Annotated in this window: 90 protein-coding genes, 13 tRNA genes, 1 rRNA gene, 1 pseudogene and 3 riboswitches (2 of these 108 running past the window's edge); of the genes and pseudogenes, 22 read left to right on the top strand and 83 right to left on the bottom strand. The window is 53.1% G+C overall.

The genetic code is table 11. The features are described from left to right. A protein-coding gene (locus tag ACTID9_RS03615; protein WP_441069867.1) for an AAA domain-containing protein crosses the window boundary here: on the top strand, positions 1–2,573 show its 3' portion. 580 nt of this gene lie to the left of the window's left edge; 2,573 of the gene's 3,153 nt are visible here — the last part of the coding sequence; its start codon lies off the left edge, out of view; the stop codon is at positions 2,571–2,573. 340 nt (positions 2,574–2,913) lie between these two features. On the opposite strand, the pseudogene ACTID9_RS03610 reads toward ACTID9_RS03615, so the two are convergent. The 4 genes and pseudogenes from ACTID9_RS03610 to ACTID9_RS03595 form a co-directional block, all read right to left on the bottom strand. Next, positions 2,914–3,648 (bottom strand): annotated as a pseudogene (locus ACTID9_RS03610) (IS30 family transposase); the annotation flags it as partial. A gap of 231 nt (positions 3,649–3,879) precedes the next feature. Continuing rightward, complete coding sequence (locus ACTID9_RS03605) at positions 3,880–4,587, bottom strand: DNA alkylation repair protein (RefSeq protein ID WP_441069866.1); 708 nt, start codon at positions 4,585–4,587, stop codon at positions 3,880–3,882. Positions 4,588–5,095: 508 nt separating this feature from the next. Further along, a complete protein-coding gene (locus tag ACTID9_RS03600; protein WP_441069865.1) occupies positions 5,096–5,458 on the bottom strand; it encodes an HIT family protein in 363 nt (120 codons plus the stop codon). 4 nt (positions 5,459–5,462) lie between these two features. Beyond that, positions 5,463–5,783, bottom strand: a complete 321-nt coding sequence (locus ACTID9_RS03595) for a phosphoribosyl-ATP pyrophosphohydrolase (protein ID WP_441069864.1) — start codon at positions 5,781–5,783, stop codon at positions 5,463–5,465. Between the two features lie 88 nt (positions 5,784–5,871). Between ACTID9_RS03595 and ACTID9_RS03590 the strand changes: the two genes are divergently transcribed. Next, positions 5,872–6,894, top strand: coding sequence for an HNH endonuclease (locus ACTID9_RS03590; protein ID WP_441069863.1), 1,023 nt, complete (start codon positions 5,872–5,874; stop codon positions 6,892–6,894). Positions 6,895–7,092: 198 nt separating this feature from the next. On the opposite strand, the gene rlmD (ACTID9_RS03585) is transcribed toward ACTID9_RS03590, so the two are convergent. Next, positions 7,093–8,505, bottom strand: a complete 1,413-nt coding sequence (gene rlmD, locus ACTID9_RS03585; protein WP_441069862.1) for a 23S rRNA (uracil(1939)-C(5))-methyltransferase RlmD — start codon at positions 8,503–8,505, stop codon at positions 7,093–7,095. Between the two features lie 850 nt (positions 8,506–9,355). On the opposite strand from rlmD (ACTID9_RS03585), the gene ACTID9_RS03580 reads away from it, so the two are divergent. Together ACTID9_RS03580 and ACTID9_RS03575 are read left to right on the top strand one after the other, a co-directional pair. Beyond that, positions 9,356–9,622 (top strand): reverse transcriptase domain-containing protein, encoded by a 267-nt coding sequence (locus tag ACTID9_RS03580; protein WP_441069861.1) that lies wholly within the window; start codon positions 9,356–9,358, stop codon positions 9,620–9,622. Between the two features lie 312 nt (positions 9,623–9,934). Further along, entirely contained in the window at positions 9,935–10,330 is a 396-nt protein-coding gene (locus ACTID9_RS03575; RefSeq protein WP_441069860.1) for a VOC family protein, read from the top strand. Positions 10,331–10,501: 171 nt separating this feature from the next. On the opposite strand, the gene ACTID9_RS03570 is transcribed toward ACTID9_RS03575, so the two are convergent. The 4 genes from ACTID9_RS03570 to ACTID9_RS03555 all read right to left on the bottom strand — a co-directional run bounded on the left by ACTID9_RS03570 (position 10,502) and on the right by ACTID9_RS03555 (position 15,804). After that, positions 10,502–12,457 carry a GTP-binding protein gene (locus ACTID9_RS03570; protein ID WP_441069859.1) on the bottom strand — a complete coding sequence of 652 codons (1,956 nt, stop codon included), beginning with the start codon at positions 12,455–12,457 and terminating at the stop codon, positions 10,502–10,504. 222 nt (positions 12,458–12,679) lie between these two features. Next, a complete protein-coding gene (locus tag ACTID9_RS03565; protein WP_441069858.1) occupies positions 12,680–13,222 on the bottom strand; it encodes a DUF1003 domain-containing protein in 543 nt (180 codons plus the stop codon). Between the two features lie 127 nt (positions 13,223–13,349). Further along, a complete protein-coding gene (gene rlmD / locus ACTID9_RS03560) occupies positions 13,350–14,786 on the bottom strand; it encodes a 23S rRNA (uracil(1939)-C(5))-methyltransferase RlmD (protein ID WP_441072390.1) in 1,437 nt (478 codons plus the stop codon). 127 nt (positions 14,787–14,913) lie between these two features. Continuing rightward, the gene (locus ACTID9_RS03555) at positions 14,914–15,804 is read right to left on the bottom strand and encodes a diacylglycerol kinase (protein WP_441069856.1); all 891 of its coding nucleotides are present in this window, start codon (positions 15,802–15,804) and stop codon (positions 14,914–14,916) included. 324 nt (positions 15,805–16,128) lie between these two features. On the opposite strand from ACTID9_RS03555, the gene ACTID9_RS03550 reads away from it, so the two are divergent. Then, entirely contained in the window at positions 16,129–17,109 is a 981-nt protein-coding gene (locus ACTID9_RS03550) for an ROK family glucokinase (RefSeq protein WP_441069855.1), read from the top strand. Between the two features lie 95 nt (positions 17,110–17,204). Here the strand turns inward: ACTID9_RS03550 and ACTID9_RS03545 are convergent, their stop codons facing one another. The 16 genes from ACTID9_RS03545 to ACTID9_RS03470 all read right to left on the bottom strand — a co-directional run bounded on the left by ACTID9_RS03545 (position 17,205) and on the right by ACTID9_RS03470 (position 37,222). After that, entirely contained in the window at positions 17,205–18,389 is a 1,185-nt protein-coding gene (locus ACTID9_RS03545; protein WP_441069854.1) for an ABC transporter permease, read from the bottom strand. Beyond that, the gene (locus ACTID9_RS03540) at positions 18,382–19,116 is read right to left on the bottom strand and encodes an ABC transporter ATP-binding protein (protein ID WP_441069853.1); all 735 of its coding nucleotides are present in this window, start codon (positions 19,114–19,116) and stop codon (positions 18,382–18,384) included. The genes ACTID9_RS03545 and ACTID9_RS03540 overlap by 8 nt, the downstream gene beginning before the upstream one ends. A 188-nt stretch (positions 19,117–19,304) precedes the next feature. After that, positions 19,305–20,087, bottom strand: coding sequence for a sirohydrochlorin chelatase (locus tag ACTID9_RS03535; RefSeq protein WP_441069852.1), 783 nt, complete (start codon positions 20,085–20,087; stop codon positions 19,305–19,307). Positions 20,088–20,837: 750 nt separating this feature from the next. Further along, positions 20,838–21,185 carry a hypothetical protein gene (locus tag ACTID9_RS03530; RefSeq protein WP_441069851.1) on the bottom strand — a complete coding sequence of 116 codons (348 nt, stop codon included), beginning with the start codon at positions 21,183–21,185 and terminating at the stop codon, positions 20,838–20,840. Between the two features lie 24 nt (positions 21,186–21,209). Next, on the bottom strand, positions 21,210–22,646 hold the full coding sequence (gene gatB, locus ACTID9_RS03525; protein ID WP_441069850.1) for an Asp-tRNA(Asn)/Glu-tRNA(Gln) amidotransferase subunit GatB: 1,437 nt from the start codon (positions 22,644–22,646) through the stop codon (positions 21,210–21,212). A gap of 5 nt (positions 22,647–22,651) precedes the next feature. Continuing rightward, positions 22,652–24,124 carry an Asp-tRNA(Asn)/Glu-tRNA(Gln) amidotransferase subunit GatA gene (gatA, locus tag ACTID9_RS03520; protein WP_441069849.1) on the bottom strand — a complete coding sequence of 491 codons (1,473 nt, stop codon included), beginning with the start codon at positions 24,122–24,124 and terminating at the stop codon, positions 22,652–22,654. A gap of 17 nt (positions 24,125–24,141) precedes the next feature. Beyond that, positions 24,142–24,432 (bottom strand): Asp-tRNA(Asn)/Glu-tRNA(Gln) amidotransferase subunit GatC, encoded by a 291-nt coding sequence (gene gatC / locus ACTID9_RS03515; RefSeq protein ID WP_122921052.1) that lies wholly within the window; start codon positions 24,430–24,432, stop codon positions 24,142–24,144. Positions 24,433–24,486: 54 nt separating this feature from the next. Continuing rightward, a complete protein-coding gene (gene asd / locus ACTID9_RS03510; protein ID WP_441069848.1) occupies positions 24,487–25,329 on the bottom strand; it encodes an archaetidylserine decarboxylase in 843 nt (280 codons plus the stop codon). A 120-nt stretch (positions 25,330–25,449) separates the two neighbouring features. Next, a complete protein-coding gene (locus ACTID9_RS03505) occupies positions 25,450–26,325 on the bottom strand; it encodes an MraY family glycosyltransferase (protein WP_441069847.1) in 876 nt (291 codons plus the stop codon). A gap of 200 nt (positions 26,326–26,525) precedes the next feature. Beyond that, entirely contained in the window at positions 26,526–28,073 is a 1,548-nt protein-coding gene (gene pruA / locus ACTID9_RS03500; protein ID WP_441069846.1) for an L-glutamate gamma-semialdehyde dehydrogenase, read from the bottom strand. Positions 28,074–28,267: 194 nt separating this feature from the next. Further along, entirely contained in the window at positions 28,268–29,341 is a 1,074-nt protein-coding gene (locus ACTID9_RS03495) for a CamS family sex pheromone protein (protein WP_441069845.1), read from the bottom strand. 57 nt (positions 29,342–29,398) lie between these two features. Next, entirely contained in the window at positions 29,399–30,949 is a 1,551-nt protein-coding gene (locus ACTID9_RS03490; RefSeq protein ID WP_441069844.1) for a Ppx/GppA phosphatase family protein, read from the bottom strand. After that, positions 30,940–31,842, bottom strand: a complete 903-nt coding sequence (locus ACTID9_RS03485; RefSeq protein ID WP_441069843.1) for a WD40/YVTN/BNR-like repeat-containing protein — start codon at positions 31,840–31,842, stop codon at positions 30,940–30,942. The genes ACTID9_RS03490 and ACTID9_RS03485 overlap by 10 nt, the downstream gene beginning before the upstream one ends. 34 nt (positions 31,843–31,876) lie before the next feature. Then, the gene (gene ligA, locus ACTID9_RS03480; RefSeq protein ID WP_441069842.1) at positions 31,877–33,901 is read right to left on the bottom strand and encodes an NAD-dependent DNA ligase LigA; all 2,025 of its coding nucleotides are present in this window, start codon (positions 33,899–33,901) and stop codon (positions 31,877–31,879) included. Positions 33,902–33,928: 27 nt separating this feature from the next. Then, the gene (gene pcrA, locus ACTID9_RS03475; protein WP_441072389.1) at positions 33,929–36,232 is read right to left on the bottom strand and encodes a DNA helicase PcrA; all 2,304 of its coding nucleotides are present in this window, start codon (positions 36,230–36,232) and stop codon (positions 33,929–33,931) included. A 69-nt stretch (positions 36,233–36,301) separates the two neighbouring features. Then, the gene (locus tag ACTID9_RS03470) at positions 36,302–37,222 is read right to left on the bottom strand and encodes a LysR family transcriptional regulator (protein WP_441069841.1); all 921 of its coding nucleotides are present in this window, start codon (positions 37,220–37,222) and stop codon (positions 36,302–36,304) included. 121 nt (positions 37,223–37,343) lie between these two features. Here ACTID9_RS03470 and ACTID9_RS03465 point away from each other — a divergent pair, with 121 nt between their 5' ends. Continuing rightward, complete coding sequence (locus tag ACTID9_RS03465) at positions 37,344–38,243, top strand: PhzF family phenazine biosynthesis protein (RefSeq protein ID WP_441069840.1); 900 nt, start codon at positions 37,344–37,346, stop codon at positions 38,241–38,243. A gap of 82 nt (positions 38,244–38,325) precedes the next feature. Here ACTID9_RS03465 and ACTID9_RS03460 read toward each other — a convergent pair whose 3' ends face one another. The 4 genes from ACTID9_RS03460 to ACTID9_RS03445 form a co-directional block, all read right to left on the bottom strand. Continuing rightward, a complete protein-coding gene (locus tag ACTID9_RS03460; protein ID WP_441069839.1) occupies positions 38,326–39,024 on the bottom strand; it encodes a heptaprenylglyceryl phosphate synthase in 699 nt (232 codons plus the stop codon). A gap of 15 nt (positions 39,025–39,039) precedes the next feature. Continuing rightward, positions 39,040–39,330 (bottom strand): YerC/YecD family TrpR-related protein, encoded by a 291-nt coding sequence (locus ACTID9_RS03455; protein WP_122921042.1) that lies wholly within the window; start codon positions 39,328–39,330, stop codon positions 39,040–39,042. Positions 39,331–39,589: 259 nt separating this feature from the next. Continuing rightward, positions 39,590–40,654: a DUF3048 domain-containing protein gene (locus tag ACTID9_RS03450; RefSeq protein WP_441069838.1), complete on the bottom strand. Its 1,065-nt coding sequence runs from the start codon at positions 40,652–40,654 to the stop codon at positions 39,590–39,592. 176 nt (positions 40,655–40,830) lie between these two features. Further along, the gene (locus ACTID9_RS03445) at positions 40,831–42,543 is read right to left on the bottom strand and encodes a methyl-accepting chemotaxis protein (protein ID WP_441069837.1); all 1,713 of its coding nucleotides are present in this window, start codon (positions 42,541–42,543) and stop codon (positions 40,831–40,833) included. A 185-nt stretch (positions 42,544–42,728) separates the two neighbouring features. Between ACTID9_RS03445 and ACTID9_RS03440 the strand changes: the two genes are divergently transcribed. The 3 genes from ACTID9_RS03440 (at position 42,729) to ACTID9_RS03430 (ending at position 47,032) form a co-directional block, all read left to right on the top strand. Next, complete coding sequence (locus ACTID9_RS03440; RefSeq protein WP_441069836.1) at positions 42,729–43,433, top strand: response regulator transcription factor; 705 nt, start codon at positions 42,729–42,731, stop codon at positions 43,431–43,433. Continuing rightward, positions 43,430–44,839 (top strand): sensor histidine kinase, encoded by a 1,410-nt coding sequence (locus tag ACTID9_RS03435; RefSeq protein ID WP_441069835.1) that lies wholly within the window; start codon positions 43,430–43,432, stop codon positions 44,837–44,839. Before ACTID9_RS03440 ends, ACTID9_RS03435 begins: the two co-directional genes overlap by 4 nt. Before the next feature lie 468 nt (positions 44,840–45,307). After that, positions 45,308–47,032: an IS1182 family transposase gene (locus tag ACTID9_RS03430; RefSeq protein ID WP_441069834.1), complete on the top strand. Its 1,725-nt coding sequence runs from the start codon at positions 45,308–45,310 to the stop codon at positions 47,030–47,032. Here ACTID9_RS03430 and ACTID9_RS03425 read toward each other — a convergent pair. From ACTID9_RS03425 to ACTID9_RS03410, 4 genes are all read right to left on the bottom strand, one after another. Further along, positions 47,006–47,563, bottom strand: a complete 558-nt coding sequence (locus tag ACTID9_RS03425) for a DUF3156 family protein (RefSeq protein ID WP_441069833.1) — start codon at positions 47,561–47,563, stop codon at positions 47,006–47,008. The two genes, ACTID9_RS03430 and ACTID9_RS03425, sit on opposite strands and share 27 nt — an antisense overlap. Before the next feature lie 11 nt (positions 47,564–47,574). Continuing rightward, positions 47,575–48,966 (bottom strand): APC family permease, encoded by a 1,392-nt coding sequence (locus ACTID9_RS03420; RefSeq protein ID WP_441069832.1) that lies wholly within the window; start codon positions 48,964–48,966, stop codon positions 47,575–47,577. Positions 48,967–48,990: 24 nt separating this feature from the next. Beyond that, positions 48,991–50,145, bottom strand: a complete 1,155-nt coding sequence (locus ACTID9_RS03415) for an iron-containing alcohol dehydrogenase (protein ID WP_441069831.1) — start codon at positions 50,143–50,145, stop codon at positions 48,991–48,993. An 80-nt stretch (positions 50,146–50,225) separates the two neighbouring features. Next, positions 50,226–51,005 carry a carbon-nitrogen hydrolase family protein gene (locus tag ACTID9_RS03410; RefSeq protein WP_441069830.1) on the bottom strand — a complete coding sequence of 260 codons (780 nt, stop codon included), beginning with the start codon at positions 51,003–51,005 and terminating at the stop codon, positions 50,226–50,228. A gap of 256 nt (positions 51,006–51,261) precedes the next feature. Here ACTID9_RS03410 and ACTID9_RS03405 point away from each other — a divergent pair, with 256 nt between their 5' ends. Both ACTID9_RS03405 and ACTID9_RS03400 read left to right on the top strand, forming a co-directional pair. After that, positions 51,262–52,560 carry a sigma-54 interaction domain-containing protein gene (locus ACTID9_RS03405; protein ID WP_441069829.1) on the top strand — a complete coding sequence of 433 codons (1,299 nt, stop codon included), beginning with the start codon at positions 51,262–51,264 and terminating at the stop codon, positions 52,558–52,560. 3 nt (positions 52,561–52,563) lie between these two features. Then, positions 52,564–53,346: a carbon-nitrogen hydrolase family protein gene (locus ACTID9_RS03400; protein WP_441069828.1), complete on the top strand. Its 783-nt coding sequence runs from the start codon at positions 52,564–52,566 to the stop codon at positions 53,344–53,346. 25 nt (positions 53,347–53,371) lie between these two features. Here ACTID9_RS03400 and ACTID9_RS03395 read toward each other — a convergent pair whose 3' ends face one another. From ACTID9_RS03395 to ACTID9_RS03350, 10 genes are all read right to left on the bottom strand, one after another. Continuing rightward, positions 53,372–53,689 (bottom strand): AzlD domain-containing protein, encoded by a 318-nt coding sequence (locus ACTID9_RS03395; protein WP_441069827.1) that lies wholly within the window; start codon positions 53,687–53,689, stop codon positions 53,372–53,374. Continuing rightward, positions 53,679–54,425, bottom strand: coding sequence for an AzlC family ABC transporter permease (locus ACTID9_RS03390; RefSeq protein ID WP_441069826.1), 747 nt, complete (start codon positions 54,423–54,425; stop codon positions 53,679–53,681). The genes ACTID9_RS03395 and ACTID9_RS03390 overlap by 11 nt, the downstream gene beginning before the upstream one ends. Beyond that, complete coding sequence (gene pdxR, locus ACTID9_RS03385) at positions 54,400–55,815, bottom strand: MocR-like pyridoxine biosynthesis transcription factor PdxR (protein ID WP_441069825.1); 1,416 nt, start codon at positions 55,813–55,815, stop codon at positions 54,400–54,402. Before pdxR ends, ACTID9_RS03390 begins: the two co-directional genes overlap by 26 nt. Before the next feature lie 162 nt (positions 55,816–55,977). Then, positions 55,978–56,430, bottom strand: coding sequence for a GNAT family N-acetyltransferase (locus ACTID9_RS03380; protein WP_441069824.1), 453 nt, complete (start codon positions 56,428–56,430; stop codon positions 55,978–55,980). Between the two features lie 75 nt (positions 56,431–56,505). Beyond that, complete coding sequence (locus ACTID9_RS03375) at positions 56,506–57,213, bottom strand: ABC transporter ATP-binding protein (protein WP_441069823.1); 708 nt, start codon at positions 57,211–57,213, stop codon at positions 56,506–56,508. 17 nt (positions 57,214–57,230) lie between these two features. Next, positions 57,231–58,007, bottom strand: a complete 777-nt coding sequence (locus ACTID9_RS03370; RefSeq protein WP_441069822.1) for an ABC transporter ATP-binding protein — start codon at positions 58,005–58,007, stop codon at positions 57,231–57,233. 26 nt (positions 58,008–58,033) lie between these two features. After that, positions 58,034–59,302 carry a branched-chain amino acid ABC transporter permease gene (locus ACTID9_RS03365; protein WP_441069821.1) on the bottom strand — a complete coding sequence of 423 codons (1,269 nt, stop codon included), beginning with the start codon at positions 59,300–59,302 and terminating at the stop codon, positions 58,034–58,036. Positions 59,303–59,312: 10 nt separating this feature from the next. After that, complete coding sequence (locus tag ACTID9_RS03360; protein WP_441069820.1) at positions 59,313–60,260, bottom strand: branched-chain amino acid ABC transporter permease; 948 nt, start codon at positions 60,258–60,260, stop codon at positions 59,313–59,315. Positions 60,261–60,400: 140 nt separating this feature from the next. Further along, the gene (locus ACTID9_RS03355) at positions 60,401–61,639 is read right to left on the bottom strand and encodes a branched-chain amino acid ABC transporter substrate-binding protein (RefSeq protein ID WP_441069819.1); all 1,239 of its coding nucleotides are present in this window, start codon (positions 61,637–61,639) and stop codon (positions 60,401–60,403) included. Between the two features lie 366 nt (positions 61,640–62,005). Beyond that, entirely contained in the window at positions 62,006–63,781 is a 1,776-nt protein-coding gene (locus ACTID9_RS03350; RefSeq protein WP_441069818.1) for an adenine deaminase C-terminal domain-containing protein, read from the bottom strand. A 149-nt stretch (positions 63,782–63,930) separates the two neighbouring features. Here ACTID9_RS03350 and ACTID9_RS03345 point away from each other — a divergent pair, with 149 nt between their 5' ends. Together ACTID9_RS03345 and ACTID9_RS03340 are read left to right on the top strand one after the other, a co-directional pair. Next, positions 63,931–64,404: a YgaP family membrane protein gene (locus ACTID9_RS03345; protein WP_441069817.1), complete on the top strand. Its 474-nt coding sequence runs from the start codon at positions 63,931–63,933 to the stop codon at positions 64,402–64,404. Then, positions 64,401–64,547, top strand: coding sequence for an EYxxD motif small membrane protein (locus tag ACTID9_RS03340; protein WP_441069816.1), 147 nt, complete (start codon positions 64,401–64,403; stop codon positions 64,545–64,547). Before ACTID9_RS03345 ends, ACTID9_RS03340 begins: the two co-directional genes overlap by 4 nt. A gap of 63 nt (positions 64,548–64,610) precedes the next feature. Here the strand turns inward: ACTID9_RS03340 and purD are convergent, their stop codons facing one another. The 5 genes from purD to thiC all read right to left on the bottom strand — a co-directional run bounded on the left by purD (position 64,611) and on the right by thiC (position 71,813). Further along, positions 64,611–65,882, bottom strand: a complete 1,272-nt coding sequence (gene purD / locus ACTID9_RS03335; RefSeq protein WP_441069815.1) for a phosphoribosylamine--glycine ligase — start codon at positions 65,880–65,882, stop codon at positions 64,611–64,613. A gap of 18 nt (positions 65,883–65,900) precedes the next feature. After that, complete coding sequence (gene purH, locus ACTID9_RS03330) at positions 65,901–67,445, bottom strand: bifunctional phosphoribosylaminoimidazolecarboxamide formyltransferase/IMP cyclohydrolase (protein WP_441069814.1); 1,545 nt, start codon at positions 67,443–67,445, stop codon at positions 65,901–65,903. 175 nt (positions 67,446–67,620) lie between these two features. Next, on the bottom strand, positions 67,621–69,402 hold the full coding sequence (locus tag ACTID9_RS03325; protein ID WP_441069813.1) for an amidohydrolase: 1,782 nt from the start codon (positions 69,400–69,402) through the stop codon (positions 67,621–67,623). Between the two features lie 292 nt (positions 69,403–69,694). Further along, positions 69,695–70,021 carry a hypothetical protein gene (locus ACTID9_RS03320; protein ID WP_441069812.1) on the bottom strand — a complete coding sequence of 109 codons (327 nt, stop codon included), beginning with the start codon at positions 70,019–70,021 and terminating at the stop codon, positions 69,695–69,697. A gap of 88 nt (positions 70,022–70,109) precedes the next feature. Next, a complete protein-coding gene (gene thiC / locus ACTID9_RS03315; RefSeq protein WP_441069811.1) occupies positions 70,110–71,813 on the bottom strand; it encodes a phosphomethylpyrimidine synthase ThiC in 1,704 nt (567 codons plus the stop codon). Positions 71,814–72,170: 357 nt separating this feature from the next. Continuing rightward, positions 72,171–72,278, top strand: a riboswitch (TPP riboswitch). A 104-nt stretch (positions 72,279–72,382) separates the two neighbouring features. On the opposite strand from thiC, the gene thiD reads away from it, so the two are divergent. The 4 genes from thiD (at position 72,383) to thiW (ending at position 75,211) form a co-directional block, all read left to right on the top strand. Then, positions 72,383–73,189 (top strand): bifunctional hydroxymethylpyrimidine kinase/phosphomethylpyrimidine kinase, encoded by an 807-nt coding sequence (gene thiD / locus ACTID9_RS03310; protein ID WP_441069810.1) that lies wholly within the window; start codon positions 72,383–72,385, stop codon positions 73,187–73,189. Further along, positions 73,183–74,010 carry a hydroxyethylthiazole kinase gene (thiM, locus tag ACTID9_RS03305; protein WP_441069809.1) on the top strand — a complete coding sequence of 276 codons (828 nt, stop codon included), beginning with the start codon at positions 73,183–73,185 and terminating at the stop codon, positions 74,008–74,010. The genes thiD and thiM overlap by 7 nt, the downstream gene beginning before the upstream one ends. Positions 74,011–74,126: 116 nt before the next feature. Then, the gene (gene thiE / locus ACTID9_RS03300) at positions 74,127–74,732 is read left to right on the top strand and encodes a thiamine phosphate synthase (protein ID WP_441072387.1); all 606 of its coding nucleotides are present in this window, start codon (positions 74,127–74,129) and stop codon (positions 74,730–74,732) included. After that, positions 74,729–75,211, top strand: coding sequence for an energy coupling factor transporter S component ThiW (gene thiW, locus ACTID9_RS03295; RefSeq protein WP_441069808.1), 483 nt, complete (start codon positions 74,729–74,731; stop codon positions 75,209–75,211). Before thiE ends, thiW begins: the two co-directional genes overlap by 4 nt. 254 nt (positions 75,212–75,465) lie before the next feature. On the opposite strand, the gene ACTID9_RS03290 is transcribed toward thiW, so the two are convergent. From ACTID9_RS03290 to purC, 10 genes are all read right to left on the bottom strand, one after another. Next, positions 75,466–82,506, bottom strand: coding sequence for an S-layer homology domain-containing protein (locus ACTID9_RS03290; protein ID WP_441069807.1), 7,041 nt, complete (start codon positions 82,504–82,506; stop codon positions 75,466–75,468). Positions 82,507–82,704: 198 nt separating this feature from the next. Next, positions 82,705–82,899 carry a hypothetical protein gene (locus tag ACTID9_RS03285; RefSeq protein ID WP_441069806.1) on the bottom strand — a complete coding sequence of 65 codons (195 nt, stop codon included), beginning with the start codon at positions 82,897–82,899 and terminating at the stop codon, positions 82,705–82,707. Between the two features lie 113 nt (positions 82,900–83,012). Further along, the gene (locus tag ACTID9_RS03280) at positions 83,013–83,258 is read right to left on the bottom strand and encodes a hypothetical protein (protein WP_441069805.1); all 246 of its coding nucleotides are present in this window, start codon (positions 83,256–83,258) and stop codon (positions 83,013–83,015) included. Between the two features lie 314 nt (positions 83,259–83,572). Then, positions 83,573–84,181, bottom strand: coding sequence for a phosphoribosylglycinamide formyltransferase (gene purN / locus ACTID9_RS03275; RefSeq protein WP_441072385.1), 609 nt, complete (start codon positions 84,179–84,181; stop codon positions 83,573–83,575). Then, positions 84,178–85,218 (bottom strand): phosphoribosylformylglycinamidine cyclo-ligase, encoded by a 1,041-nt coding sequence (purM, locus tag ACTID9_RS03270; protein ID WP_441069804.1) that lies wholly within the window; start codon positions 85,216–85,218, stop codon positions 84,178–84,180. The genes purN and purM overlap by 4 nt, the downstream gene beginning before the upstream one ends. 18 nt (positions 85,219–85,236) lie before the next feature. Next, on the bottom strand, positions 85,237–86,655 hold the full coding sequence (gene purF / locus ACTID9_RS03265; RefSeq protein WP_441069803.1) for an amidophosphoribosyltransferase: 1,419 nt from the start codon (positions 86,653–86,655) through the stop codon (positions 85,237–85,239). Beyond that, positions 86,640–88,874: a phosphoribosylformylglycinamidine synthase subunit PurL gene (gene purL / locus ACTID9_RS03260; RefSeq protein WP_441069802.1), complete on the bottom strand. Its 2,235-nt coding sequence runs from the start codon at positions 88,872–88,874 to the stop codon at positions 86,640–86,642. The genes purF and purL overlap by 16 nt, the downstream gene beginning before the upstream one ends. Continuing rightward, the gene (gene purQ, locus ACTID9_RS03255) at positions 88,861–89,547 is read right to left on the bottom strand and encodes a phosphoribosylformylglycinamidine synthase subunit PurQ (protein ID WP_441069801.1); all 687 of its coding nucleotides are present in this window, start codon (positions 89,545–89,547) and stop codon (positions 88,861–88,863) included. The genes purL and purQ overlap by 14 nt, the downstream gene beginning before the upstream one ends. 2 nt (positions 89,548–89,549) lie before the next feature. Then, entirely contained in the window at positions 89,550–89,798 is a 249-nt protein-coding gene (purS, locus tag ACTID9_RS03250) for a phosphoribosylformylglycinamidine synthase subunit PurS (RefSeq protein WP_441069800.1), read from the bottom strand. Continuing rightward, on the bottom strand, positions 89,791–90,510 hold the full coding sequence (purC, locus tag ACTID9_RS03245) for a phosphoribosylaminoimidazolesuccinocarboxamide synthase (RefSeq protein WP_441069799.1): 720 nt from the start codon (positions 90,508–90,510) through the stop codon (positions 89,791–89,793). Before purC ends, purS begins: the two co-directional genes overlap by 8 nt. A gap of 219 nt (positions 90,511–90,729) precedes the next feature. On the opposite strand from purC, the gene ACTID9_RS03240 reads away from it, so the two are divergent. Beyond that, entirely contained in the window at positions 90,730–91,929 is a 1,200-nt protein-coding gene (locus ACTID9_RS03240) for an iron-containing alcohol dehydrogenase (protein ID WP_441069798.1), read from the top strand. A 59-nt stretch (positions 91,930–91,988) separates the two neighbouring features. Then, on the top strand, positions 91,989–93,101 hold the full coding sequence (locus tag ACTID9_RS03235) for an aminopeptidase (RefSeq protein WP_441069797.1): 1,113 nt from the start codon (positions 91,989–91,991) through the stop codon (positions 93,099–93,101). A 58-nt stretch (positions 93,102–93,159) separates the two neighbouring features. Here ACTID9_RS03235 and ACTID9_RS03230 read toward each other — a convergent pair whose 3' ends face one another. After that, complete coding sequence (locus tag ACTID9_RS03230; RefSeq protein ID WP_441069796.1) at positions 93,160–95,004, bottom strand: DUF342 domain-containing protein; 1,845 nt, start codon at positions 95,002–95,004, stop codon at positions 93,160–93,162. 197 nt (positions 95,005–95,201) lie between these two features. Here ACTID9_RS03230 and ACTID9_RS03225 point away from each other — a divergent pair, with 197 nt between their 5' ends. Together ACTID9_RS03225 and ACTID9_RS03220 are read left to right on the top strand one after the other, a co-directional pair. Then, positions 95,202–95,888, top strand: a complete 687-nt coding sequence (locus tag ACTID9_RS03225) for a sensor domain-containing protein (RefSeq protein ID WP_441069795.1) — start codon at positions 95,202–95,204, stop codon at positions 95,886–95,888. A 53-nt stretch (positions 95,889–95,941) separates the two neighbouring features. Further along, positions 95,942–97,177, top strand: coding sequence for an MFS transporter (locus tag ACTID9_RS03220; protein ID WP_441069794.1), 1,236 nt, complete (start codon positions 95,942–95,944; stop codon positions 97,175–97,177). Between the two features lie 80 nt (positions 97,178–97,257). Here the strand turns inward: ACTID9_RS03220 and purB are convergent, their stop codons facing one another. The 9 genes from purB to ACTID9_RS03175 form a co-directional block, all read right to left on the bottom strand. Continuing rightward, positions 97,258–98,553: an adenylosuccinate lyase gene (gene purB, locus ACTID9_RS03215; RefSeq protein ID WP_441069793.1), complete on the bottom strand. Its 1,296-nt coding sequence runs from the start codon at positions 98,551–98,553 to the stop codon at positions 97,258–97,260. 4 nt (positions 98,554–98,557) lie between these two features. Then, entirely contained in the window at positions 98,558–99,727 is a 1,170-nt protein-coding gene (purK, locus tag ACTID9_RS03210) for a 5-(carboxyamino)imidazole ribonucleotide synthase (RefSeq protein WP_441069792.1), read from the bottom strand. Beyond that, complete coding sequence (gene purE / locus ACTID9_RS03205) at positions 99,724–100,215, bottom strand: 5-(carboxyamino)imidazole ribonucleotide mutase (RefSeq protein ID WP_425456365.1); 492 nt, start codon at positions 100,213–100,215, stop codon at positions 99,724–99,726. Before purE ends, purK begins: the two co-directional genes overlap by 4 nt. 126 nt (positions 100,216–100,341) lie before the next feature. Further along, positions 100,342–101,901: a M1 family metallopeptidase gene (locus tag ACTID9_RS03200; RefSeq protein WP_441069791.1), complete on the bottom strand. Its 1,560-nt coding sequence runs from the start codon at positions 101,899–101,901 to the stop codon at positions 100,342–100,344. A gap of 175 nt (positions 101,902–102,076) precedes the next feature. Beyond that, complete coding sequence (locus ACTID9_RS03195) at positions 102,077–103,447, bottom strand: NCS2 family permease (protein ID WP_441069790.1); 1,371 nt, start codon at positions 103,445–103,447, stop codon at positions 102,077–102,079. Between the two features lie 165 nt (positions 103,448–103,612). Next, a riboswitch (purine riboswitch) is annotated at positions 103,613–103,714 on the bottom strand. An 86-nt stretch (positions 103,715–103,800) separates the two neighbouring features. After that, entirely contained in the window at positions 103,801–105,354 is a 1,554-nt protein-coding gene (gene guaA / locus ACTID9_RS03190) for a glutamine-hydrolyzing GMP synthase (protein ID WP_441072383.1), read from the bottom strand. 229 nt (positions 105,355–105,583) lie between these two features. Further along, positions 105,584–105,685: riboswitch (purine riboswitch) on the bottom strand. A gap of 25 nt (positions 105,686–105,710) precedes the next feature. Further along, entirely contained in the window at positions 105,711–107,954 is a 2,244-nt protein-coding gene (locus ACTID9_RS03185; RefSeq protein WP_441069789.1) for a transglutaminase TgpA family protein, read from the bottom strand. A gap of 1 nt (position 107,955) precedes the next feature. Beyond that, positions 107,956–109,164 (bottom strand): DUF58 domain-containing protein, encoded by a 1,209-nt coding sequence (locus ACTID9_RS03180; RefSeq protein WP_441069788.1) that lies wholly within the window; start codon positions 109,162–109,164, stop codon positions 107,956–107,958. A gap of 20 nt (positions 109,165–109,184) precedes the next feature. Beyond that, positions 109,185–110,138 (bottom strand): AAA family ATPase, encoded by a 954-nt coding sequence (locus tag ACTID9_RS03175; RefSeq protein ID WP_441069787.1) that lies wholly within the window; start codon positions 110,136–110,138, stop codon positions 109,185–109,187. Between the two features lie 445 nt (positions 110,139–110,583). Here ACTID9_RS03175 and ACTID9_RS03170 point away from each other — a divergent pair, with 445 nt between their 5' ends. Beyond that, positions 110,584–111,243 (top strand): hypothetical protein, encoded by a 660-nt coding sequence (locus tag ACTID9_RS03170; protein ID WP_441069786.1) that lies wholly within the window; start codon positions 110,584–110,586, stop codon positions 111,241–111,243. A gap of 177 nt (positions 111,244–111,420) precedes the next feature. Here ACTID9_RS03170 and ACTID9_RS03165 read toward each other — a convergent pair whose 3' ends face one another. The 15 genes from ACTID9_RS03165 to ACTID9_RS03095 all read right to left on the bottom strand — a co-directional run. Then, positions 111,421–111,900 carry a hypothetical protein gene (locus ACTID9_RS03165; RefSeq protein WP_441069785.1) on the bottom strand — a complete coding sequence of 160 codons (480 nt, stop codon included), beginning with the start codon at positions 111,898–111,900 and terminating at the stop codon, positions 111,421–111,423. A gap of 1,131 nt (positions 111,901–113,031) precedes the next feature. Continuing rightward, positions 113,032–113,113: transfer RNA gene (locus ACTID9_RS03160), tRNA-Leu, on the bottom strand. 18 nt (positions 113,114–113,131) lie between these two features. After that, positions 113,132–113,207, bottom strand: a tRNA-Lys gene (locus ACTID9_RS03155). A 4-nt stretch (positions 113,208–113,211) separates the two neighbouring features. Beyond that, positions 113,212–113,286, bottom strand: a tRNA-Gln gene (locus ACTID9_RS03150). Positions 113,287–113,291: 5 nt separating this feature from the next. Continuing rightward, positions 113,292–113,367 (bottom strand) — tRNA-Thr (locus ACTID9_RS03145). A 12-nt stretch (positions 113,368–113,379) separates the two neighbouring features. Then, positions 113,380–113,455 (bottom strand) — tRNA-Phe (locus ACTID9_RS03140). A 21-nt stretch (positions 113,456–113,476) separates the two neighbouring features. Beyond that, positions 113,477–113,553 (bottom strand) — tRNA-Asp (locus ACTID9_RS03135). Positions 113,554–113,630: 77 nt separating this feature from the next. Next, positions 113,631–113,707, bottom strand: a tRNA-Met gene (locus ACTID9_RS03130). An 18-nt stretch (positions 113,708–113,725) separates the two neighbouring features. After that, positions 113,726–113,801, bottom strand: a tRNA-Val gene (locus ACTID9_RS03125). Positions 113,802–113,809: 8 nt separating this feature from the next. Further along, positions 113,810–113,886 (bottom strand) — tRNA-Glu (locus ACTID9_RS03120). Positions 113,887–113,901: 15 nt separating this feature from the next. Beyond that, positions 113,902–113,986: transfer RNA gene (locus ACTID9_RS03115), tRNA-Leu, on the bottom strand. Positions 113,987–114,008: 22 nt separating this feature from the next. Further along, a tRNA-Met gene (locus ACTID9_RS03110) sits at positions 114,009–114,085 on the bottom strand. Positions 114,086–114,099: 14 nt separating this feature from the next. After that, a tRNA-Ser gene (locus ACTID9_RS03105) sits at positions 114,100–114,190 on the bottom strand. Between the two features lie 5 nt (positions 114,191–114,195). Next, positions 114,196–114,270, bottom strand: a tRNA-Asn gene (locus ACTID9_RS03100). Positions 114,271–114,331: 61 nt separating this feature from the next. Next, a 23S ribosomal RNA gene (locus tag ACTID9_RS03095) occupies positions 114,332–115,343 on the bottom strand; it runs 1,917 nt beyond the window's last position.

The raw sequence follows: 115,343 nt of genomic DNA, 5'->3' as shown, positions 1-115,343 counted from the left end.
GGATCTACAGCAATAAAAAAATGAAGCGGAAACAAGAGGATGAAGCAACTGAAGAAGATAATGAGCAAGAGCCAGGCAAAGTCGATATCCTGAACAGCTTCTTTTTGCGAGAGCTGGAGATCGTCCGTCAAGAGGTCGCACAAGGGTCTGAGGGTCGAGGTCTGCACCATTATCTTAATGGAGAAGATTTGTTTGAACCAGAATCGAGAATTGATTTGGAACGCCAGCCGGAGCACTTGTCGGCTGTTGCCGCGCCGGGCCGGGTGCCGCTCGGCAAATGGCCGAGCAGGTATCATTTGAATTTGATGCAACAAGCGGCAGTTAACCAAATTATGAGCCGTTTGGGACAGGAGTCGGGCATTTTTTCAGTGAACGGCCCTCCAGGTACAGGGAAAACAACGCTCCTTCGAGACGTTATTTCTGCTATTATTGTAGAACGTGCGTGCAACATGGTATGTTTTGATAACCCGGCAGATGCATTCGTCAAAATAAAAAGCATTGGTCAATCGGTGATCAATCGTCTTGCCGATTCCCTAACCGGATATGGCGTCATTATTGCCTCTTCTAACAATGGCGCAGTCGAAAATATTTCTCTTGAGCTCCCGGATGAAAAAACGATTCCTGAGTCTTTTCGCTCGCATCCCGGAGCGCAGTATTTGCAGCGTGTAGCGAAAACCGTGTACGGTGAGCGTTCCTGGGGGATGATCTCAGCTAGATTGGGCAACAGCAATAATCGTTTTAAGTTCAACCGGAATTTTTGGTATAAAAAAGCAGATGAAGGCTATTCATTCAGACGATGGCTGATGGAAGCAAAGCAAGCTCGCGCAACTAGCGAAGACAGATTCAAATTGTGGAACGAGGCAAGAGAAGCTTTTCGCCAAGCTTTGCAAACTGTGCAACAACATCAAGCGAAGGCAGTCCGAGTATTTGACGCGCTAAGGGAACATTCATTACAGGTAGAAGCATTACATAAAAAGCGGATCGAACACAACGAGCTGGCAAGGCAACGGCAGCAAGCGTTGGAAGAATATCAGCACCAAGAACGCTTGCTATCCCGTTGTCAGGAAAGTGTGGCGGAGTGGAAAGAAATCGCCGCAACGCTCGACAAGGTGAAGTATGGATTTTGGGAGAAGTTACTGAAATACAAAGAGTATAAAGCTCACCGTGCGCGGCATCGGGAAGCGCATCTCATATTGTCGGAGCAACTGCAAGAGCAAACGAAAGCCAATCGCCGGTTAGAAGAATTACACCAAAGCATCAGGCGGTTGGACTCTCGGCTTCAAGACTTCACTGTGAAAATGAATACACTGCAAGCCCGCATTGATGAACTTCGGCAGTTGATTGAGCAAGATAAAGAGAATACTGGAAGAGTTGTCATGGATGAAGCGTTCTGGGAGTTATCTCATGATGAGAAACAGAAGAGTACACCGTGGATGACTAAGGAATGGGCGGTCGCCCGAGAACTGCTATTTTTGGAGGCGTTGCGACTTCACGAGCAGTTTTTATTTGTTGCTCAGCCTCAAATCATTGGGAGCTTCTATGAGTTTATGAACCTTAGAACCTTGGTCAAAACGGAGGAACCTGAAGTCATTCGCGCGATCTGGGACATTTTCACCCTTGCCGTTCCTGTCGTCTCCACCGCGTTTGCATCTGTCCACTCTATGTTCCGGGGACTTGGTAAAGAATCTTTCGGGTGGCTATTCATTGACGAGGCAGGACAGGCAGTGCCGCAAGCAGCAGTTGGCGCCATATGGCGCGCTCAAAAAACGGTTGTTGTCGGCGACCCGAAACAAATCGAACCTGTCGTAACTCTACCTGAATCGATTTTCTCCGATCTGCAACAGCATTATAACGTAAGTACTGCATACGTATCTTCCAAAGCCTCCGTTCAAACGCTCGCGGATACGGCGAATTCGCAAGGAACATGGCTAAAAGATAGTTGGCTTGGCAGTCCGTTATGGGTTCATCGCAGGTGCGATAATCCGATGTTCGACATTAGCAATGAGATTGCTTATGATAATCGGATGGTGCTCGATAAACAGCCGCCATCGTCGGATGTGTCGAGTACATTCGACGATTTGGGTGCAAGCCGATGGATAGATGTATGTGGAGAAGCAATCTCAAAACAGTATGTTCCACAGCAGGGAACGGAAATCGTCCGTTTTGTCAGCAAAGCATTTTCCATTATGGCGGTGCAGAATGCGGAGACTATGCTTCCTGACTTATTTGTCATCACGCCATTTACGGTCGTCAAACGAAATTTGATTGAATTGTTGAAGCAACATTACCCGCATATTACGAAAGGTAACGTATCGAAAAGTGCGTATGTCAGATGGCTTTACCGCTCCGTCGGAACCGTACATACATTCCAAGGAAAAGAGGCGAATGTGGTTGTGCTTTGTCTAGGAGCTGACACTACGCAGAAACCTGCGATTCAATGGGCGACGATTGAACCAAATTTGTTAAATGTAGCCGTTTCTCGCGCCAAACATCGGCTTTTCGTTGTGGGCGATAAGCGGCTTTGGATGCAGTATCCAAACGCAAAAGCGTTGGTAGACAGATTGGGACTGTGATAAAACGAAGACGATATCTTTCCCCCCGGAGCCTATCCTGAAATCTCACCATCTTCTATCAATGCATATTGGGGAAAGTTGCCGTTTTGGCGAGGCCACAATTCAAAAACAGATCCCGGAGAATATTTGAAATATAAACAAAAAATATGAAGAGGCGCTGTCAAAAAGCTCATGAAGGGGGCGTATGATGTCCCTTTGTTCTTCAGTTCATTTTGAATTAAAAGCGGACGGCCGCGTTTAAAGCCAATAAGTTCTTCTGGGTATGGCGCGGTATCCAAGTGACATAAATCAGAGATAAGATAACCGTCCTACTTGTCCGTTAGGGCGGTTATCTACGATTGTAAATGTCTATGCCATGCGTAGATTCCAAGCGCTCATAACAAGCAAATTCTTTTCCTCTATCAACGGTGGCGGTTTGAAACATGCCCTTGGGAAATGAGTCAGCAATAATCCCAAATGCTTTCTCTAACGAATTTGAGGTTCAATCAGGCATCTTGATAGCAAGATAGAGACGTGTCTTTCGCTCGGCAAACGTAGCTACGCATGCTTTACTTTTTCCTCTACTAGAAACAACAGTATCCAGCTCCCAGTGACCAAAACTTTCACGTTTCCTCACTTCTTTGGGTCGCTGCTGGATGGACTTGCCTACGTTAAATCGACCGCGCGTTTCACGAGGGCCTCTACGTTTTCCCTTTTGACGCAAGACGAAGCACTAAAACGCCTTGATAGAGCCAGCGATAGATCGTTTTGAACGACACTTTTGGTTCTGGACATTCCTGACACATACGTCCAGCAATTTGCTCGGATGACCAGGTTTGCGCCAGTTTCTCAGCAATATAGGAGCCACGTTCGGGTGTCCATTTGCCACGGGAAACAGATCGTTCTCGGCGCTGCTCGTACGCATGATGAGTAGCCTCAGCTTGATATTCGCCTGCCTTCGTTCCTCGCGCTAACTCACGGGCAATCGTAGAATGATGTCGTTTGAGCTCTCGGCAATGGACCGAGTAGACCAACCCAGACGATGGAGTAAAGCTAGCTGACTACGCACTGTTATGCTAAGATGGGTATAACCCATGATTGATTCTCCTGTGTAAATGGTGTTGTGGTGACTTCATTTTACACGAATCAATCATGGGCCATTTTTTTGCCTTTAATTAGGTGTCGCACTTCATATTACAATCCGTCCTCCATTCCTAAGCTTACACTTGCCCATTCTTGGACTGTTTCTTCGCTGTAAAAAATATAACCCTTCCATTCATTTTGGAAGGGTCTTTACACCGGTGCATCTTACTTTAAAACCAACAGTTTAACACCTTACATGTTTTCGTTTGAATCCAAGCTGGTTTTTATCTACTGCCTTTTGAATATTTTCGGAAGCAGTCAAGAACCTGCTTTTTCCCTTGTTTTGTTTCACTTCTACTGGCCCTACTGCTTTTGCGGTCTCAACAGCCTTATCATGGAGCGGCAAATAGGATACCCCCACGGTGTAAATAAAATGATTCATCGCGAATTTCGCGCGTTGTGGAGATTCGTGAATCGTATTTTTTACCATTTCAAGCATATTGGCAATTTTACTCTCTGAAAATTCACGATCTAGGCGATTGCCCAAAAGCCAGCAGTAACAACTCCAGCCCGCCGACATTCTCAACTCGTCGCCGCTTGCGATCCATTTATCGGCAACCTCTTGGGCAATATCTGTTTCTGCCAAGGTTACGGCAACCACATAATCGGATAGCATATAAAAATAAGCTGCATTCATCCAACGCTCAAAATCCGCCTCAGTCATTGCTTTTGGGTCTGCAATGATGCCGGCAAAATACATGGCGTCATAGTTTCCGGTGGCGTAAAGCTGCTCAGCCAAAGATTGATTGATTTTGATCTTCTTGGCAAGAGGCTTCATAGCGCCTGTCGCCACGCCAAAAAGCGGTTCGTGCGCACCATTGGATACGTATATTTTCTTTGTTCGTTCCTTGCCCAGAGCTTCAAGCTCCTGCATAACCGTTTCTACATTCACTGTTTCATACTCCCTTCTTTTTAGGGGATCTTACCTTAAGATGAGAGCTATTCAATCGTAGCGGGAATACGTGGGGGTGATTTTTTACAGCTATAGGGACATTATTGCGTATCGTATCATAGCTGGAGGAGTTCACAAAGCGAAAGAGCAGCCCATACTGCACGGCTGCTCTGAATGTGTTATTTTGCTAGTAATGCCACTGATTCCACATGACTCGTTTGGGGATGACAATAAACCTGTGGTGCTTCTAAATAGAGCGCTATCTTCCTCTCCATCTATCTGCCTCATTTACTCTCATACGCCTTTAGCAGTAAGGACTTTGTCTTGTTACACAGACTCATCCAGCGTATGCTAGCCTCCTATAAGGTTCGTGTTCCTCAGACCGGAGATTTGCCGCCGACTTCCTACAGCTTCCACCTCGCAATGGAGTAGCAGCTTTTTCTGTATATGAAGTTAACGCCGAAAAGGATTAACTCTGGGTTTGAATGGAGCTATCCATATTTATTAATCAATATAATCTTTTTGCCGGGATTACACCTCTGACTCCACCTCTAGGATTATCGATATCACCCTTATATCTTGGAATTAAATGTACATGACAATGGAATACAGTTTGTCCAGCAAATTCCCCGCAATTCATTCCAATATTAAATCCATCTGGTTGATGATCGTCTTCCAGTATAACTTTTGCTTCAAATAGCAGCTTATCAATTGCTAATCGTTCGTCTAGGGTCAGTGAAAAATAATCGGCTGTATGCCGCTTGGGTAGAATTAATATGTGGCCTTTGTTGACTGGATACTTATCGTAAATTGCAAAAGCCAAGTCATTTTCGAGAATAATATCTTTTACTGAACAGAATATACAATCCATTATCTCAATCCTTTACATTTACAAGAAACAATTTTTCCTCAAATCCGCCGCTTTTTTCTTGTTTGTCGAGTCTAACTTTCTCAAATTCATCAATTGATACACCTTTATGCATGAGATAGGCATAAATAACTTCAACCATATCAGCGAGCTCTTCAATTTCTTCCTGAGGTGTTGCCTGATTAAATTCTTGTAGTTCTTCACTCAGTTTATTCTTTAATTCCTTCTCGAATTCTTCGTTAGTTAATGTATGTATGGTAAACTCTTTGCCTTTAGTCTCCATGATTTGAGGTATTTTATCCCTGATGAGTTTATTATATATGATCATTTTTTATCACCCTTCAAAGAAATTATTTGAATATTATTCGCAGATAGTAAATAATTTCTAGTATAACTCAAGTAATTAGGAGGCTTAAATGGGAATCTTTGAAGAAGAGTATCCCTCGTTAGATTCATATTTTCGATCCGTAATTCTCTTTGGAAAAAATAGCGCCTCGTATAAATTTGCTCTGGCAAAGTCGTTGCTTAGCCTTACAACTAGGGAAAATACGTTTATTAGTCTTGAAGAACTATCTGTGCCTTTCTCTACTCATATAAGTGAGCATCTGAAAATAAACGATAAGCAAACAACTTCTAAATCAAGTACTTTTTTAAATACATGCAGAGAATTTAATAAAGGCAGCGTTACTCAAGCTCAATTAATCCAGGCCACCGAAAAGTATGGTTTTGTTAATGTTCTCGATGCTTTCCATAACGTTAATAATGTGCCATTGCCCATTAAGTTTTTTGATGTCGTTCATGAAGGAAGGAAGAAGGGCATTGTTTTAACAGACAGTATCTATAAGTTAAATGAGTCGGGTCAATTTAACAACTTGGCTTTTGAAATTGAAGGAAGATGGCGATTAGTTGAAACAGCCTGGTCATTAGATCTTGCGCCAAATTTATTAATGGTTGATTATGATAACGAAAATAACGCGTTATTTATAAACTCTGAAATACGAAGAATTGATATTACTTCTTCAAGAGAGGCGCTTAACGGTTACCAAAAAGGGAAGTGCTTTTACTGCTTTGATAATATAACAATTGATCCATTTTCAGATGATTTAGCCGATGTTGATCACTTCTTCCCACACACATTGCAAAGCTTGACACGAACTAATCTTAATGGTGTCTGGAATCTTGTTCTAGCATGCCAGTCATGTAATCGAGGCATTGGTGGTAAATTTGCTCAGATACCAAGGGCTAGATTCCTCGATAGGCTGCATAAAAGGAATAACTTTTTTATCGATAGTCATCATCCTCTAAGAGAAACTCTAATAAATCAAACTGGAAAAACAGAGAATCAACGGGCGAGTTTCCTAAGAGAGATGGATAAATTTGCAATTAACCAGCTAATTGTTCGCTGGGAACCGATTTATGAACATGAACCTGTTTTTTAGTCTAATGTGGTCAATGATGCATGAAAAATTAAATTTAAACAAAAACCCTTGGTAGTTAAGGGGTTTCATTATTGCATAAAGAAAACCACCAGTTCTACGATTTATCCAAAATATTATTCATAGAAACCAACAAAAAAGCTCAAGTAACTGTGTTAAGCTACTTGAGCATTAAGTTTTAGTACTCCATAGGTAAATGAGCTACTTTTTAATAAGCGACACACAGCACTCTATATGCCCCGTATGCGGGAACATATCCACCGGCTGCACCCCCCGAATCGCATATCCACCCTCCAGCAGCGTCTTGCAATCCTTGGCCAGTGTAGATGGATTACAAGAAACATAGACGAACCGCTTCGGCTTAACCCGCAGCACAGCATCCAAAAACGACCGCTCCAGCCCAGTCCGCGGCGGATCGGCGACGATGACATCCGGCCGCATGCCGCCTTTTGCCCAGCGCGGCAGCAGCTCCTCCGCCTTCCCCGTGTAAAATTGAACGTTCGCAAAGCCATTGCGTTCCGCATTGCGCTTCGCGTCCTCCACCGCTTCAGGAATGACCTCGATACCCCGAACCTCCTTGACGAACGGGGCCAGCCACAAGCCAATCGTCCCTGTACCACAGTAAGCGTCCACAACCGTTTCGCTTCCGGTCAGCGCTGCTGCGGCGCGAACGGAGTTGTACAGCTTCACCGTTTGCTCCGGATTGAGCTGGAAAAACGCCCGCGGCGACAGTTCAAAAGCTAAACTGTCGAGCGACTCCTTCATCGTTTCCTGCCCCCATAGGGTTACAGTCCGCTCGCCAAATACCAGCGATGTCTTCTTTGGATTCACGTTCAGCGCAATGCCGACAACCTCGGGCAGCGCCTCCCGTATTTTCTGAACCAGCTTATCCATTCGCGGCACCCGTTCACCTTCAGCTACCAAGGTCACTTGCAGCTCGCCCGATTGGAATCCATAGCGAACGACCAAAGTCCGTATGCCATCCTTGGCGCCATTTTCCCGATACAACGGGATGTGCAGCTCGCGGATGATTCGTCTGATGGTATCGACCGCTTCATTAACCTTTGGATGCTGGATCGGACAGCCGCTGATATCGACCAAATCGTGGCTGTTGGCCTCATACAAGCCCGCCGCAATCTCTCCGTCCTTACGCCGCAGCTGGAGCTGGGCTTTGTTACGATAACCCCAAGGGTAATCCATGCCCAGGATCGGTTTGACGGGGACATCTTCTTGCCCCGCATAGCGCCGAAAAGCCTCCTTCACAAGCTCAACCTTGGCCTGAAGCTGCGCTTCATACGATAAATGCTGAAGCTGGCAGCCCCCGCACCGGTCAAACACCGGACAAACAGGCTGCTTGCGCTCCGGTGACTTTTTCTCGATCTCTGTCAGCTTCGCTTTGATATAATTCGGCTCGACCTGCATTACTTCCGCTTTCACGACTTCACCGGCCAACGTGCCCTCGACAAAAACCGTCTTGCGGCGATAGTACCCTACCCCTTCGCCGTTGATACCAATGCGTTTGATTGTGACAACGATCTTGTCGCTTGGGCGCAGATCCTCGGCTCCCCCGCTGTTTGGTGAATGGAAGTTCTTTTTCTGAGAGTGAGTTCCCACTAAACCTTTCGCTGCTTTATGTGATTTCGCTTCCGAGCGGAAACGAGATTGTTCCTTGTTCCTTCATTTTACGATCTCTCCGGTTTCAAGATAATTGATAGACACCTAGTCTAGCTGGGTGTTAGCAATAGAAGTGGGATTCCGGCTTCCCGCAGGTATACCCGCTTCTCCGTCATTTTATAGTAGCATCACTGTAAAAAGGGTGCAATGAAGCGCGGGGGGCGAGAGCGATCTGATATTTTCAATCATAAAATGGATTGCTGCACAAACAAAGAAAGAAACCAATTCATACGATAGTAACGTTCTTATCGTTTTATTGAACACTAAGGAGAAGGCGTAAGATGGAGAGAACTAGACGCTTTCACATACCAAAAAGAGTATTCTGGGAGGCATTCAAACAATCAGAAAAACCAAAGTAGTCGGCGTAGATGGTCAGACAATCCAGCACTATAAGCGAAATCGAATAAAACTGTTACATGAACAGTGGGATCAGCTGACCTCCGGCAATTATATGCCTTTTCCTGTTTGCCGGGCCTTTATCCCCAAGAAAAAGGGGGGACGGAGACCGATAGGCATTCCAACTGTAAAAGATTTTATTGTACAAACTGTATGAAAGAACAATCTGTCTCCCAAATTAGAGGTTCTCTTTCATCCAAACTCTTTTGGATATAAGCAAAATTCGCGGGCACGGGAAGACGCTATACGATTGGCCGGAAAGCGATGTTTGCGATATGATCGGGCGCTTGTGCTGGATATTAAACAATTTGGGGATAACGTTGACCATCGGTTGCTTATGAATATGTTAAAGAAACACATATAGAATAAATGGGTATTGCTATACACACACCGAATGATGAAAGCACCTGTCCAAACGCGAACCGGGACTTTCATCAAAACCGAGAAAGGGCTCGCACAAGGCAGCAAACTAAACTTTTTACTCGGCAACTTTTATTTGCACCATATCTTTGAAGTGTGGATGCAAAAGAATCATCTCGAAATCCCATTCGAACGTTACACGGATGATATAATTTGTCATTGTACAAGTGAATCCGCCGCGAAAAGGGAACTATGCAAATGTGTCTTTCGATTTTTTAGGGGCTACTTTTTGTTCACGTAAAATGAAAACGAAATCCGGATACGCGATTGCTCGTTTTATGCCTGAGATACGGGTTTGAGTTGGGAATGCCGATTAAGAGAGCTTCACCTATTGGAGGAACGATTCGCTTTCCTTTTGTCACTTTTTCAGAGGATCTGACGATGGTAGCTATCAATCATTTATAACTCGCTCTCTTGCTACCCATTCTTCTATTTCGAACACAACATAAAGTTTATCGGTTGTAGCATAAGGAAAATTGACATAAAGGAGTATCAAAACTATAAGCAGAATACACAATAACAAATTAAGGAATTAAAAAATCAGGAGGGTATCATGGGAAGATTGGTTCATTTCGAAATTCATGTAGATGACATGGCGCGTGCTAAGAAGTTTTATGGAGAAGTATTTGGGTGGGCATTTGAAGATTGGAGCGAATATGCTGGAATGCCTTATTTTGGTGCTGTGACTGGCGATGCGAACGAGCCTGGAATTAACGGAGCATTGATGCAACGTCAAGGCGCTTCCCCAGAACCTGGCCAGGCTTTGAATGGTTATGCCTGTACGATGGGAGTGGAAGATTACGATTCCACTGAAGCAAAAATTCTAACAAATGGAGGCAAGGTCGCACTTCCAAAGTATGCTCTGCCTGGAATGGCGTGGCAAGGATATTATATTGATACCGAGGGCAATATTTTTGGTATTCATCAGCCAGATGTGAACGCAAAATAGAATCTTGTTATTTTATACACTACAAACAGTGATCCTATGTTTGAAGAAAGAGAGTACCTCAAAACAGGTACTCTCTTTCGCTTGGTAAAAACTGGTATTTTTTGTAATAATGAACATAAATTATATGACCTACCAATTTTTTCCGTAATAAATATGCACCTCTGGCTCCGCTCAGAGCAGATGCATCTTGGCCTCCGCCTCGTCCCACGGCACCGAGTAGCCAGCCCCCTTGGCACAGAAGATCGAGGAGGAGGTATAGAGAGGATCTGCTTCCTTGTTGTAACCTTTCCTTTCGATCACTTCCTCCGCATTATGGCAGCGGTCGTAGCCACCAAACACGCAGCGGATGCTGCCTCGTCCATGCGTGAAGGAAGCGAACTCGGTGCTGTAGTTCATGAATGTCGACACTGGCACCCTTCCTGTAATGACCGCATGCGTATCCGACATCTGCGGTGGCTCGAACGCACCTGAAGCGCGCTGAATATCAGAGAGCACTCTCCCCATCTCGTCAATTCCCACCTTGATTTTGAAGTCATAATAGGGTTCTAACAGCATGTTATCCGCCTTCTCCAGCCCTTGCCGCAGCGCGCGGAAGGTGGCCTCACGGAAGTCGCCCCCATGGGTATGTTCGTTATGCGCCCTGCCTTTTACCAGCGTGATCTTCATATCCGTGACCGGCATGCCTGTCAGTAGTCCATGATGCTCCCGTTCGTAGAGATGCGACCGGATCAGATTCTGATAACTAAAACTTAGGTCATCAGGATGACATAAGCTAGCAAAGTGGATCCCGCTGCCTCGCTCCCCCGGTTCAATCAGGAGGTGCACTTCCGCATAATGCCTGAGCGGTTCGAAGTGTCCATAACCCGTCACAGCAGACTGTATTGTTTCTTTATACAAGATTTCCGGTTGGCCGAAAGAGACAATGAAACCGAAGCGCTCCTTCACTAGCTGCTCCAGCACTTCTAACTGAATCAGACCCATGACGCGAATGTGAATCTCTTGCAGACTCTCTTCCCAAACCACATTCAAAGACGGATCCTCCGCATTCAGAATGCGAAACGCACCGAGCACTTGCTGCACGTGAAGCGGACCTTCGAATTGTACTTTCGACTGTAGCGTCGGCTCGGTCTCGTAAGCCAACTTGTCTGAATATAGCCCCAAGCCTTGTCCAACCTCGGCCTCAGACAAGCCGGCGACTGCGAACAGATCGCCGGCTGCCACTTGTTCAACCGACTGCGTTTTGCTGCCGTTAACCAATAAGATCTGTGTAATCTTCTCTTCGTATTGAATTCCGCTGCTCTCATAGCCGAGCAACTCTCGGACCTTCAGCGTGCCGCTCAGCGCTTTGACAAACGTTAGCTTCTGCCCGTTTGCAGCGTGTCGAATTTTATAAACTCGCCCCCCGAACGGCGCCGTTTCGTCATAAGATGATGTCGTCAACAGGTGCAGTTGATCCAAGAATTCCACAACCCCCTCATCCTGAAGCGCCGAGCCGTAGGCGCAGGGGAAGAGACGTCCCTCTCGTATTATCTCCTGCAGGGCGCCCAGCCAAAACATTGGATCATCCCTCCCCTCCAGGAACGCTTCTAGCAGAGACTCATCCCGTTCCGCCATCATCTCCCGCAGCCCTTCACCGACGATACCATTGGTGAGATTATCCTTGATGGAGCAGACATCTCCGGTTAACTGACGGCGTATTTCTTCCTCCGTTCTGTTTGCATCCGCCCCGATACGATCGGTTTTATTGATGAAAAAGAACGTCGGAATCCGATGTTTGCGTAGCAGGTGCCAGACTGTCTCGGTATGACCTTGAACGCCTTCTACCGCACTGACAATCACGATCGCGTAATCCATTACCCTGATCGCCCGCTCCATCTCAGAGGAAAAATCGACATGTCCAGGCGTGTCGATCAAATAATAAACGTCGCCCTTAAATTGCATAACCGCCTGATCTGCGAACACTGTTATGCCCCTTGCCCGCTCGATACCGTGGCTGTCCAGAAAGGCATCTTGATGATCCACTCTGCCCCGCGACCGGATGCTGTTCGTATGATATAGCAGCTGTTCCGCAAAAGTCGTCTTGCCCGCATCCACATGAGCAAACAAGCCGATCGTTAGACGCTTCATGTTATCCCTCTTCCGTTGCTTCTCGGCTAGATTTTCTTTTTTCATTAAAACATAAGAAGTGAGAGGAAGAATAGGGTTGCTAAGGAGGGGATTGTTTTGTGAGGGACAGTTCTTACGATGCCGGTAAAATAAAGTCTTGATACAAAAACGGGGGAAAGGAATTTCGCTCGGCTCGTCGGCAAACTTTTCATGCGTTAGTACGACTATTTAGGCTTTCTATTATTACTCTCCCCCGCGAAATGGTTTTTTGTTTTCTTGAAGCAATTCTTTAATGGCAGCCAACTCATTTCGAACTTCGCAGCGAAACTCAGCAAAATTCGCTTCAATTCTATGCAAATGCTCTTGCATGTCATCAATTTCCTGTTCGGCTTTATAATTTATCGCAAAATCAATGATTGTTTCTTTCTTGTCTCTTGAAGCTTGCCGGTTTTGACTCATCATAATAATCGGCGCTTGGAATCCAGCAAGAAATGATAACACCAAATTTAAGAGAATAAATGGCGGTTCATCAAAATGAATGATTTTCGTAAAGGAAAGCGTGTTAAAAACGACCCATATGAGCAAAACCGTAAAAAATATGATAATAAATTTCCAACTGCCGCCAAACGCAGCTATTTTATCAGCCAATTTATCAGACCATTTGGTTGACTTTAGGTACTCTTCATTTAAATGTTCATGTATTTGTGTCTCAAACTCAGCTACTAATTGATCTACTCTTTTACCGTAATCCTTTACTTCACTTTGAGAATTGTTTTGTTCATTCATCTATTTCAAAACGCTCCTTTCTAATGGATTTCGGCCATCTTTTTTAAGATTAAATCTCGATAAAGAAAAGAGCAAACACACTTTTTTTGCATGTTTGCTCTACCTCACGCACACAAATATCTCTCGACTATTTGTCCTTCCTTACCAACAACGCCACCGCCTCCACATGCCCCGTCCACGGAAACATATCCACCGGCTGCACCTCAACCACCCGATACTTCCCACCCAACACCTTCAAATCCCGCGCCAACGTCGACGGATTGCACGACACATAAACCACCCGCTCCGGCTCCATCGCCAAAATCGTCTCCAGCAACGCCTCGTCGCACCCTTTACGCGGCGGATCGACCACAATCACATCGGCCTTAATCCCCTCTTTCCGCCACCCAGGAATCACGACCTCCGCGGCCCCGACCGCAAACGTCACATTCTCCATCCCGTTCAGCTCCGCGTTGCGGTTCGCATCCGCAATCGCTTCCGGCACGATCTCCACGCCGTAAACATGCTTGGCTTTTTGCGCCAGGAACAGCGAGATCGTCCCGATACCGCAATACGCGTCGATGACAGTCTCTCCTCCCGACAGCCCCGCATACTCAAGCGTCTTGTTGTACAGCACCTCGGTCTGCGCCGGATTCACCTGATAAAACGAGCGCGCGGAAATGGCGAACTTCACCGACCCGATGTAATCATAAATCACATCGTTGCCCCACAGCGTGAATGTCTTGTCCCCGAAAATCACGTTCGTTTGCCGTTCATTCACATTTTGCACGATGCTGGTTACCGCTGGCAGCTCCTCGCGAATCGATTCGATTAACCGCTCCTTCTGCGGAATCGTCTCTTCCGTGGTGATCAGCACGACCATGACCTCGCCCGTCTTGACACCGACTTTGGCGACGACGTGGCGCAGCAGCCCGGTGTGCGTCCCTTCATTGTAGGCGGTGATGCCGAGTTCGCCAGCCAACTTTTTGACAACGCGTACGACGCTGTCGTTGACGTCCTGCTGGATCAGGCAGGAGTCGATGTCGATGATGTCATGGGATTTCTCGGCATAAAAGCCGCTGACGATTTTGCCGCCCTGCATGCCGATGGGCACCTGTGCTTTGTTCCGATACCGCCACGGCTCGTCCATGCCGAGCGTCGGGTGCACGATGACGGCATCCTCGCCTTCTCCGGCGAAGCCGCCGATCCGCGCCAGGTTGTCCCGCACGATCTGCTGCTTGTGGGCGAGTTGTGCCGCATAATCCAGATGCTGCAGCGAACAGCCGCCGCATTGATCGAACACGGGACAGGGCGGGGTGAGCCGCACGGGACTTGGCTCCGTTACAGAAAGCAGCCGAGCGAAGCCGAAGCTTTTTTTGGCATGCTCCACTTCCGCCAACACTTTTTCCTGTGGCAACGCCTTCGGAACAAATAGCGTATAGCCGTTGTATCTGCCGACCCCTTGTCCCTCATGGTTAAGCCCGGTGATCTCCAGCTCGACGATTTGGCCGAGCTGCACGGGATAGCTGCGCTCCACGGCTGCCTGCTGGCTGCTCCGCTGCTTGTTTGATTGATGTCGCTTCATTTTCGTTGGTTTTGCCACGACGCACGTTTCTCCTTTTTATGAAAATGCCCCCTTTTTCAAGGGGTGCATGCTTTTCTTCCATGTTATCTAACTAACTATATCACAGAAAGTCCCGCCTCGCGCTTTCCTATGGTACAAAAATCTCGATATGCCCTGGCAGCGCCTGGCATTCGCATGGCAGCTCGCCGCCTAGCTCGCCGTCCAGGTTGAGCAGCACGTTCCGCTCATCCTGCGATGTGATGCGCAAATAGTCCGTCTGGAAATACAGCAAATGCGAGTCTTTGACATGATCTCCGCGGATCGCCAATGTGGCGAGGCGGATCAGGTCGGCGAGATTGGTCTTTTTGAGCACGAGGCAATCCAGTTTGCCGTCGGACAGATCTGCTTTTGGTGCGAGGCGGTCGAAGCCGCCGACAGCGCGGCTGTTGGCGATGAGAAACAGGGTAATTTCCTCATCGACCTTCACGCCCTCGCGCGTCTCGATGCGCATGTGGGTCGGGTGCAGGAATGCCAGCTTTTCAATGCCTTTCAAATAATAAGCGAGCTGGCCCAACATGGTTTTCAGCTTGCTTGGCACTTCATAGGTCAAATCGGTCAGGGCGCCGCCGCCTGCGATGTTGATGAAATAGCGGCCGTTGATGCGCCCGAGGTCGATCTTTTTCGTTTTGCCCTTAGCGATGATTTGGCAGCAGCGATCGAGCGATTTGTTCAGCCCGATGGCGCGGGCAAAATCGTTGCTGGTGCCGCACGGGATGATGCCGAGCTTGGGCCGGGCCTTTTTGCCCGCGAGGCCGTTGACGACCTCATACAGGGTGCCGTCTCCGCCCGCTGCAACGATGCAATCGAAGCCGCGCGCTGCCGCACGCTCCGCTTCGCGGGTGGCGTCTCCTTCGCCTTTGGTCGCGAAGCATGACGTTTCGTACCCTGCCTGCTCCATGATATCGAGGATATCGGGCAGTCGCTTGCGAATAAGTTCGCGCCCCGATGTCGGATTGTAAATTAAACGTGCTCTTTTCACACTTTGTCCCTTCTTCCATGGTTCCACAGTTAGAAAACGTGGCTCCCCCGCTCTTTTGGCGGAGCCGTAGCGCACTTTTGCCCAGCCGCGTTATTCCTGCGTGATTTCCAAGGCGTGGCTTTCGGCGAGGATGTTGGTCTTTGCCCTGTGCGAAATGCAGCCATTGCAAGCATCTGTGCTTTTCCATTCGAAAATCGTCAAAAACCGTTCTTCTCCATCATATCCTGTATAACCAAATTTGGGAATCGCTATGCCTCCCGAGACATGATAAGATAGGCACATACAAAATTTTCCGAAAAATGAATAAATGGGGTGAGGCCGTTCATGGACAACCGATTCATGGCAGGAATCGATATTGGCGGAACAAGCATCAAAATGGGGCTGCTGACGCCGTCCGGCAGCATGGTGGGCAAGCTGGAGCAGCCGACTTTGGTCGAGCTGGGCGCAGACAGCGTCATCGAGCGGACAGCCGAAATGGTTGAACTTCTCCTGCAGCGTTCCGGCGTTGCCAAGCACCAGCTGGCAGGCATCGGCATCGGGGTGCCAGGCCCCATCGACGCAGACAGCGGCGTCGTTCACCGGGCGGTTAATCTTCATTGGCAGCGCACCGAACTGCGGGCCAAAATGGAGACGCTCACCGGTGTCCGCGTCTTCGTGGAAAACGACGCGAATGCGGCAGCTCTCGGCGAAATGTGGCAAGGTGCCGGAGCTGGGGCGACGAATCTGGTCATGATTACGCTCGGCACCGGCGTCGGCGGCGGCATTATTGTCAACGGTGCCATTACGCATGGCATCAATGGCGTGGCGGGCGAAATCGGTCATATCACCGTAGAGCCGACACACGGCCCGCTGTGCAACTGCGGCAAACGCGGTTGCCTGGAAAACTATGCCTCTGCCACCGGCATCATCCGTGCTGGCCGTGAAACCGCTGAAAACGGGCAAAGCCACGTGCTTGCCTCTGTCCTCCGCGAGCGCAACAAGCTGACTGCCAAAGATGTCATCGATGCGGCCAAAGCCGGAGACCCCGGTGCCACCAGCGTCATCGACCAAGCCGCCTATTACCTCGGCCTTGCCTTCTCTCATCTCATCGTCCTGCTGAACCCCGCCAAGATCGTTGTGGGCGGCGGCGTATCTGCATCCGGCCCATTTTTGTTTGACAAAATTCGTGAAGTTTGCCAACGGTTCGTTCCCTTTCCCCAAGCGTTTGCTTCCTGCGACATTCTCCCTGCCACGCTTGGCAATGACGCCGGCCTCATCGGCGCCGCCTGGCTTGTCCGTGCGCATGCCTGGCAATCCGTCACCTAACGCTGCGACCTTCCACCTTAAGCATCTTTGTGATCACGCCTGCGCCTTCCATATCGAAAGCCCGCCTGCTTTTCGTACAGGCGGACTTTTTGCGTTCAGGCGATGGCCGTTCGCTCCTTGCGAAAAAAATGGGCGGCAAAAGAAATCGCGGCGCAGACGTAAACCACAGACGAGCCGATCGCCAAGCCGGCGTGCAACGGCTCGATCTGCCCCGTGCAAACTTCCTTTACCACAGCTACACTGTTGAACAGCGGCAGCGCATACACATAGGCCGGAATATCAATCGGATTGAGCGGCATTAGAATATAGGAGGGAACCAGTGCTGCGAACACGAGCGGCGCCATAAGCGTCTGCGCTTCCTTGTTGGTCCGTGCCAGCGTGCTGATCATCAGCTGCAGCCCGGCAAACATGGCAGCCGATAACAGCACCACCATGAGCAGCAGGCTAATCGCAGCCGGACTCACTAACGCGGCCAATGTGCCGATGCCTCCATCAGCTGACTGGCCACTTGCCAGCGCGAAGCTGATGCTGGCCAGCGAAGCGAGCGCGCTGGCGGTGCCCATCAGCATGACGATCAAGAGCTTGGCGGCAAGCAGGTCGGCGGCTCGTACCGGAGCGGCCAGAAGCGTTTCCATCGTGCCGCGTTCCTTTTCCCCTGCGATCAGGTCGACAGCCGCTGCCATCCCACCGGATGCGAGTGCCATCAAAAGCACGAGCGGAATCACGGAGGCCAGCATGGTCCCTGCCTCCTGCTCTTTGCTGGCAACGCTTTGGCTTTCGATCTGTATCGGCGTCAGCCATTCGCGAGTCAGCCCTGTTTTGTGCAGACGCTGATCCATGATTTGCCCGGCATAGTGTTCGACCGCCTTGGCGATTTGCTCCTCGGCGTATTCGGATTTTTGATTGGTCGGATCATACAGCAGCTTCACGTTGAACGTGCGCTCCCGCTCGATCTGACGCGCGGCATTCGCATCGGCTTCAACCGCCACGCGGATCGTCCCATCCTTGATGGCCTGAACCGGATCGTCAGTATGGAGCTGGACTGCCCCCGGAATACTCGCCAAATGCCTGATCAGCTCGGGCGCTGTGCCAGCCGACACGGCAAACGGAATGTACGCCCGCGCCTCCTCCTCCACCTTGCTCATCGAATAGCCAATCAATAAAAAAAGCAAGGGAACGATTACGATAGGGATCAACAGCGCGCTGATCCAAGTGCGTTTGTCCCGAATCAGATCGGTCCACTCCTTTTGAAAAACCACCCCCACCATCCGCTTATTCATCACAGCCGCCTCCTTGAACCACCGGCAAAAACCAATCGACAGGATCGTCGCTGTCGTACGGCGCGCGCCACTCCTCGATGGTGCCCTGGAACCGGATGCGCCCTTTATGCATGAGGACGACGCGGTCGCAAAGCTTTTTCACCTCGCTCATGTTGTGGCTGGAGAACAGGATCGCCTTCCCCTCTTGCCGCAGCTGTGCGATCAGCTCACGGAAAACAAGCGCTCCGCTCACATCCAGCCCTGTCGTCGGCTCGTCGAGTAAGACAACGGGCGGGTCATGGACCAAAGCGCGGGCGATCGCGACCTTTTGCCGCATTCCGCGCGAAAAGCCCGCTACCCGCTTCCGCACATAGCTTTCCATCCCCAGCTTTTTGCTCGCCTGCGCGATCCGCTCCCGCAGCTGCTGCTCCGTCATTCCGTACAGCCTGCCAAAATAGGCGATGTTTTCCCACGCCGTCAAGCGTCCGTACAGCCCGACATCCCCGCCAAACAGCAAACCTACCTGCTTGCGCGCGGCAAGCGGCTCTGTTGAGGTCAGAATACCGCCGATGCGGATCTCCCCGTCGCTCGGCTGCAAAATCCCGCTGATCAGACGCATCGTCGTCGTTTTCCCCGCCCCATTTTCACCGAGCAGCCCCACCACCTCGCCCGGATTGACGGTAAACGAAAGCTGGCTGACCGCCTCCAGCGGTCCAAACCGCTTCGACGCCTCCACCACCTCGATCATGGCTTCTTCCCACACTCCTTTTGCCCTTCAACGAAAACCGCTTGGGCAACGATCGGTATTTGCTTATGTGTATGTTGGGGACAACCGTATGCTTCCATTTTTTTCAGACGCCCGCTCGCAATCGGCACAGAAAAAAGAACCGCCGCACATACGTAACACACATGCACAGCGGTTCTCTTGAATTTGCACTAAACGCTTACCCGTTCCTTCAGGAGCTTCTTCTCCTGCACCAGCTGGCGGTCGATGACATCCTGCATCCATTGCGTCACGTACGGATGCGGCAAATACGTTTGTCCGTTGTAGAGGTACTCCAGTCCTTCCAGGCGGGACGGAATCACTTTTTTTGTAAAGTATCCTTCGCTCAAAAAGAGCGGTAGCACGACGGTGCGGTTTTTGCGTGTGATCGCCCGTGCACGCTTGGACAAATTATCCGGATGAAGCGTGCCATACGTCGCGCCTTTGAAGCCCGCGCGCGTCCGCATGGATACGGCCAGCCGCTGCAGCACGCCTTCCCACTTGGCATGGTACTCCCCCTCGTCCGCTCCGTGCCCGACCAGGAGCAAGACTTCCTCGGATGGATCGATGCTCAGCTGGCGGATGCGTTCGAGCAAAATTTCCTCGATCAGCGGATGGTCGTCCATCGGCGAACAGTAAAGGATTTCTGCAGATGTCTCGATCTTTTCAAACTCTTCGTCAAGCTGTGTTTTATCGTAAACGCCCAGCAAACAGCCGATCTCATCAATATGTGTACTTCCGGAAGCGACAAAGAGCGGCACGGCAATGATCCGCTCCACGCCTTGGTTCTCCAAAGCGCGAATGCCGTCCTCGATCAGCCGACCCTCGACCATCTCCAGAAAACAGGTCTCTACCGGAACAGATACCTCCAAACGGCTTACCGCATCGTCAACGAGCTGTACCCAAGACGCGTTGCTGGAACCGTGACCAATAATCAGCACTCCGTGTTTCTTCAAGGAGAACCCCCGCTTTCTCTCATTCCTACTTAATAATCATTATAAATAGTATTATACCTCAATGGGGCGTCCATTATTTGGCGAATTTGTGGAGGTTGTGATTTTTTCTCTCATGGTCATGACCTTGGTGGAGGTTCGGGGATTTTCGGAAAAAAGTTACGCGGCGCTGTTACGATGCCTGCTGGGGGTCGGGAGTGACCGGCTCCGCGGAAAAAGGGAAACCGCGCCCCAAAGCCACACGCTGCGCGGCGGAAGTATCTCAAGGATGATATTGGACGCGAAAGACGTTTCCCTTTTTCCACTCCGCCTGGCTGGCATCGTAAAGGCGCCGCGTAACTTTTTTCCGAAAATCCCTTCGCTGCAGATGAAATGAAGGGAAAAATCTTGTATGAAAATAAAATAAAACGAAAGGAAATGAATTCCTATCAGAGAAACATCCCCACTCCTTTCTCGTCGAAACGATAAAGGAGTGATCCCGTTGCAAAGCAAAACGGTCCGATTTCTGATGCTGCTGGTATGCTCCGCTCTCCTCTGCTTTGCGGTCGGTTGCTCGGGTGGGGAAAAGCGTCCTTCCGACTTTGAAGGCTTGGTCATCGATAAGACGGAGAAAAGTATTTTGGTTGCGGAGGGCAAGGCTACTTGGCAAGTCCTAACAGAAGTGCCAACAGCACGTAAAAAAGCTGCCAGGATCGTCCTGACAGCTTTTTTCCTACTTCCGCACAAGCGGAATTTTTGTTTTGATTCACAGCTCTATGAAAGCACCGCGCCATACTTCTGCTTGAACTGCGCCAGCGAAAATCCTTCGAACAGCTTGAGAAATGCGGCCGTTTCGTTGTAATACTGGCGTCCTTCTTTGGTGTCGGGGTTCTGCTCCAAAAACAATATCGCGGCAATTCGATTGACCGGAACACCTTCCTGCTCCTGGTCATAAATTCCTTGCTCGGCCAGCGCTTTGCCGAAATAACGGCAATAGGTGACCGTCAGGCTTTTCGTCGCATCCCCCGCCTGATAGGTGACGATGGAACGGTCGAACGTGTCGGACGGCGAGCCGCCTTTGCCGGCAGGAACCTGCTCGCCTGTTACGGACAGAATGTTCATCGTTAAGCTCCCCTTCAAAACGATTTATAAGGATTCAAGCACTTCGGTCAACAACTTGTTCACCATCGGCGGGTTGGCTTTCCCTTTTGTCTGTTTCATCACTTGGCCGACCAAAAAGCCGATCGACTGCTTCTTGCCTGCCTTGTAGTCTTCAACCGACTGCGGGTTGGCGGCGATCACGTCGCTTACGATGCGCTTCAGCTCGCCTTCATCGCTGATTTGCACCAAGCCTTGCTCTTCGACAATCTTGGCTGGCTCTTTGCCGGTCTCGACCATTTCCTTGAACACGGTTTTGGCGATCTTCGTGGAGATCGTGCCTTTTTCAATCAGGTTGATCATTTCGCCCAAGCCATGCGGCGTGATTTTGACGTCTTTCAGCTCCAGGTTGTTGGCGTTCAGGTAGCCGAACAGATCGCCCATCAGCCAGTTGGCCACGCTTTTTGGATCGGCGCCGGTTTTGGTCGCCGCATCGTAGAAATCAGCGGAATCCTTGGTCAGCGTGATGACGTACGCATCGTCGCCGGACAGGCCGAATTCCTTCATGTAGCGCTCGCGGCGCGCATCCGGCAATTCCGGAATCGTCGCGCGAACCGCTTCGATCCATTCCTCGGAAATCTGCATCTTCACCAAATCCGGGTCCGGGAAGTAGCGATAGTCGTGCGCTTCCTCTTTGGAACGCATGGAAATCGTCTTCTTGCCCGCTTCATCCCAGCGTCTGGTTTCCTGCGTGATTTTGCCGCCTGCGGAAACGACCTCGATTTGGCGCGCCACTTCGTATTCCAGCCCCACTTGCACGTTGCGGAAGCTGTTCATGTTTTTCAATTCGGTTTTGGTGCCGAATTCTTTCTGCCCAACCGGACGGATGGAGACGTTGGCATCGCAGCGCAGCGAGCCTTGTTCCATGCGCACATCGGAAACCTCCGTGTACTGGATGATCGCTTTGAGCTTTTCCAAATACGCTTTCGCTTCTTCCGGCGAGCGCAAATCCGGCTCGGAGACGATCTCCACCAGCGGTACGCCGACACGGTTGAAGTCAACCAGCGAGCCGCCGCCGAAATCGGTGTGCGTCAGCTTGCCCGCATCTTCCTCCAAATGCAGACGGGTGATCCCGATGCGTTTGGTCTCGCCGTTCACCTCGATGTCGATCCAGCCGTTCATGCCGATCGGCTGATCGAATTGGGAGATTTGATACGCTTTCGGCGAATCCGGGTAAAAATAGTTTTTGCGGTCAAACTTGGTTTCGCGGGAAATTTCGCAATTCAGCGCAAGCGCTGCCTTCATCGCGAATTCTACCGCCTGCTTGTTGGTCACCGGCAATACGCCTGGATGGCCCAAGCAGATCGGGCATGTATGGGTGTTCGGCGGCGCTCCGAATTCGGTTTTGCAGCCGCAGAAAATTTTACTGTTGGTCGAAAGCTCGGCGTGGACCTCCAAGCCGATGACGGTTTCGTACTTGCTCATCTCGCTTACCCCCTCACCAGTTCCGGCTTGCGCAGATGATGGCTCGTCGCCTGTTCATAAGCATGCGCAACGCGCAAAATGGTTGCTTCATCAAACGTTTTGCCGACGATTTGCAGACCGATCGGCATTCCATTTGAAGCCAGTCCGCACGGCACGCTGATCGCCGGCAGGCCTGCGAGGTTGACGGGAACGGTACAAATGTCTTCCAGATACATTTTGACCGGATCATCGACTTTGTCCCCGATTTTGAACGCGGTCGTCGGCGTGGTCGGGTGCAAAATAACGTCAAATTGGCTGAACACTTCTTTGAAGTCGTTGATGATCAGCGTGCGCACTTGCTGCGCTTTTTTGTAATATGCATCATAGTAGCCGGACGACAGCGCGTACGTGCCGAGCATGATGCGGCGTTTTACTTCCGGTCCGAAGCCTTGGCTGCGGGATTCTTTGTACAGCTCGATCAAGTTTTCCGCATTGTCCGCTCTCACGCCGTAGCGCACGCCGTCAAAGCGCGCGAGGTTGGACGACGCCTCGGAAGAAGACAGGAGATAATACGCTGGCACCGCGTACTCGGTGTGCGGCATCGAAACTTCCGCCCAGGTAGCGCCCATGCCCTCCAACTGCTTCAATGCGGCCAGCACCGCTTCGCGCACCTCTGGATCGATGCCTTCGCCGATCAGCTCTTTCGGTACGCCGATGCGCAGTCCTTTTACATCGCCGGTCAAAGCGGACAGGTAGTCAGGCACGTCCACATTGGCGGAAGTCGAGTCGAATGGATCGTGACCCGCGATCGCTTGCAGCACATACGCGGAATCCTCGACGTTTTTGGTGATCGGCCCGATTTGGTCTAAGGAGGACGCGAATGCGACCAGACCGAAGCGGGAGACGCGACCGTACGTTGGCTTCAAGCCGACGACGCCGCAAAATGCTGCTGGTTGGCGGATCGATCCGCCTGTATCGGAGCCCAGCGTAAAGAAGAACTGGCGCGCAGCCATCGCTGCCGCAGAACCGCCGCTGGAGCCGCCCGGAACATACTCGGTGTTCCACGGGTTTTTCGCCGGATAGAAGCCGGAGTTTTCGTTGGAGCCGCCCATGGCGAATTCGTCCATGTTCAGCTTGGACACGATCACCGCATCAGCCGCTTTCAGCTTTTTGCTGACCGTCCCATCATAAATCGGATCGTAGTTGGCCAAAAATTTGCTCGCACATGTGGTGCGCAAACCTTCCGTGACGATATTGTCCTTCACGCCCGCTGGCAAACCAAACAAAAGCCCCAGCTCCTCGCCCGGCTTTGCCAGGCGCTCGTCCAGCGCTTTCGCCTGCTTGCGCGCATATTCCTCATCGACGGAAATCGTCGCTTTGATCTCGCCATCCGTTTCGCTGATCTGCTTCAACGACGCTTCCACCAGATCGCTTACGGAAATGGTTTTGCTGCGCAGATCGCTATGTATTTCTGACAATCGCTTATCAAACAAAGACACGCTCATATCCTCCTTCCTTATTCAAACACAGCCGGCACTTTAAACTGGCCTTCATCTTGCTCTGGCGCATTTTTAAGCGCCGTCTCCGGTGAAACGGAAGGACGGTTCACATCTTCACGCATCACATTTTTCACATCGGTCGCATGGCTGGTCGCCTCTACGTTTGATGTGTCCAGTTCGTTCAATTTTGCCGCAAAATCCAAAATGGCGTTCAAATCTTTCGTGTAACGCTCCGCCTCTTCCTCTGTCAGCTGCAGGCGCGCCAGATTGGCTACATGCTCCACTTGCTCACGCGTAATCGCGCTCATTTCTCTCCACCTCCGAAACTTGCCACATATCCTTGATGATACCTGAATCTCTTCTTACTCGTCAATTTGGCCCAGCTGCTGCCCCATCTGCAGGACGCTGCCTTCGCGCAGGCCGGGAACCCAGTCCATGCGCCCTTTTTCAAACAGCAAGATGACCGTGGAGCCGAACTCGAACCAGCCCAGCTCCTGCCCTTTGGCAAGGTGCGGGTGTCCGGCGATTTGTTCATTGTGAACGCGCCCATGCTTCACATTGGTCGTCGCCCGATTATATGTTACTTTAACGCTTCCCACAAACAAAGCGCCTACCTTGACGACGGCCACACAGCCAGCTTCCTCGCTTTTCACGAACGTGATCAGACGTTCATTGCGGGCAAACAGGCTGTCCACTTGCTGCACCCCGATGTCATTGACCGGATACAGCCTTCCTGGCAAATACGTATATTGCTCAAGCGTGCCGTCAACCGGCATATGGATGCGGTGATAGTCGCGCGGACTCAAATAGATCGTGATGAACTTGCCGCCATAAAAACGGCGCGCCAGCTCCTCATGATCGCCCAAAAGCTCGGCAACGCTATACTCTTTCCCCTTGGCTTGTATCAAAGTCCCGTGCTTGATGTCGCCAAGCTGCGACACTTTGCCGTCCACCGGACTGACAATCGCTCCCGGGGCCGTCGCGACCGGACGAGCCGCTGGCTTGAGCCGGCGCGCAAAAAACTCCTTCAACGTCCGATACTCGCCGACAGGCTTTTCCACTACATCGAGATCGATCTTGTAGTGATGGACATACCGGCGGATCGCCAGACGGCTGAAGCGGGAAGCAGTGATTTTGCCCATCGTCCTCGACATCGCGTTTTGAGGCAGGCGATGAATGATCTTTCCAAGCAAACCTTTACGCATCTTGTAACTCCTTATCGTAGAACTCCGGGTTTATTTCCAGTGTATACATATCCCTTACTCTATCACTATCCACGAAGCGGAGCAATTCAGACATGCAAAAAACAGCTGGGGAAAGCCACTTTATAAAAACAAAAACAGGCATACCGATGTCAGGGAAAACAGGAAGCTGACCACATACAGCACAACGACCGTTTGACGCGTCGTCAGCCCTTTTGACAGCAAGCGGTGGTGAACGTGGCGGCGATCTGCCTTGTAGACGGGCAGGCCCGCTCGCAGCCTGCTGACCATGACCTGCAGCGTATCGACGACGGGCAGCCCGAGCGCCAGCACCGTCACGGTGAGCGAGACCAGCGTCGCTCCTTTCATCGCGCCTTCCAGGCCAAGCAAGGCGAGCGTATAGCCGAGAAAGGCCGAGCCCGCATCGCCCATGAACAGCTGTGCCGGATGAAAATTAAAGCGCAAAAACGCCAGCGTCGCGCCTGCCAAAATCGCTGCCATCAGCGCCGTCTGGCTTTGTCCGGTCAGCCAGGCGATGAAAAACAGCGTGGTCGCCGAGATCGTCGTCACCCCGCCAGCCAATCCATCCGCTCCGTCGAGGAAATTCATCATGTTGGTCAATCCCAAAATCCACAGGGTCGTCGCCACGAATGAAAGCCACAGTGGAAACAAGACCATTTGCCCTTCATCCCCGCCGAACCAGCCAAGGCTGATTCCACGAAAGCGAATGTCCAGCACGAACGCGAGAATCGCGGCACAGCCTTGCACGATCAGCCGCGGCGACACCGGAAATTCGCGGCGCTGGGCTTTGAACCAATCATCCACCGCTCCCACGCCGACCAAGAGTGAGCCTCCGCCGAGGACAGCCGCGACGAGCGGGTCCCACTCGGCATACAGCAACGCGACGATCACCACCCCGCCGAACATCGCAATTCCCCCGGAGAGCGGCATCGGCTTCACATGCGCCTTGCGCCCGACCGGCATGTCGATCAGTTGCAACCGCCACGCCATGCGTACAGAAAGCGGAATCAGAAGATACACAAGGAAAAATGCAGACAAACACACGACGAGGTACGTAATGAGAACCGTAGCCTTCCACCTGCCTTTTGCACCTGCTCTTTTCCTTAGTGTGGGTGAAAAGAAAAGAAGCCATCCCCCGCTTGCGCGGAAAAGATGGCTTCGGCTTGAAAAAATGCGGCTTACAGCAATTCGGAAACAGATTTCGCTTGCGTGAACAGCAAGAGGTAGTCTGGTCCGCCTGCTTTAGAATCCGTACCGGACATGTTGAAGCCGCCGAACGGATGCACGCCAACCAGTGCGCCTGTGCACTTGCGGTTGAAGTAGAGGTTACCAACGTGGAACTCGGAGCGTGCTTTTTCCAGATGAGCGCGGTTGCGGCTGAATACGGAGCCAGTCAAACCGTACTCGGTGTTGTTGCCGATTTCCAATGCATGGTCGAAATCTTTTGCTTTGGTGAAACCAACAACCGGTCCAAAGATTTCTTCTTGCATCAGGCGAGCTTCAGGATCAAGGTCAGCGATAACGGTTGGCTTGATGAAGTATCCGCCTTCCGGACCTTTCTCGCCGCCAGCCATCAGCTTGCCTTCTTGTTTGCCGATCTCGATATATTCCAGGATTTTGTTGTATGCTTTGTCGTCAACAACAGGACCTGTGTAGAATTCCGGATTCACCACATCGCCTACAGTCAGCGCTTTGGTCAGCTCGGTTACGCGGTTGAGCACTTGGTCGTAAACGTCTTGATGCACGATTGCACGGGAGCAAGCGGAGCATTTTTGACCGGAGAAACCGAATGCGGAAGCCACGATCGCTTGGGCAGCCGCTTCCAGATCGCAGTCGTTGTCAACGATGATGGAGTCTTTACCGCCCATTTCAGCTACGAGGCGCTTGATCCATTTTTGGCCTTTGCGAGGTTTCGCAGCCAGTTCGTTGATGCGCAGACCTACGTCGCGGGAACCGGTAAAGCTGATGAAGCGAGTCAACGGATGCTCAACCAGGTAATCCCCGATTTCTCCGCCGCTGCCTGGAACAAAGTTCACGACACCAGCAGGTACGCCTGCGTCTTCCAGGATTTCCATGAATTTCGCAGCGATGATTGGCGTGGTGGAAGCTGGTTTCAGAACGACAGTGTTACCGCAAACCAATGCTGCAGTCGTCATACCAGCCATGATCGCCAGCGGGAAGTTCCAAGGCGGGATCACGATGCCTACGCCCAACGGGATGTAGTACAATTCGTTGTCTTCGCCCGGAATGCGAGTCAATGGGTGGCGTTGCGCCAATTTGTCCATTTGATGCGCATAGTATTCCATGAAGTCGATCGCTTCTGCTGTGTCAGCGTCAGCTTCCGGCCAGCTTTTACCTGCTTCTTTTACGAGCCAGGCGGAGAACTCATGCTTGCGGCGGCGCAGGATTGCAGCAGCTTTGAACAGGTAGCGGGAACGAGCTTGCGGCTCTACTTTTCTCCAGCTGTCAAACGTCTCATATGCGACCTGGATTGCTTTTTCAGCAAGCGCCTGGTCTGCTTGGGAAACAACACCTACAACTTGCGCAGTGTTGGATGGGTTGATGGATTTGGATTTTTTGTCGGTTTTGATGCGCTCGCCACCGATGATCAGGTCGTACTCGCGACCCATTTCGCTTTCCACTTTGTCTAACGCTTTTTGGAACGCTTCTTTATTCTCAGGCAGTCGAAAATTGGTAAACGGTTCGTTTTTGAACTCAAGTTGCACTTGTTGTTCGCCTCCTCAATTCTTTCGTAATGCACGCTTGCCAAAATACTAATGCAAGGATCATACCAACTATTTCGCAGCCATAGTGTATGCTATTGTGCCCGATTCAAAACCAAGGAAGACTGTATGTACAAGTGACACTTGTGTATAAGCGTGTGCAAAATGTAAGCACATGTGTGCAAAATGATTTTGCTTTACTTGCGGTAAATGTGCATATAGGGTTTGCCCTCTGCCGGGCGAACATAGATGGCCAACGGCTGGTTCATCGACTGCACATACAAGTTCACATGTACATTTTTATCAAACAATTGATCGATCAGGCCGCCGGCATATTGGGTGAATTGGAGCACGACCGTACGGGAATCGTACTCGGCGGTCGCCGTGATCGTCAGCTCGTTCAATTCACCGCCGCTGAACCGCCCAAGTCCGGTCAGGCCGATGTATTCGCCGATATACGACTGAATGCTTTTGCGCAGCTTGTCGTATTGCAGCGACACTTGCGGCTGCGCTTTTTCCGCGGCATCGCTCGGAAACAGGAAATACTCCTCATTGATCGGCACCCATTTGGACACGGAGCTATCCGTCGCCCCGACTGTGCCCGACATGATGAAATGGCCAGGAACCAGCGATGAGTTTTTCTCCGGCACTTGGAACAAGGCCACCACCATCGGAATGTTGGGGTTATCCGCTCTCACCTTGGGCAAAATTTGCGCGGCCAGCTGCTGCCCTTTTGTCCGCAGCTCCTCGCTGCTGTAGGACTTCTCGGCACCGGATGTGTCCTGGTAAAGCGGCGACAGCGAGATGCCGAGCACAATGCCTGCGAGCTTGCGCGTGTCCTTTTCCAAATAGTCGTGCTCCAAAATATGCACCAACGTGCGCGGCCCTTTTTCAGGGTTCAGCGCTTCCGGATTTTGTTTTTTGCGCGAAATCCACGCATTGACCTGCTCGCGCTTCAGCTGCTGCCCTTCCTGAAACAAGTATTTGTCAGGCGCAAACGTTTCGCGGGCGATCTCGGTCAACCCCAGCTCCAGATGGCTGAAATCGATCCGATACCCATAGTTCGCCAGCATGCCGCGCGTCTGATTGGGCGAAAAAGGCGCGACGCTCGCATAATAATCTTCTGACGCCGCCACGATCGGCGAAATGGAGGGCTGCGCCGGTTGTGGCGTCTCATTTGTTTTTCCTGGCAAAAAAGAGCAAGCCGTACCCGTCAGCGTCAAAAGTAATACGGCGCCTAATGCCGCGGCCTGCTTCCATGCAGCATGCATGATGCAAAACTCCTTTTTTCCATACTTGGCGTTGTGCAGCAAAACGCGTGTTGAAGCCTACTGCCTTCGATCCGTCGTCAATTTGGTCTTCAGGCTGTATTCGCAGCCGAATGCCTTCACGAATTTTTGCTGCAGCTCGCCGGCTTCCTTCAATTCAAGACGAATATCCGGATCGACGCTGTACACGACGATCTTGACCTTGCCTTCCTTCTGTTCGCAGCTCACATCCTGAATATGGCTGGACAGCGAGCGGTCCATCGCCCGCGCCATCATCAAAATGACGCTCAGCTTGGCAATTACGTCTTCATCCTCGGGACGGAGCAGCTGCTGGTAGGGCACAGTCATTTCCCGCACTTTCTTTTTGCTCCGGTGGGCGGCGACCAATGCCACCATCAACCGTTCCCGATGCGTCAGTCCGACGATTTTGGTATGTAGCAGCACATAGAACGTATGCTTTTGCCATTCGTAAAAGCTGACCGCTACGCCGACATTGTGCAGGTGTGCCGCGATTCGCAGCAGGAGCCGCTCCCGCTCACCGAGGCCGTGGATCGCCGCCAGCTCATCGAACAGCCGGACGCTGAGATGCGCCACGTGTTTCGCATGCTCGATCTGTACGCCGTAATAGCGCATCGTGTTTTGCACGTCCAGCTCCAGTGGATCGCCGAATGCTTCCGATCCATGAACCTGGTAGTAATGCTCGAAAAACAGCCCTTCGCGCAAACCGTTGCCGCTGATGATCAATTCGGGAGCACCGCTCACTTCCATCAGCGTCTGAATGATCAAACCGCCAGCCACGATGATGTCCGCCCTGTCTTTGGACAACCCTGGCAGCGCCTGCAGCTCTTTTACGGAAAGCTGAGCGATGAACGCCATCGTCTCATCCACCTGCGCTTTTGTCATCACATATTGATGGGCGCTTTCAAGCGGGTACTGAATCAATTCGCGGTGGATGCGGGCAATGTTGCGCACGGTTCCGCCCAAGCCGATCAACGGAACGCCTGTCTTGTCGCCGATCCATTCATTGGACGAAATCGCCCCATATAAATACTGACGTATATCTGCAAGCAAAAGTTTCCCTTCTCCTGCAGGAGCCGGGTCGCGGAACTGTTCGGTGAGCGTCAATGCCCCGAATGGCATGCTGACGGTGTTCGCCAATTGCCGCTCCGCAAAATAAGTGACCTCGCTGCTGCCTCCGCCGATATCCAGCGTGAAGCCCGCGGGTTGCGTCAGCCCGTTGATGACGCCGAGAAACCCGTAATAGCCTTCTTCATGGCCGCTCAGCACGCGAAACGCAAGCTGTGTCTCCTGTTTCACACGTTCAAGGTACTCAGCCTGGTTTTTCGCCTGCCGGACAGCAGCCGTGGCCACCGGAATGATCGTGTCCACGCTGCGCGAACGGCAAATTTTCATGAAACGGGCCAGAGCAGATAATGCCCGCTCCATCGCCGCAGGTTTAATCGTCTGCTCTGGCCCCATATTTTCGCTCAGTCTCACAGTCTCTTTCGTGTCGTCAATCAAATGGTACGTCAGCTCGTTCATTTGAAAGATTACCATGCGGATCGTGTTGGACCCCATGTCAATGACCGCTACTTTTTGATTTACTCCCATTTTTTCCATCCCTCTTGCTGCAAGACATAGAGAAGTGCCGATTCGCCTACCCCAATCAAGGAGTTTTTATCAGAGCCCGCAGCGATCACAACCAGTCTTTCCGGGGCATTGGCAGCCATCAGTTTCCATGCGCCGTTCCGTTTCTGGAAGATGCCCTCGGAAGTTGACGCATACAGGTCACCTTTCGTATTGTCAGCTGCTACCGAGTACACCTGTGAAGCACCGGGCAAATCTTCCTTCACCCAGTTGGTCCCGTCGTTCACCAGCACGCCATCCTGCGTCACGACGTACAGATGTCCATCCGCCGCGTTGTATTCCATCGAATTGACGGGCTGCTCAAGCGCCATGTATTTTTTCCAGTGCAAGCCGCCATCCACCGAACGGAAGACGCCTTCTGTCGCAACGAGTGCATACATCACGCGCTGCTTCTCTTCCATCGCTTCGACTACGCTGCGGATATCCGGAGAAGCGGGGAGGCCGTCGCCAACCTGCTCCCAGCTTTTCCCGCCATCGGTCGAACGGAACGAGACACTTTCGCCAGCGACAAAAACCTCGTTCGGATTATTGGCGTTGACGACCCATCCGGCAATATCCTCTCCACCCAAATCAGACGAAAGCAGTGCCCATGTTTTGTTCTGTGCCGAGACATACAGACCGCGATGCGTCCCCACCCAAATCTGGCCGGCTTGTCCCGGCATCCCGACAGCATGAACCAGTTCGCCTTTTTGGAGGACATCCTGATAGGTCATGTCCCCTTGAATATGTGCTGCCACTACCGGTAGCTGCTGATTTTTTCGTGGTTGCACCGTCGCTTGACCGTCATCTTGACAGCCGGTAACGAACCATGTCGCCAAAAGCATTCCGATGCCCCAGGCTTTCATCGCACACTTCATGGTTTTCACATCCTAATTAGTTGGCCGCTACAAATCATTCATCTTTTGGAAGCATTGCCAAAAATGTTTGTTCATCTATGATAGGTATGCCCAGATCTCTCGCTTTTTCCAACTTCGAGCCGGCTTTTTCCCCGGCGATCACCATGTCCGTCTTTTTGCTCACGCTGCCTGTCGCTTTCCCGCCCAAAAGCGTAATTTTCTCTTCCGCTTCCGGACGCGACATCGCGACCAATGTGCCGGTGATGACGACCGTTTTTCCTTGGAACACAGAGTCAACGGCGGCTTCCGATGCGCGCACGCCTGTATACTCCGTATTGACCCCGGCAGCCTTCAGCCGTTCGATCAGGTGATGCACCTGCGGCATCGCAAAATACGTCAGAATGCTTGCCGCCATTTTGGGCCCGATCTCGTCGATTGCCACCAGCTCATCTTCCGTCGCTGTCATCAGCGCGTCAATCTGGCCGAAATGCTCGGCGAGCTGACGCGCCGCTTTCGCCCCGACGTGCCGAATGCCGAGACCGAACAGCAAACGCTCCAACGAGTTGCGCTTGCTCGCCTCGATCGCGGCAAGCAGGTTATCGACCGATTTCTCGCCCATCCGCTCGCGGGAAAGCAGCTCTTCGCGGCGTTCATGCAGATAGTACAGGTCAGCCACGCTCTTCAAAAGCCCGTCGTGGAACAGCTGTCCGACCAGCTTTTCGCCGAGGCCGTCGATGTTCATCGCCAGCCGCGACACAAAGTGAATCATCCCTTCGCGAATCAATGCCGGACATTCCGGATTGATGCAGCGCAGCGCCACTTCCTCATCGAGGCGCACCAGCTCGCTTCCGCATTCCGGACAGTGCGTCGGCATGGTAAACGGAACTTCGCTGCCTGTTCTGCGTTCCGGCAGCACCGCGACGATTTCCGGAATGATGTCACCCGCTTTTTTGACGACGACATGGTCGCCCAAAAGCAAGCCTTTTTCGCGAATGATGTCCTCGTTGTGCAGCGATGCGCGCTTGACCGTCGTCCCGGCAAGGCTGACCGGCTTCAGCAGAGCCGTCGGCGTGACAGCTCCTGTCCGGCCCACCGTCACCTCGATGTCTTCGAGGATCGTCACCGCTTCCTCGGCCGGGAATTTGTACGCGATCGCCCAGCGCGGGCTTTTGGCGGTAAAGCCCAGCTCCTGCTGCTGTGCGTAGCTGTCGACCTTGATCACCATTCCGTCGATCTCATACGGCAATGTCGGCCGTTTTTCTGCCCACCCGTTGATAAACGTGATGACATCCTCGATATCGTCAAAAACGCGCAGCTCCTTGTTCACCTTGAAGCCGAGCGACTCCAGCAGCGAAAGACCTTCGCTGTGCGCTTGCGGCGGCTGCACATCGCCTTGCAAATCGCTTAACCCGTAGATGAAAATGTCGAGCGCCCGCGATGCCGTGATTTTGGAGTCAAGCTGGCGCAAGCTGCCTGCCGCCGAGTTGCGCGGGTTGGCAAACAGCGGCTCGCCTTGCTCCTCACGCTCTTTGTTCAGCTTTTCAAAGGAGCGCTTCGACATGAATGCCTCGCCGCGCGCCTCCAGCGTCAACGGCTGTGACAAACGGAGCGGGATGGTTTTGATCGTCTTCAGGTTTTGCGTAATATCCTCGCCGATCGTTCCGTCGCCGCGCGTCGCGCCTCTTGCGAACATGCCGTTTTCATAGTGGAGCGAGACCGCCAAGCCGTCGATTTTCAGCTCGCACACATAACGGACGGCATCGTTCCCGACGATTTGCCGCACCCGCCGGTCAAAATCGCGCAGGTCCGTGTCATTGAATGCGTTCCCGAGGCTGAGCATCGGCGTTTTATGCTCCACTTTTTCAAAGAAAGGCAGCGGTTCCGCGCCGACGCGCTGCGTAGGCGAATCCGCGGTGAGCAGATCGGGATGCTCCGTTTCCAACGCTTGCAGCTCGCGCATGAGCTGGTCGTATTCGGCATCCGAAATCTCCGGTCTGTCTTCCGTATGATAAAGCCGATTGTGTCGTTCAATCTCTTCCCGTAATTGCTCTATACGCGCCTGGGCGGCTGTTCGTTCCATCGATAAATCCCTCCACCAAAAATGAGGTTATGCTTTTTCAATCGGCGCAAAATTGGCCAACAGCTTTTTGATTCCGACCGGGCTCGGGAAGGCAATGTCCAGCTCGACATCGTCGCCTTTTCCTTTGACGCTGACTACCGTTCCGATGCCCCATTTACCGTGCTTCACTTTTTCGCCCACTTTCCAGTCAATTCCTGCTGCTTTGCCGTGGTGCGTAAGTTTTGCCGGCGAAATGATGCTGCCGGATGCCGGTTTCTGCCCGAATGCGGCTGTCGTACGCGGCTGCAGCGGCTTGACGCCGAAGCGACTTTCCCCGCTTTGCGGACGTGCCGTCGCGCCAAAGCCGGTACGGCCGAAGCCGCCCGAACGCTCCTGCTGCTCGCGTCCCTCCAGCGCCTCCGGCGGAATCTCGTCGATGAAGCGCGATGTCGCGTTGTAGCTGGTCCGTCCAAACAGCGTGCGCATCCGCGCGCACGTCAAATAAAGACGCTCTTCCGCGCGGGTGATTCCCACATAGGCGAGCCTGCGCTCTTCCTCCAGCTCGCTGTCATCGAACAACGCGCGGCTGTGCGGGAATACGCCCTCTTCCATCCCGACCAGAAAGACGACCGGAAACTCCAGCCCCTTCGCGCTGTGCAGCGTCATCAAAACTACCTGGCCTTCGGCCGGGGCATCGTCCTGCTGCGCGTCGTCGCCAAGCGTATCGATGTCGGCAACCAGCGCCAAGTCGGTCAAAAAGGCGAGCAAGCTTCTGTCTTCGCTCTTTTTCTCGAATTCCTGGGTAACGGATAAAAACTCCTCGATATTTTCCAGGCGCGCCGCCGCTTCCAGCGATTTGTCCTCGCGCAGCGATTGACGGTAGCCCGACTTTTCCAGCACCTCTTCAACCAGCTCGGTTACAGACAGGTAGTCGGTCATCTGCGTAAAGCCGTTGATCAGATCGCTGAAGGACAGGATCGCATTGGTCGTGCGCGCCGGCAGCCCCATGTAGCCTGCGTCCTGAATCGCGCGGAACATGGATACGCCTTGACGGGAAGCGAACTCGCGGATTTTGTCCACGGTTGTATCCCCGATGTTGCGCTTCGGCACGTTGATGATCCGCTCCAGGCTGATGTCGTCATCCGGATTGGAAATAAGGCGCAAATACGCGAGGACGTCCTTGATCTCTTTGCGATCATAGAACTTCGTGCCGCCTACGATGGTATACGGGATGTTCGACTTGATGAACACTTCCTCCACCACGCGGGACTGGGCATTCGTCCGGTACAGGACGGCGAATCGGTCGAAGCTTTTGTATTTGGACAAGTTCTGGCGGATTGTATCGACGATGAAATAGGCTTCCTCGTGCTCGGAAGCGCCTTCGTAAAAGCGGATTTTCTCCCCTTCCTCGTTCTCCGTCCAAAGGTTTTTGTCTTTGCGCGCCACGTTCTTTTCGATCACCTTGTTGGCCGCCTGCAAAATCGTCTTGGTCGAACGGTAGTTTTGTTCCAGTTTGATCAATTTCGCATTCGGATAATCCTTTTCAAAGTTCAGGATGATCGAAATATCGGCACCGCGCCATTTATAAATACTCTGGTCCGCATCGCCCACGCAGCAAATGTTTTGATAGCCGCCGGCCAACAGCTTGATCAGCTGGTATTGCGCACGGTTCGTATCCTGATACTCGTCGACGTGGACGTACTGGAACTTCTTCTGGTAAAACTCGAGCACTTCCGGCTCCTCTTTGAACAGCCGGACGGTCGTCATGATCAAATCGTCAAAGTCGAGCGACTGGTTGTTTTTCAGCTTTTTCTGGTACAGCTCAAATACGCGTGCCACTGTGCGCTGGAATGGGTCTCCGGCCGTTTGCGCATACGCGGCAGCGTCGATCAGCTCGTTTTTTGCCGTGCAGATCGCGCCCAGCACGTTGCGCGGCTCATACAGCTTCGGATCGAGATTCAGCTCCTTCAAGCATTGCTTGATTACGGTCAGCTGGTCTCCTGCATCCAAAATCGTAAAGCTGCGGTTGATCCCCATCCGATCGATATCGCGGCGCAAAATCCGGACGCACAGCGAGTGGAAGGTCGAGATCCAGATGTCCTCGGCGCCGCTGCCGACCAGACTGGCCACCCGGTTTTTCATCTCGCGCGCCGCTTTGTTGGTAAATGTAATGGCAAGGATGCTCCAGGGCGCCCGTCTGTGCACCCCGATCAAATAAGCGATGCGCTGGGTGAGCACGCGCGTCTTGCCGCTCCCTGCGCCGGCCATGATCAGCACGGGCCCTTCAGTTGTTGCGACAGCTTCCCGCTGCTGCGGATTGAGACCAGAGAGGAATTTATCTTGAAACGACATCGACATTCGTTTGCCACCTTTCACGTAATACAAACCGAATAAAAGCATATGTTCTTATTTTGGCATAAGTCAGCCGCTGCCGCCACTTTTTTGCTGCATCGACGGCGGTTGCATCCGGGCAAAATGTTGATCCACCCATTCCAGCGCCGTCTGCCTGAACGCCTTAACGGCAGGCGCCGCATCATCGAGCACCGGAACGGCGAGACCGATGCTTCTTGCCGCCTCCAAAGCGAGCGGAACCGCTACCACCCCGTCCAGTGTTGCCGGCAGCGTCAGCCGCGGCACGATCGACAGGCCAAGCCCTTCTTTGACCATCGCCAAAATGGTTGGATTGTCAGCAACCTCGAAGCGGATGTGCGGGGTTGCGCCTGCTCGCTGGAACGACTCCAGCACCAGCTTTTCGCAGCCGGCGAGCGGCAGTATGAACGGTTCGGCGGCGATTTCTTCATGCGTCACAGCATGTTTGCCGCCCAGCGAGTGATCGTGGGGCAGTACCGCCACCAACGGATCTTCAATCAATGCGATGCTATCAAAGCCTGATGTCGGAAGCGTGACAAAAGCGGCATCAACCTCGCCCGCTTGCAGCCACTGCACGATTTGCCCGTACGTGCCTTCGCAAAAAACGAGTTCGATCTGCGGAAACTGCTCCTGAAACGCGCGGATGATGCCTGGCAAAAGCTTGGCGGAGGCGCTTGGAAAACTCCCGATGCGAATCGTCCCGATCGACATGCCGATCGTGTCGGCGGCGATCTGCCTGATTTGCTCGGCCCGGTTGACCATCTCCCTGACGTGCGCCAAAATTCGCTCCCCCGCTTGCGTCAGCTTGATGCCGTGTCGGTTTCGCACGAGCAGCTGGATGCCAAGCTCTGTCTCCAGGCCGGAGATGGTGTGGCTCACACCCGATTGGCTCAGGTTGAGCCGCTCTCCCGCCTTGGTGAACGTCCCGGTTTCCACGACAGCCAAAAACACCTGTGCTTGCATCAACGTCATACAGCAATCACGCTCCTTGCATGAAAATCACTCATTCATCCCATGAGGAACATTCATTTGTCTGATGGTAGTACCATCATTATACTGAAAGCAAGATAGAGCGAAAAGGAGCGAATGACAAATGAAAGAAATTGACATCTATTTGGTTGACGCGTTTACATCGCAATCGTTCGGCGGGAATGCGGCGGGGGTCGTCCCCCATGCGGAAGGGCTATCCGATGAACAGATGCAGCGAATCGCCCGCGAGCTGAACCAATCGGAAACAGCCTTCCTATTCCCCAGCGAGAGGTCCGATGCGGACTTTCGCGTGCGCTTCTTCACGCCAACGGTCGAAATCGATTTTTGCGGACACGCGACGGTAGGCTCCGCCTGGCTGCTGGCCACCCGCCTCGGCTGGGCCGACCGTGCCGAAAAAGTCGTGTTCGATACGAATATCGGGCTGGTGCCGATTGCCTGGGAAAAGGAAAACGGCGCGCTGGCCCGTGTCACCATGACCCAAGCGGCTCCCAAAGTAAAACCGCTGGAATATCCGCTCCCCGAGCTGGCCCGCTTGCTCGGAATCCGCCCTGACGATCTCGATGAGCGCTATCCGCTCCGCATCGCCAGCACCGCCAACTGGCATTTGCTCGTGCCCGTCAAAACGCAGGCAGCGATCGATGCCGCCGCTCCCCTGTTGGCTGAACTGGGCAAAATGAATGAAGAAATCGGGGTCGTGACGACGCATTTGTTCACGTTTGCCGCAGACCGCCCCGGCTATGATCTGTATACGCGCGATTTTTGCCCCGCAATCGGGATTCCGGAAGACCCGGTGACAGGCTCCGCAAACGGCGCGCTTTCCGGTTATTTGGCGCTGGAAGGCCTGGTTCCTGCCGATGCCCCCGCTCGCCTGGTGATCGGCCAAGGCGATGCCGTCGGCCGTCCCGGCACGCTGCATGCGATGATCGAGCCTGCTGCACCGTCGCCGATCATCAAAATTTCCGGAGCAGCCGTCATTACGGTCGCTGGACGTTTGGCCTACTGATTTCCAACAATCGCGCAACAAAAAGGCGACGCCGGAGAAAAATCGCTTTTCTCAGGACGTCGCCTTCTTTTTTACAATCCGATCAAGGCCGGTTGACCTCTTTTACCGCTTGCACGGTCATAAGCGCCGCTTCCACATCATCGTATACGATATTGCCGACAACCACGACATCGGCAATCGCCCCCATCTCGCGCGCCTGTTCGACACCGGCGATGCCGCCGCCGTAAAACAGCGTGCCGCCCTCGTAGCCGGACTTGCACGCGCGGACGATCTCGGGATCGCCATACATGCCGCTGTATTCCACGTAAAAAATCGGCGTTTTGCAAATATGCGCAGCTACCCGCGCATACGCTTTGGCTTCTTCCTTGCCCGCCACGGGACGAGCCTTGGTCAGCTTGGCCGCAGCCGCATCAGGGTTGAGGATCAAGTACCCTTCCGCGAAAATTTCCTCCCAATGGATGTAGGAGCCATAGGCGGTCAATCCAGCCACATGGGGAGCGATCAGCCAATCCGGATCGCCCGCATTCAGCACCAGCGGCAGAAAATACGCATCAAAGCCCGGCACGACCGCTTCCAGATTGGACACTTCCAAAACAGCGGGAACCGCATAGCGGCGAATCCGCGCCATCAGCTCCAGCGTATTGTCATACGTAATCCCCAGCGTCCCGCCGACAATGATCCCATCGGTGCCGGAATCGCAAATCGCTTCCAGCGCATCGTCATCGATCGGTTTATCCGGGTCCAGTTTGAATACATGACGCCAAGTATGAAAATCGATCACAGCAAGCCTCCTAGTTTACCTTCCAATTCGTTCCAGGGCAAGCTGATAGCCATCGTTTCCGTAATTCAGGCAGCGCTTTACACGGGAGATGGTAGCTGTACTCGCGCCGGTTTCCGCTTCGATCTGATTGTACGTGAACCCTTTGCGCAGCATCCGGGCTACTTCCAACCGTTGTGCAAGCGATTGCATTTCATTAATGGTGCAGAGATCGTCAAAAAACTGATAGCACTCTTCCATGGTCTCAAGCGACAAAACCGCTTCAAAAAGCTGCTCGATTCCCTTCCCCTTCAGTTTCTCCAATTGCATACACTCACCTCATCTATATGGTAAGAAAAACTTCTTTCAGAAGTTCTTTCAAGAAGCAGGTTCTTCGAGCTATGGAAGTTTTACTTCCGCTCCAGAATTTATAAGCGCGAGCACTTATAAATTCTTACACGATGAAAAATAAGCTCTTTAAATCTTTACAATTTTAAAGCCCTACAGTCACTTTATTTATCTTAGGCCAAAAACGAGACCAATTCAAGCGAATCTTGGGCATTGGTACCCACTAATTATAAAAAAGTTTTTACTGGAAAGAAAGTTCTTTTGCAAGCCCCGGCTTGTCTGGAAGAACGTTGACCCATGTATTACCAGGAAGCAGCGGCAGCTCCTTTTGGCCGGTCACGGAATAGGCCCGGATCACGCCGTTCACACGTTTCCAGATGACCGGCTGCACTTTTCCTTGCTGGAACAGGTACCCATCTCCAGGACCGTTAATATCTACCTCGCGCCGCCCTTCGCTGTCCAAAATTTTGTGGCGGGCGGCGATCACCAGCAGATTGGTCACAGACAGCTGCTGTTTGGTGACGAGATCGGTATGGGGCTTTCCAGCCGTGAAGCGCAAATATTTTTTGCTCGCCGGATCGTACGTGTAGCTGGCTTTGTTCAGCGAATGGTAGGTTACCTGGACCGTCTCCGCCTTTGCGCCATCCGTAATCACGGCATCGGCCGGCAGAAACGGCAAAAACGGCAGTTCCGCCCGGTTGCGCATCCCTTTGTCGGCGATCGCTTTTTCGATATGGTCGAGATCGGTGTACAGGTTGTGCGGCATTTTGCGGAATTTTTCCCGCCAAAAATATTTTCCGTTGGAGATTTCGTTGACGGAATTGTAAGTGGTGGAGTGAGCCAAAGTCTCCAGCGCCTCGGGGCTACCTCCTGCGTGGATCATGACCGCATCAAAGCCCGCGCCCAATTGAATGAAATAAGGGCGGATGCTGCGGACAGGTCCGATCACCTTCGGCCGTTGGCTTTGATAAATCGCGACGAAGCGCGTCATCTCGCCCTCGGCCAGCAATTCGTAAACGATGTCCGCCTTGTCCAGTCCCGATTGCGGGCGGGCTGGGGGAGCGTTGTTGACCATCACCATGATCGGGCGACGATCCACGGGTTCGTTGGTGCCCATGCCGGTCAAAGGCGCGGTATACGAATAGGCAGGCTGTTCCGGGGATGGCTGCTGCGTCACCGGCGGCGGAGTCGGCGCGGGTGCGGGCGGTTCAGTTTGGGCAGGCGGAACCGTTGTTTCTTGTGCACATGCGGTTAAGAGAATCAACATCATGATTGAGAGGGCGGTTCGGTTCAAGCGCTTGCTCATATCTGACCACTTCCTTCTTTGGCGTTTTTACTCTTGGCATGTTCGTGCCGTTTTGTTTTCTCTACGAATGTTTGGGAATCCTCCCCTTTTGGCAGCCAATCTCTCTTCTTTAAACTTTCCTGGACGAAAAAAAAGAATCCCCGTACAGGGGACTCTTCCAACGGTTCCGCTTGCTTTCAGGCCAGCTTGAACTCGCTTGTGATCTCTTGCAATTCGTGCGAAAGCTGGCTGAGCGATTGCGTGGAGGACGCGATTTCCTCCATCGATGCCAATTGTTCCCGGGACGAGGCAGATACCATTTGGGAGCTGGCCGCCGTTTCGCGCGAGATCCGCTCCACTTCCCCTACAGATGCAGCGACCTCCTCCGAAATCGCGGACATCTCCTCGGAAAGCGTGGAAACTTCCTGAATCTGATCCGCCACGTGCGAAATGGCATCGAGTATGCTGCCGAAAGCTTGTCCGGCGTCGCCCACCATGACCATGCCCGTCTCTACGTTTTGGCTGACCTTCTCCATTGCTTTCACGGCCTCTTGCGTATCGAGCTGGATCTCTTTGATGAGCGACGTGATTTGCTGGCCCGACTGTTCGGATTGCTCGGCGAGCTTGCGCACCTCGTCCGCCACTACCGCGAAGCCTCGCCCATGCTCCCCGGCCCGCGCCGCTTCGATGGCCGCATTCAGCGCAAGCAGGTTGGTCTGTGCAGCGATGGCGGTGATCACATCGACGATCTGGACGATTTGGCTGGAGCGTTCGCCCAGGCGCTGGACGGTTGTCGCAGATTGCTCTACCGCACTGCGAATCAGGCCCATCTGAGCGACGACCTCCTGTACCGTCTGGTTGCCTTGTCCCGCTGCAGCGGCGGCATCGGTGGACGTTTCCGATACGGTCGAGGACGATTCGGCAATGCGCGAAATTCCGATCGCCATCTCTTCCATTGATTTCGCCATCTCCTCCGTGCTGACCAGCTGGCGCTCCGCTCCGCTCGACACTTCCTGGATGGCTGCCGTGATCTGGTTGGTTGCGGCCATCGTCTGCTGCGTGCTGGCAGACAGTTGCTGTGCGCTTGACGCCAAGTGCAGCGCATCGGAATTGACCTTCGCCATCATGTCCTTCAATCCGCGGATCATATCGTTAAAATCGGAGGTCAGCACGCCGATTTCATCTTTGGAACGATACGTCCCGACAACGGTCAGGTCGCCCGTTTCCGCCTTTTCCATCAAGAACTGGATTTGCTTGAGCGGTTTGGTGATCATTCTGCTGATCAAGTATCCGACAGCCATAAACAAAACAATCGCCACGCACGCGATTGCGAGCAACTCCATAATGGAGGAACGATACCCCAGCTCGTTTTGCTTGTTCAAATTTTCGGCTTTCTTCACATTTTGGCTGGCGATCCCGCCCAGGAACCGGTCCACTTGCTGGCGCATGTCGCGAACTTTGTCGACGAAATAGCGGTACGCCTCTTCATTTTTCCCGTCCAGGGCCAGCTTGATCACTTTGTCCTGCTCGGTCTTGTAGCCGCGCAGCATGCCGTTCAGCTCATCGAGCGACCGCTTCTCTTCCGGCAGCAAGCCGCTGCGCTCATACGACGCGCTAATCAGTTCATTTATTTTTAATTTTTCTTCAATTTTGTTTACAATTGCTTGTTGGCTGCTTTGCTCTTTTTCCATCAGCAGTTCCATCACATACTGCTCGGCCACGGTGTTGTTGATTCGCATTTCTTCAACCATCTGGATCGGCAGCAACCCGTTTTCATACATCGTCCTGGAATTGTCAGACATCGTACGCATGTTGGACAGACCAGCCAGGCCGACAGCAGCGAGGAAGATCACAGCCAATATAACGAGCAGCAGGATCTTGGATGATATTTTCATATTGCGAAAAAGCATATGACCTCTCCTTTGACTGGTAGTGGTTGGGATTCGACCTTTTCTCCCATTATATTCGACAGATTCTGCCACGAAAAGCGGGCTTTCACAAGTTTTACACAGTCCTCCTATACTGCTCCCATACATCCATTTTAGCGCTATGCTACAATATAAAAAGAAATCCTGATAGGGAGGGTACAGCCCCTATGTCTTCACCTTACGTAATTTATTTGGTCGATGATGAAACGAATCTTTTGCAGTTATTAAACTCGTACCTGCTGAATGCCGGTTTCCAGGTCAAAACCTTCCAATCCGGCTCAGAGGTACTTGCCATTTTGGATAAAGAACAACCGCATCTCTGGATTCTCGATATCATGCTGCCGGATATCGACGGCTATGAGCTGCTCCGTTTGATCCGCAAACAATCCGATGTGCCGATCATCTTCATTTCCGCACGCGATCAAGATATGGATAAAGTGATCGGCCTGGAGCTGGGCAGCGACGATTACCTGGCCAAACCGTTTTTGCCGCGCGAACTCGTCATCCGCGTCCAGAAGCTGCTCCAGCGCACTTACGAAAAACCAGCGGTCCCAACCGTCGCATCGCCTCAGCAGCAATACCAGGACTGGATGGCGGTCGGGCCATACTTGATCTCGGAAAAAGGGCGGCTGATCAAAGAAAACGAAACGCCGATCGATTTGACGACAAAAGAGTTCGACCTGATCTCCTTCTTTTTGCGCAATCCGAACCAAGCGCTCCACCGCGAGCAAATATTGACCGCCATTTGGGGCGACGATTACATCGGCTCTGACCGCGCCGTCGATGATCTGGTCAAGCGGATTCGCCGGAAGCTGCCGGAATTCCCTCTGGAAACCGTCTACGGCTTCGGGTACAGGATGACCAATCTATGAAGCTTTTGCGCTTGAAAAACTGGCCGCTCTCCCGCCAAATCCTCATCCTGTTCATGCTGCTGACGATCTTGCTCGGGAGCAGCGTGGGCGTTTTGTATCCGCTGGCGGTCAAACAGTATTTGGTCAGCAATACGTTTTCGCTGCTGGAAGACGAGTTCGATGAATTGTCGAGCCACATCTCGTTTACCGAGCATAATGAATTGCTTCCTTTCCCTGCTTCCGCCCCGCTCTTTTTGCAATTGCTGTTGTCCAAGTACGAATACTCCTTTGATGTGCTCGTATACGGGCCGAACGGAGAGCTTTTGGGGCAGCGAAGCACCGAACAGGTGCCGCAAAGCGATCTGGTGCAGCTGTATCGTATGGCGGCCACCTACAAAAAAGACGAACTGCAGCGCGGGACGCTTGACCGCAGCCATGAAACGTATCTGTTCGTCAGCAAGCAGCTCAATTATCACTCGTTCCCCTACTACCTGGTGCTGTTTTCCAAAGAGCGCGATTTGAATAACATCAACGCCGTGTTGACCCAGCAGTTTTTCATCGTGTTCGCGATCATTTTGGTGATGAGCTGGCTGCTCGCCATGTGGTTCAGCCGCTATTTGAGCGCGCCGATCCGCAGGCTGGATGAGTCGTGCCAAAAAATCGCCCTGCGCCAGTTCGACGTGCCCCTTAAAGTCGACCGGCAGGATGAAATCGGCCAGCTCGCCCGCTCTTTTGAAAAAATGAAAAATCAGCTGAAGGAGTATGACGAGTCGCAGCGCCACTTCATCCAGAACATCTCGCATGAGCTGAAGACGCCGATCATGGCGATTCAAGGCTATACGCAAGGACTTGCAGAAGGCATCTTCCAAGGCGAGCAAGCCGACCGCGGGCTCGCGATCATCATGGAGGAAAGCAAGCGTCTGGAAAAAGTCGTGGAACAGCTCCTCTATTTGACGAAAATCGAATCGGTGGCGCAGATGACCCAGTTCAAACGCGTCGATCTGGTCGAGCTGTTCACGTTGATCAGGCAGCGCCTGTCCGTCCTGAACCCGGCGATCGAGTGGGACGTGCGCCTTCCTCATTCGCTGTACTGCTACGGAGATGGCGAGCAGCTCAGCACCGCATTCGTCAACATTTTGGAAAACCAGCTTCGCTATGCCAAAACGAAGCTTTGCATCCGCAGCTCCTCGTTTTCAGACAGGCTGGAGCTGATTTTGTCCAATGACGGGCCGCCGATTGAGGAAAACTTGCTGCCGCAGCTGTTCCAGCGCTTCCGCAAAGGCAAATCCGGCAAGCATGGGCTGGGGCTCGCCATCGCGCGCGCTGTCATCGAGTCGCATGGCGGCAGCATTCGCGTGGATAATGGCGGTGAAGGGGTTTATTTTACGGTGATTTTGCCGACGGAGTCCGAGGGAGGGGCCGCGTAAAACATTTGCTACGGCAGTTGGTCGGGGATTCGGGCGAAAAAGTGGGGCTGTCGCGAGTGGCTTGGCCTGCAAGGAAGCAGACAAGACCGGCTCCGGCAAAAAAATGGAACCGCGCCCCAAAGCCACACGCTGCGCGGCGGGTGTATCTCAAGGACGCTCATGTGGCGCGAAAAACGTTCCATTTTTTTGCCGGAGCCTCTGCTGGCCAAGCCAAAGCTTTCGCCTCACTTTTTCGCCCGAATCCCTTCGCTTTTTAAGACAGATGAAGGGGCTGTCCAGAAAGTCAGTGAAAACTGACCGCTGGACGCCCCATTTTTGTTACATGTTAAAATAAGGCACAAAAAAACCGCCTTTTCCTGTAGAATGGAAGTTACCACACCCACACTCTACAAAAGGACGGTTTTTATGCTTAATCAAATGACTACTATAGAAGAGTATACCACAGGGCTGACCCTTCCTCTAGGGGGGTTGGAAGAAAAGATCGTTTCCAAAAGAAACCTTGCACCTACCTTTAAAGACTATGACAACAAACAGGCTCAGATGATTCTGGATCTGGAGATGTACATTCCTACCCATCACGTAGCCCGCGTGATTGACGAGATGATTGAAGCCATCCCGGATGAGCAGTTGTTTTCTCACTATACAGGCGGAGGCCGGAGTGCCTACCATCCCAAAATGATGCTCAAAGTCATGCTGTACGGCTACTCACAAAAAGTCTATTCCTGTCGTGGCATCGAAAAGCTACTGCAAGAAAATCTCCCGGCCATGTGGCTGGCAGCGATGCAACAGCCCGACTTCCGTACCCTGAACGACTTTCGTGGTGTGCGCATGAAAACGTTTATGGACGAGCTGTTTGAAACGATGATCCGAACGCTCATCGCAGACAACTATATCACGATGGAGCAGTACTTTTTAGATGGTACGAAGATCGAAGCTGACGCTAACAAGTATTCGTTTGTGTGGAAGAAATCGACATTACGCTTCGAGGAGAAGCTCAAGGAAAAAGTACAGGCTGCCCTTGCACATATTCATACGCTCACGCAGCAAGAAGCTGGCGAATACGCGGCGGCGGAACCAGATGAACTGCCTACCAAGCTCGAAGTAGCAGCAGTCGTGCTGGAGGAAAAGGTGGAAAGATTGACGGAACAAATAGCGGAGGCAAACGGCAGCGAAGAGCGGAAAGAGTTACGCAAAGAGCGCAGTGCCTTGAAGCAGCCGCTGAAACAAATTCGGGAGGATTTTCTTCCCCGATTCGCCAAGTATGAGCAGCAGAAAGCCTGCTTTGGTGATCGCAACAGCTATTCCAAAACAGACCCGGACGCCACGTTTATGCGGATGAAGGAAGATCACATGAAAAATGGCCAACTGAAGCCGGGCTACAATGTGCAAATGGCCACGGAAAACCAATTCATTTTGTTTTACAGCCTTCATCAGCGACCTACAGATACGCGTTGCTTTATGCCACATATGGAGCGATTAGCCGCGTCTTCTTTGCCCATGCCGAAAACGGTGATTGCCGATGCAGGCTATGGCAGCGAAGAGAACTATTTGTATGCGGTGGGCGAAGAAAAAGAGCCGCGTTTTGATTTTCTCATTCCTTACGGCAGCTACAGGAAAGAGAAAACACGTCGATACAAGAAAGACATCCGGCACGCCTCCAACTGGATGTATGAAGAGCGCGATGACCAATTTGTTTGCCCAAATGGCCGGTACGTTCGCTTTAAGAAATACCAAACGAAAAAAAACACTTCTGGCCTGGAACAAAGCTTTAAGATTTATGAATGTGAAGATTGCAGTGATTGTCCATTCAAGGCAAGCTGCACCAAGGCAAAGGGGAACCGCCAGGTACACTGGAATACGATCTGGGAAGAGGTAAAAGCAAAGGCCAAAAAAGCTCTTGAGGATGACGCGAAATCCGCCATCTATGCTCGACGTAAAGTGGAGGTAGAGAGCGTATTCGGTCACATCAAGGGCAACAGGTCGTTCCGGCGGTTCTCCTTGCGAGGGCTAGAGAAGGTTCACACCGAGTTTGGGATTGTGGCTTTGGCCCACAATCTACTGAAGGTGGCGGGCATCCGCCAAGCTACTTTACTGCAAACGCGACAGAAAAAAAAGAGTTGGACGGAAAACATGACGTTTTTCCGCCCAACTTTTTATTTTAGGGACTTATTGGACAGCCCCTTTCATTGCTGATTCCTCGCGCAAGACGGCATGTTCAATTCTTAGTGCTACATCTGTAAGCGCAGCGGCTTCTTCCGGCTTGAGCCTCACGAAATAATGGATCGGCGGAATCAGGGTCCAGATGAAACAGCCGGGAATCGGGATGAGTGTGAGGGTGACCTCGTTCCCGTTTTTGGTCAGCTCCACCTTTTCCATGTCGACGCTGGCGAGCAGCTGGGTGATGTCGCGGTGCTCATTGAGTCTGCCAACCAGGCGGCTTCCGTGATCATCTGCGCTCTTCCATTGTTTTTTGCCCGGATTCCAGCTGAATCGGTACGTTTCATCGGCTGCATCCGGCAGCGTAAACATGTATGCGATCTCCGGCCTATACACCCGGCTGATCCATTTTTTCGCCCGCGTATAGCGGATACCCCACCGGCTGCCGGTTTGCTCGCCGGATCGGTAGGTCAGCCGGTCTTGCTGGACAAGCGGAAATGAAAACTGGCGGACAAGCAGCGAAAGCGCGTGGGCGGCTCGTTTCTCAACGTTTTCGTGAATGTTCATCGGCTGCCTGACTAGCTGCTCGCCTTGAGCTTTTCATCCGTCTCCAGATCGATCTCGCCACGGATATGCTCGATCGGCAACGGGGTGAAGAGCGGCAGTTTTTTATATTTGAGCCAGAAGAACGCATACAGCACGATCACCAGCAGACACGCGCCCGAGATGCTGTAGATTTTGATCTTCATGTCCGTTTCCGGATGAATGGTGATGATGGCATACAGCGTGCCCAAAATCCCGAGAACTTGCGGCAGCGGATACAGCGGCGTCTTGAACGGGCGCGGCATGTCCGGATATTTTTTGCGCAAAATGATTACGTTCGCCTGGGCGATCAAGTATGACAGCAGCCATGTCACGCAAGAAGACAGAATCAGTGTCGCGATCAGATCCATGCTGATGCTGAGCAAAAACGGAATGCACAGCAAGAGGAAAACCGCAATAATGCCAACCCATGGCGTACGGAAGCGCGGATGAATGTACGCGAACCCTTTCGGCAGCATCCCTTCGCGCGCCAGTCCATACAGCATCCGCGGCACAGCGGCGAGGTGGGAACTGATCGAGCTGGAGCTGGCCAGTATGGTGATGATGATGATAAAGATCATGCCCGGTTTGCCAAACATCGCGAGCCCGCCGTCAACTTGCGGCGTAGCCGATGTCGTCAGCTTGTCCAGCGGAACGAATTGCGTCAACGCTTGTCCGAACAGCATATCGGCGATAAAAATGGTGACAAGGCCCCAAATCATTGCCCGTGGAATCGTCTTCGACGGATTTTTGACCTCTTCCGCCATCGGGCAAATGTACTCGATCCCGATGTACAGCCAAATCCCCAGCGCAAGCGACTGGAACACGGTTCCCCAGCCTGCCGGATTGAACGCCACGGAATGCGGTTCCGCAACGGTGCCGATCCCCAGCAAAGCGAATAGTCCCATCAAGGCGGTCGACGCCATCATGGTGACGGTCAACAGCACTTGCACCGAACCGAATACGTCGACGCCGATCAAGTTGACGATCAGGAAAAAGACGAGAAGGATAATAGCAACTGTCGTGCTGTCCACTGCCGGCGACAACATTTCGGCAGCGAGTCCTGCCGTAATCGATTCCATTGCCCCTGCTGCCGATACGAGCACGATATAGCCCCCGAGCACGGCAACGATCGCCATGAACCGCCCCATTGCGGCAAGCGTATAGTCCCCGATCATGCCCGCTCCCGGGAGAATCGAGCTAAGCTCCGCATACGAAAATGAAACCACGATGCTGATCACCATCGCCAAAAATGCCGGAATGATAAAGGCTGGTCCCGTCAAGCCCATGCTGTAGCCGAGCGATACCATTGTGGTGCCTGCTACGACGAGTCCCGTCGCCGTAGCATAAGATGTCCAAAAACCTAATGTTCGTTTCAGTGTAGCCATACATGTTCACCTCTCGTTGGAACGTTATTCTGTGGCATACGCTTCTTCCAAAATGTGCAGATAATCGTCGACTGTCATCTCTTTTGCATTGTTTGGATCGGAGATATTGTTTTTTGAGTTTTGCGCCAATACTGCAAAGTCGGCGGGGTTCACTCCTTTCACATGGCGGAATTTCGGAATGTTGACCTTTTCGCTGAATGCAAACAGGATCTCCACAGCTGCCTGCGCCGCCGCTTCATGCGACAGGCTGCGGTCCGCGCCGAGCGCATAGCCGATTTCCGCATGCCGCTGCACGTTTGCTGCGATGTTGTGCTTGAACACATACGGCAGGAAAATCGCGTTGGCGACTCCGTGCGGCGTGTCGTACATACCGCCGATCGCCTCGGAAATGCAGTGAACGCTTCCGATGTCCGAGTTGCCAAAAGCCGCTCCGGCGATCAGGCTGCCGATCAGCATGTTTTCGCGGGCTTGCTCGTTTTCCGTACCATGCACCGCCTCGAGCAAATTTTCGCTGATCAGCTTGATCGCGTGCAGCGCAAGCGCATCGCTGATCGGGTTGGCCACCCGCGCCGTATACGCCTCAATCGCATGTGTCAAGGCATCCATCCCCGTGCTCGCAGCGATCGACGCCGGCAAAGTGGCGGTCAAATCCGCATCCAGCAGCGCCAGCTTCGGCCCGATTTGGTAATCGAGGATGCTCATTTTGTACTTGCGCTTGGTGTCGGTGATGACGGAGAAAAAGGTTACCTCGCTGCCGGTACCGGCTGTCGTCGGAATGCAGACGATCGGCACAGGCTCGGCTTTCACCGTAAAAGCGCCTTCATAATCGTTCACAGAGCCGCCGTTCGTGTGCAAAATGCTGACCGCCTTGGCCGTATCGATGACACTGCCGCCGCCGATGGCGAGAATCCCGTCGAGGCGCTTTCCTTTCACCTGCGCCGCGATCCGGTCGCAGTCGGTATCGCGCGGATTGGGCTTCACATCGCTGTACTCGTCGCAAGTAATGCCGCTGTTCTCCAGGCTGGCGTAAATGTCTGCAAGCAAGCCGGCGTTTTTGATCCCGTTGTCGGTGATCACCAGCACATGCGCCATCGCCTGTTCGCGCAAATACGCGCCCGTATCGAACCGAATCCCTTTTTTCATGACAATCTTGGTCGGTAACAAAAATTCAAAATTCATCAGCTCTCGTCTCCAATCCCCTGTGTCTTTATCTGCTAGTTCTCAAGCCAACCGGAGCCTGATGATTTCTCTCTACCTTCCTAGCAAAGCTCTTTGAATAAATGCGGCTGGTTGTTCAAGATGTAATCCAGCTTGGAATCCGCACTCTTGAACAGCAAAACGGGAATGGTATGCAACTCTTCCTGGTTCGACAGCAGCAAATGGGTCACACCCTGCGCATCGACGAAACTGCTGCAGCCGATGAATTCGATGTCGCCCTCCTTGCCGATCCGGTTGCACAAGGCCAGCGGCACCTCATTTTCCATTGCGCGGCATTGCGTAAACGCGAGCTGGTGGGTTTTATACGGCGCCATGTTGGTGCTCGGAATCAGGATCAAATCGGCGCCTTTTTTACTCAGGATGCGGGCGATTTCCGGAAATTCCAGGTCATAGCTGGACATGATCCCGATTACGCCGAACTTGGTCTGAAACACCTGCACCTCGTCGCCGCACGTAAAATGCACCTGCTCCTCACCGTACAGATGCGTTTTGCGGTGCAGCGCCACAACCTCGCCCAAATCGTTGATAAAAACGGTCGCAACATAGTAGTTGCCGTCCTGCCCCCGCTCGGGAAACGAAAAAATTGTGTGGATGGCCAGCTTTTTGCAGAGGTCCTGCACATACTGCACACTTTCGCCATCCGGCGTCTCCGCCGCTTCGTCCAGCCACGGGCCGATCGAATAGCCGGTCAAGCCCAGCTCGGGAAACAGCACGAGATCCGATTTCTGCTCCTTGGCCTCGTGCAGGAAGCGCTCGATTTTCGCGAGGTTGTATGCTTTGTCGTTCAATTTGGTTTCGATTTGCGCAATGGATAACCGCAAGTAGATACCCTCCCTTTGCCTGCATAAATTCTCTATCGCAATAACTGTGCCAGTACCAAACTTGGCCAAAACCAAGTATAATAGACCTACTTATTTCGTTACTGATGATTTTTATCATCGGTAATTCTTATCTTAACTTTTTCGAAAACCAATGAAAACAAGTATTTGTTTCACTAGGATTTTTATCATCATGATGATTTTTTTCATCGGTTTTTGAATCATGAGCTATTATGGCAGAACAGAGGGATTGGTAACGATGACGACCAGCATGCCTGCGGTCCCGGAAGTAAGTCTCATGCTTTTCATCTCTTCCACCTACAAAATCGAAATGGTTCTTGGCAGTGCGAGCGACCTTACGCAGCGTCCGATCGCAGAGATTTTTGGCCTGCAGCAAGATGTGACGACGCTGCGCTGGACGGAGCTGTTCGTCAATGAGCCTGATTTCAACGAAAATGAACAGTTTTTGTACACGCATGATCAGCAAAAGGTGCTGTTCACGATTTCCAAAGTCAGCACCAGCGAATTCGAATTCATTTTGTCGCTGATTAATGTAACCAGGGGTATCGAGCTTAAAGCACAGCAGGAGGCACAGAGCCAAGGTGTCCCACGGCGCTTTGTCGGGGGATCGGACAAGATGACCAAAATCATGGATGTCGTCCACAAAATTTCCCGGGTGAACTCCACCGTGCTGCTGCTCGGCGAATCCGGCGTGGGCAAAAGCTTTTTAGCCAGAGAAATCCACGCGATGAGCGACCGCGCGGACCAGCCGTTCGTCTCGCTGAATTGCGGGTCGCTGCCCAAAGACCTGATCGAATCCGAGCTGTTTGGCTATGAGCCCGGCACCTTTACCGGCGGAAAAAAAGGCGGCAAAATCGGCTTGTTCGAAGCGGCAGACAAAGGCACCATCTTCCTCGACGAAATCGCCGAGCTGCCTTACGATGTGCAGTCAAAGCTGCTGGAGGTTTTGCAGGAGGGCACCATCCGCAAAATCGGCGGTGTGGTCGCCAAGCAGATCGATGTCCGCATCATTGCCGCCACAAACCGCGACCTGGCCGTCCAGGTCAGCAAGCAGCAGTTTCGCAAAGATTTGTTTTACCGCCTGAACGTCGTTCCGCTGCGGATTCCGCCGCTCAAGGAACGAAAAGATGAGATCCCGATGCTGATCGAGCATTTTTTGGATGTGTTCAACCGCAAGTACAATCAGAGCAAAAACATCAGCAAACCGTTCAAGCGAAAACTGGTCGAGTACGAGTGGCCGGGCAACATTCGCGAGCTGGAGAACATCATCGAGCGAATCGTGGTCACGAACTCGGAGGATGTTTTTGAATTTTTGCTGAAAGAAGGAGACGTTCAGCTTTTCGAGGAGAACACCGTTTCCATTCAAGGGCTGATTCCTTTGAAGGATGCGAAAAAAATGGTGGAAAAGGAACTGATCCTGCGCGCGCACCAGATGTACGGAAGCACCTACAAGGCGGCAAAAGCGCTCCACGTAGACCAATCCACGATCGTCAAAAAACTGAAGCAGTACAATACCGGAGAAATTGATGAGGGATAATCGATGAGGATTATAAATATCGCGCTGGGCCAATTGGGCTGCAGCAATCTGGGGCTGGAAGATACGATCAGGCAAATCGCGGAGGCAGTTGAGCAGGTCGGGCAAAAGAAAGCGGACTACCTGCTATTCCCTGAGCTTTATCTCGAGCAGCAGCCCGATCAGGCAAGCCTCGAGCTGATCGCTGCAACCGCCCGAAAACACCGTGTCGGCGTCATCCTCGGCTACTGCGAGACGGAGCAGGATACGCGCTACAACACCGCGCTGTTCATCGGCAAAAACGGAGAAATCCTCGGCCAGTACCGCAAAATCCATCTGCTCGATTTCGAGCGAAACGTTTTTACACCAGGGGATCAATGCCCTGTGTTCGACCTGCCGGAAGGAAAAATCGGGCTGATGATTTCCTATGATCTGATGTTTCCCGAAGTGTCACGCATTTTGGCGATCAAAGGCGCGCAGCTTCTGCTGGTGCTCGCCGCCAACAAGTTCCCGCCGCACCCGCACCAACACGTGTATCTCAGCTCGCGCGCCCTGGAAAATCACGTCTTCGTGGCCATGGCAAACAAGGTAGGGCTGGATGGAAACCATCTGTATCTTGGCGAAAGCACGGTTGTGCATCCGAACGGCAGCACGATTTACAAGTGCAGCAACAACGTGGAGCTGCCCGTCATCTCCATCAATCTCGATGAGATCGAAGAAGCGCGCGGACGTCTGGATTATCTCAAAAATCGCCGGCCCGCCGTCTATGCCAAAGAAGGATTCGGCTTCACTCCCACCGAATCCTTCTAGCTTCACCGCTTATCGCTGACCTTTACTACCCGACCAGCAGTCTCCACAGTGCGGTAGCAGCCACTCCCGCCAGCAGCGCGAGAAAAATTTGCTTGCGCCACAGACCAACCGCGAGCGCTACCGCTCCTGCCACCACATACTCCGGATTCCACTGCCCATTCTGCGCATGAAACAGAATGGGCGGAATCGTGAGCGAGCTGAATACCCCCACCGGAACCATCCGCAATCCACGGCCGACCCACGCGGGAAAACTGACGCGCGAGCTTAACAGCAGCATGGGAAAGCGCGTCAAATATGTCACGACCGCCATCAGCAAAATGTACAGAACCAAATTATCGTTCACGCGAAAACACCCCCATTAGCATCGCCGCCACCGTTCCCATGACGACTGACGATGTCAGGCCAAACATCCAGTAGCCGAGACAGGCTGCACCCGCTGCGACCACCGCCGTTTTGATCGTAAAGCTTGAGGTCAGATTCAGCGCCAAAAATCCGAGAAACGTCGCAATGAAGGCGAAATCCAACCCGTACTGCTCGGTACCGGTAAACGCCGTGCCTAGCATCGCCCCTGCGAATACGCAGGAATGCCAGATCGCATAATCGCCAAAGCCCGCTCCCATGAAGTACGCCATGCTCGGCTTGCCGCCTTGCGCCAAATAGGTCGACTTCAGCGCATAGGTTTCATCGTTCACCTGCCCCGCCATAATCGACAGCTTCCACACAGGCAAATTGCGAAAAGCCGGGCCGAGCGACAATCCATACAACAATTGACGCGCATTGATCAACAGCGTCGAGACCAAAAGCGGCCACCCTACAATGCCTTGTGAAATCAAGCCCACCGCAGCAAATTGGGAGGAGCCCGCATTGACCAGAAGCGTCAACAGCATCGTCTCAAACAAGCTCAACCCCGCATGTCGCGCGAGAATCCCGAACACCAGGCCATCGAGAACGCCCGCTGCCGCGATCGGCATCATCTGCTGCATGCCGCGCCAAAACAGGCGCCCCTGCGAAAGCTCTTGTCCGCCCCCTTTGTTCTCTCTCGAATCGACCGCTTCAACAGAACTTGCTCCATGCGCCATGTAATCGTCGTACTCCTTCCTGTAAATCTTCAATGGACATTCCGCCGAAGCCGAGCATGATTTTCGGCGACCGCTCCCGATTTTCCCCCATCCACATCGGTGCCGTCGAATAGACGCGCACGCCGGCTTCCTCCGCTTTTTCCAGCAGTTCCGCTGTTGTCAGGCGGCTTTTTACATCCAGCAAAATGTGCAAACCAGCGTCCTGTCCGCTCACTTTGACATAGTCGCCCATCGAGCTGTGGATCGCGTCGAGCGTCGCCCTGTGCTTTTTCTGATAGACCATGCGCATTTTGCGGATATGCCGCTCCCATTCGCCGCTTTCGATCAAAAGCTGCAGCGTTTTTTGATGCAGACGGGAGACGGTCTGCTCCATGTACGGCAATTTCGCTTCGTAGAGTGCACTCAACCGCTCCGGCAGCACGACATACCCCGTCCGGATCGACGGCATCAGCGACTTGGAAAACGTGCCGAGATAAATCACGTTGCCTTGGGTATCCAGCCCTTGCAAGCTGGGAATCGGCTTGCCCCGGTAACGGAATTCCCCATCATAGTCGTCCTCGATGATGATTCCGCCCGTTTCATGTGCCCATTGCAGCAGACGCTGCCGCTTGGCATATGGCATGACCATCCCGTACGGATATTGGTGCGACGGCGTGATATAGACGACCCGCGCCTTGCTTTCGATCAGCTGCTGAATGTCCAAACCGTCCTCCTGAAGCGGAATCGGTTTCAATTCATAGCCCAATTGCCGAAATACTTTGCCCACATCCTGATAGCCCGGCTCCTCCATCGCGATCGCCCTGCCGTCCACGCCGAACAGCTGGCATAAAAGCATGATCAAATACTGTGTGCCCGCTCCGATAATGATTTGCTCCGGCTTGCAGTGAACGCCGCGCGAGCGATGCAAGTAAGCGGCGAGCGCCCTGCACAGCCCCGCTTCCCCGCGCCGTCCCCCATAGCGGAGAAAATCGTGCTCCGCCTCATGTGTCGCCTGGTTGGACAATCGCCGCCACAGTTTGTACGGAAACGAATGCGGATCGACGCTCGCCGAATGAAAATCGAACTCGATCCGCGCAGCCTCTTTTTTCCGCCCGTCCGCTTTCGCCTCGACCGGGTTGGCACCGCGCGCAGGTACGATGACGCTTCCCTCCAGCTGTGCCACGTAATAGCCGCTGCGCAAACGGCTCTCGATATAGCCTTCCGCCAACAGCTGCGCAAACGCCAGCTCCACTGTGGTTTTGCTCACCTTCAGTTCATCTGCAAGCGAGCGAATCGAAGGCAGCTTGCTACCCGACTCCTGCCTTCCTTCCTGAATTTCCGTCCGAAAGTGGTGATACAGCTGCATATAAATCGGCTGCTGCCGGTCTGTTTCCACGTGAAGGCGAATCACTGGCATCACTCCAACATTGAATTGCATCTTTCAATCTTATCAGATTATTTCAACTGGATATAGATCGCAAATCATGGTGAACATGCTCGCAAAATAATACGACCGCCCTCTCGCTTTACAAGCTGGGCGGTCGCTTCTATTTGTTTATATTCTGTAAGGCAATCAAACAGTCTTCTCAAACAACGTAATACACACCCCAGGTGCAACCTCCTGATCCCGCAACACCTCAAAGCCATGCCGCAAGTACAGTGCTCTTGCCGGCTCGTTTTTTGCGCCGGTGGCGACGATCGCCTTTTCAAGCCCCTGCTCTTGGTCTAACACGTATTGAACCAGCTGGCTCGCGATCCCTTTGCGGAAGTGCGCCGGATGCACGATCATCCGGTGAATATCGAGTACGTTTTCCTCGCGCTTGTACGAGATCGCACCCGCCAGCTCGCCATCCGCCCAAAAGCCGTAAAAGGATTCGCCGCACGCTTGCAGGCTCGCCACCGTATCTTTGAGCGGGGGTAAATCGGCAAACCCGATCAATTCCGCCTCTACCTGGTAAGACGGGATCTGGATGCGCAGCACCTCGGCTGCCTCCGCTTCGTTCTGAATCTTTATTCGTTTGATCATGCGATTCCTCCATTGTCCCAAAACGCATGAAGAGCCGATGGATCATGGATGCCATCGACTCTCGTGCGTTGATTGTTATGCCAGATACGCTTCGCGCACCTGCGGATTGGTCAGCAGTCGCTCTGCGCTGTCTTTCAAGATGATTTCGCCTGTCTGGATGACATAGCCGCGATGCGCAACCGAAAGCGCCTGGTTGGCATTTTGTTCGACCAGCAGGATGGTCATGCCTTCGCGGTTCAGCTCGGTCACGATATCGAAGATTTGTTCCACCAGAATCGGCGCCAGCCCCATCGACGGCTCATCGAGCATCAAGATTTTGGGCTTCATCATCAGGCCCCGGGCGATCGCCAGCATCTGCTGCTCGCCGCCGGACATCGTGCCGCCTTTTTGGCCGATCCGCTCTTTGAGGCGCGGGAAATAGTGAAAAGCCCGTTCGATGCCCTCATCAATGACTGCCTTGTCCGTGACCGAAAAAGCACCCATCTCCAAATTTTCACGCACCGTCAGCTTGGGGAAAATCCGCCGCCCCTCCGGCACATGGGCAATGCCCGCCAGCGCGATGTCGTGCGTGCGCATGGACGTGATGTCTTTGCCTTCAAAGTACACTTTGCCTTCTTTCGCCTTCGTCTGGGCGCAAATCGTCTTCAGCGTGGTCGATTTGCCCGCGCCGTTCGAGCCGATCAAGGTGACGATTTCGCCTTGGTCGACGTGAATGCTGAGGCCCTTCAGCGCGTGAATCCCGCCATAGTAGGTATGAATATTTTTCAGTTCCAGTAGTGCCATGATCTTTTCCTCCCCCTCTATGACGCTTCCGTGGCGCTCTTGCCAAGGTAGGCTTCGATCACGCGAGGATTGCTGCGAATCTCTTCCGGAGTGCCTTCCGCGATTTTTTTGCCATAATCCAGTACGTGAATGTATTCGCTCAAGCCCATGACCAGCTTCATGTCGTGCTCGATCAGGATGATGGTCAAATCCAACTCGTTTTTCAGCTTGCGGATGAAATCGGTGATTTCGATCGTCTCGCGCGGGTTCATCCCTGCCGCCGGTTCGTCCAGCAAAATGATGTGCGGATTCGTCGCCAGGGCGCGGGCGATTTCCAGACGACGCTGCAGCCCGTACGGCAGGCTGCCTGCCGCTTCGTTGGCGATGTGTGCGATCCCGACATACTCCAACAACTTGTATGCTTCGACGCGTGCGCGTTCTTCTTCCTCACGCACTCGTTTCGTATTGAACAAAATCCCGAGAATGCCCGCTTTCAAGCGGCTGTGGACGCCTACCATGACGTTTTCCAACGCCGTCATTTCTTTAAACAGACGGATGTTCTGGAACGTACGTGTAATGCCGTTGCCCGCGATCTGGTCGGGGCGCAGACCTTTGATGCTTTTGCCGTTGAGGAGAATCTCCCCCTCATCCGGCACGTAAAAACCGGTGATCATATTGAAGAACGTCGTCTTGCCCGCACCGTTTGGCCCGATGACGGCCGTGATCGTTCCTTTTTCAATTTTTATCGTGACATTCTCATTCGCGACCAGACCGCCGAATCGCTTGGTCAGCCCATTTGCTTCCAATAACGCCATCTCTCTTATCCCCCTTGTCGCAGGCTTTATTTGCTTCCTGTCAGCTTGCTCAAGATACCCGTCTTTTCCGTAGCGTAGCCGCTGTTTTTGATTGCATTGATGTCATCTTTTTTCCGCTTGGCCGGGATCAATCCGTGCGGCCTGAACAGCGCGACCAGGATCAGCAAAAGCCCGAAGATGAGCCGCTGGAATTTGGACGGGTCAAGCTGTGTCGGCAAATTGATCAAGCCCGACGATTGCATCGAGTGCAAGAAATTGGAGAACTCTTTCAGCAATTGCACTTGCAGTACGGTAACGAACGCCGCGCCCAAAATAACTCCCGGGATGCTGCCGCTGCCGCCCAGAATGACCATGACGAGAATCCCGAACGATTCCATCAGCGTAAATGAGGTCGGATCGATAAACGTTTGCTTGGCCGCAAAGATAACGCCGACTACCCCTGCAAAGGAAGCGCCCGTCGCAAAAGCGGCAAGCTTCGTATGCAGAAGCGAAATCCCCATCGATTGCGCTGCCAGCTCATCCTCGCGCACCGCAATCCACGCGCGACCCAGGCGGGAATGCTCGAAGCGGATGTTGGCGAGCACGATAAACGCGATCACCACAAGGATGATGAAGTAAAAATAAAACGGCGTGCTCATCTTTATGCCGAACAGCTCCGGGGTGGCAATCGGCGTCAAGCCCTGTGGCCCGTTGGTGATGTTGATCGGCTTGTCTAGGTTGTTGAAGATGATGCGGATGATTTCCCCGAAGCCAAGCGTTACGATGGCCAGGTAGTCACCTTTTACCCGCAATACTGGCAATCCTAATAATATTCCAAATATAGCGGCGACGATCAGACCGACGATCAAAAATGGCCAGAACCAGTTCCCTGTGAGCGGAAACAGGTGTCCTGGAATGAACTCATTCGCTTGTGCGGTTGCAAAAATCGCATACGCATAAGCACCGGAAGCAAAAAACGCCACATAGCCCAAATCAAGAAGTCCGGCAAAACCAACCACGATGTTCAACCCGAGGGCCATCGCCACATAAATCCCTACCTGTGACGCAACCTCCATGTAGTAGCGATTATCCCCGGCTACCAGCGGGATGATGACCAGCAGGATGATGGCTCCGACCAGCATGCGCACCGCTTTGGAAGCCTTCGTGTAATACACCAGAATGATGGAAAACAAAATCCCGACAAACGCAATGACCGATTTATCCAAAAAATAAAGCGCGCTGGCAAATACGACAACCCACAAAACGGTAAAGAGAAGAGGGATTTCTTTCAGCGAAAATTTCAATTTATTGGCCACTCACTCTCACCTACACTTTCTCTTTCACGGCTTCACCGAACAGCCCTTCCGGCTTGAACAGGAGCACCAGGATTAAAATGCTGAATGCGAAAACATCTTTATACTCGGCACCAAACGCGCCTCCGGTCAGCGGGCCCATGTACGCCCCTGCCAGCATTTCCAACAGCCCCAGCAATACGCCGCCGATCATCGCGCCGCGCAGATTGCCGATCCCGCCGAGAACAGCTGCGGTAAAAGCTTTCAGCCCAAGAATGAAGCCGATGTACGGATCGATCGTTCCGTAGTTTTGCGCAAACAGGACACCCGTCGCGCCACCCAGGCTGGAACCGATCATAAAGGTGAGCATAATGACTTTGTCGACATTTATAGTCATCAGCGATGCCGTCTTTTGATCTTGCGCAACGGCACGCATGGCGATTCCCCACTTTGTTTTGTTGATGAAAAGCGTAAGCGCAACCATCATGATGATCGCAAGAACAATAACGATGATACCCTTGACTGGAATGGAAGCAAATCCGATATTGAGTTGTCCGCTAAAAAGAATCGGTGAGTTCAGGTAAAACTCATCACGTGCAATTGCCTCTGTAAAACGAACCAAGTCTTGCAGCAGGAATGACACACCTACAGCTGAAATCAACGGAACCAGACGCGGTGCGCCTCGCAATGGACGATACGCGACACGTTCGATCGTGACCCCCAGCGCTCCTGTGAAAACCATTGCTACCACTAACATCAAGAAAAAGGTAACGTATGGATTCATTCCTGTCGTGACACCCAGCGAGTTGCCGATTAATAGAACTTCTGTTCCAACAAACGCACCCACCATGAAAATTTCGCCGTGAGCGAAGTTGATGAACTCCAGTATCCCATAAACCATTGTATAGCCGAGTGCGACGACTGCGTACATGAATCCAAGCGTCAGTCCATCCACTAGAACTTGAGGTAAAATTGAGAGCATGGCGTGGAATCCCTTCTTTCTTTCATAATCTATTTCATCCCTCGCGTGGGTCAAAATGCAAAGGGCGCACACTCGCGTGCCGCCCTTTTTGACCTTGGTTGGGCTGAATGCTGCTGCTTAAAAACGGGGAATATTGCGAATTATTCAGCTTTGCCGATGAATACCGATTTTCCACCCGAATACTTGTAGATGAATACATCGGCAAACTGGTTGTCGCCCTTGTCATCAAACGATACCTTCGTGAACTGACCTTGGAAATCCTTGGTCTTGTGAACGGCATCCAGAACTTGCTCGCGGGTCGGCTTTTTGCCGCCATTCGCTTTGATGGCTTCTTTCAGTCCATTCAGAATAACACTCATGGAGTCATAACCATAGACGGAGAACGTTTCCAACGGTTTGTTCATCGTTTTCTTGTATTCTTCCGCCCACTTCTTGCCTTCCTCGGTTTGTGTTACGTCCCCGGCGATAGAGGTGAAGTATACGCCCTCGGCCGCATCGCCTGCGATTTTGACCATGTCGGACGAATCCAGACCGTCGCCGCCCATGAAGACGCCTTTGTACCCTTTTTCGCGAGCCTGTTTAATAATAATACCACCATCCGGATAAAGTCCACCAAAGAAAATCATGTCCGGATTTTTCGCGATTACCTGATTGACGACCGCGCTGAAATCTTTTTCGCCTGAAGTGATGCCTTCATAGCCCAGAACTTGCACGCCGTCTTTTTCAAACTGCGCTTTCACCTGGTCTGCCAAGCCTTGACCGTACGCGGTTTTGTCGTGGATCAGGAATGCGTTTTTGACATTCAGCTTGCTTTTGGCGTAAATCGCCGCTTTCGGCCCTTGCGCATCATCGCGCGCGCAAATGCGGTGAACCGTCTTCTTGCCTTCCTCTGTCAGCTTCACACCTGTATTCGCGGGTGAAACCATGACCAGCTTGCCTTCCTCGTACTTAACCGAAGACGGGATGGCAACGCCGGTATTCAGGTGGCCGACGACCCCAAGCACATCCGGATTGGAGACGAGCATCTCCGCATTGGATACGCCCATTTTCGGGTCTGCCTGGTCATCTTGCGGAAACAATTGCAGATCGAAGCCCATTTTCTTGAACTCTTCCTGTTGCTGTTTCAAAGCGTATTCCGCTCCGGATTTAATCGCATCGCCGAGCGAGGATTGGGAACCGGACAACGGGCTTTGCGTTGCGATCAGGATTTTGCCGCCTGCCTGTGCTTCACCGCTTGTCCCACTGCTTTGCGCCGTCGTGCCGCTTGAGCCCGACGTGGAGTTGCCGCTGCTGGCGGTATTGCCGCCTGCACAACCGGAAAGTGCCATGCTTGCAAGGAAAGCTGCGGATAAAACACCCAATTGAGTCCGCTTTTTCATAATGATTGAATCCCCCTTTAGAAATTAACAATCAATAAAGATAGAACCAATTTACCTTTCGACCCAGGCTGCGATTTTCTGTTTTTTGTGTTCGCTCTCTACCGGGACAAAAGTTCCGAATACGTTGGTTCTTCACTAATTTTAAGATAAATAAGAAAATTTACAAGAGATAAAAATATTTTTATTATCACCTTTCAAATTGAATTTATGGATCAAAAATCAATGTTCCGGTGTTACATTTTTCAATATGATTATATCAATGCTTTCAAGTGTTAAAGTGAAATATGCAGATTGATTTATAATCTGACAATTCAAACTACCGGATTCTACCGAAATCTACCTAAAAGCACACGAATCTACTCAAATCTACTCATATAAAGGAGCCGATTTTTTTATGACTGCCGATTTTTTAACATCATAAAGCCCTTCAGCCGTCATTCTGACATAAGGTAAATGGGTCGCCTGAAAAAAGAACAAGGAATAAATTGGGTCTAAATACCCATATCCTTTCGACCTCATGAAACGGACAAAACTTTCGCCGCTTTCAATCAATTCCTCCATTGATTCATCGCTCATTTTCCCTGCCAGTGCCAGTTTCTGCTCAAAGCAAATCCGGCCCTCCTCCATCGCCACGATGCCGCCCCCAAGCTCCAACACCCGCTCGAGCGCTTGTTTCATCGCTTCCGGTTCACGCCCGATGACGATCATATCGGTGGACACGGTATAACTGCTTGCCAACGCCTGCAAATTCACTGCGAATCCTCTGACAATCGCCTGCGAACGTTTGCCCGATTCGGGATCGATCGTGACGATTTGCGCCAGGTCGGGGTGGGCATCCAGGTTGATGCGGCCTGTCTCATCGCATGCAAGCCGTTCGTAAACGACACGGGTAATCACGGCATTCTCCATGTGAATCAACGGGTAAGGTTCATCCGGACTTATCTCAGGCAACTGGAACCATTCCTCATTCACCAATGGCAGCCTTTCCTTCGGCTGTGGAAAACGATAGTCCGACCAATTGATTTTTGGCGTCTGGCGAAGCAACTTCTTCCCTTCCGCCCATAGCTTGCCATTGGCGATCACTTTCTCGGGCGTGGGCTCATCCGGCGAGCGCAAAAACAAAATATCTGCGATCCGGCCGGGCGCAATCCCCCCGATCTCGGCATCCAATCCGTAATACTGTGCCGGATTGAGCGTCGCCATCGCATATGCATCGACATCGGGCACGCCTGCGTCCAGCGCCAGCTTGATCAAGTAATCCGTAAAACCGTGTCGCAGCATAGGCGGTGTGCTGCCATCAGAGGTCAACATCAGCCGCGATGAGCGGAAGGGAATGCCGAGACGCTTCATGCCGGCGAGCAATTCAGGCAAATCCGGGCGGATGGACGAATGGCGAAGGGTAGCGTACATGCCGAGTCTGAGTCTGTTTTGCACCTCTTCCGCAGTGATGCTTTCGTGGCATGCCGTAATTCCTGCCGCTGCCGCCACCGCCAGCGTCGATGCGGAGGCGCCGGGATGATGTCCTTCGATTCGTTTGCCCAGATCGCGGGCATGCTTCATGCCGAACAAAATCTCCTCATTCTCCGCCAAAAAGCCTGTCCAGTCCGTAATCTCTCCGCCTTGCAAGACAAGAGGATGCGCCAAAAGGCGGGCGAGCCCGTCTTTTTGAAACGCTTCGCTTTGTTTTGCCAGACGGATTTGCGGGTCGAGCCGGGCCCAGAAAAATTGCTTTACCGGATGGGTTGTGAGTTGCTGCAGAATCGCTTCGACCTCGTCAAGCGAAAGCGAGGTGGTCAAATGGAGTGTGTCGGAGACAAGCGTGGTGGTTCCGGTGGCCAAAGCGAAATCGGCCAACGAATCATAGGTATACCACTGGAACGGGTGCGCGTGAGGTTCGATGTAGCCGGGAACGAGCCAGTAGCCCTCACCCTCGATGATCTGCGTCCGCTCATCCACTGCCGGTTCGGCCTCTCCTACGTAAGCGATTCGCTCGCCTGCGAGAACCACATGTGTCGTAAGCCATTCCCGCGTATATACGTTCAATACGTTGGCGCCTTTGATCCAGCATGTGGCCGGTTCGAGGCGACGAGCGGTCCGGATCAGGCGAAGGTACGAGTCTTCTGCAATGGGTCTGATGCGCAAATGGTCCACCTTCCTTCTCAAGTTTTATCATCACCAAAAAGTGTATAGCCGTTTCAAAAGTTTGAAAAGCGAAAAATCCGCTAAAACCTTCCTGAGTTCTTTTCGGGCTGGAGGTGCATCCTAAGTCTGAAAGAAAGGGGATGCTTCTCTTGCAAAAAAACGTAGGTACGATTGATGCCGTTATTCGCATTACCTTTGGGTTGCTGGGATTAGCGTATGGTGCGGGCAAGATGAGCCGCCGACCCTACCGGACACCGGGACTGTTGATGTTTTTGTCAGCCATGAAAGTGGCGGAAGGCGTAACCGGCTTTTGCCCGTTGCTGAAGATGATGGGGGCGAGCACGCGCAAAGAAGACGTGCTGCGGATGATGGTGGATAAGACGATGCGCTCCATGACAAAAGGCTCCTCCTCCGGCAATCAGGCTCGCGCAAACACCGCAAACGTGACCGGCGCGAGCCATCCCGCCAATACGCAGCAGCAAGCTGCCGTCAAACCGCCGAGCAGCACGCAAAACAGCAGCGCGCCGAAAAAAGAGATGACGGATGAAATGATGATGAATATGGCAGAAGAAATCACCGATGCGGTCGTGCATTCGCACCATCAAGCGGGCAGCACAACATGACGTATTTCATGAACTGGGTTGGAACGCCCGCTTACGAATGGATCACACACAACCTGTTCGTCGCCGTTCTGGTTATTGGCTGTCTGGCGGTTATCGGGTATTTTGTTTACCAAAGCCAGAAAGACCGCGAGCGCAGCCGTTAATAGCACCTCGCCCCAATGCAAAGAGGAAGAGCCAGGCGGCTCCTCCTCTTCCTGTTTTTCGTTTTATTTAACGTGCTGCTTCAACGCTTTGTCTGCGATGTCCGTGCGGTAATGCGCGCCTTCAAAGTGCGTTTTGCCCACTGTCCGATAGGCGATTTCGCGCGCTTTGGCCAATGTCGCACCCACGCCGGTAACCCCGAGCACACGACCTCCATTGGTAACCAGAACGCCATCCGTCTTTTTCGTTCCCGCATGGAAAATGACCGTTTCGCCGTCATTTGCAGGCAATTCGATGGAAGAACCCTTTGGATACTCCCCCGGGTAGCCAGGCGCAGCCATCACGACACAGCATGCGCTATCCGATTTCCACGCTACGTCTTGTTCGGCCAGCGTGCCATTGATTGTCGCCTTGAATACGTCGAGCAGGTCGCTGTCGAGCAACGGAAGCACTACTTGCGTCTCCGGATCGCCAAAACGCGCGTTGAATTCGATCACTTTCGGTCCTTGTGCAGTAATCATCAAGCCGGTGTAAAGCACGCCTTTGAACGGATAGCCCTCGGCTACCATCGCTTTGGCGACAGGTTCCACAATCGTGCTCACGATTTGGGCAACAAGCTCCCTGGACATTTGCGGCACAGGGGCGTACGTCCCCATTCCGCCGGTGTTCGGCCCTTTGTCTCCATCATAGGCTGGCTTATGATCCTGGGATGTGATCATCGGTTTTACCGTTTCTCCATCCACAAACGAGAGCAGTGTCAATTCTTCCCCGCGCAGACATTCTTCGATCACGACGCGTGCGCCTGCACTTCCGAATACACCGTCCTGCATGATTTGCGCCAAGGCTTGCTCCGCCTCTTCCAAGCTTTCTGCCACGACAACGCCTTTGCCCGCTGCGAGTCCGTCCGCCTTGATCACGATCGGCGCGCCTTGCGCACGCAAATAAGCGAGAGCCGCTTCATAATCGGTAAAAGATTCATACGCCGCCGTAGGAATCTGGTGGCGTTTCATCAAATCTTTGGCGAACGTCTTGCTCCCCTCGATCTGTGCCGCTTGGGAAGATGGTCCGAAAATCGCCAGACCGCGCTCGCTGAAAAAGTCCACGATCCCCGCCAGCAGCGGATCTTCCGGCCCTACGACCGTCAGGCTGATTCCTTCGTCCTTGACGAATTGGGACAGCGCCGCAAAATCATGGACGCCGATCGGCACATTTTGCGCCACCTCTTCTGTCCCTCCGTTACCCGGAGCGCAGTACAGCTTGGTCACTCTCGGGCTTTGCGCCAATTTCCACAGGATCGCATGCTCGCGGCCGCCTCCACCGATGACTAATACTTTCATCTGTTTTCCCTCCCCTGCCTAGTGTTTGAAGTGACGTACAGACGTGAACACCATCGCGATTCCGTGGCGGTTGCACGCATCGATCGATTCCTGGTCGCGCACCGAGCCGCCTGGCTGGATGATCGCCGTAATGCCGGCTTTGGCAGCCGCTTCCACCGTATCCGGCATCGGGAAAAATGCGTCGGATGCAAGCGCTGCGCCTTTTGCCAGTTCGCCCGCTTGTTCGATCGCGATTTTAGCCGATCCGACGCGGTTCATTTGACCCGCACCAACGCCTACCGTCATGTTGTTGTTTGCCAGCACGATCGCATTGGATTTCACGTGCTTCACTACTTTCCAGGCGAACAATAGCTGTTTCAGCTCTTCTTCGCTTGGTTGGCGCTCCGTCACAACTTTCAAGTCACTAGCTTCGATTTGTTTGGTATCAAAATCTTGCACAAGCGCTCCGCCTGCCACGGTCGTCAGCTTAAACGAAGTGGGAACGGCCGCGCTGCCTTGGGTAGAGAGGCGCAGCAAACGCAGGTTTTTCTTCTCTTGCAGCACTGCCAGCGCTTCCGGTGTGAAATCCGGCGCGACGATAATTTCCAGAAACGTTTCTTTCAGCAGGAGTGCCGTCGCCTCGTCGATCGGACGGTTGGCTGCCACGATGCCGCCGAAAATGGAGACAGGGTCTGCTGCATACGCTTTTTCGTACGCTTCCTTGATGGTCGCGCCGATCCCGACGCCGCATGGATTCATATGTTTTACGGCAACTACGGCAGGCTCCGTGAATTCGTTTACGATTGCCAACGCCGCGTCCGCATCATTGATGTTGTTGTACGAAAGCTCTTTGCCGTGCAATTGCTCCGCACTGCTGATCGTGCCCTCATTGCCGAGCGGCTGACGATAAAAAGCAGCGCGTTGATGAGGATTTTCCCCATAGCGCAAATCTTGCGCTTTTTCATACGTAACCGTGTAGCTCTCCGGCATCAACTCGCCCACTTGTTCGCTCAAATAACGGGAAATGATCGCATCGTAAGCGGCTGTGTGGCGGAATACTTTGGCTGCGAGGCGGCGGCGGGTTTCCAATGTCGTATCGCCCGCATCCTTGATTTCGGCGATGATGGTGGCATAATCGGCTGCGTCGACCACGACGGTGACATCCTGGTGGTTTTTCGCGGCGGAACGAAGCATGGTCGGACCGCCAATATCGATATTTTCAATTGCATCCGCATACGTAACATCCGGTTTGGAAATCGTTTGTTTGAATGGGTACAGGTTCACAATCACGAGATCGATTGGTTGGATATTCAGCTCTTCCAGCTGTTTGCGGTGAGCCTCGTCCGCACGTACGGCCAACAATCCGCTGTGGATGTTGGGGTGAAGCGTTTTGACGCGTCCATCCAGGATTTCAGGGAATCCGGTTACCTCGGAAATACCGATCACCGGTACGCCTTCCTGTTTCAGAAGCGATGCGGTGCCGCCTGTTGAAATGATTTCGACCCCCAACTCGTTCAGCTGACGGGCCAGCTCTACCACACCGGTCTTATCGGAAACGCTGATCAACGCTTTTTTTACACTCACGGTGGAATCCTCCTGACTTTTTCTAAAAAAGTGGTCAAATCACGAACATTATATATTGATTAAAACACAAACGTACGTGTTAATCAACCATTGCAGACGATTTTCCGAACAACTGAAAACAGGAAAAAGCTGCCCGAAAAGAGTGTTCCCTCCTTTTGGGCAGCCCATGAATTTGTTAGTTTTTTTGTTGCTTTGCTTCGAAAACGATCTTACCGTCTACGATCGTGTACAAGATCGGTGTTTCAGAAATGTTTTTGGGTGCGATCTTGGTGATGTCTTGTCCCAAAACCACGAGATCCGCCTTGTTGCCGACCTTGATGGTTCCCAGGTCGCTGCGGTTCATCTCGAACGCGACGTTTTTGGTGAACGCTTGCAGCATTTCCTGTACCTTCAACCCTTGCGCTGCATTGCGTACCATGTCCGTATCCTGTTCGGTTGGATACGGGCTGTTGCGGGTGACGCCTGTTTCGATTCCATTCAGCGGTCGATAATCCGGTGTTGGCGGATAGTCGCTGCCGCCGGTGATGACGACGCCCGCATCCCACATTTTCCGCGTCGGATACATGTCCAGCGCGCGCTTTTCGCCGATCATCGCTTTTTCCAGATAATAGTATTGGTCTTTGTAAAACCAGAACGGTTGCAGGCTGGCGACTACGCCAAGCTTGGCCATCCGCGTGATGTCACTGTCCAGTATCGAGCAGACGTGCGTGATCGTATGCCGCAGGTCATGTGCACCGTTCGCTTTCGCAGCATTCTCGTACGCGTTGAGCGCGGCGTTGACGGCACCATCGCCGATCGCGTGGATGTGGAGCTGAACGCCCGCCTTGTCCAGCGCGAGGACCATCCGGTTGAAATCGTCCACCTGCCAGATCGGCTCGCCGTGATAATGATCGCCCATTCCAGCGTGGCGATCGTACGGCTCGACGAAATATGCGGTTTTCCCTTCCGTCACGCCATCGGCGAACAGCTTGACCGTGTTGACCCGCAGCCAGTCGGAGTTGTATTTGCTCCGCGCTTCCTGCATCGTTTTGACCGCATCCTCCGGCTTGTCGCCAGGCTTGAAGTTGATTGCGTTGGCGACCCGCATGGTGAGCTTTCCTTCCTTCTCAAGCTCGGCCATCGCCTCGATGATCATCCCTTTGTCATCGCTCAAATTCAGCACGCCCGTCATCCCGAAGCTGTGCATTTCTTCCTGGTACTTGAGGATCGCCTCTTTGTACTGCTCCTTGGTCAAATTCCCCAAAGCCTGCACGTCGGCGATCAGATTCCTCGCACTGTCCCGCAGCGTGCCGCGCACGGAACCGTCCGGGTTATGCTCAATGAGTCCGCCCTGTGGCGATTTCGTATCTTTGGTGATGCCTGCCATTTCCAGCACTTTGGAATTGACCCATGTCGAATGGCCATCGACCGATCTCAGCAGGACAGGAATGTCGGAAACAACTTTGTCGAGGTCTTCTTTTTTCGGTCCCGGATTCGTACCGTCTTTTAATTCGTACGGTCCGTTCACCCAGCCGGAACCTGTGATGATTTTCGCCTCCGGATGGTTTTTCCGGTACGCAGCAACCGCCTGGACAAACTCTTCATTTGTCTTCATCGCCGTCAAATCAACGGCAAACAGCTTGGACGTCCACAAGCCCGGCACATGGGTATGTCCATCGAGAAAACTAGGGGAAACCATTTTCCCCTGCAGGTCAATCACCTTTGTCGTGGCTCCGACGAACGCATTGGCCTGCGCGGAGGTCCCGACGAAGATGATCTTGCCATCCTGAATCGCCACCGCCTCTGCTGTCGGTTTTTCCGCATCCATCGTATAAATAATGCCGTTTTTCAGGACGAGCGTCGCTTTTTCATCGGCGGCTTTTGCGGTCAGGCTGGTCATCCCTCCCATCACCATCAGCAGCGATAATGTAAACGCTATCAAAACAGTCAACTTTTTATGCCCGAGAACATGATTCACTTTGGTATCACTCCTTTTTGCGTTTTTTGTTTCCTGTCACGTTCATTCGTCAGTAAAAGCCTTCGATTTACCTAACGCTCCCCCTTTCAAGAGTTGGCATCCATGTATTCCAGCGGGTTGAAAATATCCAACCTATTCCATTCCTTTAGCACTTTTCATTCCAACCATAAAAGTTAACTAATATTCGTTAGGTTTCCGTTTCTTATTATTTTTTGAATAATCTATGCAATTCCGCTGCATAGATTTGGAAAAACGCGAGTAAAAAGGCCCCCTTTATCAGGGAGCCCATCGCCTATTCCTTGCGTTTTTTGTTGATCGGCGTGACGTTTTTCTTCAGTGTGCGCCGGTTGCTTACCATCTTGGCCGCTTCGCTGGTCAACTCATCCATCTGTGTCGCGGTGAACTGGTCTTGGTCTGCGAGTTTCCCTTTCAGCTTTTCCTTGGTTTCATCCGTCACATTCAGCCCCATACCCGAAAGCTCTTCAAGCACAGCGTCCACGTTTTTATCATTCAACTCAGGCAGTTTTTGCGCCAAACGAAGCAGATCGTTCATGTCCCACTGCCGTCCAGTTCGTTTGCTCAACTGATCCAGCAAATTGCTGATTACATCTCCAGCCATCCAAATCCCCTCCCCCAATGCTTCTTTGCTAGGGTATGCCGGTGGATTGTCATGGGTTCCTGCCCTTTTTCGCTGGCTCAGCCCGCTGTTATCGATAAATTTCGCTGCCGCCCTCGATGAATTCGCGCGATTTCTGCTTGTAGCCTTCCTCGATCTCCCGCATCTGCTCTTCGCTGACGCGCTCGCGAATCTCCTGGGTGATTTTCATACTGCAAAATTTCGGGCCGCACATCGAGCAGAAGTGCGCGGTTTTGGCCCCTTCAGCCGGCAGCGTTTCATCGTGGTATTCGACAGCGCGGGCCGGGTCGAGCGACAGATTGAACTGGTCGCGCCAGCGGAATTCGAAGCGGGCTTTGGACAACGCATCGTCCCGCTGCTGTGCCTGCGGATGGCCTTTTGCAAGGTCGGCGGCATGTGCGGCAATTTTGTACGCAATGATCCCTTCTCGCACATCGTTCTTGTTCGGGAGCCCCAAATGCTCCTTCGGGGTCACATAGCAGAGCATCGCTGTGCCGAACCAGCCGATCATGGCCGCGCCGATCGCGGATGTGATATGGTCGTAGCCCGGTGCGATATCGGTCGTCAGCGGGCCGAGCGTGTAGAACGGCGCCTCCTGGCAAATCTCCATCTGCTTATCCACGTTTTCCTTGATTTTGTGCATCGGCACATGCCCGGGGCCCTCGATCATCACCTGCACATCGTGTTTCCAGGCGATTTTGGTCAGCTCGCCCAGTGCCTCCAGCTCGGCAAACTGCGCCTCGTCATTGGCATCGGCAATCGAGCCGGGTCGCAGACCGTCGCCAAGCGAGAAGGCCACATCATACGCCTTCATGATCTCGCAAATTTCTTCAAAATGGGTGTACAGAAAATTCTCCTCATGATGCGCGAGACACCATGCCGCGAGGATCGAACCGCCGCGGGACACGATTCCTGTCACACGCTTCGCCGTCAAATGAATGTGGCGCAGCAGCACGCCCGCATGAATCGTGAAGTAATCGACACCTTGCTCCGCCTGCTCGATCAGCGTATCGCGGTAAATCTCCCACGTCAGATCCTCGACGACGCCGTTTACCTTTTCAAGCGCCTGATAAATCGGCACGGTCCCAATCGGCACAGGCGAATTGCGTATGATCCATTCGCGTGTTTCATGGATGTTTTTGCCCGTGGACAAATCCATGATCGTGTCTGCTCCCCAGTAGGTTGCCCACACCATTTTCTCGACCTCTTCCTCAATCGAGGAGGTGACAGCTGAATTGCCGATGTTCGCGTTGATTTTCACATGGAAATTGCGGCCGATGATCATCGGTTCGCTCTCCGGATGATTGATGTTGGACGGGATGATGGCACGGCCCTCCGCCACTTCCTTGCGCACGAATTCCGCTTCGACCCCTTCGCGGATCGCGATGAATTCCATTTCCGGCGTGATGATGCCTTTGCGCGCATAATGCATCTGCGTCACGTTTTTGCCCGGCTTGGCCCGGAGCGCTTTGCCCCGCTGCCCCTCGTATTCCTCCACGTCATTGCGCTCGAGAATCCACGGCTTGCGCAGCGGCGCCAACCCCTTATGAATATCGACTGCGACCGCCTCGTCGGTATAGACCCCGCTCGTGTCATACAGGCGGACCGGCTTGTTCGGCACTTCCTCGCCGGTCATGGTCTTGGTCGGATGCAGCGACACCTCACGCGCAGGAACGCGCAGATCGGCTCTTGAGCCTTGCACATACACCTTTTTGCTGGCGGGATAACTGCGCGGCGTGGTTACTTGCAGCTGTGATTGTTGGTTTTCGGACATAAAAAAATGCCTCCTCTGCAATTTTTTGGCGGATGAATGCAGACGGAGGCACGGCAAAGAAAAGCAAAGACCGCTTGCTTTGATCAGCAAAAGGCGGCCTGTGAGAACATACGTCAAGTATGTATTGCGTTCGTGTACGTTCCTCCGCTGGCATTATCCAGTTCAGGTTTGACGGTCGACGGCAGCATAGCCATCCTCTCAGCCTGGTTCCCCAAGCTCCCGTGTCGGTAAGCGTATGAAATTGAGTAGCTTTACGTTATCACACCGTCCCAAAAATTTGCAACACTCAATTTTGATGTGCAAAAACTTCTTTACACCACCTTTGCTCGTGTTATAATGATCACAATTTCATGACGAATCAATCGCTAGGGGGGCCTCTTGGAGGCTGAGATGGAACAACAACGTTCTGGACCCTTACCACCTGATCTGGATCATGCCAGCGTAGGGAAGCAAAAGAGTGCCACATCGTCCGGTTTATCGGAATGTCTGTGCATGCTATGCCGCTCCCTGGTTGGGGAGCGGTTTTTTTGTACATAGAAGCGAAAAGCGGATTCGGGAGGCGAATCAAGATGCATGTACACAAAGCGTTGACCATAGCCGGTTCGGACAGCGGCGGCGGGGCAGGCATTCAGGCCGATCTCAAAACGTTTCAGGAGCTGTCCGTCTTCGGCATGTCCGCCCTGACGGCCATCACGGCGCAAAACACGTTGGGCGTAAGCGGGATTTTTCCACTCAGCGCGGAGGCGGTCGCCGCTCAGATCGACGCGGTCGCAAGCGATCTGGCTCCCGACGCCGTCAAGACAGGCATGTTGTTCCACCGTGACATCATCGCCTGCGTGAGCGAAAAAGCCCGCCGTTACGGCTGGGAAAAGCTTGTCGTCGATCCTGTGATGATTGCGAAGAGAGGCGCGCCGCTGTTGAAGGCCGATAGCATCGAGGCGGTGAAAACCTTGCTTTTGCCTGTTACCTATATGTTGACCCCCAATATCCCGGAAGCCGAGGTGCTGACCGGATTGTCGCTTACTACCATCGAGGCGCGGAAGGAAGCGGCGCGGATGCTCAGTTCCTTCGGCTGCCGCTACGTCGTGCTGAAAGGCGGACACGACGATTGCAACGATTACTCGACCGATCTGCTGTTTGACGGCACCAGCTTTACCGAGTATGTCGGCAAACGCATCCATACGCAGCACACGCACGGCACCGGCTGCACGTTTTCCGCAGCAATCACGGCTGAGCTGGCATGGGGCAAAACGCCTTGGGCAGCCGTCGACACAGCCAAGCAATTCATCCAGGCCGCCATCGAGCAGCCGCTTGGCATCGGAGCGGGACACGGCCCAACCAATCATTGGGCGTTCCGGGGTGACGTGCGATGCTGACACCCGGAGATGCATTGGCACTGGTGCGCCAAAAACGTCCGGTGCTCCACCACATCATGAATCAGGTGACGATGTCGTTCGTTGCCAATGGCGTCTTGGCGCTCGGGGGGCGGCCCATGATGGCACGCCACCCGGCTGAGGCTGCGGAGGCGGCCGGAGGGGCGGATGGGCTTGTGCTCAATCTGGGCACACCTGCGCCTGAAACGATCGAGGCGATGCTGCTCGCTGGCAAAGCGGCGCGCGCGAAAGGCATTCCCATCGTATTCGATCCGGTTGGCGTCGGACTTTCGGCCATGCGCGGCGATGCTGCCGCGCGCATTTTGGAGGAGCTTCACCCTACCGCCATCTGCGGCAATGCCGCCGAGCTATCCTTTTTGCTCACGCGTGAGTGGTACGGGAAAGGAATCGATGCAGCCGCCCCCGTGTCCGACCCTGTCGAGATCGCGGTCCAGGTAGCCCGCCGCTATCGCTGTCTGGCAGTCCTGACTGGCAAAACCGATGTCATCTGCGGAGGACGTTTGATTGCCACCAGCGGGCATGGCGACGAATGGCTCACGCTTGTTACCGGCACGGGCTGTCTCGCCACCTCTATCGTTGCCTTGTTTCTCGCGGCGGTTCATTTGACAGAGGCTGGCTCCAAACCGCACGCAAGCTGGGAGGCGAGCATCGCTGCCGTATGCACGCTCGGGATTGCGGCTGAGGAAGCGCGCTCAGCCGCAGCGGGGCCGGGAACGTTTCAGCAGGAATTGCTGGATCGACTTTACAGTTTACAGCCAGCCCTACTCAACAGCCGGGCGGAGGTTCGGCTTCATTCGCGGTAGCGATCGCCACCGCCTGACACAGGCAAATCATCTTTGTGCCGACCGGCTTTTCGCGGATCAGGCCAAAATGGACGGAGGAACCAAACGTGCACAAACAGCTTGTTCTCTATCTGGTGATGGGGAGTAGAAATTGCGAGAACCGAAGACCGGAAGACGTCCTGCGCGAAGCGATCGCGGGCGGGATCACCTTGTTTCAATTCCGCGAGAAAGGAGATTGCGCGCTGGAAGGCACAGCCAAGCTCGAGCTGGGCAGGCGGCTTTTCACGATCTGCCGCGAACACGGCATCCCTTTCATCGTCAATGACGATGTCGAGCTGATGCTCGCACTTGACGCGGATGGATTGCATATCGGGCAGGAGGACGGCTCGGCCCGAGCCATGCGAAACCGCATCGGAGACAAAATCCTCGGCATTTCCGCCCACGATTTGTACGAGGCGCGGGCCGCTCTTGCCGATGGCGCTGACTATTTGGGCGTCGGCCCGATGTATGAGACGCAGACAAAACCAGACATACGCGAGGTGCGCGGACCTGACGTGATTCGTGAGATACGTGGAGCTGGCATCGCATGTCCGATTGTCGGGATCGGCGGAATCACGCACGGAAAAGCTGCTCCCGTCATCGCTGCCGGCGCAAATGGCATCGCGGTAATCTCCGCGATTTCACAAGCGATCCATCCAAAGGAAGCGGCAAAAAAACTGATGCAGGAGGTGCGCAGCCGATGACTTACCGAACAAGCTTGTTAACCAAAATGGCTGTGCTGGTCGCGATTGGCACACTCAGCTCCCACCTGCTTTCGATTCCAACCGGTTTGGCCAAAGCGTTCCCGATCCAGCATGCGATCAATGTGATCGCCGCCGTTCTGCTCGGCCCGCTCCCTGCCGTACTGGTCGCGTTTATGATCGCGCTCTTGCGCACTCTGCTTGGCGTAGGTACACTTCTGGCGTTTCCCGGCGGGATGATCGGCGCCCTGCTGGCCGGGCTGCTGTATCAACGAATCCGGCAGCATTGGAGCGCGGCTGTCGGTGAAGTGGTCGGGACCGGGATTATTGGATCGCTCGCGGCGGTTCCGTTTGCCATGCTGTTTATGGGGCAGGTAGTCGGGGCGTTTGCGTTTTTGCCGGCGTTTTTGGTGAGCACCGTTTGCGGTGCGGCGATCGGCTGGATGGTGGTCGGGTTGCTGAAAAAAGGCGGGTTAAAGTGAAAAAAACAGGCAAAGCTCCTTGTAGGACGACTTTGCCTGTCGCAGGTATTTCCCTTACTCATGATTCAAGCCAAAAACCGTAAACCTTTTGCCATATGGTGGACCCCCTTACTAAAATAATCTTTTTCGTATTAGCAGATTAAGTTGGTGGCGGTACTGCAAAAAGATTGTCATTGTCCATCTGCAAACAAAGCAAGGCTTCCATTACAGAAACCTTGCCAGCTTGCATATTGTTTACATGTGATGAAGGGGGTTTACTTGGTTACAACCTCTGTTCCATCCGCCTGCTTCACTGCATGGTGCTCCCTGGATGCTTCTTCGATCTCGGCAAACGCCCAATGGTTCACCGGCACATCCAGCCATGGAGCGGCCGGGCTGCCCATCAGCGGCCCTCTCCCGGTAAGCCGGTTCAGCAAAGTCACCACCTCGGCACGGGTAAGCAAGCGATTCGGACGGAACGAACCGTCTGCATAGCCTTTCATATAACCCTGTTCGTTCGCTGCCTCTATGCTTCCTTGCGCCCAGTGCCCGTTTGTATCGGTAAAGGAAGGTGCGCCCGCCGCGGGCTTGAGCTGCTTCCATTTTGCGATAATCACCGCCATCTCGGCACGGGTCACCGGCGCATTCGGGTGGAACTTGCCGTCTGCATCCCCGGTCATCAGGCCGTCAGCTGCCACGCTTGCAATCGCTTTGGCTGCCCAATGCTGCCCATCAACATCCGCAAAGCCTGCGCTTGCGGTTCCTTCAGCTTCGTTAGCAATCAAACGGGACAGCATCGCCGCCATTTCCGCGCGCGTAACGGTACGGTTGGGCTGGAACGTATGGTTCGGGTAACCCGTCATGTATGGGGTGTGATTCACCTGCTCTTGTTTGCCTTTCAAGGAAATGAACGTAAACGTGCTGAACTTGCTGATCTCAATCTCGATGCCAACCGGCTTGCCGGAGTCATCATACTTGACTCGACCGGTTTTCAGTTCCTTCTCCCCGTCATTGTGCTCCACATAAACTGACAGTGTCGACAGGAATGCCTGCTGTGCTCTCGGTTCGGACGGCAAGCTCACGTCATGCAGTGGGAATGTCACTTTTGTCCGGCGATTGGCGTAGTTCGTCTCGATTCTCATCGGTTTGCCGATGATCTGGACATCCTGTCCGCCCGCCGCCTGCTTCACTTCGTCCGCATTGACAGTACGCTCCACAACGCTTTGCTGCTCGGCTGGCTGCTGGATCGGGACGATCCGGAAGTAAAGATCGTTGCCGCTGAGCGTGGCGAGCATTTCTTGCGGGATGGTAATGGTCACATCAACCGTTTTGATTTCCAGAGAGACTTGTCCGTCCTTCAATTGGACCAGCGCTTCTTTCGGCACCTTGACCGCTACCTCGTCCGCATGATCCCACGGCAGGTCGTCGATGACGATTCGCACCATGCCGTTGTTGTTTTCCGCCGCTCTCTTCAGGATTTTGGCTACAGTACCGGAATCGAGGACGACTTCATCGACCTTTTTGCCGTCCGCCGTCACTTTGCGGTTCACCTCGACCTGGTCCGTTACGGAATGGTCGCTTCCAGCTTCCACCGTGACATGCCGTTTGGAACCTGTCTCACCGCCAGTTTGCCCGGAGGATGCGTTGCCGCCGTTGCCGGAGCTGTTGCCGCTGTTACCGCCACCTGAGCTGCCGCTCTCACCGCCGCCTTTGTCGTCGCCCTTGTCGTCTTCGTGGGGAGCAGCATCGACGGTGACCTGGATGCTCGCGGTATGGTCGTCGCTGTTCGTCACTCCGTCTGGCAAATTCACCAGCGTTCCGTTTACCGAGAAGGTCTGGTCTTTCTTCCGGCTTGGATTATAGTCGGAGCCTGCCACATTCCATTTAACATCGACACGGATGTCGCTGCCGTCATCCAGCTTGACTTTGACTTGCGTTGGCAAGCCGAGCGCTGACGCAGTCTTCGCGGTGCCGTTCGCCACCCCCGTGATGTCGGCCGGATCGATGACGCCCGTAATGTTTCGCGTTTCCAAGTTAGCCGCTTCCACCGTGACCCGGATGGTTGCGGTATGGTTGTCGCTGTTCGTTACGCCATTCGGCAAGTTGACCAGCTTTCCGGTTACCGTAAAGGTTTGTTCGTCCTTGCTAGTTGGGTCGTAATCCGAACCTACCACGTCCCATTTGACACCTACATGGATGGTGCTGCCTACATCGAGCGTAACCTCGACCTTTGCAGGCAAGCCGAGCGCCGCCGCTGTTTTCGCGGTGCCATGCGCCACCCCGGTGATGTCGGCCAGCTTGGCCACCGCCACAATGTCCCCGGCGGCCGCCGCTTCCACCGTGACCCGGATGGTTGCGGTATGGTTGTCGCTGTTCGTTACGCCATTCGGCAAGTTGACCAGCTTTCCGATTACCGTAAAGGTTTGTTCGTCCTTGCTGGTCGGGTCGTAGTCGGTACTTGCCACGTCCCATTTGACAGTTGCAGAGATGGTGCTGCCGTCATTGAGCGTGACTTCAACTTTTTCAGGCAAGCCGAGCGCGGAGGCCTTTTTCGCGGTACCGTTTGGCAGGCCGGTGATTGCCGCAGGTTTTTGCACACTTACGATATCTTTGGTTTCGCTAGTGGCTGCTTCTACCGTCACCCTGATGCTTGCCGTTAGGTTTTGCGGGTTGCTGATTCCCTCCGGCAGATTTACCAGATATCCGGTTACCATAAAGATTTGCTCTTCCTTGCTGTCAGGATCATAGTTTACAGACCCGACTTCCCAGTTTACCGCTGTCTGGATGGTGCTACCATTGCTCAATGAGACTTCTACCTGCGTTGGCAGCCCCAAAGCGGATGCTGTTTTTGCCGTTCCGTTGGGCAGGCCTGTGACGGATAACGGATTTTTGACTTGATTTACATAGATGGTCACGGGTGTCACAGGCGCGGCATCCGTCGTGACGGTCACCGTGTTCGAGGTCCCCGCATTCGCTCCGCCCGTCACTATCAGGCGGAAGTCATAACCGGTCGCTGCACGTAAGCTGGTGACCGTCGCACTCGTCGCATTCGTGGCGATGGTTCCTGTTGTTGCTTGACTCCACGTATTCGCTCCCGTCGGCGACTGCACGATGATGATGCTGGTCGCTCCGCTTACCGCTGTCCATGTGAAGCTCGCCGTAGTGCTCGTTTTGCTGCTGTTTGTAAAGTCTGACACCGGTACTGGCGGCGCAGCATCCGTCGTAAATGTCTGGTCGCTTCCGTAGCTCGTCCCTTGCGCATTTACTGCATACGCCCGGTAATGATACGTCGAGCCCGCGCTTAATCCCGTCAAACTCACGCTAAACGTTCCCGTCGTACCCGTTGCTGTTGCTTTCGAATCGCTCGTCGTCGGATTGGCGCTGGTCGAGTATACGACCCCGCGTTCCGTGATTGACGCGTTTCCATCCGACGTCACGTCACCGCCTACCGTCGCTCCGCTGCTCGTGATGTTCGTCGCGGATGCATCCGTCGTCACCGTCGGTGCACTTTGCGTTGCGCTTGTTGTAAACGTCTCATCCGATCCATAGCTCGTCCCTTGCGCATTTACTGCATACGCCCGGTAATGATACGTCGTGTTGGCACTTAATCCCGTCAGACTCACGCTAAACGTTCCGGTCGTGGCCGTGGCCGTTGCTATTACTTTTGAATCGCTCGTCGTCGGATTGGCGCTGGTCGAATACACGACCCCTCGTTCGGTGATCGTCGCGTTTCCGTCCGACGTCACGTCACCGCCTACCATTGCTCCGCTGTTCGTAATATTCGTCGCGGATGCATCCGTCGTCACCGTCGGCGCACTTTGCGTCGCGCTCGTCGTAAACGTCTGGTCGCTCCCGTAGCTCGTCCCTTGCGCATTTACTGCATACGCCCGGTAATGATACGTCGTGTTGGCACTTAATCCCGTCAGACTCACGCTGAACGTTCCCGTCGTGGCCGTTGCTGTTACTTTTGAATCGTTCGTCGTCGGATTGGCACTGGTCGAGTATACGATCCCGCGTTCCGTGATTGACGCGTTTCCATCCGACGTCACGTCACCGCCTACCGTCGCTCCGCTGCTCGTGATGTTCGTCGCGGATGCATCCGTCGTCACCGTCGGTGCACTTTGCGTCGCGCTCGTCGTAAACGTCTGGTCGCTCCCGTAGCTCGTCCCTTGCGCATTCGTCGCGTACGCCCGGTAATGATACGTCATGTTCGCGCTTAATCCCGTCAGACTCACGCTAAACGTTCCGGTCGTGGCCGTGGCCGTTGCTGTTACTTTTGAATCGCTCGTCGTCGGATTGGCGCTGGTCGAGTATACGACCCCGCGTTCCGTGATTGACGCGTTTCCATCCGACGTCACGTCACCGCCTACCGTCGCTCCGCTGCTCGTGATGTTCGTCGCGGATGCATCCGTCGTCACCGTCGGTGCACTTTGCGTTGCGCTTGTTGTAAACGTCTCATCCGATCCATAGCTCGTCCCTTGCGCATTCGTCGCGTACGCCCGGTAATGATACGTCGTGTTGGCACTTAATCCCGTCAAACTCACGCTAAACGTTCCCGTCGTGGCCGTTGCTGTTACTTTTGAATCGCTCGTCGTCGGATTGGCGCTGGTCGAGTATACGACCCCGCGTTCCATGATTGACGCGTTTCCATCCGACGTCACGTCACCGCCTACCGTCGCTCCGCTGCTCGTGATGTTCGTCGCGGATGCATCCGTCGTCACCGTCGGTGCACTTTGCGTCGCGCTCGTCGTAAACGTCTGGTCGCTCCCGTAGCTCGTCCCTTGCGCATTTACTGCGTACGCCCGGTAATGATACGTCATGTTCGCGCTTAATCCCGTCAGACTCACGCTAAACGTTCCGGTCGTGGCCGTGGCCGTTGCTGTTACTTTTGAATCGCTCGTCGTCGGATTGGCGCTGGTCGAATACACGACCCCTCGTTCGGTGATCGTCGCGTTTCCGTCCGACGTCACGTCACCGCCTACCGTCGCTCCGCTGCTCGTGATGTTCGTCGCGGATGCGTCCGTCGTCACAGTCGGCGCACTTTTCGTTGCGCTTGTTGTAAACGTCTCATCTGATCCATAGCTCGTCCCTTGCGCATTCATTGCGTACGCCCGGTAATGATACGTCGTGTTGGCACTTAATCCCGTAAGACTCACACTAAACGTTCCCGTCGTGGCCGTTGCTGTTACTTTTGAATCGTTCGTCGTCGGATTGGCACTGGTCGAGTATACGATCCCGCGTTCCGTGATTGACGCGTTTCCATCCGACGTCACGTCACCGCCTACCATTGCTCCGCTGTTCGTAATATTCGTCGCGGATGCATCCGTCGTCACCGTCGGCGCACTTTGCGTCGCGCTCGTCGTAAACGTCTGGTCGCTCCCGTAGCTCGTCCCTTGCGCATTTACTGCGTACGCCCGGTAATGATACGTCGTGTTGGCACTTAATCCCGTAAGACTCACACTAAACGTTCCCGTCGTGGCCGTTGCTGTTACTTTTGAATCGTTCGTCGTCGGATTGGCACTGGTCGAGTATACGATCCCGCGTTCCGTGATTGACGCGTTTCCATCCGACGTCACGTCACCGCCTACCGTCGCTCCGCTGTTCGTGATGTTCGTCGCGGATGCATCCGTCGTCACCGTCGGTGCACTTTGCGTTGCGCTTGTTGTAAACGTCTCATCCGATCCATAGCTCGTCCCTTGCGCATTCGTCGCGTACGCCCGGTAATGATACGTCGTGTTCGCGCTTAATCCCGTCAGACTCACGCTAAATGTTCCGGTCGTGGCCGTGGCCGTTGCTGTTACTTTTGAATCGCTCGTCGTCGGATTGACGCTGGTCGAATACACGACCCCTCGTTCGGTGATCGTCGCGTTTCCGTCCGACGTCACGTCACCGCCTACCGTCGCTCCGCTGTTCGTAATATTCGTCGCGGATGCATCCGTCGTCACCGTCGGCGAACTTTGCAATGATCCGGAGTATGTAAAAGCATAAGTCGTATCTGTATTGTTAGCAGCTACAAACGAATTGTAGTAATTTTGAACCGTCCCCAAATCCCACTTTACAGAATACGAATGCCCCGCTGTTAAAGCAGCTGATGGCGTAATCGTGAGCGTGTCACTTCCCCAACCCGTTATTTCAGAACTCGTATAAGCGATCGTTTCAACGGTTGAATTGGAGGTCGTGTCTCTAACGGTAAAACTGCCGGATACACCTTTAATGACACTGATGGAAAATTTCAAAGAGAAATTCGAACCCGATAAAGTCCCTCCGTTTGAAGGAGAGGAATTGTTTGCGTCAAATGTCGGTACCGTACCGCTCGTTACAGCTATTCCCCCATAGGCGGGATTTTGGGTAAATGCTTTGATTGGGGTCACCGTTCCCGTCCCCAAATCAACGCTGTACAACCCCGTACTGCCAGCCCCGCCTGCGGCATCTGTAAAGTAAGCTTTATTATTCGCAATATCCAGCGCCAAAGCTCCCGGCGCTTTGGTGATCGAACTTTTAATGACCGTATCTCCGGTCCCATCCGGGTTAATTCGGTTCAGTGCATCTCCGGTTTTTAGACTACCAGCTGTTCCGTCCGAGGTCATGTAATAGATATAATCGTTAACTGGATCATAGGCCACTCCCCCATAAGCGGGATTAAAGGAAAATGCTTTGATTTGGGTCACCGTTCCCGTCCCCAAATCAATACTGTACAACCCCATACTGCCAGCCCCGCCTGCGGCATCTGTAAAGTAAGCTTTATTATTCGCAATATCCAGCGCCAAAGCTCCTGGCGATTGGGTGATCGAACTTTTAATGACCGTATCTCCAGTCCCATCCGGGTGAATTCGGTTCAATGCGTCTTCGTTGCTTAGACTACCAGATGCTCCGTCCGAGGTCATGTAATAGATATAATCGTTAACTGGATCATAGGCCACTCCCCCATAAGCGGGATTAAAGGAAAATGCTTTGATTTGGGTCACCGTTCCCGTCCCCAAATCAATGCTGTACAACCCCATAATGCCAGCCCCGCCTGCGGCATCTGTAAAGTAAGCTTTATTATTCGCAATATCCAGCGCCAAAGCTCCCGGCGCTTTGGTGATCGAATCTTTAATGACCGTATCTCCAGTCCCATCCGAGTTCATTCGGTTTAGTGCATCTTCGCTTTTTAGACTACCAGCTGTTCCGTCCGAGGTCATGTAATAAACAAACGGACTTGAGGAAGTCGCCGCTGCTTTTTCCGGCTGCAACAGAACCATAGCAGTCATCATGTTTACGACTAAACAAATTGTGAGAAAGATCGATGACGTTCTCATTACTAATTTATTCAACATGTAAATTCTCTCCCTAGCGTTTCCTTTTATCGGGATTCATTTGCCTGTATACAAAGGAGGCTGCTGCATCAGTAGCAGCCTCCTGAACATTCAACGCCTAATCAAGGTCCATACATTTTCAAAAAAACGCCCATCATTCTCTATGAAACCGCATCTAGTCTCTTGTAGGAAAAATACCTTGTACACAAATAATATAATTTAGGAGCGGAAATAAAACGGGGCAGAATTAGCGGACCACAGCAGCCCTCCCCTGTTATAAACCTTCAGATCGCCGTCATCCTCAAGCACGCAATGCTCGTGTCCGCTCACACCGGCGGGATGAATTCCTGCCGCCCAAAAAGCTGTGCCATCGGCCGCGTACAGCACGAGATTCTTGTCTTCCTGCACCACCAAACAGTGGTGTGCCCTCCTTGGTCAGCCCCGACTGCCATACCTCTTCCCCGCTGTCAGCAAACTTGATGACAATCCCATTGCAGTCAGCCAGCTCAAAGATGAACTTTCCGTTCTTAGAGCGCAGGCAATTCCCCTTTTTCAACCTCTCGCCAAGCGAAAGCTTCCCTTCCCCGGAGCCAGTCCTCCTGCATGCTTAGCTCGGCCCCATCGCTGCCGCCGCTTTCCCAGATGACTTCGCCAGCCGCTTCACGTCGAACGACCGCTTGATCATCCACATTAAATGAAGCAACTTTGGCTCTTGTTGGGCGAAAACATTCCCCCTTCACTTTTTTTAAGAGTAAAAGGTTCAAGTAGGTCATTCATATTTCCCCGCCCTTCCTTATTCATTTCAATCGTATATTCAGCTTGGTTTTACCCTGTTCCGGTTGGGATGGTTTCCCCCTATCCATTCGTTCAAATAACCGCTTTGCAGTGCTCTTTTTCGAAGCGAACATACCGGTTGACGTCAGTTCTTTCTTACACCCTATCAAAAAGCCACTGAACAAATACTGAACAACCAATAAACAACAATAACCCGCGTGGACACGAACCCGCAGGCAACTCAAGCAATCAAGTTTTGTAAAGAAACAGCAAAGGGACCTGTCGCAACAGGTCCCTTTGTGAGCTTCACAGTTTATTCCAACTCCCGGACCAACCGTCCGGTAACCCCAATTTTTCCATCTACAATCTTCTGAATAACCCCAATCAACAGCTCGTGCTCGACGCGATGAATCCGCTCCGCCAGCGAGTCATGCGTATCGCCCTGCTCGACTGCCACCGGCAGCTGTGCAATGATCGGCCCGGTATCAAGCCCCGCATCGACGAAATGCACGGTCACGCCCGTTACCTTCACACCGTACTCCAGCGCTTGTCCAATCGCATCTTTCCCTGTAAAAGCTGGCAGAAGCGACGGATGCAGGTTGATGATCCGGCCTTCGTAAGCCGCAAGCAAAACCTCTCCCACAAGGCGCATGTAGCCTGCCAGCACGACAAGCGAAATATCCAGCGCCTGCAGCTTTTCCACGATCACCGCCTCAAAAGCAGCCTTGCCGTCATACGCTTTCGGGTCAAAGGCAAAGGCAGGCACGCCGAGGCGCGCCGCCCGCTCCAGCACATAGGCAGATGGCTTGTCGCAAATCAGGAGGGCGATTTCGGCGCCCTGCAGTCGTCCGTCTGCAATCGCAGTCGCGATGGCTTCGAAGTTGGAGCCGTTACCAGAGGCAAAGACAGCCAGCTTTTTCACCATTCCACCCCGCTGTAACGCACCTCGCGCTCGCCCGCTTCGATCGAACCGATGCGGTAGGCGTCCTCACCCAGCTCTTTCAAAGCGCCGAGAACCGCGTCCGCTTCATCGCCGCGCACAACCAGCACCATCCCGATCCCCATATTGAAGGTACGGAACATGTCCGGCTGGGAAACAGCGCCCAAGCGTTGCACCAGATTGAAAATCGGCAAAATCGGCCATGAGCCGTATTCGATCACGGCTTGGGCGCCTTCCGGCAGCACGCGCGGAATGTTTTCCGTGAAGCCGCCGCCGGTGATGTGGGCAAGCGCCTTGATCTCGAAACGCTCCAACAGCGCCAACACTGATTTTACATAGATACGGGTCGGCGTCAGCAGCTCTTCGCCCAATGTTTTGCCCAGCTCGTTCACATGCTGGTCCAATGTCAGGCCGTTATCCGCCAACAGCACCTTGCGCACCAGCGAAAAGCCGTTGCTGTGCACGCCGCTCGACGGAATGCCGATCAGCACGTCGCCAGCCGCTACCGTTTTGCCGGTGATCAGTTTATCTTCATCGACAGCGCCGACCGTAAATCCGGCGATGTCGTACTCGCCTTCAGCGTACATGCCCGGCATCTCCGCGGTTTCGCCGCCGATCAGCGAGCAGCCCGCTTGCGCGCAGCCGTCCGCGATCCCTTTGACGATCGCTTCGATTTTTTCCGGCACGACTTTGTCGCACGCCAGATAATCGAGGAAAAAGAGCGGTTCCGCCCCTTGCACTACGACATCGTTCACGCACATTGCAACCGCGTCGATCCCGATCGTGTCGTGCTTATCCATCATGAACGCGATTTTCAGCTTGGTGCCGACACCATCCGTCCCGGAGACCAGCACCGGATTTTTGTATTTGCCTGTATTCAGCTTGAACAGTGCGCCGAATCCGCCCAGATCGGTCATGACCTCAGGACGGAACGTGCGCTTCACGTGCTTTTTCATGCGCTCGACCGCTTCGTTCCCCGCCGCAATGTCGACGCCAGCCTGTTTGTATGCGTCACTCATCTCTACCGTTCTCCTCTCTTAACACTTCGTGATCGGCAGAGCCGCTTCGAATTCGATTTCAGTCGGGTAGTCGCCCGTGAAGCATGCGAGGCAATGTCCGCGATGCGGTCCGTCTTCTGCGCGACCAACCGCCTCGACCATTCCTTCTACCGACAAATAGGCAAGTGAATCAGCACCGATGTACTGACGGATTTCTTCCAATGAATGTGTGGTGGCAATCAGCTCTTCACGCGTCGATGTATCGATTCCGTAAAAGCATGGGTTCATGATTGGCGGCGAGCTTACGCGAACATGGACTTCTTTCGCGCCTGCCTCGCGCAGCATTTTCACGATCCGGCCGCTGGTCGTACCGCGCACAAGCGAGTCATCGATCATGACGACGCGCTTGCCTTCCACCACTTTGCGTACGGCGGACAGCTTCATGTGCACGCCGCGCTCGCGCATTTCCTGCGATGGCTGAATAAACGTGCGCCCGACATAGCGGTTTTTGATCAAGCCCAGCTCGTACGGGATACCGGATGCTTCCGCGTAGCCGATCGCTGCAGAAATGCCGGAATCCGGCACCCCTGTCACAACGTCCGCCTCAACCGGAGATTCCTGCGCCAGCTGTTTGCCCAGACGTTTGCGCGCCATGTGGACATTGATCCCGTCGATATCGCTGTCAGGCCGCGCGAAATAAATGTATTCAAACGTGCAGATCGACCGTTTGGTTTTTTCCGCAAAGGTGCTGGTTTGCACGCCGTTCTCGTCGACTACGATCAGCTCGCCCGGCTGCACTTCGCGCCAATACTCGGCGCCGATGATGTCAAACGCACAGGTTTCCGACGCTACGCAAACCGCATCGCCCATCCGTCCCAAGGACAGCGGACGCAAGCCGTTTGGATCGAGCGCAATCACCAGCTGCTTTTCGTTCATGACCAAAAGCGCATAAGCGCCTTTGATATGCTGCAATGCGTCGCGCACGGCATTCGGCAAATCTTTGTTTTGCGAACGGGCGATCAGGTGGGCAATAACCTCCGTATCGCTCGTCGATTGAAAAATCGAGCCTTTCTCCTCCAGCTCTTTGCGCAAAACCGACGCATTCACCAGGTTGCCGTTATGCGCGACAGCCATGCTGCCTTGCGCGTAGCGGAAAAAGAGCGGCTGCGCATTTTCGATCTTGCTGGAGCCTGCCGTCGTGTAACGGGTGTGGCCGATGGCGATATGGCCGCTGAATTTCTCCAGATCGCCTTTGCCAAATGCTTCGGAAACAAGGCCCATGCCGCGGTGTTTATACCACTTTTCCCCGTCAGAAGAGCACATACCGGCACTCTCCTGCCCCCGGTGTTGCAGGGCGTGAAGGCCCAGGTAGGTTAACTGGGCCGCCGAATGATGATCATAAATACCAAAAACGCCGCATTCTTCGTTTAATTTATCCCAAATCAGCTTATCAAACATGGAATCGCATCCCTCCAGGCTGCCTTCAGAAGAGCGAGCGGGGCATCGACAGCTGCCCGATCGTTGATCGTAATCTTGAACTCGTTGCCACCTGTAGAACCGATTGCCGCAGCCGGAACGCCGCGCTCTTTTGCCAGCGCGAGAACCGCTTCCGCCTGGTCAGCTTTCACGCTGATCAAAATGCGGGATTGCGACTCGCTGAAAAGCAAGACATCATCGCGCAAATCGGTTGTGAGGGAGACGGTTGCACCGATCTCCTTGCCAAAGCTGGACTCTGCCAACGCCACAGCCAAACCGCCCTCAGACAGGTCATGCGCTGATTGTACCAAACCTTGACGAATCGCGTCCAAAACCAGTTTTTGCAGCGCCGCTTCTTTTTTCAGATCGATTTGCGGCGGGCGGCCTGCGATTTTGCCGAGTGCGAGCTTTTGGTATTCGCTGCCGCCCAGCTCGCCATACGTATCGCCCAGGAGGATGATGGTATCGCCCGCTTGTTTGAATTCTTGTGTGGTTATATGATCAACGTCTGCGATCAGGCCAACCATGCCGACAGTCGGAGTTGGGTAGATCGCATCGCCGCTGCGTTCATTGTAGAAAGAAACGTTGCCGCCGATAACAGGCGTTTCGAGGGCGAGGCACGCTTCGCTCATGCCTTCTGCCGATTTTTCAAACTGCCAGAATACCTCCGGCTTTTCCGGGCTGCCAAAGTTGAGGCAGTCGGTGATCGCGAGTGGCTCCGCACCGGAGCACACCACGTTGCGCGCCGCTTCCGCTACGGCAATCGCGCCGCCCACTTGCGGATCGAGGTACACATAGCGCGCATTGCAGTCGGTCGTCATCGCCAGCGCTTTGCGCGTGCCGCGAATGACAACTACCGCTGCGTCAGAGCCAGGCTTTACAGCTGTGCCCGCACGCACGATATGGTCATACTGCTCATATACCCAGCGTTTGCTGGCAACGGTCGGCTGTTTCAGCACATCGACCAATGTTTTGTTCAAATCTGCCGGCTGCGGCAAATCGGTTGTATCGACAGTTGCGTTTGCTTCATAGTAAGCTGGCACAGCCGATGGCTTGTGGTACACAGGCGCGTCTTCCGCGAGCGTGTCTACAGGCACATCGCAGACGACTTCTCCTTTATGGAGCAGGCGCAGGCGGCCATCTTCGGTCACGCGGCCAACTACAGCGGAGTGCAGCCCCCACTTGTCAAAAATCGCTTTTACTTCCGCTTCGCGCCCTTTTTCCACAACGACGAGCATGCGCTCCTGGGACTCGGACAGCATCATTTCATACGCGCTCATGCCCGCTTCACGCTGTGGCACGAGGTCGAGGTTCATTTCGATCCCGTTTCCTGCTTTGGACGCCATCTCTGCGCTGGAAGAAGTCAGACCGGCAGCACCCATGTCCTGAATCCCTACGACCGCTCCGGACTTGATCAGCTCCAGGCACGCTTCCAGCAGCAATTTTTCCATGAACGGGTCGCCGACTTGTACCGCCGGACGCTTTTTCTCCGATTCCTCAGTCAATTCTTCGGAAGCGAAGGTCGCGCCATGGATACCGTCGCGGCCCGTGCTGGCGCCGACATAGATCACTGGGTTGCCGATCCCTTTGGCCACGCCTTTTTGGATTTCATCGTGATTGATCAAGCCGACGCACATTGCGTTGACCAACGGGTTGCCTTCATACGTCGGGTCAAAGCAGACCTCGCCGCCTACCGTTGGAATCCCGATGCAGTTGCCATAGCCTGCGATACCGGCTACGACATTTTCAAACAAATATTTGACGCGCGGCGTTTGCAGTTCGCCGAATCGCAGCGAATTGAGCATCGCGATCGGACGAGCGCCCATGGAGAACACGTCGCGGATGATCCCGCCCACGCCGGTTGCTGCGCCTTGGTACGGCTCGATCGCCGATGGATGGTTATGGCTCTCGATTTTGAACACGACGGCTTGGTTATCGCCGATATCGACGATACCCGCACCTTCACCAGGTCCTTGCAATACGCGCGGCCCTTTGGTCGGGAATTTGCGCAGCACAGGCTTGGAATTTTTATAGGAACAATGTTCGGACCACATGACGCTGTAAAGGCCAGTCTCTGTCCAGTTCGGTTGGCGACCCAGCAGGTCAACCACGCGTTGATATTCTTCGTCGGTCAGGCCGATTTCGCGATAGAGGCGCTGTTCAGCGATTTGTGCTGACGTAGGTTCTTTATGCTGTGACACCGTTTCGTTCCCTCCAAGTCTTCAAGATCGAGGTAAAGATGCGTTTGCCGTCATCGGACGTCATCCATTCATGGACAGCGCGCTCCGGATGCGGCATCATGCCCAATACATTTCCCCGCTCATTCATAATTCCTGCAATATCGTCAATCGACCCGTTTGGATTTTCACCCTCGTAACGGAAGACGATCTGATTGTTCGCTTTCAATTTGTTCAATGTTTCTTCGTCGCAGTAGTAGTTGCCCTCACCGTGAGCGATCGGAACGTCGATCACTTCATCCAGCCCATAGTCTTTGGTAAAAGCCGTGTCGTTGTTGCTTACGCGCAGCTTGGACAAGGTGCAGCGGAACTTCAGGGAACGGTTGCGCAGCAAGACACCTGGCAAAAGGCCCGCCTCGGTCAAAATCTGGAATCCGTTGCACACGCCCATCACCAGCTTGCCCTCGTCAGCCGCCTTGATCACTTGCTCCATGACCGGAGAAAAGCGTGCGACAGCGCCGCAGCGCAGGTAGTCACCGTAGGAAAAACCCCCGGGCAACAAAATCACATCATAGTTGGATAGATCGTTCTCCGAGTGGAAGACGTAGTCGACAGGAACGCCCATGATGTCTTCGACGGCGTTGTACATGTCGACGTCCGCGTTCGAACCCGGAAAAACAATGACTGCTACGCGCATGCTCAGCCCTCCACAATCTCGAAGCGGTAATCTTCGATGACGGTATTTGCCAAAAGCTTCTCGCACATCTCCTTCACGCGCTCTTCAGCCTGCGCGCGATCTGCCGTGTCGAGCATCACTTCCATATATTTGCCGATGCGCACTTCATTCACTTCATCGAAGCCAAGCGTGTGGAGCGCACCTTTTACAGCCTGTCCTTGCGGGTCCAATACGCTTTCACGCAGAGTTACATATACGATCGCTTTACACATGTTCTTTTCCTCCTATACGTCGCAACATTTCTTGATAAGCTTCTTCTACATTTCCCAAATCGCGGCGGAAACGGTCTTTGTCCAGCTTTTCTTTTGTTTCGGCATCCCAGAAGCGGCATGTGTCCGGCGAAATCTCGTCAGCCAGAATGATTTTGCCATCCGGCGTGCGGCCGAATTCCAGTTTGAAGTCAATCAGCATGACATTGCGCTCTGCCAAATAAGGGCGCAGCACTTCATTTACTTTCAAGCCCAGCTCCTCGAGATAGCGTACATCTTCTTCGCTGGCGATGCCGAGCAGCTTGATGTGCGCATTGTTTACCAGCGGATCGCCGAGCGCGTCGTCTTTATAGTAAAACTCAACAATCGGATGAGCCAAAACCGTTCCTTCTTCAAAGCCCAATCGCTTCGCCAGCGAGCCGGCCGCCACGTTGCGGACGACGACTTCCAATGGAACGATCTCCACTCGGCGCACCAGCTGTTCATGATTGGACAGCTGCTCGACGAAATGGTTCTCGATCCCCTTCTCCTTCAGCATCGTGAAAAAGATGGAGCTGATCCGGTTGTTCAATTCACCTTTTCCTGTGATGGTCCCTTTTTTCTCGCCATTAAACGCCGTAGCGTCATCTTTATACTCGATCCAGTACACGTCCGGGTTGGAAGTCCGATAGACCCTCTTTGCCTTTCCTTCATACAGCTGTTCTTGTTTTTCCACTGTGAAGTCTCCTTCCCGCGAATATAGTTCGGGTTTTTACGTCATTTCACGAACATTACATTCTGATTAAACCATAAACATACGCATTTTTCAACGAAAAATCTCGTTAATAGGATCGACAAATGTTCGGATTTTCCGTTAGTCACCCTCGCAAGTCGTCGCTTTCAGCATCTTGTGATACACTAACCACGTACATACAAGCCGCAAAAGGAGGTTGCCATGATTCCGTATGAAGTTTCTTTTCCTACCCGCGTCCTGTTTGGGTGCGGTGAATTAACGAAAATTGGCAGCGAAGCAGCCAAGCTGGGACATAAAGCGCTGCTCGTCACAGGCGGAAAAGCCGTCCGGGCTGCTGGCATTTTGCAGCGGGCCATCCAATACTTGACCGAATCGAATGTTACTCCTGTTTTATATGACCGTATCGAACCCAATCCTCGCACTTCTTCCGTCGATGCGGGTGCCGCCTTGGCTCGTGAGCATGCGTGCGATCTGGTCATCGCCATCGGCGGCGGCTCCGTCATGGATGCCGCGAAAATGATCGCGCTGACCGCCAAATCGCAGCGCCCCGCCTATGACTATATGAGAGGAAATCCGAACGGCTTGTTCGCACAGCTTGCCACGATCACCGATGCGCTGCCAATCATCACCGTCCCAACCGTTGCGGCGACAGGTTCGGAAGCGAATGAAAAAAGCGTGCTGACACATTGGGACACACATGAAAAATCTTCGATGAGCGCGCCTGCTCTTTTCCCGAGAACGGCATTGCTTGATCCGACACTGACCTATAGCGTCCCGCCGCGTGTAACGGCTGAGTCATCTGCCGATATTTTCTCCCATCTTTTCGAAGCTTATCTCATCAGCGCTCCGGGCACGCACGTCCAGGACGGGATCACCGAGTCTTTGATTCGCCAGGTCGTCCACTTTGCGCCTATCGCCGTTGCGGAGCCTGAGCATGAAGAAGCGCGCTCGACGCTCTTATGGGCAAGCACGCTCGCGATCAGCCCCTTCACATTAGCCGGACGTGGAGCAGGCTATCCGCTCCATCAACTAGAGCATCCGCTCAGCGGGCATTTCGATATTTCGCACGGGCGCGGGCTGTCGATTTTGACCCTGCCTTATTTCCGCCAAATCATTGCTCATGACAGGCCGGATCGGCTGGCGCGAATGGGCCGTCAGTGCTTCGGCGTCACGCATCCTGATGATCAGCAAGCCGCTTCCGATACGATTGATGCCGTTGCGGCCTGGTTTGCCCGTCTCGGAATCACCGAACGGCTCGCTGATTTCGGCATCCCGCACGCTGCGCTAAAGACGCTGGCGGAAGACGCGATCCGCATCGGCGGCAGAGGAAGCGGCAGCATCGCCGGTTCGCGGCCCATTACGTTCCGTGATGTGCTTGCAATCTATGAAGCCTGCTATTAAACTTCAAATTGAAGAGAATTTTTCAATAAAATATTTTTTAATATAGGGAGATGACTGAAATGGACCTGCGCATTAATGAATTGGCCAGCCGTCTGGTTCGCTACTCGCTCAACCTGCAGCCTGGTGAAAAAGTCTTGATCGAAAACATCGGCTTGCAGCCTGAAATGGTTCGCGCTCTCGTCCGCGAGTCGTTTGCTGTTGGCGCCCTGCCGTTGGTGACGATCAAAGATCAGCAAGTCATGCGCGCCATGATCCAGGGCACCAGCGAAGAGCACATGGAGCTGATGGCCAAGCACGAGCTGTCTCGCATGCAGGATGTAGACGCTTACATTGCCGTACGCGCTTATGAGAACATCAATGAATACTCCGACATCCCGGAAGAGAAAATGGGCTTGTATTCCCGCATTTTCTACAAAAAAGTCCACTTCGGCGACCGCATCCCGAACAAACGCTGGGTCGTTCTGCGCTATCCGAACCAATCGATGGCACAGCTCTCCAACATGAGCCTCGAATCGTTCGAGACGTTCTATTTCAACGTATGCAACCTCGACTACGCGAAAATGTCCAAAGCGATGGACCCGCTCGTCGAATTGATGGAGAAAACCGACCGCGTCCATATCAAAGCGCCGGGCACCGATCTGCGCTTCTCGATCAAAGGCATCCCTGCGATCAAATGCGACGGCCACCGCAACATCCCGGACGGCGAGGTTTACACGTCCCCGGTACTGGATTCCGTTGAGGGCACCATTTCCTACAACGCTGCGTCCAACTACCACAGCACATCGTTCACCGATATCAGGTTCACCTTCTCCAAAGGAAAGATCGTTGAAGCGACCAGCAGCAACACGAAGCTCATCAACGAAATTCTCGATACCGACGAAGGCGCGCGCTACATCGGCGAATTCGCGATCGGCATCAACCCGCACATCCTGCATCCGATGCAAGACATTTTGTTCGATGAAAAAATCGCCGGCAGCTTCCACTTCACGCCAGGCAATGCGTACGATGTAGCCGACAACGGCAACCGCTCCTCCATCCACTGGGATCTGGTGCAAATCCAGCGCCCTGAGTACGGCGGCGGCGAAATCTGGTTCGACGACGTGCTGATCCGCAAAGACGGCCGCTTCGTCATCCCGGCTCTCGAAGGCCTGAATCCGGAAAACCTGGTGTAACGCAATCGCGCGAAAAGCCTGCCTCCATTACGGGGCAGGCTTTTTCCTATGAGGAAACCTATGCGCGACGCTCTCGGTGCCGGTTCTTCTCCTGATGCAGATTGCCCTGCTTGTCCAGCGAGAAGTACAGATCGTGCCGCTCATCGGGGATTTGTACGACACGATCGCCTACTTTGATGATGACGCCCTCGGCCTTGTTCAATTTGACGGATTCGCCTACCTCCAGATAGGTGCTCCGCCCAAACGGCGTTCCCGCTTCGAACGCATGAATGCGTCCTTTGGCGACAATCCGCCCTCCTTTGATACTGCTGTCCGGGCTTTTGAACAAGCAGTTTTTGTTCACGGTAACCTGGCAGTTGAGCAATCCTTGTCCCGTGACGACAAGCGAGCCGTTCGTCTCGAGTCGGGACAGATTGGCAAAGCTGACCACAATGTCGCTTTCCTCGAACACGCTGTTTTCAATTTGTACCTTGCTGAGCTGCAAGTAATCGTGGATCTTCTGGACGTCGTTCCAGTTGTTGATCCTCTCAAGCAGCTCCTTGTTGCCAAAAAGCCGCAGCATACGGACAAGCAGCTTGAACTCCAACGGGATCATCGCACCTGCGCTTGCGATCAGTTCGGAAAACTCGCCGATCACCCCGTGCAGACCTGGATGACGATTTTCGATCAGCAGCGATGCGATCTGCCCGATCGTCACATGGAGGCCCTTTTTCGCCGCCATCTCATGTGCCGCTTTCGTTTCTTTTTCCAACGAATCGTACTGCGCCATGATTTTTCCGATCAGCTCGTACGCCTTGCTGTACAAAAGCCCGAGCCTGCCTCCATATACCTGGCTCTTGGTCGCATGACCGTGAATATAGACATGCTGGCACGAAACCAATACGGCGGAAAAAGCATTGCCGAGCACCGTAATGTTGCCGGTTGCCTCTACGCGCATCCCTTCCTGCACATCTCCTTTGATCAGCACATCCCCGTTGAACAGCACATTGCCTACCGTCAGATCCACGTCCCCTTCCACAATGTGCACCGTCTGAATGTCAAAAATCTTGACCGCATCGCCCGTCAGCGATGGTCGCCCCGCTTTTTGCGCAATAACCCGACCCGTATCGTCCATCCGAACATTGCGCCGCAGCTCCACCTGCACGTCCGATACCGGAGGAGGCGGCACTTCGCGGCCAAACAGATCCACTCCCGGCGCCCCGGGCACCGCCTTGTGAACGATGGCGATCGTCTCGCCGCCGGCTACCGACGGAATCAAGCCATGGTCGCGGTAATCGACCTTGCGCTGCCAATCGGCGATCAGCTGCTCCGTTGCATGAGGAAACATCGTCTCGATATATCCGTCCCGTCCCAATTTGGCCGGTTTGCCCGCTGCGACGACGACGGCCGTGCTAAACGGAGCATGCAGCGCTTCCTGCAAAGCCTCTTCCTCGATCGGACTGATGATCGCTATCGCCTGCAGCTCCTGCCGCACTTGTGCCGCAATCGTACCTTTGTCGGCTAACGGCACGAGTTCGCTCTGGGGCACATAAAAAAACGTTGGTCCACAATCTGCAAGCCGCCGCTCATACATGTTTTCGGTAAACACATGCAAATACACTCTCATCGCATCATCGGCGACTGTCAGTTCATATGCTTTATCGTGCAAAATGCGCACCTCAAGCCGATCCGCCTGCCGCACCTCCACCGGCTGGACAGCTTCCTGGCCATTCACGATAATCCTGACCTGTGCTGTCGAGACGACGGACGCATGGCGGCCGCCCGCTTTTGGATCGGTGACACGCAGGATGCCGCTCTCACACACAACAGAGCCATTCAGCAACTCTGTATGCCCACCCTCCAGATTCGGCGACTCCAAATGCGCCAGCAACCGCTGCAGCTCTTCCTTCATCGACGCGTTCACACGAGCCCCTCCCTCCGTTTTCGTCTTATTACTACTATCGAATGTTTTCGTCCGTGCGATAAGTGAATCTTTTCCCGCTATTCCGCCCTTGGCGGTTCCGTCTCGAGACGGAGGCGAATTCCCTCCGCAGACCATTCTCGCTGCATCCTTCTGTCCGGTACAATTTTCGTAGAGATCCGTAAAGTAGGTGATTTATCATGATTGCTTTACCCCCGAGCGCACGCTCCAGGGAGAAAGCCAGCTTTTTCACGATCATGCTGGACTCGAACGCGTATCGAAGCCTGGCCTATTTGCTGCTGTCGTTTCCATTGGGTATTTTTTATTTTGTCTTCGCCATCGCATGCCTAGCGTTATCGATCGGGCTCACGCCTGTATTTTTGATCGGACTTCCCATCCTGCTCTTATTCTTGCTTGCCGCCAATCTGATCATGGACTTTGAAATCGGGCTGATCCGTTATGTCCTGGGCGTCCGTGTCGACTACTCGCGTTGGCAATCGTCCAGCCATAGCAGTTTGGGATTGGTCAAAAGATGCTGGGCTTATGCCACACATCCGCGTACCATGAAAAGCGTGCTCCTTTTGCTGATCAAATTTCCTATCGGCATTCTTTCGTTTGTCATCTCGATTACGTTCATTGCCGTCAGCTTGAGCCTGCTGTTTTCCCCGCTTCTCTATTTCATTGAGCAGACGACAGACCAGTCGACCACGCAAATCATCCTGTTCGACGAAACCATGCTGAATGTTTTTCATGTCGATGGAGATCCCTTCCTCCAAACGTGGATCTATGCCATCGTCGGCTTTTTTCTCACCTTCATCTCACTGCATCTGTTCACCTACCTCGCCCAGTTTTTCAGCAAGATCGTGATGCTGTTTGCTGAAGAGTAGAAAGAAAGCGCTTTTGCTTTTGCAGTCACTTTAGGCAAACAGGGGTGTCGCTCATGCTGTGGAAAAACCGTTCGTTTCTGAAAATGTTCACCGCCTATGGCCTTTCCGCCTTCGGCGATTATTTTGACTTCATCGCTATCTCCATCCTGCTCGGATTCGTTTGGAAAGCGGATGCCATGATGGTCTCACTGGTTCCGCTCGCATTCGCGATTCCCGGCATCCTGTTCAGCCAATTGGCCGGAATCATGGCCGACCGGTGGAACAAGCGCAATCTGATGATCGCAACCGACCTGATTCGCGCCGCCTTTACGATCGGCCTGATCTTTGCGCCAAATGTATGGGTCTTGTTGGGGCTCATCACGCTGCGTGCAGCTGCACGCGTCTTTCATTATCCCGCCCAACAGGCGATGACCCGCCACATCGTCGGCACCGATCAGCTGCTGCAGGCGACCTCCCTGAACGGCGCTGTTTTTCAGCTGTCAAAGGTGCTGGGGCCGCTTTTCGGCGCCTCGATTGCCACGGCCTTTTCTCCCTCCTTCTGCATGGCGGTCAATGCCGTCTGCTTCGTCGTTTCCGCGCTGCTGTTGGCGATGATTCCCGCTTCTCAAGGCCTGGTCGAATCGGGCGAACAGCCTTCGGAAAGCATCAAGCTGCGCACGGCCTGGAAGGAAGGATGGAACATTTTGCTGCAAAGCAGAACCTTGCTGGTCAGCCTGTTCTTCTCCTTGCTCGGCATGGCTGGCATTCTGATGATCGATGCGCAAGTCACGATCCTGCTGCGCGATGTTGCCCCCGATCGTCCCGAACTGATCGGCTGGATCGTGACTGCAGTCGGCGCGGGCGGCTTGGTCAGCGTCACGTGGCTGCGGCGTTTCCGACAGCTGTCCGCCTACGGCTGGCTTTTGGGCGGCGGCCTGCTCCTGATCGGGCTGATGTTTGCCGGAGCAGGCACCTTTGTGGCAAGCACGCCTCTCCTGTGGATTCTCATCGTTTCCTTCATCGGCGGTCTCGGTACGGGTTTTACTTCCACGGGCATGAACTATATCATGCAAAAGGAGACGCCAGGCACCGCGATTGGCCGTATCAGCGGCATTTACGACTCCTTGATGAGCACGGTCTCGATCATCGCTCCGCTTACAGGCGGCGTGCTGATCGGCCTGTGGGGCGCATCCCTCACCTTTGTGTGGGTGGGGCTTGCGATCGGGGCGGTCGGATTGTTTGGCGTGTTGTTCCAACGTTCTTTATGGAGAAAACAGGAGGTTTCCTCATCTACCACGATGGCGGTTTGATGAGCACATCATGCTAAAAAGCGCTTGCTGCCCATGAAAATTGGGGCGACAAGCGCTTTTTCTATCAAACCGTCAGGTCATTACAGACCCAGACGTTGGAAAATCGTATCGACATGCTTCAGATGGTAGCGGTAATCGAAGCAATCATCCAGCTCTTCCTTGGTCAACAGCTCTTTCACCGTTTCGTCGGCGCTGATGATGTCGCGGAAGGAGCGCTGCTCTTCCCACGCCTGCATCGCGCGCGGCTGTACCGTGTCGTACGCTTTTTCGCGGCTCAGCCCTTTGTCGATCAGCTTCAGCAACACTTGCTGCGAGTAGATCAGACCAAACGTGCGGTCCATGTTGCGCTTCATGTTTTCCGGAAACACCGTCAAGTTTTTTACGATGTTCATGAAACGGCGCAGCATGTAGTTGAGCAGCATGGTCGCGTCTGGCAAAATCACGCGCTCCACAGAGGAGTGGGAAATGTCGCGCTCATGCCAGAGCGGCACGTTTTCATAAGCGGACAGCATATGGCCGCGAATGACGCGGGACAGACCGGAAATATTTTCGCAGCCGATCGGGTTGCGCTTGTGCGGCATCGCCGAAGAGCCTTTTTGGCCTTTCGCGAACGGCTCTTCCACCTCGCGCATTTCGCTTTTTTGCAGGCCGCGGATTTCGGTCGCGAACTTGTCCAAAGATGTCGCGATCAGCGCCAGCGTCGCCATGTACTCGGCATGGCGGTCGCGCTGCAGCGTTTGCGTGGAAATCGGCGCAGCTTGCAGACCGAGCTTCTCGCACACATATGCTTCCACGAACGGGTCGATGTTGGCATATGTTCCGACTGCCCCGGAAATTTTGCCGAATGCCACCTCTGCCTTGGCGTTGCGGAAACGAGCCAGGTTGCGCTTCATCTCTTCACGCCACAGCGCCAGCTTCAAGCCAAAGGTCGTTGGCTCGGCATGTACGCCATGCGTGCGGCCCATGCAGACGGTATCTTTGTATTTGCGCGCTTGCTCGGTCAGAATGTCGATGAACTCGACGATGTCTTTCTCGAGAATGTCATTGGCTTGCAGAAGCAAGTAAGACAGAGCCGTGTCCACTACGTCTGTCGAAGTGAGGCCGTAATGAACCCATTTTTTCTCGTCGCCGCTCAACGTTTCCGATACGGCGCGCGTGAAAGCTACGACGTCATGGCGCGTCTCCTGCTCGATCTCATAAATGCGGTCTACGTTGAAAGTGGCATTCGCGCGCAGCTTCTCTACGTCTTCGGCAGGGATGACACCCAGCTTGGACCATGCTTCACAAGCGAGAATTTCCACTTCCAACCATGCTTTGAATTTGTTCTCTTCCGTCCAAATCGCTCTCATTTCCGGGCGCGAATAACGTTCGATCATTGTTTTAGTCCTCCACTCTATCCCAAATTCCCAATTGGTTTACAATCGACAATGCTTCCTCCACATTGTCGGCGAGTACGTTCAGATGGCCCATTTTCCGTTTGACAATGCTTTCGCTTTTCCCGTACAGATGCAGCTTGCACGTAGGCGGCAGCTCTTCCAGCTTGTCCAGCACCGGCTGAACATGCTCTCCCAAAATATTAACCATGACCACCGGGCTCAAAAGCGCAGTAGAGCCGAGCGGCAGGTTGCAGATGGCGCGCACATGCTGTTCAAACTGCGAGGTGATGCAGGCATCCATCGAATAATGACCGGAATTGTGCGGCCGCGGTGCCAGTTCATTCACGTATACGTCCCCGTCTGCCGTGACGAACATTTCGACCGCGATCAAACCGACAACGCCCAGCTGTTCGGCAATCGTCCGCGCGATCGCTTCCGCTTTCTGCTGAACGTCATCGGACACGCGGGCCGGCACGATCGAAGCGTGCAAAATGTTGTCGCGATGAATATTTTCCGCCATCGGGAACGTCGCCAGCTCGCCGGACAAGCTGCGGGCGGCAATGACCGACACTTCCTTTTCAAACTTGACGAACTGCTCCACGATCAGCTCTGCGCCCGTTTGCGACAGGAGATCATAGGCTTTTCCGAGATCATCCGGCGTACGGAGCACATACTGCCCTTTTCCATCATAACCGCCTGTCGCGGTTTTCATCACGGCAGGGAGTCCAAGCTCTTCCGCTGCAGCCTGCAAATCCGCAAGCGACGTGATGACGCGAAACGGCGCAACAGGAATCCCCAGCGCCTGGATCATCGATTTCTCCCGGACGCGGTGCTGGGTTGTCCGCAAAAGCTCGCTGCCCTGCGGCACAAACGACGTCGTCTCCAGCGCTTCCGCCACCGACGCATTCACATTTTCAAACTCATAGGTGATGACGTCGCTTTGCGCAGCCAGACGGCGCGCACCCTCGACGTCATCAAACTTGGCGACAACCTGCTCGTCGCAAACCTGACCGCATGGCGAATCGACGGTCGGGTCCATCGTGACAAACCGATAGCCCATCGCACGACCCGCCAGCGCAATCATACGCCCGAGCTGACCGCCGCCAAGTATGCCGATCGTAGCTCCTGGCTTCACCACTTTGTGTATCGCGTTCCGATTGAGAGTTTGGCTCATTCCAGTTCACTGTCCTTCAATACTTTATCACGAGTGGCCTCACGGCGCACTACAAAACGCTCTTGAATTTCTGGATACTTGATCCCCAAAATCTGTGCGGCCAGCAAGCCCGCATTGATTGCCCCCGCTTTGCCGATCGCGACGGTAGCCACCGGCACGCCGCCTGGCATTTGCACGATCGAAAGAAGCGAATCCAATCCGTTCAGATTCGATGATTTAACCGGGACGCCGATGACCGGCAGCTCCGTTTTGGCTGCCACCATGCCTGGCAAATGAGCGGCCCCGCCCGCTCCGGCAATGATGCATTCGATGCCGCGCGATTTGGCCGTCTCCGCATACGCAAACATGAGATCCGGCGTGCGGTGCGCAGACACCACTTTCTTCTCGTATGGTACATGAAGCTCATCTAATATTTGGCAAGCTTCCTTCATTGTTTCCCAATCCGAGGTACTTCCCATGATTACGCCAACCAATGGACCGTTTATCATGCTGTTGCCCCTCTCCTCATGAAGTGTACTGATAGAAAACCCAATCGTAAGTGTAACAAGGAGCAGCAGCGGCTGTCAACACGTTTTCCGAACGTTCACAAGGGTAGCATTATCAATATTCGTTTTTTACTTTATCGTCAGCCTGTTTTTCCCACGTTCCAGCCAAAATGCCGCCTGTTTCTGCTGATCGAGGTCAAATCGCAGCCAATAGGCAAAATACGGGGCAGCGTCGATGCCCGCCTCGCGTGTAAAAGCCGCGATGACGTCCTCCCCGCTCGCCTGTGAAAACCGGTGCTCCGCCACATACTCCTTCAGCGCATGATTCACCCGCGAGCCGCCCCACTGCTCCCGCAAATTCCACAGCATCATCGCCCCCCGGGAATAGACCAGATCAGCGTAGCTGTCCCAGTTGGGAAAGCCGTTGACCGGCTGCCACACCGTAAGACCCTGGGAACGGTATTGCACGGACTGATCGCTCCGCTGCTTGCGGTATGCGATGTAGGAGCCTGCCTCTCGCGGCTCCCGCTCTTTCAGATAGGACATCGCCGCATAGTCGGTCAAGCTTTCATCGACCCATGCCTCCTGCACCTCATCGTTCCCGACCAAGCCGTAAAACCATTGATGGGCCGTCTCATGCGCGATGACAGCGGCCGCATTCGGCAGCGGATCACGATAATACTCGCCCTGGATAAACACGATTCCCGGGTATTCCATGCCCCCGAAAAAACCGCCCGTCTTTACGACATCAAACTCGGGATACGGATAGGTCCCGAATTGCTCGCTGTAGTAACGAAAAGATTCGACAGCAGTCTGGTGCAGCTTTTTCACCAGCTCCTCGTTGTCGCCTACCTCATGCCACGTCGTGACCCGCGTATTCCCGACCGGAGTCACGAGCGGTTCATACATGTCGCTCATCACCACCATGGCGAAATCCCGCATGCGCGGCGCCTGAATCTGATAGGTGATCGATTTCGCCGGCCGCGTCTGGGTGATGATCGCGCTGGAATCATCTCCGCTCGTCGCGACCCGATAGCCGACAGGCAGCTTTACGCTGACTTGATAATCGGCTGCATTGCTGTAGAACGGGTCCCCCATCGGATAGTAAGGATCAAGATGCCAGCCGCGCTGATCGTGCACAGCCAGAATCGGCAGCCAATTTCCCAGCCAGATCGCATCGTCGTTATAGGAGAACCGCCCGTTATTAAAAGGGACTTTTTCGCTGAACTGAAGCGCCAGCTCGATCGGCTGCCCCAGCTTGAGCTTTTGCGACCCAAGCGATACTGCCAAAACCGTGGCGTCTTTTTTATCATACGAAGAAGAGACAGGCTTGCCGTTTACAAGCACCTTCTGGACCGTTATGCTGCCCGGTTTCATTTCTTTCCCGAGCATATACGACCAATTGGGATCTGCGAGGCTCCTGATGTCGGAAAACGCGTTGGGATACAGGTGAAAATAGACGTTTTCACGATCGTCCGGGACAAAGCGGACCTTCAGCGTTCCCGTGATCAGCTGCCGGTCCGGCTGGATGTCGACATCGGCCTGATAGCTGATGCCCGCAGACGTTTCTGCTGCCCGCGAGCTTTTGACGGCTCTGCTCTCGCTCGTCATGTGCAAATTGGTAACCGAAAAAAGAAACAACACCGCCATCATTGCTTTCACTGCCGCCGCCACCGTGCCTCGTTTCATCCGCCGTCTCTCCCTTTGCCTAGATTCGCTGTCCAGACTTGTCCGTTGTTACAATATACTCCCCGTTATTGACTCATTTGACTAATCCAGCAAAAGAAAAAATCAGCGGGATGCGCCTGCCTATCCCTACAGTAAAAAAAACTGCCCTCCGTTACCAGAGGGCAGTTGTTATCTACTATTCGCGCAGCCAGATGAAGTATACCAGGAACACAAAGAACAGCACGTACATGATCGGATGAACTTCTTTTGCTTGTCCTTTGAAAACTTTGGTGATCGGATAAACGATGAAGCCAGCTGCGATACCGGATGCGATGCTGAACGTGAGCGGCATCATGATGATGGTGAGGAACGCAGGCAATGCCTCTTCCATTTGATCCCAGGCGATTTTGGTCATGTGGGAAACCATCAGCACGCCGACGATGATCAGCGCAGGAGCGGTTACCGCAGACGTGACCACACTCAGCACAGGCGAGAAGAACAGGGACAACAGGAAGCAAATCCCGATGACAATCGCGGTGAAGCCGCTTCGTCCGCCCGCTGCGACACCTGCTGTGGACTCGACATAGCTGGTAGTCGTCGACGTCCCGAGGATCGCGCCCGCCATACCGGCGATCGCATCGGACGCCAACGCTTTCCCTGCGCGCGGCAGCTTGCCGTCTTTGAGCAAGCCCGCCTGGCTCGCAACGCCGAGCAACGTACCGGTCGCATCGAAGAAATCGACAAACAGGAACGTAAAGATAACGATCAGCATATGACCGCTGAACATCACAGACGGATCACTCAAAAACTGGAACGCTGCGCCAAATGTAGGAGCAATGCTCGGCGGAGCCGATACGATGCTTGTCGGCACATTGACCAATCCACAGATCATGCCGACAACGGCCGTAACCACCATCCCGATAAAGATCGCCGCATTGAACTTGCGCGCCATCAAGATCGCCGTGACCACCAGACCGAATATAGCCAAAAGCGCCTGTTTCGCTGCCAAAATCTCTTCCGGCTTCATGCCTTCATGCCAGCTGAGATGGCTGAGCGAAACGATGGTTGCCGGATTGGAGACGATGATCCCGGCGTTTTTCAATCCGAGGAATGCGACGAACAAGCCAATCCCTGCGGATGTTGCATATTTCAAACCAGATGGAATCGAATTTATGATGGCTTCACGAACACCGGTTAACGTCAAGATCAGGAAAATCGTACAAGAAACGAAAACACCAGCCAATGCTTGCTGCCAAGGCACGCCCATGGTCAAAACAGCGGTATACGTGAAAAAGGCATTCAAGCCCATACCTGGCGCCTGGCCGATCGGGAGACGACCGACAAAAGCCATGACCAGCGTACCGATCGCGGCTGCCAAAGCGGTTGCAGTAAAGACGGATTCAAAAGGTGGATAATGACTTTTTACATCTGCCGGCAAATCTGCGCCGCTCAAAATAAACGGATTGACTGCGAGCACATACGCCATAGCCAAGAAAGTGGTGATACCGGCGATAATCTCGCGGCGGTAATTTGTGCCCAGTTTCTCAAATTCAAAGAAATTACGCACGATAAGGCCTCCCTAGAGTTGTTTGAACCAAAAAGAAGAAAAAAAGCCGAGCGCACGTGAATGCCTCGACTTCCGAAGGAACGCTGGCGAAAACGTGGCTGCGCCAACGCACTGGCACAGCTGCCGTTCTCCTCATACGGAAGTGAAAACCGTACCCGCATGAGAATATCATAACGTTCCGTTCGTAGTCAGATCATTTCTGGTGACCTAGTAGAGACTCCTGAGCCATATTCCCAGGAATATACGAACTTTCCCCTTTTGTTTCCGATAGGGAAAAGTTTATCAACCAAAAGAGAATCTGTCAACGAAAAACCGAACGTTAATAATATTTACCTTTTCAATTATACGTACTGCTATTCCCACTCGATGGTTGCAGGCGGTTTGGAGGTAACATCATACACGATGCGGTTTACATTTTCCACTTCGTTAACAATTCTTGTCGATATTTTCTCCAAAACATCCCACGGTATGCGCGCCCAGTCAGCAGTCATGCCATCGATGGAGGTTACGGCACGGATGCCCACTGTGTAGGAGTACGTGCGAACATCACCCATTACGCCGACGCTCTTCATGTCCGGCAAAGCGGTGAAATACTGCCAAATCTCGCGGTCCAATCCGGCTTTCGCGATTTCCTCACGCAAAATCGCATCGGATTCACGAACAATTTTCAGCTTTTCTTCCGTAACTTCGCCCAAAACCCGAATACCCAAGCCTGGACCCGGGAATGGCTGACGCCAAACGATTTCGTCCGGGAGGCCAAGCTCTGTCCCCAGCTTGCGCACCTCGTCTTTGAACAGTGCTTTCAACGGTTCGATCAGCGTGAAGCTCATATCCTCTGGCAAACCGCCCACGTTATGGTGCGATTTGATCGTTTGCGCCGTTGCGGTTCCGCTCTCCACGATATCGGTATACAGCGTGCCTTGTGCGAGGAAATCCATATCTTTCAGCTTTTTCGCTTCTTCATCAAATACATAGATAAATTCGTTACCGATGATTTTGCGCTTTTGCTCCGGATCGGTTACGCCAGCCAGCTTGTCCAGGAAACGTTTGCGCGCATCGATCTTGATCACTTTCATCTCGAATTTGCCGACGAATGTTTCCATGACGCTTTCCGCTTCGCCTTTGCGCAGCAAGCCATGGTCAACGAACATGCAAGTCAATTGATCCCCGATCGCACGGTGGATCAGCGCTGCGACAACCGAAGAATCCACGCCGCCGCTCAGCGCGCACAGCACTTGCTTGTCGCCGACTGTTTCGCGAATATGCGCGATCTCTTCATCGATGAAGTTGGTCATGCTCCAATCGCCTTTGCAGCCGCAAATGCGGAACAGGAAGTTGGAGATGAATTCGTTCCCTTTGACGGAGTGGCGTACTTCCGGATGGAATTGCACGCCGTACATTTTGCGCTCAGGGTTGCTGATTGCAGCCACCGGGCAAGAATCGCTCACCGCGTCGATCCGGAAGCCTTCCGGCAATTCGATTACCTTGTCGCTATGGCTCATCCACACGATTTCATTGTCCGTCCAATCATGGTACAGCTCATGGCGCTGTTCAAGGCGAACTTCCGCTTTTCCGTATTCGCGTTTACCCGCACGCTCTACTTTCCCTTTCAGCAAATGGCTCATCAACTGCATGCCATAGCAGATCCCCAATACCGGAACACCCAGGTCAAAAATCGCCGGATCTACCTTTGGCGCGCCTTCTTCGTATACACTTGCCGGTCCGCCGGAGAAAATAATCCCCTTCGGCTGCAGTTCCTTCAGTTTTTCTACAGGTGTGTTGAACGGCAACAGCTCGCTGTAAACACCCAAATCACGCACACGGCGTGCAATCAACTGATTGTACTGCCCGCCGAAATCCAACACGACTACCATTTCCATCGCCTTGTCCACGAAAATCCTCCTCATCACAAATCAATACTCATAGGATGTGCAAAAAACAGGCAAAACCATTATTCCGCACAAAGCCTTATCCAAAACGGCCATGCCTGATTGGTTGGCCGTAATCGGCCGCTCTTTCCCACGATGCGTTCACGGCTTTCACCCTTGCAGCATGTAAGAAAAAAACCGGGACTCCTCCGTCTATCATACCGGAGGCAGAGTCCCAGTTCTCATACGCAATCCAATACGTATCCCGAATGTAAAGTCCTCTCCTCGTAGTCGTCCAATTTACGGTCAGACGGTAGAAACGTTCAGGCCCTATCCCTGATTTTTTACGAGAATTGCTCTATCGTAGGACATTCTAGCAGACTGCGTCAAAATGTTCAAGGCTTCAATTGATTCGTCAACCGTTCCATGATTTTGTCCCCGGTTTCTTTCGCTTTGCCTTCAAGCTCCTTGAAGCCGTACAAAATTCGCTCAAACAACTGTGTCACGTACAGCAAATCCTGGCGCCGGTCGCCGGAAACTTCCAAACGCTTCACATATTCGCGCAGCGTTTCGCCCTGCTGGCGGCGAGTGAAAATGCGCTCGTACAGCCGGATCAGCGCATTGTACTTGTCAGGAAAGCGCTGTGTTGCAGAACTCGTCATCCGGCGGTGCAGCCACCAGATATAGAGCGCGTCTCGTTTTTTCCAAAATACAAAGCCTGCGATGGCGAGGATAACCCCGATGCCCAGCAGTAAGCCCCACGAGAAGCCGCTGCTCTTTTTCGCGCCGCCCGTTTGCGCATCCCGCTCATCCAGGCGATCCGGATTGAGGTCGCGCGGCTTTTGCGGCGTGATGCCCGGAACGATCGGCTGTGCAGCCGGCTGATTCGCCAGATCGTACTGAACGCGCAGCGGCGAGATGAAGGAACTGGTCGCCTCGAACGGAATCCAGCCGTAATCCGGAAAATACACCTCAACCCACGAGTGTGCATCTTTATTGTGGATTTCCATGACTTTCTGGTCTCCGCGTGTCTGGGTCTCCGTTCCCGGCGCGAATCCTTTCACCCATCGTGTCGGGATTCCCACCGTACGCAGCATGACGGCCATCGATGACGAGAAATGGTCGCAGTAGCCGCGCTTCGTCACAAACAGGAACTGGTCGACGAAATCTTGCCCCTGCTGCAAAACCGGAACATCCGTCGTTTCATACGAATACTCCCCGCCCGTGCGCAAAAAGTTTTCAACCGCCCGCACCTTCTCATATGGCGTTTTTGCGTTGGCTGTCACCTTTTCCGCCAGATCCTTGACGCGCTGCGGCAATTCTTTCGGCAGCTGCAAATATTTCTCCTTGATCGCAGCAGGATAATTCGAGCCGGAAGCAAGGATCTTCTTCTCGCTAATAATCGGCACTTCAGCGGTCAAATCGTAGTGGTTCATCTTCATCAAAATCGTATTGGGGACGATCTTTGGATCGCCCACCCCCGGAGGTTGCCCTTCTTTTTGCGTCACCACATTGATTTGGCCGGCCCGTACCTCAACCTGCTCATTATCTTTGTCATAGACGAAAGTCGCATTGGCAGGCTTGTAGTTTTTCACGCCTGTCAGCTGACCGGGGTAAAAAATCGTGGGATAGCGCGTCTCCGGGCTAAATTGCAGCGATGCTTCCACCTTTTTCGTTTCAAACCCTTTAAACAGCTGATCTTTCCACGCATGCGTAGCCGGGTTCAAAATATCTTCATAGGAGCGCTCGCCTTTTTGCCAGCCTACACCTGAATAGACATCTTTGGAATCGGCGCGCCAATACGTTTTTTCATTCGTTGTGGCAGTAAACACCAGGCCGTTGTCCTGAACGAACGGTCCCCCCAGCAATTCGTCGCTGTTATCGAATCCGACCCGTTTGACATAGCCTGTTCCGACCTCGCTGCCGTTTCCGGTGAAATACGCGATTGGATCGGGCCACTCCGGGTCATGCTTTGGCCCGGCGTAGGCCACTCCCACCGCGAGCGCGATGATCATGACCGGCGCGATCAGCGTTTTCCAAAACCGCAGCGATTTTCCTTTGGCAGGCGCCAACTGCTGCATCGAGGAAAAATGGGTTACAGCCAACAGCAAAAATCCCGCGATGAGCGCCCGGATAATCGCCCCGTCCGCTTCATACGGCAAAAATGTATCCAGCGTCGCCAAATACGTTTCCGTCATGATCACGAACCAAAGCGCCTGTCTCTGCTCAATCACCAAATAGCTCAAAAGCGACACAATGGCCGCAATCATCAAATAAAACAGCAAGTTGCGCGTAACAAGCGACATCTCCGTCCAATGCTGCAGCATGGCCAACGGAATGTCCCGCTGCAAGCGGACAAAAATTTCAAGCAGCCAATCTTTTGAGAAAAGCGGCGTCTGGATATAGTTGAAATGCAACAAATACAAGGCCCCCGCCAGCTTGAGAAACGCTCCGAGCCATCTGGACCGAAGCATAAGATCCAAAAGCAGCACGCCTCCAATCAAATCATAGAAGGCAAGCAGATCACCCGTATCTGTCAGCCGCAAAAGCGGCAGCAGCCACTCGCGAATCAGGAAAAACAAAAAGGCTGCCCCTAACAAATCCAACCATTTAAACGGCCGCAGCAGTCGACCATGCATGTCATGCACCTCCTATCCGTTGCAAGTCATCGTATTCAGCCAGATGAATGGCACGACATGTGACTTTACCCGCGTGTAAAAATTGCAGCATCGCTTTTTCAGCCGGTGTAATGGTGCTGTTTTCCCGCAGCCAGAACAGCTGCACATTGCGCCCTGAAGCTGCGAGTTGAATCAGCCGGGTCATCAGCGGCTTTTCCAGGCCAGCGGTCACGATCGCCAATGTCACCCCTTGGGCAAACTCCAGCGCATGCTTCCCGACGACCTGGCTGAAGCTCTCGTTTCCTTCCGGCATCACGCGTGCCAGTTGGTCAAAAATCCGGAAAAAATGCGACTGGCTGTTTGCTGGCGGAATGGCCACACGATCGTTTTGATGACACACGAATCCGTACGGGTACATTTTTCTGCTCGTGTAGTAAACCAGGCTCGCGGTCAATTTGACCGCCGTCTCGAACAAAGCCGGCGCGCTCGATGCATAGCTCGCTTTTGACACGTCGAGAAAGAATACGATCTGATTCATCGCCTGATGCTCAAATTCCTTCGTTTTAAGCCCCAGCCCTCGCGCAGAAGCGCGCCAGTGAATCTGGCTCAGCCGATCCCCGCGCTGGTAATCGCGCACCCCGCGCACCGCCGTTACGTCGTTGGAGAGCAGATGCGACACCTGCGCATTCCCGCTCATTTTTCCATCGCCGGACGGCCAGTGGGAAATCAGCTTGCAAGTCGGGTACACCAAAAATTCGTTATGCAAGCCAAATGTCTTACGCTTTTGAAAAAAGCCGAAAAAGTCGCCGCCTGTCAGTACAGAAGACTTCAATTGATAATGGCCCCTCGGCAAGGACGGGATCACATAAGAGAAGGAAAGCTCGCGCTGAAACCAGGGAAAATGCAGCTGCCGATGCGGCTCATACAGCCCTGCAAGCTTATCGGGCAACGATTCGATCAACAGGTTCCAGCCGAGCGGAAACCAGATTTTACGCCGCAAATGAACCGTGACGACGAGATCCTCACCGTCCTGCAGACGGTCCCTGCTGATCTCCCGCGTCATCTGCAGCGTAGCGAACATTAGCACATAGGCGATGATTTCATAACCGACAAAGGTAAGGCTGCTATAGAACAAAAACCAGCTGGCAAAGCCGCCCTGAAACATCGCGAACGAATACGTGACAGCCAAGAGGCCAATGATTTTGGCCAGACCATATTTGCGTTGAACCACACTGATCACCTCTTTTCTTTTTAGGTGATGGGAACACGTGTGGATTGCAAAACAGTAGAAAGCAAGCGATCCACCGTCTCTCCTTCCAGCCGCGCCTCCGGTTTGAGAATGATGCGATGGCGGAACGTATGCGGCACCAGCTCCTTCACATCATCCGGGATGACGAAATCACGACCGCGGATGAACGCGAGCGCCTGCGCCGCCCGATACAAGGCCAGAGAACCGCGCGGACTCACGCCCAGATATACGTTTGCATGCTCGCGCGTGTTTTGCCCCAATCGCACGATATATTCCTTGATGCTTTCGCTCACTTTGATCTTCGTCGCTTCCATCTGCAAGCCGCGCAGCTCGTCGGCCGAAACCACCGCATCAATCATCTCGATCGGCTGCTCGCTCGAAAAACGCGTCAAAATCGACATCTCTTCCTGGATCGACGGGTATCCCAGACGCAGTTGCAGGAGGAAACGGTCCAATTGGGCCTCAGGCAGCGGGAATGTTCCCTCATATTCCAACGGGTTTTGCGTAGCCATCACGAAAAATGGCTGCGGCAGCTGGTACGTCACCCCATCGACAGTCACCGAATGCTCCTCCATCGCCTCGAGCATCGCGGATTGCGTCTTGGGCGACGTACGGTTAATCTCATCCGCAAGAACAACGTGCGCAAAAATCGGCCCCTGCCGGAATTCAAACTCCATCGTGCGTTGATTGAAGATGGACACACCCGTCACATCGGTCGGGAGTAAGTCGGGAGTGAACTGTATACGCTTAAAATCGCCCCCAATTGAACGAGCGATGGCACGAACCAACATCGTTTTTCCCACACCCGGCACGTCTTCCAGCAAGACATGCCCCTTTGCCAGCAAGGCAACAAGGCTAAGCTCAATGGTTTGCTTTTTTCCGATCAGCACTTTTTCAATATTTGCGATGAGTTTTTCGATTGCTTGATGCGGTTGGTCCACTTTTAGTACGTTCATGAGCAGGCCTCCAATTTCAACGGTCATAGTAACAAAATAAAGGATAAAACAAAGAATCTACAAGAAAAGAATAATAAATATTTGTAAAATTAAAACAAATAACAAACATTCTCTCTTGTATGTAAAAAAGAGCAGGAACACTACTTCTCCTACTCTCCTTCTATATGACGTCTTCAAGCTGATGTTTGTTTCGGAATGGGTCTTGCTGTGACTCCTGTTAATCTCCACCAAATCCTAAATCTGGTTTTTTTAACACTGTTACTAGATTACCACGGATTGTGGAAAAGCTCAACACATCAATAATTTCCGCGCCCGGTTCTCCTTGGCAGCATTCACCGTCATTGGCATGGTGCCGATCTGCCAGTCTACAGCCCCTTTTCCTATGATATAATAGTGAGAATGCGCTCATATGTTTCAACACTCGCCAGGATGAAAGGAGCCGAAAATGAAGTCACGCTCACGCAATCATTTTCATACGTGCCTGCTTGCACTCCTTTTATTTTGCTTGTGCTTTCTTCCAACGCATACGTTCAGCGATGAAGGGTCCGATCCAGGGGCGACATCCAACTATGTAACCTCGCATCACGGATCAGCACACCTGGCCAGCTACCGCCATCAGTCACTGAACAAGTATATCGGACACACCGTCCTTTTTTCCCGTTACATCAGCTCCCCCAAGCTAGCGGCGTTTGCATCGCCGCCCGTAATCGTCACCTTTTTGTTTTTGATTCAGATTCGCTTGCAATGGCAGAAGCTCATGCCGATCAAATATGAATCAAGGTTCGTGATCCCTCCCTCTCGTGGAACGAAAATCATTCCAGAGAGGGGACTCACTCATGACAAGATATACACAGGAAGAAATCAACATGATCCGCCGAACCGTAAAGGAGCTCAAAATCTTCTCGCTATGCATCCTGGTTGTTTTGACCGCGATGGTAGTCGCGCAGTATTTTTTAGATTAGGAGCAAGCGTTCCTTCCACTATGGGAGGAACGCTTTTTTGTATTGCTTCATTCGTGGTCACGAAACCCGTTTTTTGTTCTTCAGATGATCCATGGGATACTCATTGGCTATCACAAGCAATTGCAAAGCGAGATGAACCGTAATTTTTTGATCTTCACTTACCATTACCTTGAGCGTGCGCTTAACGTAAACCTGGCGGAAAATCATATCCGTGCATCCACTCTGGGGATCGTTGCTCTGCATGGGTATAGGTCGTCATCGTGTAAAAAGAAAGAGGGGCTGCGTTTGCAGCTCCTCTTTCGAAAGGGGCCAACCGGACACTAATCGTAGTTTAAAAATCCGGCGCCTTGTCTGCTCGAAACATTCCCCGCTGAATCTTTTGAGACGAAATAAAGCATCCATGTTCCTTGCGTGATATTCAGCTCTGTAAGCGAGACGTTTACTCTCTGATCAGCCGTTACATTAAGTTGTCCAGAGCGAACAACTCTCGGATCATTCCCAGACATAATCAGACTTTCGTTTGGGAGCCCGATAAAATCATTTTCCCGAATGAAAATATAATAAATAACCCCAGCCTCATCTGACCAAAGCTTAAAATTTGCTGATGTTGCATTGTGATCAACAACCATTCCGTTCACGTTTGGCGCAATGGTGTCATCGTGCGGTGTCACGAGATTCAATTCGCCTGTTCCTGTAGCGACAGCATTCTTATAAAAAGTAAACGTGATGTCATAGCTTGTATCCGCACTCAGTGTTTTAATCGCACCAGTCCCAAACGTTTCCCCGTAATTAAAGAACATGTACTGCCGCCCATTCACCTGGGCAATCACATAATCTGCATAGTCGCTATCCGACCACCTCCATTTGAATTGAACTTGTTCTGCACTGATCGCTGTCTGTTCGATTGTTACTGAAGGTAAGCTATTTCCAGGTCACCCTGGACCTACACCGTGCGGGCGACTTTCATCGCACACGGCGTGCCATCAGCCGTCCAATCTCAGTCCACCTCTACTACTTATTTCCCCACATCCATTATATTTGTGCGTTTTCTAAAGCATATCTCCCTTTTTGGGTATATTTTGATCACTATGAAAAAACGCTCTCTCTGTTTCCTCTATTCATCTTGTTCTTTTGCCTTACCGCTCAACTCTTTAGCTAATCTTTAGGAGCCACTATGTTTTCCTGATGATATTGAATAACCTTAAACTTCGCCGCCTACCTTTTTGCTTGCTACGACAGCATCGTCGTTCAGGTTCCGAGCGGGCAATCCAGCATATCTTTGCGGTTATGCGGAATCTGTTAGTCATGCAGTAGGTGGAGAAAAGAAAGCTATGCATCATGCGGCAGCTGAGACAAGGTACCATTGAGGCTCTCAACATTGAGCCGGTAATGTGGGCGTGTTTATAATCGGAGCAATTTTTGGGGGATTCAGACATGGTGAGTTAGTTGCATTGGATTGTCCCAAGTTCTCTTTGAAGCGGTTGCCGCTTACATGAGAAAACCTGACTACGCCAAGCTTTTTGGTCTAAGCCGCGGTTGCCCTTATACTGGATAAAAAAGCATCCCTCAGAAGAAATGGTGACGTCACCGAGATGGGCCCTAGAAATGGGGAGGCGGAGATCCACTTTCCTTTGTCTATCCGTCTCCACTATCTTCGCCAGCTACCTTACTAATTAAGCAGCGTGTTTCTCTAAAGGCCATTCAGGAGAGCTTAGAGGATAAGCAGCATCAAACTACAGCAAATATTTACGCGCACGTTTCAAAATAAGTGAACCGGAATTTGACGGAGAAATTTGATCAATTTGATCCGAGACAAAAACGGTCTTTGGAGATGGTTTCGTCCCCAACTCCATTCTGAGGGGATACCCGGATGCTTGTAAAATTCCCCGAAAAACAAAAAAAGCCTTGATTCCTCAAGGGTTTTGTAACAGTGGTGCGGATGAAGGGACTTGAACCCCCACGGTTGCCCGCCAGAACCTAAATCTGGTGCGTCTGCCATTCCGCCACATCCGCATTGCGTTTTGGTAAAAATGGTGAGCCATGAAGGACTCGAACCTTCGACCCTCTGATTAAAAGTCAGATGCTCTACCAACTGAGCTAATGGCTCGAAATGGCTGGGGTACTAGGATTCGAACCTAGGAATGACGGAGTCAAAGTCCGTTGCCTTACCGCTTGGCTATACCCCAAAAAATGGTGCCGGCGATAGGACTTGAACCCACAACCCCCTGATTACAAGTCAGGTGCTCTACCAATTGAGCTACACCGGCACATACATGATATGGTGGCTCGGGACGGAATCGAACCGCCGACACGAGGATTTTCAGTCCTCTGCTCTACCGACTGAGCTACCGAGCCAATTTTTATATTCGCCATAAATGGCGGAGCTGACGGGACTCGAACCCGCGACCTCCGGTGTGACAGACCGGCGTGAACTCCAACTTCACCACAGCTCCATATTTGATTGCACCCTACAGGTACTACAATTCTACTTGACCAAGTTGCTATTTCGAGGTCATACAAGTAGAAAATTTGGTTGCGGGGACAGGATTTGAACCTGTGACCTTCGGGTTATGAGCCCGACGAGCTACCGAGCTGCTCCACCCCGCGACGGTAAGAAAAACGATATGGTGGAGGCTGACGGGATCGAACCGCCGACCCTCTGCTTGTAAGGCAGATGCTCTCCCAGCTGAGCTAAGCCTCCGTGAAACATGGTGACCCGTAGGGGATTCGAACCCCTGTATGACAGCGTGAAAGGCTGCTGTGTTAAACCGCTTCACCAACGGGCCATGCTTGTACAATTATGGTGCGGTCGGCGAGACTCGAACTCGCACGGGTCGCCCCGCCACCCCCTCAAGATGGTGTGTCTGCCAATTCCACCACGACCGCGCATTACTATAATCGAAAAAATTGGTAGCGGCGGAGGGGGTCGAACCCCCGACCTTTCGGGTATGAACCGAACGCTCTAGCCAGCTGAGCTACACCGCCATAAAGCATAAATATGGCGGAGAGTGAGGGATTCGAACCCTCGCTACGCTTGCGCATACTAACGGTTTAGCAAACCGTCCCCTTCGGCCTCTTGGGTAACTCTCCGCATATGGCTCCTCAGGACGGACTCGAACCGCCAGCCTACCGGTTAACAGCCGGTTGCTCCACCATTGAGCTACTGAGGAATATTCAGTTGAAGGCTTGTTCCTTCAAAACTGGATACGCAAGTCATTGCTATGGATTGTTGTGGATAAGCCCTCGACCGATTAGTATTCGTCAGCTCCACGCGTTACCGCGCTTCCACACCGAACCTATCAACCTCATCGTCTATGAGGGGTCTTACCAGATTGACTCTGTGGGAAATCTCATCTCAAGGGGGGCTTCACGCTTAGATGCTTTCAGCGCTTATCCCGTCCATACATAGCTACCCAGCTGTGCTCCTGGCGGAACAACTGGTGCACCAGCGGTATGTCCACCCCGGTCCTCTCGTACTAAGGGCAGCTCCTTTCAAATTTCCTACGCCCGCGACAGATAGGGACCGAACTGTCTCACGACGTTCTGAACCCAGCTCGCGTACCGCTTTAATGGGCGAACAGCCCAACCCTTGGGACCTACTTCAGCCCCAGGATGCGATGAGCCGACATCGAGGTGCCAAACCTCCCCGTCGATGTGGACTCTTGGGGGAGATAAGCCTGTTATCCCCAGGGTAGCTTTTATCCGTTGAGCGATGGCCCTTCCATGCGGAACCACCGGATCACTAAGCCCGACTTTCGTCCCTGCTCGACTTGTAGGTCTCGCAGTCAAGCTCCCTTGTGCCTTTACACTCTACGAATGATTTCCGACCATTCTGAGGGAACCTTTGGGCGCCTCCGTTACTTTTTAGGAGGCGACCGCCCCAGTCAAACTGCCCACCTGGCATGGTCCTCGCACCCGATAAGGGTGCCGAGTTAGAAACTCCGTACATCAAGGGTGGTATCCCACCGACAGCTCCACAGAGGCTGGCGCCCCTGCTTCTCAGCTTCCCACCTATCCTGTACATGATGCACAAAGTTCCAATACCAGGCTACAGTAAAGCTCCATGGGGTCTTTCCGTCTTGTCGCGGGTAACCTGCATCTTCACAGGTATTATGATTTCACCGGGTCTCTTGCCGAGACAGCGCCCAAGTCGTTACGCCTTTCGTGCGGGTCGGAACTTACCCGACAAGGAATTTCGCTACCTTAGGACCGTTATAGTTACGGCCGCCGTTTACTGGGGCTT

The organism is Brevibacillus fluminis, from assembly GCF_052072235.1.
Lineage (GTDB): Bacteria > Bacillota > Bacilli > Brevibacillales > Brevibacillaceae > Brevibacillus_D > Brevibacillus_D fluminis_A.
The sequence above is the reverse complement of the archived record's forward strand: the minus strand, read 5'-3'. Positions and strand labels throughout refer to the sequence as shown.

Coding starts and splice junctions, on each gene's coding strand:
- ACTID9_RS03600 (WP_441069865.1), bottom strand. CDS start 5,458: ATGGATTGTATATTCTGTTCAGTAAAAGATATTATTCTCGAAAATGAC.
- ACTID9_RS03595 (WP_441069864.1), bottom strand. CDS start 5,783: ATGATCATATATAATAAACTCATCAGGGATAAAATACCTCAAATCATG.
- ACTID9_RS03590 (WP_441069863.1), top strand. CDS start 5,872: ATGGGAATCTTTGAAGAAGAGTATCCCTCGTTAGATTCATATTTTCGA.
- ACTID9_RS03580 (WP_441069861.1), top strand. CDS start 9,356: ATGATGAAAGCACCTGTCCAAACGCGAACCGGGACTTTCATCAAAACC.
- ACTID9_RS03575 (WP_441069860.1), top strand. CDS start 9,935: ATGGGAAGATTGGTTCATTTCGAAATTCATGTAGATGACATGGCGCGT.
- ACTID9_RS03570 (WP_441069859.1), bottom strand. CDS start 12,457: ATGAAGCGTCTAACGATCGGCTTGTTTGCTCATGTGGATGCGGGCAAG.
- ACTID9_RS03565 (WP_441069858.1), bottom strand. CDS start 13,222: ATGAATGAACAAAACAATTCTCAAAGTGAAGTAAAGGATTACGGTAAA.
- rlmD (WP_441072390.1), bottom strand. CDS start 14,786: ATGAAGCGACATCAATCAAACAAGCAGCGGAGCAGCCAGCAGGCAGCC.
- ACTID9_RS03550 (WP_441069855.1), top strand. CDS start 16,129: ATGGACAACCGATTCATGGCAGGAATCGATATTGGCGGAACAAGCATC.
- ACTID9_RS03545 (WP_441069854.1), bottom strand. CDS start 18,389: ATGAATAAGCGGATGGTGGGGGTGGTTTTTCAAAAGGAGTGGACCGAT.
- ACTID9_RS03540 (WP_441069853.1), bottom strand. CDS start 19,116: ATGATCGAGGTGGTGGAGGCGTCGAAGCGGTTTGGACCGCTGGAGGCG.
- ACTID9_RS03530 (WP_441069851.1), bottom strand. CDS start 21,185: ATGAACATTCTGTCCGTAACAGGCGAGCAGGTTCCTGCCGGCAAAGGC.
- gatB (WP_441069850.1), bottom strand. CDS start 22,646: ATGAGCAAGTACGAAACCGTCATCGGCTTGGAGGTCCACGCCGAGCTT.
- gatC (WP_122921052.1), bottom strand. CDS start 24,432: ATGAGCGCGATTACGCGTGAGCAAGTGGAGCATGTAGCCAATCTGGCG.
- asd (WP_441069848.1), bottom strand. CDS start 25,329: ATGCGTAAAGGTTTGCTTGGAAAGATCATTCATCGCCTGCCTCAAAAC.
- ACTID9_RS03495 (WP_441069845.1), bottom strand. CDS start 29,341: ATGCATGCTGCATGGAAGCAGGCCGCGGCATTAGGCGCCGTATTACTT.
- ACTID9_RS03490 (WP_441069844.1), bottom strand. CDS start 30,949: ATGGGAGTAAATCAAAAAGTAGCGGTCATTGACATGGGGTCCAACACG.
- ACTID9_RS03485 (WP_441069843.1), bottom strand. CDS start 31,842: ATGAAGTGTGCGATGAAAGCCTGGGGCATCGGAATGCTTTTGGCGACA.
- ligA (WP_441069842.1), bottom strand. CDS start 33,901: ATGGAACGAACAGCCGCCCAGGCGCGTATAGAGCAATTACGGGAAGAG.
- pcrA (WP_441072389.1), bottom strand. CDS start 36,232: ATGTCGTTTCAAGATAAATTCCTCTCTGGTCTCAATCCGCAGCAGCGG.
- ACTID9_RS03470 (WP_441069841.1), bottom strand. CDS start 37,222: ATGACGTTGATGCAAGCACAGGTGTTTTTGGCTGTCGTGGAAACCGGG.
- ACTID9_RS03465 (WP_441069840.1), top strand. CDS start 37,344: ATGAAAGAAATTGACATCTATTTGGTTGACGCGTTTACATCGCAATCG.
- ACTID9_RS03455 (WP_122921042.1), bottom strand. CDS start 39,330: ATGCAATTGGAGAAACTGAAGGGGAAGGGAATCGAGCAGCTTTTTGAA.
- ACTID9_RS03450 (WP_441069838.1), bottom strand. CDS start 40,654: ATGAGCAAGCGCTTGAACCGAACCGCCCTCTCAATCATGATGTTGATT.
- ACTID9_RS03445 (WP_441069837.1), bottom strand. CDS start 42,543: ATGCTTTTTCGCAATATGAAAATATCATCCAAGATCCTGCTGCTCGTT.
- ACTID9_RS03440 (WP_441069836.1), top strand. CDS start 42,729: ATGTCTTCACCTTACGTAATTTATTTGGTCGATGATGAAACGAATCTT.
- ACTID9_RS03435 (WP_441069835.1), top strand. CDS start 43,430: ATGAAGCTTTTGCGCTTGAAAAACTGGCCGCTCTCCCGCCAAATCCTC.
- ACTID9_RS03425 (WP_441069833.1), bottom strand. CDS start 47,563: ATGAACATTCACGAAAACGTTGAGAAACGAGCCGCCCACGCGCTTTCG.
- ACTID9_RS03420 (WP_441069832.1), bottom strand. CDS start 48,966: ATGGCTACACTGAAACGAACATTAGGTTTTTGGACATCTTATGCTACG.
- ACTID9_RS03415 (WP_441069831.1), bottom strand. CDS start 50,145: ATGAATTTTGAATTTTTGTTACCGACCAAGATTGTCATGAAAAAAGGG.
- ACTID9_RS03405 (WP_441069829.1), top strand. CDS start 51,262: ATGACGACCAGCATGCCTGCGGTCCCGGAAGTAAGTCTCATGCTTTTC.
- ACTID9_RS03400 (WP_441069828.1), top strand. CDS start 52,564: ATGAGGATTATAAATATCGCGCTGGGCCAATTGGGCTGCAGCAATCTG.
- ACTID9_RS03390 (WP_441069826.1), bottom strand. CDS start 54,425: ATGGCGCATGGAGCAAGTTCTGTTGAAGCGGTCGATTCGAGAGAGAAC.
- ACTID9_RS03380 (WP_441069824.1), bottom strand. CDS start 56,430: ATGATCAAACGAATAAAGATTCAGAACGAAGCGGAGGCAGCCGAGGTG.
- ACTID9_RS03375 (WP_441069823.1), bottom strand. CDS start 57,213: ATGGCACTACTGGAACTGAAAAATATTCATACCTACTATGGCGGGATT.
- ACTID9_RS03370 (WP_441069822.1), bottom strand. CDS start 58,007: ATGGCGTTATTGGAAGCAAATGGGCTGACCAAGCGATTCGGCGGTCTG.
- ACTID9_RS03360 (WP_441069820.1), bottom strand. CDS start 60,260: ATGCTCTCAATTTTACCTCAAGTTCTAGTGGATGGACTGACGCTTGGA.
- ACTID9_RS03355 (WP_441069819.1), bottom strand. CDS start 61,639: ATGAAAAAGCGGACTCAATTGGGTGTTTTATCCGCAGCTTTCCTTGCA.
- ACTID9_RS03340 (WP_441069816.1), top strand. CDS start 64,401: ATGACGTATTTCATGAACTGGGTTGGAACGCCCGCTTACGAATGGATC.
- purD (WP_441069815.1), bottom strand. CDS start 65,882: ATGAAAGTATTAGTCATCGGTGGAGGCGGCCGCGAGCATGCGATCCTG.
- ACTID9_RS03320 (WP_441069812.1), bottom strand. CDS start 70,021: ATGGCTGGAGATGTAATCAGCAATTTGCTGGATCAGTTGAGCAAACGA.
- thiC (WP_441069811.1), bottom strand. CDS start 71,813: ATGTCCGAAAACCAACAATCACAGCTGCAAGTAACCACGCCGCGCAGT.
- thiD (WP_441069810.1), top strand. CDS start 72,383: ATGCATGTACACAAAGCGTTGACCATAGCCGGTTCGGACAGCGGCGGC.
- thiM (WP_441069809.1), top strand. CDS start 73,183: ATGCTGACACCCGGAGATGCATTGGCACTGGTGCGCCAAAAACGTCCG.
- thiE (WP_441072387.1), top strand. CDS start 74,127: ATGGGGAGTAGAAATTGCGAGAACCGAAGACCGGAAGACGTCCTGCGC.
- thiW (WP_441069808.1), top strand. CDS start 74,729: ATGACTTACCGAACAAGCTTGTTAACCAAAATGGCTGTGCTGGTCGCG.
- ACTID9_RS03290 (WP_441069807.1), bottom strand. CDS start 82,506: ATGTTGAATAAATTAGTAATGAGAACGTCATCGATCTTTCTCACAATT.
- ACTID9_RS03280 (WP_441069805.1), bottom strand. CDS start 83,258: ATGACCTACTTGAACCTTTTACTCTTAAAAAAAGTGAAGGGGGAATGT.
- purM (WP_441069804.1), bottom strand. CDS start 85,218: ATGAGTGACGCATACAAACAGGCTGGCGTCGACATTGCGGCGGGGAAC.
- purF (WP_441069803.1), bottom strand. CDS start 86,655: ATGTTTGATAAGCTGATTTGGGATAAATTAAACGAAGAATGCGGCGTT.
- purQ (WP_441069801.1), bottom strand. CDS start 89,547: ATGCGCGTAGCAGTCATTGTTTTTCCGGGTTCGAACGCGGACGTCGAC.
- purS (WP_441069800.1), bottom strand. CDS start 89,798: ATGTGTAAAGCGATCGTATATGTAACTCTGCGTGAAAGCGTATTGGAC.
- ACTID9_RS03240 (WP_441069798.1), top strand. CDS start 90,730: ATGATTCCGTATGAAGTTTCTTTTCCTACCCGCGTCCTGTTTGGGTGC.
- ACTID9_RS03235 (WP_441069797.1), top strand. CDS start 91,989: ATGGACCTGCGCATTAATGAATTGGCCAGCCGTCTGGTTCGCTACTCG.
- ACTID9_RS03225 (WP_441069795.1), top strand. CDS start 95,202: ATGATTGCTTTACCCCCGAGCGCACGCTCCAGGGAGAAAGCCAGCTTT.
- ACTID9_RS03220 (WP_441069794.1), top strand. CDS start 95,942: ATGCTGTGGAAAAACCGTTCGTTTCTGAAAATGTTCACCGCCTATGGC.
- purB (WP_441069793.1), bottom strand. CDS start 98,553: ATGATCGAACGTTATTCGCGCCCGGAAATGAGAGCGATTTGGACGGAA.
- purK (WP_441069792.1), bottom strand. CDS start 99,727: ATGAGCCAAACTCTCAATCGGAACGCGATACACAAAGTGGTGAAGCCA.
- purE (WP_425456365.1), bottom strand. CDS start 100,215: ATGATAAACGGTCCATTGGTTGGCGTAATCATGGGAAGTACCTCGGAT.
- ACTID9_RS03200 (WP_441069791.1), bottom strand. CDS start 101,901: ATGAAACGAGGCACGGTGGCGGCGGCAGTGAAAGCAATGATGGCGGTG.
- guaA (WP_441072383.1), bottom strand. CDS start 105,354: ATGAGGAGGATTTTCGTGGACAAGGCGATGGAAATGGTAGTCGTGTTG.
- ACTID9_RS03185 (WP_441069789.1), bottom strand. CDS start 107,954: ATGCATGGTCGACTGCTGCGGCCGTTTAAATGGTTGGATTTGTTAGGG.
- ACTID9_RS03175 (WP_441069787.1), bottom strand. CDS start 110,138: ATGAACGTACTAAAAGTGGACCAACCGCATCAAGCAATCGAAAAACTC.
- ACTID9_RS03170 (WP_441069786.1), top strand. CDS start 110,584: ATGAAGTCACGCTCACGCAATCATTTTCATACGTGCCTGCTTGCACTC.
- ACTID9_RS03165 (WP_441069785.1), bottom strand. CDS start 111,900: ATGTTCTTTAATTACGGGGAAACGTTTGGGACTGGTGCGATTAAAACA.